Source organism: Brachybacterium sp. (assembly GCF_036379615.1).
Lineage (GTDB): Bacteria > Actinomycetota > Actinomycetes > Actinomycetales > Dermabacteraceae > Brachybacterium.
On record NZ_DASVGJ010000070.1, the window covers coordinates 1 to 102,644 of the forward strand.

Here is a 102,644-nt window from a genome sequence, read left to right on the forward strand (position 1 = left end):
GCCGGCGCGCAGGCCCGCCGCCCGCAGTCGTTCAGGCCCGCCGCCCGCAGGCCCGCCGGCACTCGGGCCCGCAGTCACTCAGACCCGCCGCCCGCCGGCACTCAGACCCGCAGCCCCGTCGGCCCTCAGGCCGTCTTGGTCGCCGGGTCCGCGCCGCCGCGGCCGTCGGGCCGGTCCAGCTCGTCGATCGCCGCGACCTCCGCGGCGGTGAGCTCGAGCTCCGCCGCGGCGAGGTTCTCCACGATCCGTGAGGGCGTCACCGACTTGGGGATGGTGACGATGCCGTGGGCGAGATGCCAGGCCAGCACCACCTGGGCGGGGCTCGCGCCGTGCGCCTCGGCGATGCCGGTGACCGCCGGGTTCTCGAGCAGGTCCGACTTCCCCTGGCCCAGCGGGCCCCAGGCCTCGGTGAGGATGCCGTGCTGCTCGTGGACCTCCCGCAGCTCCCGCTGCTGGAAGTAGGGGTGCAGCTCGATCTGGTGGATCGCGGGGGCCACGCCCGTGGCCTCGATGATCTCCTCGAGCTGGGGGCGCGGGTAGTTGGAGACGCCGATCGCCCGGACCAGTCCGCACTCCTGCAGTGCGATCAGCGCCTTCCACGCCTCGACGTACTGTCCCTGCGAGGGCACCGCCCAGTGCACCAGGTAGAGGTCCACGTACTCCAGGCCGAGTCGCTCGAGGGAGGCCTCGCAGGCGGCGATCGCGTCGTCGAACGCGTGGGCGTCGTTCCACAGCTTGGTGGTGACGAAGAGGTCCTCCCGGGCGATCCCGGAGGCGGCGATGGCGCGGCCCACGCCCTCCTCGTTGCGGTAGGCGGTCGCGGTGTCGAGGTGGCGATAGCCGGCGGCGAGCGCCTGGGCGGTGACCTCCTCGGCGACCTCGGGCTCGACCTTGAACACGCCGTAGCCGAGCTGTGGGATGGGCCTGGCGGGCGTGAGCGGGAGGTCAGGGACGGTGGCGGGCATGGGCGGCCTTCCTGGAGCGGGGATGTCCGGACACTGTAGGCGCCCCGCACCGCGCTCGGCACGGCCGCCTCCGAGGCGCTGCACGGGCCGGTCCACGGCGGGCGTCCCCCGGGGCGCTTCCAGGCCCTGCCCCCTACGATGGCCCCATGAGGTCGCGGAGCATGGAGCGGGAGCGGTGACCCCGGCGCGAAGTTCGCGTCTGGTGCCTCTCGGGCGACCTGTTCCGCAGGAGTCCCCGGTCTACGACCACGCGCGCGGGCACACTCCGCAGGGCCCCCGCGTCGAGCTCTACGCCCTGCTGGACAACCTGTTCATCGCCGCGGGCGTGGTGGTGTCGATCTGGCTCGCGCTGCTGTACCTGGTCGAGGGCTTCTCCCTCACGCCGATCGGGCTGCTGTACCTGCTGGGCTTCTGGATCCTGCTGACCTACATCACGCTTCCGCGCCTGCACCAGCTGATGACCTGGATCTACCTGCCGGACTACTTCTTCGGCCGCACCCGCACCACCGAGGGCGTGCTCTCGGACCCGATCAACATCGCCTTCGACGGCTCGGAGCGGGACCTGCACGTGGTGATGCGGAGGGCCGGATGGGTGCTCGCCGAGGAGCGCACCCTCGCCTCGGCGTGGTCCATGGTGCGCTCGACCCTGATGCGCCGCTCCTTCCCGGCCGCGCCCGTCTCGGACCTGTACCTGATGGGGCGGCGCCATGACTTCACCTACCAGCAGGAGGTGGGCGGCACCACCACCAAGCGGCACCACGTGCGGTTCTGGCGGATGCCCCCGGATTTCGTGCTGCCGGGCGGCTATCGGGCGGACTGGCTGGCCGCCGGCACCTACGACCGCGCTGTCGGCTTCTCCTTCTTCACCCTGCAGATCACCCACCGGATCGACGAGAACATCGACGTCGAACGGGACTTCGTGGTCGACACCGTCCGCTATGCCGATCCGCAGGTCGAGGTCGAGGTGATCGAGGAGTTCTCCGCCTCGTACCACCACCGCAACGGGCAGGGCGACCGCATCCGCACCGACGGCGACCTCCCGGTGCTCGATGTGTCCGGGGCCGTGACCCGCTCGGACGGTGCCACCGCGATGATGCTCGCGCGACATCGGCCGACGGGGACCTCCGTGATGAAGTCCCGCACGCGGGCGGCCACCCAGACCGCGCTCGCCGCCACCCGGCGGGGTGGTGGTTCCCCCGGTGCCGTCGCCGATGAGCTGACGGCGCAGTGGCAGGACACGGTCGACGACTTCCATGAGGTCATCTCCCGGGCGGCGGACCACCACCTGCCCCCGCCCACGGTGGTCTTCACCGGGCTGCTGGTGCTGCTGCAGGCCGCACTCGTGGCCCTGCAGTGGGGTGCCCGGCTGAGCGGGGTGGACCTCGCCGCGCTCCATCCCGCCGCCTCGCTGGTGCTGCCCAGTCCCGAGGATCTCCCCCTGAGCACGGTCTTCGCCGCTGCTCTCCTCCTGCTGCAGCTGGGGGTGCTGCGCCGCAGCCGGTGGTCACGGATCGCGCTGATGGCCCTGTTCACCGCAGACGCCTTCGCCCGGCTCGCGGTCGCCACCTCCACGACCGGCGACGTCGCCCACTCCCTGCTGGTGGGGGCCGGCGCCTCCGCCCTCGGCGTGATGGCGATCAGCTCGGACGCCTCCCGGCAGTGGGTCCAGACATTGCGCCTGGACTCCCGCAGCGCGGAGGCCGACGAGGAGACGGAGCCCTCGACGGGCGAGGACGCGTCGCCGGTGGCCGACGGGGAGGCAGGGGCCCCGGAACCGGCCGAGGGGCGCGTGCTGTGAGGGCTGTCACCGGGGAGTAGAGTGCGACCACCGTCGTGCGGATTCCTCGCGCCGGGCGGCCTGCTCGCAGGCCGTCCCCGCCCCGTCGTCGGCGCCCGTTCGCTTCCCTGGGAGGATCCTCATGAGCGAGTCCCCTGACACCCCCGCGGCCTCGGCCGGAGCTCCCGATGCCGCCGATGACGGTCAGCCCGCGCTGAAGAAGGCGATCACACCCAAGCTCCTGCTGCTGTTCATCGTCGGTGACATCCTCGGCACCGGCGTCTACTCGCTGACCGGCAAGGTCGCGGGCGAGGTCGGCGGCGCCGGCTGGATCCCGATCCTCATCGCCTTCGCCGTGGCGATGGTCTCGGCGCTGTCCTATGTCGAGATGGTCACCAAGTATCCGCAGGCCGCAGGCGCGGCGCTGTACGTCCACAAGGCGTTCGGGATCCACTTCCTGACCTTCATGGTCACCTTCGCGGTGCTCTCCTCGGGCATCACCTCGGCGTCGACCAGCGCGATCTTCCTCTCGGAGAACGTGCTCAAGGCCTTTGCGCTCGAGGAGCCGCTCGGCGATTCCGCCGGAGCGGTCGCCACCACTATCGCGCTGGTCTTCCTGGTGCTGGTGGCGCTGATCAACCTGCGGGGCGTCGCCGAGTCGGTCACGGCGAACGTGGTGCTCACGTTCATCGAGCTGACCGGCCTCGCCCTCGTGATCGTGGTCGGCTTCTACGCGCTGGGCCGCGGCGAGGCGGACCTCTCGCGGGTGGTGCTCTTCGAGACCCAGGACGACAAGAGCTTCATGATGGCCATCATCGGCGCGACCGCCCTGGCGTTCTTCTCGATGGTCGGCTTCGAGGACTCGGTGAACATGGCCGAGGAGACCGTGGACCCGGTGAAGAACTTCCCGCGGGCTCTCATCGGCGGGCTGTCGATTACCGGCGTGATCTATGTGCTGATCTCGATCCTCGCGGTCTCGGTGGTACCCATCGGGCAGCTGACCGAGTCCACCACCCCGCTGCTCGAGGTGGTGAAGGTGGGCGCCCCGGACATCCCGATCGACACGATCTTCGCGTTCATCTCGATCTTCGCCGTGGCCAACACCGTGCTGATCAACATGATGATGGCCTCCCGCCTGCTCTACGGCATGTCGAAGCAGGGCGTGCTGCCCGGCTTCCTCAAGGGTGTGCTGCGCGGCCGCCGCACCCCGTGGGCCGGCATCGTCTTCTCCACCGTGCTCGCCTTCGCCCTGGTGCTCTCGGTGCGCTACGTGCTCGCCGAGGGGACCATCTCCGCGCTCGGCGGCACCACCGCGCTGCTGCTGCTGGCGGTCTTCGGCATGGTCAACATCTCTGTGCTGGTGCTGCGGAAGGACACGGTGGACGTGCGGCACTTCCGCACCCCCACGGTGCTTCCGGTCATCGGCGCGATCACCTCCTTCGCGCTGGTGAGCCCGCTAGCGCAGCCCGCGCAGAACTACGTCATCGCCGGTGGTCTGCTCGCGATCGGGCTGCTGCTCTACATCATCACCTGGTTCTACAACAGTGCAGTCAGGGCCCGACGCACCCGGTTCCACCATCCCGATGACATCGGGAAGCCCTGACCGGCTCGGCGCCCCCGTCGCATCCGTCCGCCCCGCTGCACCTGCCGACCCCGTGTCCCCGAGGGAGTTCTCATGACCACCATCCTGCTGGCCTACGTCCCCAGCGCGACCAGCGAGGCCGCGCTCACCTTCGCCGTCGCGGAGGCGAACCGGCGGGACGCCTCGCTGCTGGTCCTCGCCTCCGAGCGAGCCCCGGATCCGCGCAAGGCCCGCGGCGTGGCGGACGAGCGCCCGCTCGACGAGCGACTGGCGGAGACCGGGCTCGAGTTCGAGCTGCGCACCGTCCCCAAGCGTGACGACCCGGCGGACGACATCCTCGACGCGGTCGAGCACGACGACGTCATCCTGGTGGTGCTCGGGATCCGCAGGCGCACCCCGATCGGGAAGATCCTGCTGGGCTCCACGTCCCAGCGGGTCGCGATCGAGTCGCCGGTGCCGGTGGTGCTGGTCAAGCCCGAGGATTTCGTGGCGCCGACGCGCTTCTGACCCCGGCCGGGCCCGGGGGATCACGATGATCCCCCGAGTGTTCACGCGCAGTTTCCTTCGTCGAGGGATGACCCTCACTTTTCTGGCGCACCGTCAGCATGACCCCTCGCCAGATGTGTGCGGGGACGTACTCGACTGCGAAGGATCATTCCCATGGCCCTGATCGACCTCCCCCTCCTCATGAAGGATGCGGCGCGCGGCAAGCGTTCCGCGGTGACCTGCGCGCTGAAGTGCGCCAGCCAGTGCGCCTACGGGCCGTGCAACCACAGCGACAACCCGACCTTCCGGGACATCGCCTCCTCCGCGCTCACGCGCCGCACCGTCCTCGGCGGCTCCACCGCCGCGCTCGCCATCGCCCTCGGCGGCACGCAGGGCGCGCTCGCCGACCCCGGCAAGGGCAAGGGCAAGGGCAACGGGAACGGCAACGGCAAGGGCAACGGCAACGGGAACGGGAAGGGCGCGCCGCACGCCCCGAACGGCTCCAAGCTCCGCTTCGAGCCCATCGCCCCGGTCGAGCACACCGCCGACGAGTTCACCGTGGCCGAGGGCTTCGCCTGGCATCCGATCATCCGCTGGGGCGACCCGCTGTTCGCCGACGCCCCCGAGTTCGACTGGAACGTCCAGAGCGCCGAGGCTCAGAAGCAGCAGTTCGGCTACAACAACGACTACACCGAGATCCAGGAGATCCCGGGCAGCAACGGCAAGCGCGCCGTGATGTTCGTGAACCACGAGTACACGAACGAGAACATCATGTTCCCGCCGGAGATCGATCAGGACGACTTCATCGAGATCGGCATGGCCGCCCACGGACTCACCGTCGTCGAGCTGGAGCGGAAGAACAAGAACTTCCCCTACTCCTACATCCAGGGAGCGGAGCTGAACCGTCGCATCCTGCTCACCGACGAGTTCTCGCTCACCGGCCCCGCCGCCGGCAGTGACCTGGTCACGACCGTCGAGGACCCCTCCGGCACGACGGTGCTGGGCACCCTCGGCAACTGCGCCGGCGGCCTGACCCCCTGGGGCACCCTGCTCTCCGGCGAGGAGAACTTCCACGGCTTCTTCCGCACCGAGGGCACCTCCGAGGCGGATCAGCGCTACGGCCTCGCCGACCGCGCCACCGCACGCGGCTGGGAGAACAAGTACGAGCGCTTCGACGCCCGCAACGAGGGCTACGAGAACGAGCCCAACCGCTTCGGCTACATCGTCGAGGTCGATCCCTTCGACCCCGAGTCCACGCCGCGCAAGCACACCTCGCTGGGCCGCTTCAAGCACGAGGGCGCGAACGTGATCATCGCCGAGGACGGCCGCGCCGTGGCGTACTCCGGGGACGACGAGCGCTTCGACTACCTCTACAAGTTCGTCTCCCGCGACACCTACGTCGAGGGGGACAGGGCGCACAACATGACCCTGCTGGAGCACGGCGATCTCTACGTCGCCCGCTTCGACGGCAACTCCCCGGCCGCGGAGATCGACGGCTCCGGCGAGGTCCCCTCGGACGGCGACTTCGACGGGCGCGGCGAGTGGCTGCCGCTGGTGGTGGACGGAGAGTCCCAGGTCTCCGGTGTCACCGTCGAGGAGGTCCTGGTGAACACGCGCCTGGCGGCGGACACCGTCGGCCCCACCAAGATGGACCGCTGCGAGGACGTCGAGCCCTCGCTGCGCTCCCGCCGCGTGTACGTGGCCTGCACCAACAACTCCGAGCGCGGCGTGGGCTCCAACGCCCCGGCCGACGAGGTCAACCCGCGCTCCGAGAACCGCGACGGCCACATCGTCGAGATCGACGAGCGGGGCGACCAGACCTCGACCGGCTTCGACTGGAACCTGCTGATGGTGTGCGGAGACCCGGCGCAGGGCGACCAGACCTACTTCTCCGGCTTCCCGGTGGAGCAGGTCTCGCCGATCTCCTGCCCCGACAACCTGGCCTTCGACTCGGTGGGCAACCTGTGGATCTCCACCGACGGCGCCCCCTCGGGCATCGGCTACAACGACGGCCTGTTCCGGGTGACCCTGGACGGCCGGAACCGGGGCCGGGTCGAGCAGTTCCTCTCCGTCCCCCGCGACGGCGAGACCTGCGGTCCGATCATCCACGACCGTGACCGCTCCGCGTTCGTCTCGGTCCAGCACCCGGGCGAGGACGGCGAGTGGGGCGCCCACAGCTCCCACTTCCCCGACTACGACGGCCAGGGCCCCAAGCCCACCGTGGTCCAGGTGCTGCCGAAGCGGGGCGGCAACGGGCGGGACTGACTGACCCGTCGGGCCTCCGGCGGCGGCCCTGTCGGGTTCCGCCAACAGGACTCCGATGCTCACGAGGGGTGAACGGCGATGGGCCGTTCGCCCCTCGTCGGCGTCTTGCGGCGTCGCAGTCCCGCTGCCGGCGGGCATACCTGCGGTTGCGGGGCAGGAGGATCGCCGCGCCCACCGTTGCGGCGAGAGGGGCGGCGTGCGGAGTGCGAGCGGAGTCATCTCGAGTCCCAGACGGTGAACGGTCGGCGAGCGCGGGACTGCTAGGATCCACTGGCGCTGACTTGAGGTCTCGATGTCGGCGCAGGAGCGCCGGGAAGTCTGGTCGGCACAGGACACGACTGTGCGCGACGACGATGGAGAGACGCTATGGACGGACCGGTACGACTGACCCCACGAGTGGTCGATCCTGCATCGGTGCAGGATCCGCTCCCCCTCCGAGAGGAGCTCGCGTGAGTCTCCTGCTGGCCGTCGTCTCCGCCTGGGTGCTGGTACCCCTGGCTCCGTTCGCCGTCCGTGTGTGCGGGCGTCACGCGGGCTGGCCCCTGGCGGCGGGAATGCTCTTCCCTCTCCTCGTGCTGGTCTCGTTGCGCGCCACTGCGGGGGATGTCAGCGAGGCAGTGCCCTGGATCCCCGCCCTGGACGTCGCGGTGCGGCTGCGCATGGACGGGCTCGCGTTCCTGTTCGTGCTGCTGATCCTGGTGATCGGTGCTGTCGTGCTGGTCTACTCCAGCTCGTACCTGCGCTCTCCCCGCTCGCCAGGGTTCTACCTGCTGATGACGGCGTTCGCTGCGGCGATGCTCACCCTCGTCCTGGCCGACGACCTGCTGCTGCTGTACGTCGCGTGGGAGCTGACCACCCTGTGCTCCTATCTGCTGATCCTGCGATCGGGGCCACACGCCGGAGCCGCCGCCACTCGCACACTGCTGGTCACTGTGGCCGGCGGCCTCTGCCTGCTCGGCGCGGTGGTGCTGATCGCCGTGCGCACAGGCACCCTCCATCTCTCCGAGGCTCTTTCGGATCCCGCCTGGTCGACCGATCCCGGTTTCGCCACCGCTGCTGCGGTGCTGGTCGCGGTGGCTGCGATGACCAAGTCGGCACAGTTCCCCTTCCACAGCTGGCTGCCCGATGCGATGGTCGCGCCTGCTCCCGTGAGTGCGTATCTCCATGCCGCGGCGATGGTCAAGGCAGGCATCTATCTGCTGATGCTGTTCTCCGCAGCGGCATCGAACGCCTCCATCTGGCCGATCGGACTCATCGCGGTCGGTCTGTTCACGGCCGCCCTCGGTGCTGTCCTCGCGACCACCCGCAGCGACCTGAAGTCCCTGCTCGCCTATTCGACGGTCAGTCAGCTGGGACTGCTGGTCGCAGTGATCGGCGTCGGCACCTCGACCGCTCTGCTGGCCGCCTCGATCCACGTCGTCGCCCATGCTCTGTTCAAGTCCTCGCTGTTCATGGCGGTCGGATTGGTCGAGAAGCGCACGGGCACGCGCAACGTGCACGAACTGAGCGGGTTGTGGCGGGTGCTGCGCTGGGACTCGCTGATGATCGTGCTCGCGGCGGCGAGCATGGCGGGGATCATCCCGCTGCTCGGCTTCGTCAGCAAGGAGCTGATCTTCGAGTCGCTGCTGCACTCGCCCTGGGGCACGGGGGTCGGATGGCTGCTGGCCGTGCTCGCCACCGCCGCGACGGTGTTCACCGTCGCGTACTGCGCCCGGTTGGTGCTGCCCACGCTTCCGGGGCCGGCCATGGACGGGGTCAAGCCCTGGGGCTATGCCGCGGCGATGTCCGGCACCGTCAGCATCACCGCGCTCGCCGGGCTGATCCTCGGTCTGGGTGTGGGGGTCCTGGACCCCGTGGTCGTGCCCGCCGCCGCGGATTCCGCGGGCGCTCCCGCAGGAGACGTCGGTCATCTCGCTCTGTGGCACGGGCTCAACATCCCGCTGGTGCTCTCGATCCTGGCCATCCTCGGCGGGCTGTCGGTCGCCGTGGCGCTCGGCCGGCGCGACGCATCGCGCGGCGCGCGCGAGGAGTGGCGTTCTCCCGTCACCGGCGTGGGCGTGGTGCAGGGCATCCATGACGGGATCATCACGTTCGGCCGGCGCGTCGGCGACCTCACGCGACACGATTCGACAGCAGGCCAGCTCGCCGTGCCGCTGGTGATCATCGGTGCCGCCTCTCTGGCGACTCCGTTGCTGTGGCGCGGGTTCGGGGACCACAGCTCATCCACCATGTACGACGCGATCCTGCTGGTCGTCATGGTCTGTGGCACGCTCGCCGTGGTGCGCGCGCGCACCCGGCTGGGCGGTCTGATCGCGAGCGGAGTCGTCGGCTTCGCGGTGGTGCTGAGCTACTTCGTGCTCGGTGCCTCGGACGTGGCGCTGACTCAGCTGCTCGTCGAGGTGCTCACCGTGGTGGTGATGGTTCTGGTGCTCCGCCGCATGTCGTGGCGCTTCCCGAAGGAGAACGCCCGGCGACGGGCGGCGGCCGCGGTCGCCGCGGTGTTCGCCGGCGCGGCGGCCACTGCGGCGGCGCTGGTGTTCACCGGGCACCGGGACCTGTCGGAGATCGGCGCATACATGCTGGCCGAGGCCGAGGAGCTGACCGGCGGCACGAACGTGGTCAACGTGATCCTGGTCGATTTCCGTGCGCTCGACACCTTCGGCGAGCTCGTGGTGCTGGCGATCGGTGCGATCTCCGTGGCAGCGCTGCTGGATGCGCGGCCGCTGGTGGACAGGCCGACACCGGCACCCGCCTCCCGTGCGCTGGCCGACCCCTTCGGGAACGCGGACTACCTGCGGATCCTCGGCAGGGTGCTGGTTCCCGTGCTGATCGCCGTCTCCGCACTCGCCCTGCTGCGCGGTCATACCCAGCCCGGAGGGGGGTTCATCGCCGCGTTGCTCGCCGCCTGTGCTGTCGTGCTCTCCTACCTGTCGGCGCCGACGGACGACGTCCCGCGCATCCAGCGGCCGTACCTCGCCATCGCCGGCCTCGGCATGATCGTCGCCGGAGTCACGGGCTTCCTCGGACTGGCCGACGGCTCGTTCCTCCGCGCCCTGCACGCCGACGTGCTCGGGTACCACTTCACGACCGCCCTGGTCTTCGACCTCGGCGTGTACTTCGCTGTCCTCGGCGTCGTGCTCGCCGCGATCAACCGCCTCGGCTCCTCCACTCCCGACGACGGCACCGGGCGCCCTCCTGGCGGCGCCCGGACGCAGTCGACGAGAGCGAAGAGAGGCGAGCGGTCCGAGAGGGCGATCCGAACGCTGGAAGGAGGTGACGGACGATGATCCTGGCAGTGATGATCGGGGTGCTGTTCGGCGGCTCGGTGTACCTCATGCTCCAGCGCGACAGGCTGCGCGTGATCTTCGGTTTCGTGCTGCTGGGACACGCCTGCAACCTGCTCATCTTCAGTGCAGGGGGAACGATCCGTCGCGGGGAGCCGCTGGGCTCCGACCCGGATCCGACGGTGACCGCGGACCCGCTGCCGCAGGCCTTCGTGCTGACGGCCATCGTGATCGCCTTCGCCATCACCGTCTATCTCCTGGTGCTCGCCGTGACGGGGCCCGAGGACGAGGACGGACCCGACCCGGTGAGAGAGGACGGGACGCGCCCTGCCGCCGTCGGCACCCTCGAGGACGTCTACGACGAGTTCGGCGAGCCGGCCGGTTCGACCGACCCCCATGCGGAGGACGGCGGTCCCCCGCCCGATGCCGGACGGACAGGGTCCGCCCCGGAGGCGGAGCGTGAGAGGACGGTCCGCACGGCACAGGAAGGGGGCGAGACCCGATGACTCTGGCGACCATGCTGCCTCTCCTGGTGGCGATACCGATCATCGCTGCAGGCATCACCGCCTTCGACCGTCGGCACCGGGTCTGGGCGACCGTCGTGCTCCTGATCGTGCAGAGCGGACATCTCGCCGCCGCGATCGCGCTGGTCGCCGCGACCGCGGACGGCAGCGCCCACGCCCATCACGTGGGCGGCTGGATCCCGGGCGTGGCCATCCCCTTCGTGGCGGATGCCTTCTCCGCACTGATGCTCGCCGTCTCCGGCGGATTGATCCTCGTGTGCACCTTGTTCGCGCTGCAGGTGGAGACCGGTCGCAACCGCTTCTACGCACCACTGGCGATGGTCCTCCAGGCAGGGGTGAGCGGTGCTCTGCTGACCGGCGACGTGTTCAACATGTTCGTGTTCATCGAGGTGATGCTCCTCCCCACCTACGGCCTGCTGGTCCTGGCGGCGCGGGGACGAGGGACCCGTGCCTCGGTCGTCGGATCGCGCCTGTACGTGACCTTCAACCTGTTCGTCTCGACGCTCTTCCTGGGCGGGGTCGCGATGATCTACGGCACGGCGGGCACCGTCAACCTCGGTGAGCTCGCCGGCGCCGCCGTGGAGGATCCGGTGGTGGCCGCCGCCGCAGCGGTGAGCCTCTTCGCCCTGTCGATGAAGGCTGCCGTCGTCCCCGTGCACGGATGGCTCGCCCGTGCCTATCCCTCGACCTCGCCGGCGATCACCGCGCTCATCTCCGGCCTGCACACCAAGGTCGCGATCTACGCGATCTACCGGCTCTACGCGGTCATCTTCGACGGCGACGAGCGTTTCCTGTGGGTGGGCATCGTGCTGTTCAGCGCCACCATGCTGATCGGCGTCCTGGGGGCTGTCGGTGAGGACCGGATGCGTTCCATCCTCGCGTTCCACATGGTCAGCCAGATCGGCTACATCCTGCTGGGCGTCGCGCTGTTCACCCCGTTCGGTCTCACCGCGGGCATCGCCTACCTGCTGCACCACATGATCGTGAAGGCGTCGCTGTTCTTGTCCGTCGGCGCCATCGAGGAGCGGTTCGGCACCGACAGGCTCTCCGAGCTCAAGGGCCGCATCGGCAGGGAGCCGGTGCTCGCCGTCGCCTTCGGCCTCGCGGCGATGTCGCTGGCCGGGATCCCGCCGCTGTCCGGCTTCGTCGCCAAGTTCTCGCTGATCAAGGCGACCGTCGAGGCGGGCTGGATCGTGGCGGCCGTGATCGCCCTCGTCGTCTCCCTCATCACTCTGCAATCCATGCTGAAGATCTTCAACGGAGTGTTCTCCCCGACGATCAAGGGCCACCCGGCCCCGGCCCCGGCTGCGGCACCGGGAGCGGTGTCCGCCTCCTCGGGCACGATCTCCACCGAGGGCGCCCGCACCCTGCCGCGCTCGACGTCCCTCGCCCTGGCGGCGCCTGCCCTGGTGCTCGCCGCGGTGTCCGTCACGCTGGGCTTCGGCGGGCACTGGCTGCTCTCCTTCTCGGAGACGGCGGCGGCCGGGCTGTACGACACCTCCCACTACGTCGAGGCGATTCTGCGATGACCGGTTCCGTGCTCACCCTTCCGCTTCGTGTGCTGGCCTTCGCCGGCTGGTTCGCCAAGGAGATCGTGACCTCGTCGCTCGCGGTGGTCCGTGATGCGCTGACGCCGGGGCACAGCTCGACGCCCCGAGTGGTGGTGATGAAGCTGGGGGAGGTCAGTGATCTGCATGTGACGATGATCAGCATGCTCATCACGCTCACGCCGGGCACGCTCACCCTCGGGCAGGTCGGTCACGGCACCGGTTACCGCCGGATCCTCGTCCACACGATGTATCACCGGGACAGCGAGAGCGCCCTGGTGGACCTGCACGACATGAATCGGCGCATGGCGCAGTCCGTCGAGATCGGAGGCAGATCATGAGTCCGCTGGATATCGCCGTCGTCGGTGTCTCCGTCGTCCTGGTCGTCGCCGTCTATCGGATAGTGGTGGGGCCGACCTCCGCGGATCGCACCGTCGCGGCGGATCTGCTCACGTTCAGCGTCGTGGGTGTGCTCGTCCTCGTCGGGGCGCGATGGGAGCGTGTGGGGACGTTCGACCTGGTCCTGGTCGCCACGCTCGTCGCCTTCCTGTCCGCCGTCTCGCTGGCTCGCGCGTTGATGGGAGGTCGGCGATGACTGTGCTGACCGTGATCGCCTACACCCTCATCCTCGCCGGTGTGGTCGTCTTCGCAGGTGCTGGGCTGGGCCTGATCAGGTTCCACGATCCCTACATGCGCGCATCGGCCGTGGGCACCGCAGCGGGACTGGGCATCGCACTGATCACCATCGGTGCGGCACTGACCATGCCGTCCACCGCGAATCTGGTGAAGGCCGGGTTGGCGGTCGTGCTGCAGCTGGCCACCTCGGCGGTAGGGACGACCATCATCGCCCGAGCAGCGGTGAATTCGGGCCATGACTTCAGCCCTGGCACGGACCTCTCGCATGCCCAGCAGATCGACCCGACGCTGCTCGCCGCATTGCTGGAGGATGACGCGGAGACGTCTTCTCCGTCGAACGGGGCCTCGATGGAGTCACCTCCGAGCGACCCTGGGTGATTTCCGCTGAGGTGGCGCACGACGCGGCGGTTCCGGACGCCGCGCACTGACGGCGACCCACGCGCCATGGGGTCGCCGTTCGCAGCGGGGCGGTCCGCGACGGGCTCTCCACCCGCTATGTGACCGATTGGTAGGAGAACTCTCTCCGAGTCCCGATTCTCCGCTGCTGACCTGCACTCCTGCTGTCTCTCCTCGGCTCCTCGACTGGTCGGGACGGCGATCGCTGTCTACCGTTGCGGCGTTTGTCGACGGGGCGCGTGCCGGACCGGGAGGTCATGGCGGCGCCCCTCGGCCGTCCGATGACCACCTGTCATCGGCCGCCTCCCGGGCCCCGTGCCCGGAGCGGCGCGCCCCGAGCGACGCTCCGCCCCTCCGGGAGGTGCCGCCACAGCGTGCTCCGGCACGTGCGCGAAGAACGGACGATCCGTCGGTGATGACAACCCCCACCCACGCCCCAGACCCCGCCTCTCCGGGCCCCGCGCCCGGTGGGGCCTCGGGCACCGCCTTCGAGGACCTCCCTCCCCGTCGGACCATCCGGGAGGCCGTCGCGGCCTCGGCGATGGGCAATGCGACCGAGTGGTACGACTACGGCGCCTACGCGGTCGTCGCGACCTACATCGCGACGCACTTCTTCCCCTCGGGCTCCGAGGGCCTCCTGTGGACCTACGCCTTCCTGGCGATCTCCTTCATCGCCCGCCCCTTCGGCGGCTTCGTGTGGGGGCCGCTCGGCGACCGCCTGGGCCGCAAGCACGTGCTCGCGCTGACGATCATCCTGATGAGCGCCGCGACCTTCCTGATCGGCGTGCTGCCCACCTACGAGCAGGTGGGCATCCTCGCCCCGATCCTGCTCGCGGTGCTGCGACTGGTGCAGGGCTTCTCCACCGGTGGTGAGTACGGCGGAGCGGCGACCTTCATGGCCGAGTACGCCCCGGACAAGCGCCGCGGCCTCTACGGCAGCTTCCTCGAGTTCGGCACCCTGGGCGGCTTCGCGCTCGGCACCGTGGTGGTGCTGGTCCTGCAGCTGATGATCGGCGAGGACGCGATGGCCGCCTGGGGCTGGCGCGTGCCCTTCTTCATCGCCGCCCCGCTGGGCCTGATCGGCCTGTACCTGCGGTCCCGCCTCGACGAGACCCCGGTGTTCCAGGACCTCGAGGAGGCCGGCGAGTCCGAGCAGAGCGCGACCAAGGGGCTGCGCGACCTGATCGTCGAGTACTGGAAGCCGATCCTGGTGATGGCCGGCCTGGTGATCCCGCTGAACATCGCGAACTACACCCTGCTGACCTACATGCCCGGCTACCTCGAGACCAAGATCCACCTCACGCCGAACGAGTCCCTCATGGTGATCCTCGTGGGCGAGGTCGCGATGATGGCGGTGATCCCGTTCTGCGGATCCCTGTCCGATCGGGTGGGCCGCAAGAAGATGTGGTGGTTCTCGATGATCGGCCTGTTCGTCATGGCCCTGCCGATGTACACCCTGATGGGGCAGAGCTTCGGCCTGGCGATGCTGGGATTCGCGGTGCTGGGGCTGCTGTACATCCCGCAGCTGTCCACGATCTCGGCCACCTTCCCGGCGATGTTCCCCGCGCATGTGCGATTCGCCGGCTTCGCGGTGACCTACAACGTGTTCACCTCGATCTTCGGTGGCACCGCGGCGGGCATCAACGAGGCGGTCGTGGAATCCACCGGCTTCCTCGAGTTCCCGGCCGTGTACGTGATGCTGGGCTGTGTGGTGGGCATGGTCGCGCTGCTCTTCCTCAAGGAGACGGCGGGCGCGTCCCTGCACGGCACCGACATCCCGGAGTCCGAGCCCGAGGACTACGGCATCGAGGCCATCCAGGCCGAGGACCAGGCGCTGGACGAGGCGGGCCGCTGAGGTTCGTCGCTGCGCCTCGTCGCGGAGGGCAGGATGTCCCCATGACTCTGCCCTCCGCGCCCCGTCGGCGTCCCTTCCGCCAGCTCGACGTCTTCGCCGATCGTTCCCTGCGCGGCAATCCGCTGGCCGTCGTGCTGGACGCCGAGGACCTGTCCGACGAGGAGATGCAGCGCCTGGCCCGGTGGACGAACCTCTCGGAGACCACCTTCCTGCTGGCTCCCACCGACCCCGGCGCCGACTATCGGGTGCGGATCTTCACCGGCTCGGGGGAGCTGCCCTTCGCCGGCCATCCCACGCTGGGCACGGCGCGGGCGTGGCTCGATGCCGGGGGAGCGCCGGCCGGGGAGCGGATCGTGCAGGAGTGCGCGGCCGGGCTGATCCAGGTGCGGAGGGACGGAGACCGCCTCGCGTTCGCCGCCCCGCCGCTGCGTCGCAGCGGCCCGCTCGAGGAGGTGGACGTCGCCCGGATCGCCCGCGCCCTCGGCATCCCGCGGGCTGACGTGCGTGGCCACAGCTGGGCGGACAACGGCCCCGGCTGGCGCGTGGTCGAGCTGGGTGACGCCGAGGAGGTGCTCGCCCTGCGTCCCGACCTCTCCGCGGTCCAGGACCTCAAGATCGGCGTGCTGGGATGGCACCGCAGCGGTGGCGACAGGCCCCCGGAGACCAGCGGAGCTCCGCTCTACGAGGTCAGGGCCTTCGCCCCCGGGTTCGTCGAGGACCCGGTCACCGGCAGCCTCAACGCCGGTATCGCCCAGTGGCTGGTGGGACGCGGCGGGGTGCCGCCGCGCTGGACCGCGGCGCAGGGCACGGCGCTGGATCGCGCGGGGCGGGTGGACGTGCAGGTCGAGGCAGACGGCACGATCTGGATCGGCGGCGGCACCGTCACGACGATCGAGGGCACGATCCTGGCCTGAGTCCGGCGGAGGGCGGGGCGGTGGGGGCGCATTCCCGCTGCGCAGGGCGCACCCCCGCTCTCGACAGCGACGACGCGGGCGTTCGGGCTCATCCCCGCTGCGTGGGGCGCGCTGATCCTGCAAGGGATTCCGGCGCCCCACGGCACCTCATACCCTGTCCCCATGGTGACGACACTCCCTTACGGCTCCTGGCCCTCGCCCCTGACCGCCGGACTCCTCGCGACCGGCGGCATCCGCCTCGGCGCACCACTTGCCGTGGGCGACGGCGTGTGGTGGACCGAGGGGATCGCCACCGAGGGCGGTCGCCAGGCGATCCTGCGCACCGCCGGCCCGGTCGCCCTTCCGTCGGCCGACGGCGCGACCGACACCCCCGATGCCGCCCTCGCTGAGCCCGTCACCGTGCTCCCCGCCCCCTTCAACGCCCGGTCCCGCGTGCACGAGTACGGCGGCGCGAGCTGGACCGTCGTGCCCGGCAGCACCGACGAGGGGACCCGTCGGCCGCCGCTCGTCGTCTTCGTGAACTTCGAGGACCAGCGTGTCCACGCGTTCCGCGAGGGGGAGCAGCCGATGCCGCTGACCCCTGCCGGTCCCGAGGTCGAGACCGCGCAGGGCCCCTCGCTGCGCTGGGCCGACCCCACCCCGGTGACCCTCCCCGACGGCACCGCCGAGATGTGGTGGATCTGCGAGGACCACACCGGGGGCGAGGCCGGGCCCCGCCTCGGCGCGGACGGCGCCCCGCACATCGAGCGCTCCGTGGTCGCGGTGCCGTTGGACGGCTCGGCCGCGGAGAACCCGTCGGCCCTGCGCCGCGTCACCCCGCCCTCCCGCTTCGTCGCCCACCCGCGCGTCAGCCCCGACGGCACCCGCGTGGCCTGGCTCAGCTGGGATCATCCGCAGATGCCGTGGGACGGCACGCTGCTGCACATCGCACCGCTCATGAACGGCAGCGCCGGCGAGGGCGAGGTCATCGCCGGAGGCACGGAGGAGTCCGTGCTCCAGCCCGAGTGGCTCGATGACGAGCGACTGCTGTTCATCTCCGACGCCTCCGGCTGGTGGAACCCGTGGGAGTGGTCCGCGGCCGGCGGGCCCCGGCAGGTCCTCGAGCTCGACCAGGAGTTCGCCGGCCCGATGTGGGTGCTCGGCGCCACCTGGCACCACGTGCTCGATGCGGACCGCGCCCTCGTGCGGCACGGTCGCGCTGCGGACTCCCTGTCCGTGCTGCGGATCAGCACCGGCGAGCTCACCGCGCTGGACTGCCCGCTCACCGCGATCGACGGCGCCCACCTGCGCGAGGACGGTCTGCTCGTGCTCGCGGGGGCCTCGCCCACGCAGTTCGCCGCGATCCATGCGGCGCGGCTCGATCTCGACGCCGCAGCCCTCTCCCCGCTGACCCTGCTGCGCTCCTCGCGACGCGATGCCCCGGACCCGTCGCTGCTTCCCGAGAGCGAGAGCATCGAGGTGCCGCTGCCGGACGGCGGCGTCGTGCACGCGATCGTGCACCGGCCCCGTCAGGAGGGCCTCGCGGGCCGTGAGGGCGAGCTGCCGCCGTTCATCGCGCGCGTCCACGGCGGACCCACCGCCCATGTCTCGCCGGTGCTCTCCCTGCCCACCGCCTACTACACCTCCCGCGGGCTCGGCGTCGTGGATGTCAACTACGGCGGCTCCTCCGGCTACGGCCGCGCGTACCGCAACCGCCTGCGCGGCCAGTGGGGCGTGGTCGATGTGCAGGACACCGTCGCAGTGATGGAGCACCTGGTCGCCGAAGGGATCGCCGACGGGGACCGGCTCGCGATCGAGGGCGGCAGCGCCGGCGGCTGGACGACGCTCGCGTGCCTGACCCGCACCGATGCCTTCGCCGCCGGGGTGTCGAGCTTCGGTGTCGCCGAGCTCGAGCAGTTCCGCCAGGACACCCACGACTTCGAATCGCGCTACATCGACGGTCTCGTCGGCCCCTATCCCGAGCGGCGCGACCTCTACCTCGAGCGCGCACCGCTCAGCCACGTCGACGAGCTCGAGGTGCCGGTGCTGCTGCTCCAGGGCGACGAGGACAGGATCGTCCCGCCCAACCAGTCGGAGCTGTTCCGTGATGCGCTCGCCGCCAAGGGCATCCCGCATGCCTATCTCCTGTTCGAGGGGGAGCAGCACGGGTTCCGGAAGGCGGAGACGATCATCCGCGCCGTCGAGGCGTCGTTGTCCTTCTACGGCCAGGTGCTCGGATTCAGCCCCGCGTGCGTGCCGGTGCTCGCACTGCAGCGGGACTGAGCGGCGGGGAGGGGGAGCCGATGGCGACGACGGAGCCGACGGGCCCGACGGGTCCGACGGGCCCGACGGGGCCGACAGGGCCGGTGCGAACGACGAGGCCGTCGAGAACGATCCCTCCGCACGAGCAGCCGCTGCGGCCGGCGATCGCGCTGCTGGTGGTGGCCGTGCTGCTGCTGGTGATCCAGGGGGTGGTGAGGGTGCTCCCGCTGCTCCTCGTGGACAGGCTGGAGGCGAGTCTCCCCGGTGGCCCCCTGCCTCCCATCGGCCCGATGCTGGTGGCGGGCTTCGCCATCGTGGCCCTGGTGCTCGGCCTCGGGCTGGCCACCTTCCTCCTCGCCGTCATCGTGGCGGTCAAGGGTGACGGGAAGCTGAGGATCGGTGCCGCCCTGATGCTCACCGTCTTCGTGGTCGAGGTGGTCTTCTCGTTCTCCGTCTCCGGGGACACCTCGCAGGTGCCCGACGTGGCGGTCGCGATCTCCAGACTGTTCTCGCTGCTCGAGACGCTCATCATGGTGGCGAAAGCCCTGGCACTGGTGGTCGGGGCCGTGTTCCTGGCGCTCGGGATCCGCACAGTGCGCCGGCGGCGCGCGGAGCTCGCGCTCGACTGAACCGTCCGTTCACCGGGACGGGCCCGTCTCCCGACCTTCGGGCCCCGTCCTTCGCACCCCCGATCCCCGTCGGCCGGTATGACGCTTGCCACTGATCCGCCGTCTCGTTAGGTTGGTCGGCGGTGCGCGCCGTCCCACCGTCGCACGGCCGGGCGCCTCCCGATGCGAAGGAGCTTCATGGACCCCCGACTGTCCCGCCGGACCGGACTGGCTGTCGGCGCCCTCGCCGCCGCAGGCGCCGTCGGCCTCCCCGCCATCGCGCATGCGAAGGGCGACCCGGCACCGCACAAGGAGCGCCCCCGCGCCGAGGTGGCGCGATCCGCACCGGACTGGAGCCGAGGTGGCCCGCACCGTCACCCCTGGGATCGCCGAGGCTCCGGCAAGACCTTGCGGGATGCACGGCCGGAAGCCGTCGGCCTCGACCCCGCGGTGCTCGAGCAGCTGCCCGGCATCCTCCGCGCCGGGATCGAGCACGATCCGCCGCGCTTCTCGGGCGCCTCCCTGCTGGTCGCCTCGCAGGCGGGCATCGCCGTCGAGCTGGCCGACGGGTACGCGCTGCGCTGGCAGGACGCCGCCACCGAGGTGCCGCAGGAACGGCGGATCCCTGCCCGCACCGACACGATCTACGACCTCGCCTCGATCTCGAAGATCTTCACCGCCACCGCGGTGATGCAGCAGGTCGAACAGGGGAGGCTGGGACTGGACGACAGGGTCGCCGACCACCTGCCCCGCTTCGCCGAGAACGGGAAGGGCGAGGTCACCGTGCAGCATCTGCTCACCCACGTGGGCGGGCTCCCGGCCTTCATCAACCTCTACTCCGCCCATCCCGACATCCCCTCGCGACTGGACGCCGTGCTCACGGTCCCGCCGGCCGCCGCGCCGGGCACCGCGTATGTGTACAGCGACCTGGGCCTGATCACGCTGGGCCTGATCGTCGAGCAGCTCTCCGGGCGCACGCTCGACGACTACGTGCGCGAGCACATCACGGAGCCGCTCGGGATGCACGAGACCATGTACAACCCGCCCGCGGAGCTCAAGGGCCGGATCGCGGCGACCGAGCACGTCGGGTACTACGGCTACCTCGTCCACGGCCACGTCCACGACGAGAACGCCTACTCCCTCGGCGGCGTCGCCGGACACGCCGGGGTGTTCTCCACCGCGCGCGACCTCGCGATCTTCGGGCAGATGTTCCTGGGCGGGGGCCGGTACGGCGAGGCGCGGATCCTCCAGGCCGGCACGGTGCAGGCGATGTTCACCGACCGCATCGCCGAGGTCACGGGAGTGGGCGGTGCCCGCCGCGGCCTGGGCCCGGAGCTCGCCGCCTGGTACTACCACGCAGGCCTGACCAGCCCGTACAGCGGCACCCACACCGGATTCACGGGCACCTCGCTGGTGATCGACCCGCTCACGGACACCGTCGTCGTGCTGCTGACCAATGCGGTCCACCCCACCAGGGAATGGTCGACCACCTCGGTCACGCGCCGCGAGATCTCCAGCTGCATCGCCCACGCCCTGGACCTGGTCCCGAAGGAGGTCCGCTCGGGCTGGCACGCGGGGGAGGAGGACGCGAGCACCGCGACCCTCGGCTTCGCCGTCGCGCTCGAGGGCGCCCCCGCCGTGCTGCGGCTGGACGTCTTCGCGCACCTCGAGACCGCCTACGACCTGCTCGAGGTCCAGGCGTCCTCGGATCAAGGGGGGACCTGGTCGCCGCTCGCCGGCCGGCTCCAGGCCCGGCACGAGGAGCCGGTCGAGGTGCCCGACGGGCGGGTCACCGGCTGGGGGCGCCGGGTGGTGTGGGACGGCGAGTTCGCGCTCGCCGACGGGGCGGAGCCGCTCAGCGGCGAGGTGCAGATCCGCCTGCGACTGACCACGGACGGCTCCACCCGCGGACTCGGCGCCTGGGTGGGACGGCTGCGCGTGCTGCAGGGGCGCGAGGCGCTGTTCGACACCGACCGCGCGGACGACCGGGCAGAGGTCATCGCCGAGGGGTGGACGCTCGGGGAGTGACTCGCGAGCGACGTCAGCCCTTGGTCGCCAGCGCCGCCTCGATGTCGTCGGCGAGGTCAGCGGGCTCCGTCTGCGGCGCGTAGCGTCGCAGCACGGTGCCGTCGCGGCCCAGCAGGAACTTCGCGAAGTTCCACTCGATGTCGCCGCCCGGGATCTCCTCGCCGTGAGGTGCGGTGAGCCACTGGAACAGCGGATGGGCGCCCGGACCGTTCACCTCGACCTTCGCGAACATCGGGAAGGTGACGCCGTAGTTGACCTGGCAGAACTCGGCGATCTCGGCCTCGGTGCCGGGTTCCTGGTGCATGAACTGGTCGCAGGGGAAGCCGAGCACGGTCAGGCCCTGCTCGCCGAAGCGCTCGTGGAGCTGCTGCAGTCCGGCGTACTGCGGGGTCAGGCCGCACTTGCTGGCGGTGTTGACCACGAGCACCACGGAGCCGAGATGATCGGCCAGCGGCTGGTCCTTGCCCGCGAGGGTGGTGGCGGTGAAGTCGTCGAGAGTCGTCATGGTGTCCATTGTGGTCCGTGGGGCGGGGTGGTGCCTGGGTGGACGCCGGGCGTCGACCGTTCCTCCCCAGCATCGTCCGATCCACATTCCCGGGGCTCCTCTTCACGGACGTTCCCACCGCGGGGACGATGGAGCCATGACCAGCTCAGCGCCCATCCAGGACCCCGAGGGAGAGTTCTCCGCTCGGGCGCTCCTGGACGGGCTGCGGGCACAGGGTCCGGCGGCGCTCGCCGAGGCGCTCGGGGACCTGGCCCATCTCCTGCAGGACATCGCGGGGGATCCCGGAGAGGCGTTCGAGATCGCGGGGAGGGCCCGCAGTGAGGTCACGGACCTGCTGGGCAACCTGCAGGCGTGCGCCGCTGCGATGGATGTGCTCGAGGCGCGCGCGGTGATCGCACTGCGGGACATCACCCGCCGCGACCGGCACGCCGAGGCGCGGGACCAGGCGGCGCACGAGGCCGCTGCGGAGCCGTCACGGACCATCGTGGAGGAGAAGGCCGACGGCGCCACGAAGGACGACCTCTCGCTCATCACCAGGCGCTCACCGCACATGGCCGGTCGCACGCTGGCCTCTGCGCAGCGGCTCCTCGAGGTGCTGCCACGGATGCTGGACGCGCTGCGGAGGGGGAAGGTCAGCAGCGATGTCGCCTACACCGTGGCCGGCGCGACCTCGGGGCTCACCCCGGACCTCGCCCATGAGGTGGACCGACGGCTCTGCGATCGCCTTCCCGAGCTCGACGGCGCGGGCACCCGGCGCTGGGCGGATGCGGTGGCGACCATCGCGGGCGAGCTCGACCCCGAAGGAGCCGCCCTCCGCCACCGCCGCGCCTACACGGAGCGTCATCTGACGATGCGACCGGGCCAGCACGGCATGGCCACGCTGTCTGCCCGGCTCTCCGCCATCGATGCCGCCAGGATCCACAAGCGCTTCTCGCTCGAGGCCGAACGGCGCCGCGCGGACGGGGCCCGGGAAGGGCACGGCGCCGCCATGGCTGACTCCTTCACCGACACGCTGCTGGGGCGTGACGAGGGGGCCGAACCCGGGACCCTCGACATCGGACTGATCATCACCGACCGAGCCCTGTTCCGTCCCGACGTCGGAGACACCGCCCATCTCGAGGGCTTCGGGGCCGTGCCCGCAGAGGCGGTCCGGGAGCAGCTGCGCGCCGCGACCGCCGACCCCGCGGATCCGGTCGATGATCCCTACGGTGCCGACGGCTCCGCGGTCCGTGCAGTGCTCCGCCGTCTCTACACCCACCCCACCACCGACGAGCTGGTCGCGATGGACTCGACCGCACGCGCCTTCCCACCCGCGATGCGACGGTTCCTCACCTGGCGCGACACCTCGTGTCGCGGCCCGTACTGCAACGCCGCGATCCGACAGCGCGACCACATCGATCCCGCCGCCCGCGGCGGGCCCACCAGCCTGGACAACGGGCAGGGCCTGTGCGCGCACTGCAACAAGAAGGAGAGCGGCGCCGCCTCCGTCGAGCGGGTAGACGGTGAGGATGGCTCCGGCCACCGGGTCCGGTGGACCGGCCATTCCGGTGTCACCCGGATCACCACCCCGACCCGGCTGCGATGGCCCCGTCGGCCTGATCCTGAGCGCGGCTCTGATCGTGAGCCCGGTCCCGAGTCAGCGGGCGGACCCGCCGGCGAGCCCGGTCCGGAACCGGCGGGGGGATCCGCCGGCGAGCCCGGTCCGGAACCAGCGGGCGAACCTGCCGGCGAGCCCGATCCCGGGAGGACGCGGGCGGCTACTCCACGCCCTCCTCGGCGAGTCTCAGCGCCGCCTCCGCGGCAGCGTCCAGCTCACCGGCTTCCTGCACGCACCGGGCGAACAGCCACCGGCGCAGCCGATGCGGGTCCAGCCCGGCGAGTGCCGCCATCCGCTCCGCGAAGGCGCCGGGCCGAGTCCGCAGACGATCCGGATCATTGAACATGTGCTGGAGGACGTCGTAGTGCGGATCGCCCACGTACGGCTTCGGATCGATGAGCACCCACCGCCCGCCCGACGCGGCGAGCACGTTGCCCGGATGCAGATCGGTGGCCAGCAGCACGGCCTCGCCGTCCCAGTGCGCAGGCAGCTCACGGAACAGTCGCAGACCATGCTCCACCAGATCCCGGGGGAGCGGGGACGGCCCCGTCTCTGCACGCTGCTCTGCGTCGTCGGCCCGCTGTCGTGCCTCGTCGGCCCGCTGCTGGGCTTCGTCAGCCCACCACGCGCACATCTGGCTCAGCGGCCGGAAGCCCGCAGCGGCCTCCGGCCCCACCAGCTCGCTCGGCGGCTTCCACAGACGCCGGGCGACCTGCGCGACCACCTCGTCACGTTCAGGCCAGGTCAGCAGCTCGGCGAGCGGGGTCCCCGGACGCACCCGATCCAGCAGCAGGGCAACGGTCTCACCGCGCCGCTCGTGCCGGTGCGTGCGTGCCGCGCCGAAGCCCTGCCAGGCGGCCATCCCTGCGGCCTCGTCACGGGACTCCTCATGCGCCCAGGCCACCTTCAGCACGTGCTCGGCGCCGGCCGCGTCCCGCACCGGCGCCACCCACGCGCTGGAGCCGCCGGGCAGGAACGGTGCCTCGGCGCGCAGGGTCCAGCGCTCCAGCAGCTCCTGGACCAGCAACGGCACTCGTGCGCGCCAGGCGATGAGGCCGGGATCCGTGCCCTCGGCCAGGCGCGGCGGCACCGGGTGGCCGGCGATGCTCTCCGTCATGGTGCGATCACGCGTTCAGGCATCTCGAAGTCGGCGCTGGGAGTCTTCAGCTGGCCGGTCACCACCAGGCCCGTGCAGCGCAGCATCTCACCGGCCCCGCGACGCTCGAGCCGCGCCAGGATCGGTTCCGCCCAGGATCCGTAGCCGCTGTCGCCCCAGGTCGCGAGCTCCACCACCTCGATCTCCGGGTCGATCGGATCCGCCCGCACCCCGCTCACGGCCAGCTCGAGCGCCGTGGCCGTAGGGTCCGTCGAGGACTCGTCCACGAAGAACAGCCGACCACCGAGCGTGACCAGCCGAGTCCTGCCCCACAGCGAGTCGTAGGTGCCGACGACCAGCTCGGCGACCTGTGCCGCGGTGACCGGGACGTCCCCCGCCTCCGACTCCGCCCCAGCCCCAGCCACTGCCACACCCGGCTGCTCGGCGAGCACGTCCGGGCGGGCACGGCCGTCCGAGGCCCCGCCCTGCGCTCCGGCACGCTCCCACTGATCGGCCTGGGGCGCGGGACGACCCGCCGCCAGGGAGAGCAGCCCCAGGATGCCGTGTGCGATCTCCGAGCTGGGGGAATCCACAGAGGTTCCGATCACGCTGACCACCAGGTGCTCCGCCGGCGCGGCCCAGGTGCGGGAGAGTCCGGTCGGGAACCCGCCGGAGTGGCCGACCACGGTGAAGCCGTGCAGGCGACCCTCCTGCAACCCCAGCCCGTACTGGCCGCCGTCATCCAGCGTCCAGACCCGGCGCCGCATCTCCCGCAGCGACGCCGGCTCGAGCAGTGCGCCGCCCGTCAGGACGCGCCCCGCGACGCTCGCGATCGCACCGGCGTCCGCCCAGAACCCGGTCGCCGCTGCGAGCGCTCCGGTGCTGACCTGTGCGACCGTTCGGCGAGGGCCGTGCAGCAGCGAGGTGTGGCCCAGCGCGAAACCGTCGGCCTGCTGGGGGCCGGCGGCGTCGGCCGGCAGATCCGGACCCACGCCCCCGACGCCCACCGGATCGAGCACCAGCTCGGTGATCGCCTCCGCGAAGCTCGAGTCGGTGATCTCCTCGATGACCAGGCCCAGCAGTCCGTAGCCGATGTTGGAGTACTGAAGGTGGAGCCCGGCCTCCGCCTTCACCGCCCCGGTGCGGGCGATCTCGAGCAGCCGCGCCCGGTCCGCGAAGGGGATCCCCAGGCGCCACCAGCGGGAGTCGTCCGCATCGCGGGTCAGGCCCGCCGAGTGCGAGAGCAGATCACGCAGCGTCCGGTCGGCGACGGGGGAGTCCGCGAGCTCGCCCACGTGATCGCCGACGGTGTCGTCCAGCCGCAGCCGTCCCTGCTCCTTCAGCCTCATGATCGCCAGCGCCGTGAACATCTTCGAGTGAGAGGCGATCCGCAGCCGGTGCGTGGTCAGCAGCGGTATCCCGGAGGGTGCGTCGGCAGAACCGACGGCGACCTCTGTGACCAGTTCTCCGTCGTGCCAGATCGCGGCCTGGAAACCCGACTGCCGGCGCAGGTGGCGCACGGTCTCCAGCCACTCCGGGAGCATCGCGGCGACGTCCTCGACGGCGGTGCGGGGGAGGGGGGAGCCAGCTGGCGCCGAGCGCGCCGCGGGCGGCGCGGAGGTGGACGCGGCGAACTGCGCGGCGGTGGGCTCGGCGGGCGGCGCTGAGGAGTGCGCAGCGGACGGCACGGGCATGACATCTCCTTCGAGGTCGACTCTCGCCCGTGCAGACTACGGGCAGGGGACCGCCGCCGATGCCGTTAGCATCACCCTCGTGAAACCGTTCGTGCAGATCGCCACCCGCCCCGAGGACGACGTCGCCCTCACTGAGCGCACCGCCGTGCTGGATTTCACCGGACTCAGCGAGGACGAGCTGCTCTGGGCCCGCCTGGACCGGGACCCGTTCCCCGCGCTGGCCGCCGAGGACATCTCCGGGATCATCCTGTGCGGCAGCCCGTTCACGGTCTCCGACCCCGTCGAGACGAAGTCACCGGAGCAGATCCGGGCCGAGGCCGAGATCTTCCGCGTCCTGGATCAGGTGATCGCCCACGACATCCCCTTCCTCGGCGCCTGCTACGGGATCGGCACGCTCGGCACCCATCAGGGTGCCCTGATCGACAAGGCCTTCGGGGAACCGCTCAGCGCCGTGGAGGTCACGCTCACCGCGGCGGGGCGGCAGGATCCGCTGATCCTCGAGGCGTCGCTGCCGGAGACCTTCACCGGGCTGGTCGGGCACAAGGAAGCAGTGAACACCCTGCCCGAGCACGCGACGGTGCTCGCGACCGGCCGGACCTCGCCCGTACAGATGTTCAGGGTCGGCACCCGGCAGTACGCGACGCAGTTCCATCCCGAGCTCGACGTCCCCTCGATCATCGAGCGGGCCCGCGCCTATCGCGACCACGGCTACTTCTCCCCGGACGAGATGGAGGAGGTCTTCGACGCCCTGCGCGGGGCGAGCGCCGATCACGCCCCGCAGCTGCTGCGGGCCTTCGCCACCCTGTTCGCCCGCTGATCAGGCCGGTTCTCACCGGCACGGCGTCCCGCGCAGGACGCGAGGGCTCCGGTAGCGTCCGACCGTGCCCCGTTTCACACCAGAGCAGGTCCGTCGGCGTCAGCTCGTCGTCGGCGCGCTCGCCCTCGTGCTGCTGCTCGTGATCGGCGGCTGCACGGTCTCCGTGATCGGTGCCCTGCGCGGCGGTGACGACACCCCTCCGCTCAGCGCCCCGGAACCCTTCGAGGCCGACGACGCCGCGATGGCCGTCCCGGCCACCCCGGAGGATGCGCCAGCCCTCGCGAACCTGCCCGACGGGGCGAGACTGATGCCCGGCGAGGTGCTGGGCATCGATGTCTCGGCCCACCAGGAGGACATCGACTGGGCGCTCGTGGCCGAGGACGGCATCAGCTTCGCGTATCTCAAGGCCACCGAGGGGGCGGGCTTCACCGACAGCACCTTCCGCGCGAACTGGGACGGAGCCCGAGCCGTCGGGATCACGCCCGGCGCCTATCACTACTTCACGCTGTGCTCCTCCGGCGCAGCGCAGGCCGAGGACTTCCTCGCCGCCGCCCCGCCGGATGATGCGGCGCTGCCTCCGGCGCTGGATCTCGAGTTCGACGGGGCCTGCGACGAACAGCCGGAGGCGGCGGCGGTGCAGGCGGAGATCGATGCCTTCACCGCAGTGGTCGAGGAGGCATGGGGACGGCGCCTGGTCATCTACTCCTCCTCCGAGTGGCGGGAACACTACGGGCTGCCGGTCACGGACTCCCGCGCCGACTGGCTCTTCTCCGCCGGGCAGCGACCGCAGCAGGAGGACTGGGCGGTGTGGCAGCTGCGCTTCGACGGCACTGTCGACGGGATCAGCGGCGGGGTCGACATCGATGTGGCCCGGATCGAGGTGCTGCGCGAGCACTCCGCCATCCCGGAGGGGGAGGGCGCCCTCGGTCACGAGGTCGCGGACGGCTGACAGCACCGCCCCGTGACCAGCCGGACAGGCCGTGACCAGCCGAGCAAGCCGTGACCAGCCGAGCAGGCCGTGGTCAGCCGGGCAGGTCCTGGCTGCCGGAGCTCTCGTGGGCGTAGACCTGCACCAGCTCGTCGAGCACTCCGGTCCACTGCTCCAGCAGCCCCTGCCGCTCGGCGGCCCCGAGCAGTCGCTCCTGGTGGATCTCCAGGACGGTGCCGAGCAGGGAGCTCTCGAGCGGAGCCTGCAGGGTGACCTGGAAGACGGTCTCGTGGTCGAGGGTCGACGGGGTCCAGCGCACGCGCACGCGCCGCCCCACATGGCAGCCGATCACGCGACCTCGCACCGTCCCCTGGTGGCGCAGCGGGGCACCCACCATCTGCGGTACCGAGTCCACGCCGAGCCACTGCGGGAGCCACTCGGCCAGCAGGCGTCGCCACACATCCCCCGTGGGGGCGGGCAGGGTGCGACGCACGGCGAGCTGCCACCCGGCGTCGCGGGTGAGGCCGACGGGGGAGTGCCTGGTCTCGGTGCGCATACGGCCACCGTAGGCGGGCAGGTGCCCGAGGCCCAGGGAGTGCCCCGAGCTGTCTTCAGGTGTTCTCCGCCGCGTCGCCGGGCCGTCACCGGAACGGGCAGCCCCTGGGATGCTGTATCCATGACGCCTCCCACTGCCGTGCCGCAGACCCCGTGGACCACTCGCGCCGAACGGCCCGGGGACGCCGTCGCACTCCGCTCCCTGGCACCCGGCCGGCCGGTGCCGTGCGGGCGGATCGCCTATCCGGCCGCCTTCGGGGGGTGAGGCCCGTGGAACCCCTCGGTGTCGGCGCGGATCGTCACGGAGACGATCCGCTCGACCGTCCGTTCGACGGTCCGCTGCTGCCCGTGCGTGCCGTCCGCGAGCACCCGCGCGCTCCGGCCGACGGGGAGGCCTGGCCCGCGACCCTGCCTCCTGTGCGCCAGGTGCTGCGTGAGGGTCTCGAGCTCGGGCCGCTCACCGTGCTCACCGGTGACAACGGGACCGGGAAGTCCACCCTGGTGGAGGCGATCGCCGGGGCCTACGGCCTGAACCCCGAGGGAGGCGGCACCGGTGCGATGCACACGACTCGCGTCACGGAGTCACCGCTGGCCGAGCACCTGCAGCTGGTGCGCGGTGCCGGCGCCTCGAAGTCCGGGTTCTTCGTGCGCGCCGAGACCATGCACTCCCTGTTCACGTACTACGAGGAGATCGGGGTGGGCGGGATGATGCACGAGCTCAGCCACGGTGAGTCCTTCCTCGAGCTCGTCGCCGAGCGCTCCCGGATCCGCGGCCTGTGGCTGTTGGACGAGCCCGAGTCCGCGCTCTCCCTGCCGGGATGCCTGGCCCTGCTGGGGCAGCTGCAGGAGCTGGTGCGGGACGGCTCCCAGATCGTGCTGTCCACCCACTCGCCGGTGCTCGCCGCCCTCCCGGGAGCTGCGCTGTACGAGGTGGGGCCGTGGGGGCTGCGTCGCGTGGAGTACGACGACCTCGAACTGGTGCGCACCTGGCGCAGCTTCCTCGACGCGCCGCAGCGCTTCGTGCGGCACCTGGCCTGACGGGAGCAGTTCTGCGCTTCTGTCCCCGCTCTGCCGTCACGGCTGCAGGCGGTGGCGCTCCCACGTGCCGTCGGCCGAGGCGGTGTAGAGGATCCGGTCATGGAAGCGGTGCGGGCGACCCTGCCAGAACTCCAGGCTCGTCGGCCGCACCCGCAGCCCGCCCCAGAACTCCGGGCGCGGCACCGGGCCGCCCCCGAAGCGCTCCTCGGCCGCGGCGTACTGCGCCTCGAGCGTCTCGCGGGAGGCGATGGAGCGGGACTGGTGCGAGGCCCAGGCGCCGAGCTGGGAGCCGCGCGGGCGCTGTGACCAGTAGGCGTCGGACTCCGCGGCGGTGACCTGCTCGGCAGTGCCCTCGATCCGCACCTGGCGCTGCAGCGGATACCAGGGCATCAGCAGCGCCGCGCGCGGCGTGGAGGCGAGCTCGTGGCCCTTGTCCGAGTCGAGGTTCGTGAAGACCACGAACCCTTCTGCATCGTGCCCCTTCAGCAGCACGGTACGGGAGCGTGGCCGGGGTGCGCCGTCGGCCTCGAGCGCCACGGTGGCCAGCACCACGGCCGACGGCTCCGGCAGGTCCCCGTGCTCCTCGCGCCGCGAGAAGGCCTCTGCCAGCCAGATGTCGAACAGCTCCAGCGGATCGGCCGGGGCGTCGTCGGGCAGGGAGCCGGCGAGGTAGTCGGTGCGCTCGCCGGGCAGGCGCGGGAGGGCGGAGCGGTCGGTCATGACGGTGATCCTAGGTGGGGTTCGCCCTCGGCGATGGCCCGCAGCGCGGCCAGATGCCCGGCGAGGGCGGAGCGCCCGTCCGCGGTGAGCGAGACCCAGGTCAGCCGACGTGCATCGTTCCGCACCGGAGAGAGCTCCTTGCGAAGCGTGACCAGGCCCGCCTCGGCCAGGAGCTTCAGGTTCTTCGAGAGGTTCGCGTCCTTCAGGTGCAGGGTGTCGCGCAGCACCGAGAACTCCACCTCGCTCACCGGGCGCAGCATCCCGCAGATCCGCAGCCGCACCGGGGCATGGATCAGCTCGTGGAACTCGGGGGCGGGGCCGGGGCTCTTGCCCGAACGAGCCGCAGGCGCCCTGCTCATCGCTGTGGGGAGGCGGGCGCCGGGGTGGAGAGGTCCGCGCGCAGTGCGGCGTCGTAGCGGCGCCCCAGCCACACGGTCGCGGGCAGGCCGAGCGCCGCCGGCACCAGGACCCACCACGGGGAGAGGCCGCTGATCTTCATGAGCACCCCGGAGGTCATCAGCACGACCAGCGTCACCACGAGCAGCACCATCATGCGCCGGCTGCGGGGGCCGGCGGGCTCGGACATCCAGACCTTGTACCGGCTGGTGTAGGCCTTGATCAGGAAGGGGATCCAGATGATGACCAGCACGATCACGGTCATCGAGGAGACTCGCGGCAGGGCCTGGGCGCCGATCGCCGCGCACACCATCACGCCGAGGACGAGGTGGTACCACCAGGGGGTCACCAGGCGTGTGGCGAGCCGGCTGGAATCGGCATCGAGGGCGTCCAGCGCGACGCGAGCTTCTGCGACAGAGGGCGCGCTCTCGCAGCCGCCTGCTGCGCCGTTCTCGGGGCCGCCGCTGGGAGCACCATCGGTGCCGTGTCGCGGCACGTGGTCTTCCATGGTGGAGACCCTAGAGTTCACTTCACTGATCGTCAAGTGACCTACGGGTGCCGTGGGAGTGGTCAGGCGGTCGCGAGATGCCTGCGGCTGTGTCGCGGCCGGCGATGACCCCCGAGCTCGCGCAGCAGGGCCGCGAACAGGTCCCCGCGGCGGCGGCGCGTCGTCGCAGAATGGGAATGCTGCTCGGACGGCGCGGCGATCTCCAGCGTGCTGCGATCCAATCCGCGCTCAGCGACGCGGGCCTTGGCGGCGCGGACCTCCTGCAGCGCGGCGCGGTCTCCCCAGGCTGTGGGCAGTGGGCGGTAGTCGATGAGGTGCTCGGTGGTGGCTCGGGTGCGGCTGGTGGCGATGGTCGCGTTTCTCATGCCTCCACTCTCACCGCGGGCAGGGCCCGACGGCGTCCCTCTGGGAGCGCGAGCCCCTCCTCCCGTAGACGGATCCTGCGGGGGAGGACCGCGACCCGGGTGGGACCCCGGTGGCGCCCCGGTGACCGCCGCCGCGCCCCGAGCCGCTGCGGCGGCACCGTTATGCGACCGAGTCGCCGGGTACATGTTCCCGTCACCGGGTGGTCGCCTGTGCCGGTTACTACTTGATCCGCCCCGCGCACTCCCCGATCGGCGCCGCGACCTCGCGCCGCGCTCCCTCCTCCTCCGGAACGGATCTGACATGCCTCCTGCCATGCCGGCGCGCCCGCGCGCCCTCCCCACCGGCCCCGGAGGCGCGCACGCCCGTCGCGCCGCCGTCGCTCTGCTGGCGGGCGCCGCCTTCGCCGTCGGCCCGGCGGTTCTGCCCCTGGCCGGGACGGGCTCCCTCCAGGGCCTCTCCGCCCCGGCGGCGCACGCGGCACCTCTGCCCGGTGCCCCGGACACTGCGGAGACGGATGCTGCGGAGGTGGCCGACGCATCGCCGCTGCTGGTCACGGAGATCGCTCCCGACACCGTCGGCTACGACGATTTCGAGTTCTTCGAGGTCACGAACATCTCGGCGACGCCGGTGCGTCTCGGTGGTGAGGACGGGCATCGCTTCTCCTATGTCTACGTCGACGCCACGGACACGGCACGCGACGTGCCGCTCGTCCTCGATGAGGGCGTCGACCTCGCGCCCGGAGCCTCTCTCGTGGTGTGGCTGAGCTACGAGACCAGCACGGTCGACTCCTTCGCGCACGCGGAGTCGGACCTGCTCGCCCACTGGGGTGCGGGGGAGGACGCACAGGTGGTGCGCGCGACCGGGCAGTCCGGGATGGCCAACGGCGGCGACCGCGGGATCCGAGTGCTGGACCCCGCCGGTGCTGAGGTCACCCGCAGCTACTACCCCGCCGGATCGGTCGCCGTCGGCCAGAGCGCGCACTTCCGCCTCCCGGCCGGTGCGGACGATCTCTCCGCCGCGCTGTTCTCCGGCCCGGCCGACGCGACGCCGGGCGCCACCGACCCGGAGCAGCTCATCGCGGCGACGCCGGAGGAGCCCGAGGAGCCGACGACGCCGGAGGAGCCGACGGAGCCCGAGGAGCCGACGACGCCGGAGGAGCCGACGGAGCCCGAGGAGCCGGAGACCCCGGAGGAGCCGACGGAGCCCGAGGAGCCGGAGACCCCGGAGGAGCCGACGGAGCCCGAGGAGCCGACGACCCCGGAGGAGCCTGCGGAGCCCGAGCAGCCCGCCGGGTCGCCGGCCGCGCCCCCCGCGGACTCCCCGGTCGGCCACCTCCAGATCACCGAGGTCACCCCGGACTCCAGCAACGTCGGCGGAGCCGACGGCTACGAGTTCATCGAGCTGTACAACGCCACCGACGCCCCCATCTCCCTCGTGGACCACGCGCTGCGCTACCTGTACACGAGCGACGGCGTGACCATCACGAACGCGGCGGACTGGCCGCTGGTCCCGGACGATGCCGTGGTCGAGCCCGGCGGCGCCGTCGTGATCTGGGTGAAGAACGGCGCCAACGACGCCCTGACGACGGCGGACTTCGCCGCCCACTACGGCGTGGACCCCGCAGCCCTGACCGTCGTGGAGACCGCCACCGCCGGCATGGCCAATGGCAGCGGCCGCGGGCTGGAGCTGACCACCCGCACCGGTGACAGCATCCATCGGGTCTTCTACAACGTCTCCGGCACCGACGACACCACCGCTGACCAGGGCATCCAGTACCGCACCGGAGGCACCACCGACGGTCAGGAACCGGACTTCTCCCTCGGCGCCCTCACCGGGCAGGCACCGGCCAGCCCCGGCACCGTCGACCCCACGCAGGTCCCGGCCGAGCTGGTCGCCGTGCCCGCCGACGAGCAGGCCCCCGACGTCACGGACCTCACCGCGGACGAGCTCGACCCGTCGGCCGACGCCGTCATCAGCCACGAGGTCACCGATGACGTCCAGGCCCGCACCGTGACGCTGCACCTGCGCTCGAGCGCGGACGAGGACTTCGTCGCCCATACGCTGCGCCGCACCGACGGCGACCGCTTCGACCATGCGATCCCGGCCCCGGACCTCACCGGCAAGCGCTGGTTCGAGTACTACCTGGTCGCCTCCGACGGCACCCACGAGACCCGCACCGAGACGACGCGCGTGGGCCTGACCGGCGTGGACACGGCACCGTTGCGGATGAACCTCGACGAGGGCGAGTTCGTCTCCGGCACCACCGCCGTCTCCGTCGCCGGGGACGAGCACCCGGCGTCCGTGCGCCTTGCCATCGACGGCGACGCTCGCACGGACGCCGTCCCGGCGCTCGAGTCCGCCCCCGTGTTCGCGATGGGCGCCAGCCAGACCGACGTCTACTTCCGCAACGGGATCCTGGTGGGCGACGAGGTCGTCGAGATCTTCGACGAGGGCTTCTACGGCGACTGGGTGACCGTCGACGCAGAGGTGCCGCTGCAGCATGTGGTCCAGGGCGATCAGCTCGTGGTCACCGTCGCCGCGGGCACCAAGGCCTACCCCGGCATCGACGAGGACGAGAACAACGACGACTTCTCGATCCGAGACCTGCGCCTGGTCCTGCCCGACGGTCGCACCCTGCGCCCCGCCGGCCACGAGGACCCCGCTGAGATCATCGCCATGGGCGACTCGGCCGGGAAGCACGACCTGCTCGATGCGGTCTTCACACTGCCCGAGGATGCCTTCACCGCCCAGTCCATCACCTGGGACACCACCGCCGTCGAGGACGGCGAGCATCTGCTGACCGGCACCGATGAATCCGGGCACAGCATCGAGCGCATCGTGGTCGTGGACAACACCGCACCGGTGATCACCTCCGGGATCGAGGACGGCATCACGTACCAGGGCGAGTTCGCCCTCGGCGCCGACATCCAGGACGCCGGGAGCGGCGTCGAGGAGGTGACCGCCACCCTCGACGGGGAGGCGATCGAGCTCCCTCACACCACCTCCTCGCTGGACCTCGAGCCCGGTGAGCACACCTTCGTCATCACCGCGGTCGACGCCCTGGGCAACGAGAGCACCGAGACCCGCACCCTCGTCACCCCGGAGGAGACCCCGTCGGTCACGGCGCTCACGGAGGACGGCACCACCGTCCCGGTCTGCTCAGACCAGTCCGTCGCCGTCGAGGTCGCAGACCCCTCCGGCGACCTGCTGGACGTGTCCTTCCGGGCCGGGACCAGTGCGTCCCTCGCCGAGGGCACCGTCGGCGCCGTCGCCGGCGAGGTGCGCGACGCCGATGCGGCCGAGCGCACCGGCGAGACGCTGACCGCCGGGGACACGACCGCTTCCGTGGACGCCCTGCCCTTCCACGAGTTCGCCGTGGACGTCCCCGACTCCGCGTCCGAGGGCGCCGAGGTGCGCCTGACCTGGTCGGGCGCCGCCGACCCGGGAGCCCGGGTGCGGCTGCTGCTCGAGAGTGCCGCCACCGGTGAGCTGGTGGAGATCGCCCACACCTTCGCCGCCGAGGACGGCACGGTCGCCTTCGACGAGGTGGCGCCCACCAGCGGCCATGTGGTGGACGGGCAGGTGCGGGCCGTGGTCCAGCACTCCGTCGGCTGGTCCGGGGCGGACCTCTCCACTCGGGAATCCGCGGTCACCCCGCACCACCCCGAGGCGACCGACCGCAGCGAGTACGACTTCACGCTCGCGTGGGAGTCGGACACGCAGTACTACAACGAGGAGTTCTACGAGCACCAGCTGAACATCCACGAGTTCCTGCTCGAGGAGCGCGAGGAGCTGAACCTCCAGTACCTCTTCCACACCGGGGACATCGTCGACGAGTACGACGATCCCGCGCAGTGGGCCAACGCCGATCCCGCCTACCGGATGCTCGATGACGCCGAGCTGCCGTACAACGTGATCGCCGGCAACCACGACGTGGGCAGCATGTCCAACGACTACACGCAGTACAAGACCTTCTTCGGCGAGGACCGCTACCAGGACAACCCCTGGTACGGCGACTTCTACGAGGACAACCGCGGCAGCGTCACCCTGTTCAGCACCGGCGGCGTCGACTTCGTCGTCGTCTCCCAGGGATGGGGCCCCGGTGACGAGGAGATCGCGTGGATGAACGAGATGCTCGCCAGGTACCCCGAGCGCACCGCGATCCTCAACCTGCACGAGTACATGCTCACCACCGGCGGTCTCGGTCCCATCCCGCAGCAGATCCAGGACGAGGTCGTGGCCACCAACCCGAACGTCTCCATGGTGATGAGCGGGCACTACCACGACGCCCACACACGGGTGGACTCCTTCGACGACGACGGCGACGGCACGACGGACCGCGAGGTCACCCAGATGCTGTTCGACTACCAGGGCCTGCCGGAGGGCGGCCAGGGCTTCCTGCGCCTGCTCCATTTCGACAACGAGGGTGAGCGCATGCTGGTGCGCACCTACTCGCCCTCGCTCGAGCAGTACTCGAGCGACGACCCGACCCTCACCCCCGAGGATCAGGACTTCGCGGTCTCCTACGAGCAGCTCGGCATCACGCCGCAGGAGAAGGAGCTGAGCACTCTCGAGTTCAGCGCCGACGTGCTCGGCGAGCAGGAGTTCGCGCTGGTCGAAGGCGTGGCGACCGAGGGCGGCGAGGCCGCGTCGACGGTCACCGTCGACGTCTCCTCGCTCGGGTTCGGCACGCACTCCTGGTACGCGCTGGTCACCGACCCGCACGGCGGGGTGGCCCGCTCCGAGGTGCGCGAGCTGACGCTCACCCCGGGCGGTCCGGAGTGTGCGCAGAACGGCGGCGGGAAGCCGGGGAAGCCGAGGAAGCCAGGGAAGCCGGACCATGCCGGGGGCCCGGGGACGCCGGCCGCGCCCGGCAAGCCCGGCAGGTCCGGAACGGTGACGTCGGGCGCGTCGCCCGTCTGAGCGGCCGGCGGGCCGGGGCGGAGCAGGTCGTGGGCTGACCTGCTCCTCCCTGCCCGGGCTTGCGCTCCGGCGGAAGCCTGCTAACGTTCCTCCCCGAACCTCAGAGTTCATCGACCACCGGATTGTCATCCCCTGCCTCGGCGGGGGAGCAAGACCTGGGACCCGTTCCGTGCGCCCTCGCGCACTCGGCGGGACCCGGGTCTTTTTTGTTGCCCGGAACCTGCCAGCGGCGGGTCCGGCCCGCTTCAGGAAGGATGCGAGGACGCATCATGAGCAGCTCAGCCCCAGGGAGCACGTCGACCGCCGAGGAGATCGTCCGCGGCGTCGGGGGTCCCGAGAACATCGAGAGCCTCACCCACTGCGCCACCCGGCTGCGGTTCCAGCTCCACGACGGAGGGGAGGTGGACCAGGAGGGCCTGGACGCCCTGCCCGAGGTCATGGGCACGGTGCCGCAGTCCGGTGACCGGTTCCAGGTGGTCATCGGCGGCGCCGTCGCCGGGGTCCACACCCAGATCATGAACCTGCCCTCGATGGCGGCCGGCGGCACTCCCCGTGCGCAGTCGGACGCCGAGGTCAAGGCCGCGATCCGGTCTCGTGCCCGCGGGAAGTGGTCCTGGCTGGACAGCTTCTTCGAGTACCTCTCGGACTCCTTCCGCCCGCTGATGGGCGTGCTGCTGGGCGCCTCGCTGATCATCGCGATCGCCTCGGTGCTCGACGCCCTCGGCGTGATCGACTTCCGCGCCGAGGACAAGTCCGCGACCTGGGTCTTCGTCGACGCGATGTGGCGCTCGGTGCTGTACTTCCTGCCGATCATGGTGGCCTTCAACGCCGCGAAGAAGCTCCAGATCGACGGCTGGGTCGGCGCGGCCGTGATGGCGGCGGTGATGACCCCGGACTACATGGGCATGATCGGTGGGGGCACCCCCGGCGTCACCTGCTCCACCAACGAGCTGCTCGGCACCGAGCAGTGCATCGCGACGGTGTTCGGCCTGCCGATGCAGCTGAACGACTACGGCGGCCAGGTCTTCGTGCCGCTGCTGATGGTCGCCCTGCTGGCGCTGGTCTACAAGGGCCTGCAGCGCGTCTTCCCCGCGAACGTGCAACTGGTGTTCGTCCCCTTCCTCTCCATGCTGGTGATGATCCCGGTGACCGCCTTCCTCATCGGCCCGCTCGGCATCTGGGCCGGCAACGGCCTGGGCTCGGGCCTTGCCTGGCTGAACGGGAACGCTCCGATCGTCTTCGCGATCCTCATCCCGCTGCTGTACCCGTTCCTGGTGCCGCTGGGCCTGCACTGGCCGCTGAACGCGCTCATGCTGCAGAACATCAACGCGCTCGGCTACGACTTCATCCAGGGCCCCATGGGCGCCTGGAACTTCGCCTGCTTCGGCGCGACCGCCGGCGTGCTGCTGCTCTCGATCCGCCACCGTGAGGCCGAGATGCGCCAGACCGCCACGGGTGCGCTCGCCGCCGGCCTCTTCGGCGGCATCTCCGAGCCGTCCCTCTACGGCATCCACCTGCGCTTCAAGCGCATCTACCCGCGGATGCTCGTGGGCTGCCTCGTGGGCGGCCTGATCGTGGGCCTGCTGGGCGGCGTGAACACCTCCGTGTTCGCCTTCACCTCGCTGCTGACCATCCCGGTCTTCGACCCGATGCTCACCTACGTCATCGCTATCACGGCGGCCTTCGTGGTCTCCATGGCGCTGGTCTACGTCTCCGACTACCGCACCGCCGAGCAGCGCGCCGAGGCCAACTCCTCCCGTGACGCCGCCGAGGCTGCGGCCGCCCCGGTCGCCGCAGCGCAGCCTGCCGCAGCGCAGACCGCCGATCAGCCCGCCGCCGAGCGCGAGCTCGCGACCGTCGGCGCCTCCGCCCCTGGTGCGTCGGCCGGTGCCGCGGCCGGATCGGTTGCTTCCTCCGGTGCGAGCGGCGTGCCCGCCGCCGGGGGCGCCGCCTCCGATGCGGTGGTCATCGCCGCGCCGGTCGAGGGCCGCGTGGTCCCGCTGGACGAGGTCCCGGACCCCGTGTTCGCCTCGCGCGCGCTCGGCGAGGGCGTGGGCATCATCCCGGCCGACGGGCGGATCCTCGCCCCGGCCGACGGACTGCTCGCCACCGTCGCTGGCACCGGGCACGCCTTCGGCCTGCTGGCCGACGGCGGCGCCGAGGTGCTGGTCCACGTCGGTATCGACACCGTGAAGATGGACGGCAGGGGCTTCGACGTCCGCGTCGAGCAGGGCCAGAAGGTCGCGGCCGGGGATCTCCTCGCCGTCGTGGATCTCGAGGCTATCCGCGAGGCCGGGTACGACCCGATCACCCTGCTGACGATCCCCAATACCACCACCTTCGCCGCGGTCGAGGCGGTGGGCGCGACCGAGGTCGCCGCCGGGGAGACGGTGGTCACCGCTCGACGCTGAGCGGGAGCCCGGTGCGCGTACCCTCCGATCCAGAGGGTGCGCGCACCCGGCCGATGCCGGGGACTGCGCCGGGGCCGAGGAGACTGGAGAGGTGATGCGCCGATGAAGGTGCTGAGGGTCCTGAACAACAACGTCGTGCTCTCCCGCGACGAGTCCGGCCAGGGCGTCATCCTCACCGGCCGCGGCATCGGCTTCCGCGCCTCGCCCGGCCAGGAGGTCGACCCGGAGAAGATCGTGCAGGTCTTCGTCCCGGCCGACGGTCGCGACCCCGACCACCTCGCCGAGGCCTTCGCGATGATCGACCAGGAGATCCTGCGGGCCGTGGTCATCGCCCTGCGCGGGACCGGGATCGAGGACCGCGAGTCGCGCCGGCCCACCCTCGCGATCGCCGTGGCGGACCACGTCTCCGGCGCCCTGGACCGTCTGCGGCAGGGGATCGAGATCGAGTACCCGCTGGAGACCGAGGTGCGGACCCTCTACGCCGAGGAGCACGAACGGGCCCGTCGGCTGCTGGCCGCGATCAACGAGCAGGTCGATCCCGCGCTGCCCGAGCACGAGGCGACCGCGCTCGCCCTGCACCTGGTCAACGCGGGATTCGCGACGGGGGATTTGTCCTTCACGTACACGATGACCGGGGTCATCCAGCAGATGCTCGCGATCGTGGGAGAGCGGTTCGGCATCGAGGTGGACCGCCACTCGATGGCCGCCGCTCGCTTCATCACCCACGTGCGCTACATGTTCGTGCGCATCCAGCAGCACCGGCAGCTCGATGGCGAGCAGTCGCTGATCAGCCGCACCATCCGCGAGAGCTACCCCGAGGCCTCCCGCGTCGCCGAGCAGCTCGCGGTGATCGTGCGGCTGCGCATGGGGGAGGACCTCTCCTACGACGAGATCGCCTACCTCGCCCTGCACGTTGCCCGTATGACCACGGAGGTCGAGGCCGCCACCGCGATGCGACCGGGCGGCGTCGCGGAGGGGTGAGCCCTTCCCGGAGCGGAGCGTCTTGTGCAGGCGCTGTGCATCGCCTTGACTGAGCAGATGGACGCCGCCGCCGACGCTGGACCGGTCCTCGTGACCGAGCGCCTCAACCTCCGGCCGTGGAGGGTCGAGGAGGCCGCGATCCATCGTCGGCTCTGGACCGAACGGGATCCCCGAGTGCCCGCCCACCGCCGGATCGATGCCGAGGGTCGCCCGAGCATCGGTGATCTCGAGGACTGGATCCGCCGCAGCACCCGGGAGATGCGACTGGGGCTCGGTCTGCTGGCGCTCGAGCGCATCACGGACGGCGCGGTCCTCGGATACTGCGGACTGGTCGACGGCGGGCCGGGCTCCGCGGCGCTCGAGGGCGAGCTTCCCGGCCCGGAGATCGCGTTCGAGCTGCTGCGCTCGGCCCAGGGGCAGGGGTATGCCACCGAGGCCGGGCGGGCCGTGGTCCGGTGGGCGCGGGAAGCGGGCCTCGAGCGGGTGCACGCCACCGTCTGGGCCTGGAACACGGCATCCCTCCGAGTCCTGGACAGGCTCGGGTTCGAGACGAGGAGCCGCCGAGCGGCCCGCCCGACGGACGCAGAGCTGCTGGCGCTCACGACGGTCCTCTGACCGGGCGGCTCCGATGGGTGCTCGACTTCCCCCGAGGTACCTGCAACCCGTAGTATCAGGAACGCCGGGTATCGTGCATCTCGCCGACCCCGGCCGGCAACCGCCCCAGACACCGCCGTCGAAGGAGAACCCTCGTGCCCGAGGCCGTCATCGTCGCCACCGCCCGATCGCCCATCGGCCGCGCCCGCAAAGGATCGCTCAAGGACATCCGCCCCGACGACCTCGTCGGCCAGATGATCCAGGCGGCCCTGGACCAGGTCCCGCAGCTGGACCCCACCACGATCGACGACCTGCAGCTGGGCTGCGCGATCCCCGAGGGGCAGCAGGGCGGGAACCTCGCCCGCACCGTCGCCGTCCGCCTCGGCCTGGATGCCGTGCCCGGCGCGACCGTCACCCGCTTCTGCGCCTCGTCGATCCAGGCCACCCGCGCCGCCTTCCACGCGATCGCCTCCGGCGAAGCGCGCGCCGTGATCTCCGCCGGCGTCGAGTCGATCTCCTCCAGCACCGGCAAGCTCATGGAGGAGGACGCCCGCGACCCGCTGTTCCAGACCGCCTGGGAACGCACCGAGAAGCGCGCGAGCCGCGAGATCCCCGCTCCCTGGCACGACCCGCGCGAGGACGGCGAGCTGCCCGACGCCTACATCGCCATGGGCCAGACCGCCGAGAACGTCGCCGAGCTGCGCGGCGTCACCCGCGCCGCCCAGGACGAGTACGCCGTCCGCTCCCAGAACCGGGCCGAGGCCGCGAAGGCCGCCGGCTTCTTCGACCGCGACATCACTCCCGTCACCCTGCCCGACGGCACCGTGGTCAGCAGCGATGACTCCCCGCGCGCCGGCGTCACCCTCGAGGCCGTGGGCGGGCTCGACCCCGTCTTCCGCCCCGACGGCACCGTCACCGCCGGCAACTGCTGCCCGCTCAACGACGGCGCCGCCGCGCTCGTGATCATGGAGGCGGAGTACGCGAAGGAGCTCGGCATCACCCCGCTCGCCCGCGTGGTCGCCACCGGCGTCTCCGGGCTCAGCCCCGAGATCATGGGCCTCGGCCCCGTCGAGGCGACCCGGAAGGCACTCGCGCTCGCAGGCCTCACGATCGAGGACATCGACCTGGTCGAGTTCAACGAGGCCTTCGCCGCCCAGGTGCTGCCCGCCGCCGAGGACCTCGGCATCGACCACTCGAGGCTCAACGTCCACGGCGGAGCGATCGCGCTCGGCCACCCCTGGGGCTCCACCGGCGCCCGCATGACCACCACCCTGCTCAACGGCCTGCGCGAGCGCGAGGGCCGCTACGGCCTGGCGACCCTGTGCGTCGGCGGCGGCCAGGGCATGGCCCTCATCATCGAGAGGATCAAATGATGACCAGCAACGACACCACCTCCCAGACCGCCCCGCAGCAGTCCGGGTGGGACGCTCCCGCTCCCGGCCACATCTCGCTGGGCGGCAACCCCGGCGGCACCGACGAGACCCGACGGGACTCCGTCGTGACTGAGCGCGCCGTGGTTTCCGCCCCAGAGGCCACCGCGGCGACCCCCGCCGAGCTGCTGCCCGCCGCCGCGGACCACTACTCCCTCTTCCAGGACGTGGCCGGCGAGGACCTGAAGGCCTGGTCCGACGCCCGCTCCCTGGCCGCCGAGGTGCTCCCGCAGATCAACGACTGGTGGGACCGTGGCGACTACCCGATCGAGCTGATCGCCCGCCTCGGCGAGCTGGACCTGCTCACCGACGGTCTCGACGTCCCCGGCCACCGCACCCTCTCCCCACTCGCCACGGGACTGGTGAACATGGAGCTCTCCCGCATCGACGGCAGCGTGGGCACCATGGTGGGCGTCCAGGGCGGGCTCGCCCTGCGCTCGATCATGCTGCTGGGCTCCGAGGAGCAGAAGCAGCGCTGGGCCGAGCCGCTCGCCACCGGCGCCGAGCACGCGGCCTTCGCCCTCACCGAGCCCGATCACGGCTCCGACTCCGTGTCGCTGGAGACCGTCGCCCGCCGCGACGGGGAGGAGTGGGTCCTGACCGGCCAGAAGCGCTGGATCGGCAATGGCGCCGGCTGTCACCTCTCCGTGGTCTGGGCGCGGGTCGACGATGAGACCCAGCCCGAGCTCCACGGCCAGGTCAGCGGGTTCCTCGTGGACCAGTCCCTGCCCGGCTACGAGGCCGAGGTGATCCGCGGGAAGGTCGCCCTGCGCGCCATCCACCAGGCCCACATCACCCTGACCGACCTGCGGATCCCCGTGGACCAGCGCCTGCCCGGGGCCCGCTCCTTCAAGGACACCTCCAAAGTCCTGTTCGCCACCCGCGCCGGAGTCGCCTGGGGCGCGCTCGGCCACGCGATCGCCTGTTACGAGGCAGCGCTCGAGCACGCCCAGCACCGCATCCAGTTCGGTCGCCCGCTCGCGAAGGCCCAGCACGTCCAGGTGCGGCTGGCCTCGATGCTGCAGACCCTCACCTCGATGCAGCTGCACTGCGTGCGGCTGGCCGAGCTCGAGGCCGCCGGCACCATCCGTCCCGAGCAGGCCTCCCTCGCCAAGGTGCACAACACCCGCGCGGCCCGCGAGATCGCCTCCGACGCCCGTGACATGCTCGGCGGTTCCGGGATCCTGCTGGAGAACCGAGTGGTGCGCCACCGCAGCGACATCGAGGCCCTGCACACCTACGAGGGCACCGACACCATGCAGTCGCTCATCGTGGGCCGGTCGATCACGGGGGTCAGCGCCTTCGCGTGAGGGGCGGGTCCTGCTGCTGATCCCGCCGTTCCTCCCGTTCCTGGCCGATCGCGTCACGGCCGAACGAGACGATCAGCAGCCCCAGCGCGAGCGCGATCACCGCGGTGGCGACCGGCGCGGGCACCACCGGCACCACCGCGGTAAGCAGGGCGACGCCCTGGAAGCCGCCGATCACGCGACGCAGCTGGCTGAAGGCCAGCGGCCGCCGAAAGGCCAGCCGGACCCACGATGCGGCCACATAGGCGTAGCGCATCAGTCCGATCGCGAGCGACCACGGCCCCACCACGACCGCCGCGAGCAGCGAGAGCACCAGCACCAGCGCGGCATCGGCCTCCATATCGATGCGGGCCCCGACCGGACCGGCGGTGCGCGTGCGCCGGGCCACCGGGCCGTCCAGGGCGTCGGTGGCGAGGGCGGCGCCGACGAGGAGCGCGAGAGGCCAGGAGCGTGGGGGCAGCTCCCCGCCGAGAGCGAGCACGGCCGAGGCGGCGAGCGCGCCGGCCGCCAGGTGGCGCAGCAGCGTCAGCAGATCGGCGACGGTCACCCCGCCGGGGGAGCGCGGTCGGAGGGTCGCGGCGGCGACCAGGGCCGGAGCCGGTGCGCACAGGAGCGCGACGACGGCGAGCAGCACTTGGACCGGCGCGGCGAGGAGCAGGACCGCGCTCGCCGCGGCGAGCTGCCCGAGGACGAGGAGCGCAAGGACGGTCCCCACCCGGTGCAGGACTCGGGGAGGGGAGAAGTCGCGGCGCGGCAACGTCATGCAGCGAGGGTAGTACGGGCCGTCCGCGCAGGGGCTGCTCCCCATCCACCGCGCCCCCTCCCCCTCGCGCAGCCGCCCAGCCCGGACCGGTGACGTCGCGGCGACAGAGCCCGGCCCAGGCCGAGAGTGCGGCACGGCGAGCATCCCGGATGGAGGGATGCGAAGGAGTTGTAAAGAGGGGAGCGCGCAAAGGTCATGAGATCGTAAAGTCCACCGTGTGGTCGTCGTTCCGGCGGCCGCGCACGACGGGTCGACGGCGTCGTCGTCGGCGGTTCCCCAGGGGGAAAGGACGCACCATGAGCATCACCACCAGCATTCGCCGCCGGCGGACGGGCCTCTTCGCGATCGGGGCGGTCGCCGCGCTCGCGGCCGGTTGCGGCGCCGTCGGACCGACCGCCGTCGACACGGCCGCCGGAGGCGGCGATGGTCGGTCCGACGTGCACGTCGCCGTCGGGGCGCACGGGAATCAGGACAGGGACCGTGATGAGCAGGACCAGAACGGCGATGACTCCACGCCAAGGGTGACGACGCCAAAGATCTGGGCCGGTACCGTCTCGACGGAGCGCTTCGCCCCGGGGGATGCCACCGCCTATCTCGCGATGGTCCACCTGCATGGCGATGCGGCGGTGGACTCCATGAGTGCGGACCGGATCGAGGGCACCGAGTTCCTCGCGGGGCTGGACGCCCGGTGTGAGGGTGAGGCCGTCCTGGGCGGATCGGCCTCCAGCTGCACCTTCGTCGATGCCGACAGTACGGACGGGACGATGTCCGCCCAGGTCCGGTTGGTCAGCACCGGGTTCGGCAACACGGCGCTGCTGTTCGGCGCGGGTGGCGAGGGCGGGGCCGATCTCGCGGCCGCCCCGGACGCCGCACTCGGGCTGCAGAGCATCGGGGGCCTGGACATCGCCGCGGTCACGCCCGAGGACCTTGAGGACGCCGCCCTGAGCGGCGTCATGATGGGCCGCAGCATGGACGGCGAGCTGCCTACGGATCTGGACATCGGCTGCGAGGTGGCCGACGGCGGCGAGCACGGGCTGTGCCAGGTGACCGGTACGCCGGACGGCGGCGGCGACGGCACCTGGATCGCCACCGCCCAGCATGCGTACCACGGTGACCGGGACGCCTACCTGTTCACCCGACTGCCCCAGAGCTGAGAGGCGGTCGGTTCCGGGGGTGCGGGACGTGCGGTGGGAGCCGCACGGCCCGTCGGGGTGCGCGAGAGCGCCGACCGCCGACGCCCGCAGCGGGGGAAGCGGTCCCGGTCCGACTCAGCGGCTCCCGAGCGGCAGCATCCTCGCGAGCGCGTCCTGCCAAGGGCCCAGGTCCCAGCCCTGCGCGGCGACCCAGTCGTCGTCGAAGTAGGTGTCGGTGTAGCGGTCCCCGGGGTCGCACAGCAGCGTCAGCACCGACCCGGTCTCGCCGCGCCCGCGCATCTGCGTGATCAGCTGAGCGGAAGCCATCAGGTTCGTCCCGGTCGAGGCGCCGACCCGTCGGCCCAGGTGCCCCGAGAGGTACCGGGCCGCGGCGACCGAGGCGGCGTCGGGGACCCGGATCATCCGATCGACCACCCCGGGCACGAAGCTCGGTTCGACCTTCGGACGGCCGATCCCCTCGATCCGGGAGCCGTGCGCGGTGGTGACCGTCGGGTCCTGCTGCGCCCACCCCTCGAAGAAGGCGGAGTTCTCGACATCCGCCACGCACAGAGAGGTGGGCAGGCGCCGATACCGCAGCAGCCGCCCGAAGGTCGCGCTGGTGCCCCCGGTGCCGGCGCCCACCACGATCCAGCGCGGCACCGGATGGGGCTCGAGCTCCAGCTGGGACAGGGCGCTGACGGCGATCGAGTTGTTCCCGCGCCAGTCGGTGGCCCGCTCGGCGTGGGTGAACTGGTCCAGGAACAGCCCGCCCTGCGCGTCTGCCAGGCGCTGCGCCTCCCGGCTCATCAGCTCCGCGCTCTCGACCACGTGGCAGCTCCCGCCGGCCGCTTCGATGAGGGCGACCTTGCGGGCGCTGGTGCCGCGGGGGATCACCGCGACGAAGGGGATGTCCAGCATCCGCGCCACGTGCGCCTCGCTGACCGCGGTGGATCCGGAGGAGGCCTCGATCACCGGCATCCCCGGCCGCAGCTGACCGTTGACCAGGGCGAACAGGAACAGAGAGCGGGCGAGGCGGTGCTTGAGGCTGCCCGAGGCGTGGGTCGACTCGTCCTTGAGATACAGCTGGATGTCCCAGTTCGTGGGCAGGTCGAGGGCCACCAGGTGCGTGTCGGCGCTGCGCCTGCCGTCGGCGTCGAGTCGGTGGATCCTCTCCGCGACCCAGGCGCGCAGGCTCTCGTCACTGCGGTCGATGTCCTCGAGAGGCTGCGGCCACGCCGTCGTGATGTTCATGCGACGACCGTAGCGGGTGGCGGGGCGGCGGCGGGGAACGGCCCTCAGGGTCCTGCCCGGGGTCGATGGCCCGGACGCGCGCTCACAGCGGTGCTCCGAGGCGGCGGGGTCGGTGCATGTGGAGCCCGGGGCGGCGATCGAGCAGTCGCTCGCAGCAGTGCTCGACCAGGGCGTTGTCCGGCATCCCGACGAAGATCGTGTGGCCCTCGGCCGTCGCGTGCTCGTCGAGCACCCACTCCTCGACCCAGGCGGCGAGCGCCGTGCAGGCGGCGAGGCCGGGCTGCTCGTCCGTGCTGCGACGGAGGTGCCGGACGGTGATGCCGGAAGGCACCGGCAGGAACGGTGTCTCCTGCGGGTGCCCTCCTGCGGTGTCCGGGAGCTCGAGGATCACCTCCCCCACGGCGTCCGACGGGAAGGAGGCCAGGAGGAGACGCAGCAGGGGGACGTCCTGTTCGTCGGCGATCAGGGCGTGGCGGGAGTGGGACGGCTCCATGGTGCTCCTCGATGCAAGGATGGCGCGGCGGATGGTCCGGCACACGCTAGCCACCTGCCGGAAGTGAGGCAAGCCTTTCCTAAGTCGCGGGATGTGCGGCGTGCGCGGGGCGCCGACGGACCACGGCCGCCGCACGCCGTCTGCGCAGGAAGGACTGCACCTCCGTGGTCGCCCCGGTCCCCCGTCCGATGCGTCTCGGTCGGCCGGGAGCGCGAGCGGCCACCAGCGCAGCTCCACCCCTGCCTGTCGGGGCGGATGCCAGGGGTGGATGGCGGCGACGTCGAGCTGCCCGTCAGGCAGCAGGATATGCTCACCGGCGGCGACCTCCACGACGAGCGGGTCCGTGCCCGCGCGGGAGTTGTCCAGTGCTGCATGGGCGGTCCCGGTGCTCTGATCGATCGTCGCTCCCGTGCATCCCACCAGGGCGCGCTCCATCAGGTGAGCGCCCAGGACGATCACGGGGCCGAGCTGGTCCTCACGGCGCAGGGTGAGCTCCGCATCACCGGCGCGCAGATCGAGACCGAGACCTGCTCTGCGGAGGCGCTGGGCCTGTGAGCGCACGTGCCCGCGCCTGCCGTCGCTGTCACGGCGTGCGGACCGCGCCGAAGGTGAGCCGCCTGCGCAGGGCGAAGCCGAGCTTCTCGTAGCCGGCGATCGCGGTGGTGTTCGCGGCCGAGGCGTGCAGCAGTGCGCTGTCGCCGCGCTCCTGGATGTGGAAGGCGACGTCGAGCACCAGGCGCGAGGCGAGTCCCTGCCGGCGATGCTCCGGGTCCACCGCGACGGCGCTGATCTCGGTCCAGCCGTCCGGATGCAGGCGCTCGCCGGCCATCGCGATCAGTTCCCCGCCGCGACGCAGGCCCACATAGCGGCCCATCTCGTGGGTGCGGGGGAGGAACGGACCGGGCCGTGTGCGCTCGACCAGCGCGAGCATCTCGGCGCTGTCCTCGGCGCCGAGCTCCACCGCCTCCTCGTCGGGCCGGGGCACGAGGCGCTCGGTCTGGACCAGCTGCACCCCGGGGATGGAGAACACCGGGGTCCAGCCCGCAGGCAGCAGCGGATCGGCGTGCGAGACCCCTACCTCCGCGCCGTGACCGAACACGTCCAGGATCGCGTCCCACACGTCCGGATGCTCCCAGTCCCGGATCCCGACGAAGGGGGAGACGTCCTCGGGGTAGCGCAGCACGTGCTCGTTGCCCTCGGCGAGGCCGCGGTGATGCCGGGTGAGCGAGGACCAGGTGGGATTGTCGAGCACGTCGTCGCCGACCGCTCCCGGTGCGGCCGACGGCGACGGGCCCGGACCGTCCGGGGCAGGGGCCTCCGGGACGCGGGCGCTCACGTGCAGGGGCTCGGCGGGAGAGGGGTCCGAGAGGGGCATGCAGATCCTCGTCCAGGTCAGGGTCGGTAGGGCGCCGAGGCCGCCTGGGCCGGAGCCCGCGGCGTCGACGCCGACACGCTACTCCCGTCGGCGCGCTCCGCCCGGCCGGGTGCCATTCCTGAGATCCATGATCAGCGCGGGATCCCCCGCCCAGGAGTGGTACACGTTGTGCTCGAAGGCGCCGTCGCGCATCAGCGGGGTCCCCGCACCGTAGTCGCCGTGGTTCAGCGCCGTGCGCGCCGCGGGGGTCAGATCCTCCCAGTCGATCAGCGGGAACAGCTCCCCGGGGGAGTCGTGCAGCCACATGGAATGGGTGACCTGCTCCCCGTAGCGGCTGTACGCGAGCATCGGCCGGCCCTCGTGCGTGGTGCCCTCCGAGGGTGCGAGGGTGAACAGGCGCCCGTGCTGGGAGTAGCTGAAGGAGAGCATCTCCGCGTCCTCGCCCTCGCCGCGCAGCCAGACCACCGCGCCCTCCCAGTCATGGGGGTGGCCGCGTCCCGGGGAGGGGCAGTCGCGGGGGAAGTACCAGGCATAGACGATGGCGCGGTACTCGTCCAGGCTCACCGAGCGGGAGTAGGTCTGCCCCGGCGAGTCCGTGCAGCCGTCGGAGACGGAGTCCAGACCGAGACCTGCGCTGATGCGGCCCCGGGCGTCCACCCCGGGGTGGGGGACGCAGCCGGTCAACGGAGTGAGGTACGGCTGGAACCGCTTCGCGTGCAGCTGGCGGGGCTCGTGCGCGGGGACCTCGTCGAACCCGATCAGCTCCCCGGCGGGAACGGTCGCGATGGCGGGGGTCGACGGCGACGACGGCGCGGAGCGAGCGGTCATCGCGCTGCAGCCGTGAGCGGCGCGTCGGGAGCGGCCGGGGCATCGGAGGCCGACAGCTGAGCCTCGAGCCGGTCGAGGAGCGGGAGCAGCTGATCCGGCATCGTGATCGTGTGATCCGGGACGTGCTCCGCATCCGCCGGCACCCGCGGATAGCGATCCGTCCAGGCCATGTGGATGCTGGTGATCCCCAGACGGTTCGCGCCGACGATGTCCCGCGACAGATTGTTGCCCACCATCACGCAGCGTGAGGCGTCCTCGGGGGAGAGGTCCAGAGCGCCCAGCGCGGCCCTGAACATCCTCGGGCTCGGCTTCGAGGCACGGATCTGCTCGGAGCAGATCGCCGTCTCGAACAGCTCGAACAACCCGTGCTGCGACAGCAGGTTCTCGAAGGAGGCGAAACGCCCGTCGGCGACCAGCGCCACGCGGTACCCGGCACTGACCAGGCCCTTCACCATGGCGTCGGCGCCCGGCAGGACGTCGCCGGAGAGGACCACGTCGCGCTCGTCACGGATCTCGGTGCCCTCGTCGATGATCGTGTCACCGCAGTCGAGGAGGACGATGAGGTTTTTCTCGGTCACGGGAATCCTGTTCGCGATGCCATCGGGGGATCTCGCGCCGACCGAGAGCATCCCGATCGTCGCCGCGTCCCGGAAATATAGTCCCAGGAGCACCGACGACGATAGGGGCGGCACGTGGCGCCATGCTGAACTGAATGGTCGACGAGGGTGAACGAGCGACGCGTCGGGCACTGAATATTCGTGGCCCCACCTGCCACGATGAATGGTCGATGAACTTCGTGCCAGGTGGTCCGCCAGCTCTCGGAGCGCCGCATGGGAGGCCCTTACCGTGCACGGGACCCCTCCGCCGATCCAGGAGACTCCCGATGACCTCCCCGCTCCGCCTCGCCGTCCTCGGCGCCTGGCACGTCCATGCGAAGGACTACGCCCGCGCCGCGGACGAGCACCCCGGCACCGCGCTGATCGCCGGCTGGGACGACGACGGCGCGCGCGGCGCCGATCTCGCCGCAGCGCACGGCGTCGAGGCCACCACGGACCTCGACGCCCTGCTGAGCCGCCCCGACCTCGACGCCGTCACCGTCACCACGGCCACTCGTGACCACGATGCCGTGATCGGTGCCGCGCTCGCCGCCGGCAAGCACGTCTTCACCGAGAAGCTCCTCTCCCCGACTCTCGCAGGGTGCGACGCCCTGATCCGTGCCGCCGAGGAGGCCGCCGACGGGTCAGGTGTCGTCCTGACCGTCTCGCTCCCGCGGCTCGCGCACGGCTATGCCCGTGCCGTGCGCGAGCTGCTCGACCAGCAGGCGCTGGGCCGGCTGACCTACTCCCGCGTGCGCCTGTCCCACAACGGTGCGATCGGCGACTGGCTCCCCGCCCGCTTCTACGACGCCGAGGAGGCGCTGGGCGGTGTGTTCATCGACCTGGGAGCCCATCCGATGTACCTCACCCAGCTGATCCTCGGCACCGAGTTCACCTCAGTGACCTCGACCTTCACCGATGTGACCGGACGCGGGGTCGAGGACGGCGCCTCGGTGGCGGTCACCACCGAGGACGGTGCGATCGGTGTGATCGAAGCCAGCTTCGTCACGGGCAGGAGCCACTTCACCCTCGAGATCCACGGCACCGAGGGCTCGCTCCTGTACGGCGTCGGCGCGCCGCGCCTGCAGCGGGGCACCGCCGACGGCTGGCGGGACGTCCACCTGCCGCCGAACGACCCGCACCCCTTCGCCCAGTGGATCGAGGCGATCCGCGGCGGAACCCGCACCCCCGAGAACCTCGAGCGCGCACGCGCCCTGACCCGACTGGCCACCGCCGCCTACGCGTCGGAGCGCTGACCACCTCCTGCACCCTCCGCGGCCCACCTCACGACCCCCAGCGCCGTCCCGACCATCGAGCGAGGAACACCATGACCGACACCGCCCCTCACCGCACCACCCTCGACCGCTCCGCTCCCGCACCGCTCGGGGACGGCCCCGTCCGCATCGGCCTGCTCGGCGGCGGCAACATCGCCCGCGCCCACCTGCGCGGGTACGCCGCGCTCGGCGACGCGGCCCGCCTCACCGCGATCGCCGACACCGACGCCGAGACCCTCGCCCTGCGCACGGCGGAGACCGGCGCCACCGGCTACACCGACTTCCTCGAGCTCATCGAGGATCCCGAGATCGACGCGGTCGACATCTGCCTCCCGCATCATCTGCACCATCGCGCGATCGTCGCGGCCGCCGCGGCGGGCAAGCACATCCTGTGCGAGAAGCCGCTCTGCCTCACCGCGGAGGAGGCCCGCTCCGTGCGGGTGGCGGTGGAGCGGGCAGGGGTCACGCTGATGTGCGCGCACAACAAGCTCTTCCTCCCCGCCGTCGCCCAGGCCAAGGAGCTCGTGGACTCCGGCGCCCTGGGCACCATCTACGGCGTGCGCACCACGGACGAGTTCTTCAACGACTTCGACCCCTCGACCATGGGATGGCGAGCCCACGCCGCGACCTCCGGCGGCGGCGAGTTCATCGACACCGGCTACCACCCCACCTACCTGATGTTGCACCTGAGCGGCGCGCGGCCGGCCGGCGTGTTCGCGATGCTCTCCACGCACCGGCTCCGCTTCATGGAGGGCGAGGACTCGGCGCAGGTGCTGGTGCGCTTCGACAACGGCAGCGTCGGCCAGCTCGCCACCTCCTGGGCGTACCACAAGGCGCCAGGGACCGAACGCTTCTCGGTGGTCGGCGAGAAGGGCTCACTGAGCTCGGACGGCACCACCCTGCGGGTGATCCTGCGGGACTCCGAGGCGGAGCTCGTCTACGCGCACCGCCCCACGGACCCCTTCGCCGCCGAGATCGCGGACTTCGTGGAGTGCCTGCGGACCGGCCGTCGGCCGCTGCACACGCACGTCGAGGGCATCGACGTGCTCAGCATCATCCTGGCCGCCTACCGCAGCGGCGAGAGCGGCGTGCTCGAAGCGGTCGAGACGATCTGAGCCCGACGGGCACGGCGCCCTGCAGGGTCACCCTCGGTGCCCTGCGGGGTCACGCACGGCTCCCTGCGGGGTCACCCCGTGGGCACCGACCGGTCCTCCTCGGCCTCCGCGGTGTCCGCCGTGTCCGGGGCGACGGCGGAGAGCCCGCGCAGGGCCAGCTCCTTCGCGAAGTGGCAGGCGGAGAAGTGACCGTCCTCGACCTCGACGAGAGGGGGGACCGTGGTGCGGCACAGCTCGCTCGCATAATGGCAGCGGGTGGAGAACAGACAGCCGGGCGGCCGGTCGGTGGGGCTCGGCACCTCGCCCTTGGGGACGATCCGCTCGCGACGCACCTCCGGATCAGGCTGCGGGACCGCCGAGAGCAGCACCTCGGTGTACGGGTGGTGGGGCGTGGAGAACAGCTGGTCGGTCGCGGCGATCTCGACGATCCGGCCCAGGTACATCACGGCCACCCGGTCGGAGATGTACTCGACGATCGAGAGGTCGTGCGCGATGAACAGGTAGGCGATGCCGAGCTCGCGCTGCAGATCCTTGAGCAGGTTGATGATCTGGGCGCGGATCGACACGTCCAGCGCCGAGACCGCCTCATCGGCCACGATGACCTTCGGCCCGGTCACCAGCGCACGGGCGATCCCGATGCGCTGACGCTGCCCGCCGGAGAAGCTGTGCGGGTAACGGCGCAGGTGCGAGGGATCCAGGCCCACCTTCTTCGCGATGTCCCACACCCGCTCGCGCACCACCGGGGCGGGCGGCCTGGCCGTCGCGCGCAGCGGTTCGGCGATGATGTCGAACACCGTCATCCGGGGATCCAGGGAGGACAGCGGGTCCTGGAAGATCATCTGGATGTCCTGGCGGAACCGCTTCAGGCGGCGCCCGCGCAGGGAGAGGAAGTCGACCTCCCGGGAGGCGGCGGAGGCGTCATCCGTGTCCGCTCCCGCCCCGTCGGCCGGCGGCGTGTAGACGACCGTGCCGGAGCTGGCCTCGATCCCGCGCACGATCACCCGACCCAGGGTGGACTTCCCGCACCCGGATTCGCCGACCACGGACAGGGTCTCCCCGGACCGGAGGGCGAAGGAGACGTCGTCCACCGCGGGGAACGCCGTGGCCCCCACCCGGAACTCCTTGGTGAGATTCTCGATGCGCAGCAGCTCCGTCATGCCGTCCTCTCCTCGTGGGTGCCGTGGTCGTCGTCGGTGCCGTGCTCGCCGTGGCCCTCGCGTCGGTCCCGGTCGCCGCGGGACTCGTGCACGCTCTGCGGATCATGGAGGAAGCAGCGCACCGCGTGCCGCGGTGCGATCTCGACCCGGACCGGTCGGGCGGTGTCGCACACCCCCTCGATCCGCTGCGTGCAGCGGTCGGCGAAGCCGCACATCGGCGGCATGTCGATCGCCTGCGGGACGGTGCCCTCGATGGCGAAGAGCCGCTCCGACCGGCCCGCCCCCAGTCGGGGGATCGAACGCAGCAGCCCCTGGGTGTAGGGATGGCGGGGGTGCCTGAACAGCTCCCGCACCTCGGCCTGCTCCACGATGGCGCCGAGGTACATCACCGCGACGTCGTCGCACATCTCCGCGACCACGGCCAGGTCGTGGGTGATGAACAGGATCGCCATCCCGAACTCCTGCTGCAGCTCCCGCATCAGCTCGAGCACCTGGGCCTGGATGGTGACGTCCAGCGCGGTGGTGGGCTCGTCGGCGATGAGGATCTCCGGCTCGCAGGACAGCGCCATCGCGATCAGCGCGCGCTGCAGCATGCCGCCGGAGAACTCGTGGGGGTACTGGTCGATCCGCCGCCCGGCATCGCCGATGCCGACCTTCCGCATCATCTCCAGGCAGATCGTGCGGGCCTCGTCCCGGTCGGCGGTGCGATGCAGCAGCACCGCCTCCATGATCTGGTCGCCGATCGTGTAGAGCGGGCTGAAGGCGGACATCGGCTCCTGGAAGATCATCGCCACGCGCCGGCCGCGGACCGAGCGGATCGCGGGACCGTCCCGCCTCAGCTCGAGCAGGTCCACCTCCTCGTCCTGCGCGGTGCCCTGCAGCGTGATGCGCCCGGACTCCCGGAACTGCGGCGGGTTCAGCCGCAGCAGGGTCTTCGCCGTGAGCGACTTGCCCGATCCGGATTCGCCGACGAGCCCCAGCGTGCGGCCCACCTGGAGGGCGAAGGTCACTCCGTCGACCGCCTTCAGCAGCCCGTTCTCGGTGGGCAGATGGATGCGCAGCTCCTCCACCTCCAGCACGGTGCGCCCGAGGGCGGGCGGCGCCGGCGCGGGGAGGACGCCGCCCCCGGGAAGGGCTCCGCGCCGGGAGTCGGCTCGGCCCCCGGACGTCGTGCTGCGGCGCAGCGGCTGCGGGTCGGTCAGGGACAGGGCGCCGTCCTCGGGCGATCCAGCGGGCATCGTCGGCTCCTACTTGTACGGGTCGGCGGCGTCGCGGAGGCCGTCGCCGAGGAAGTTGAAGGCCAGCACCGTGAGGATCACGAAGCCCAGGGGGATGAGCTTCCACGGGTACACGGCCACATTCGTGATGTCCTGCGCCTCCTGGAGCAGCACTCCCCAGCTCGTCGCCGGTGCCTGGATCCCCAGCCCCAGGAAGCTCAGAGAGGTCTCGCCGAGGATCATCGCCGGAACCGCGAGCGTCATCGCGACCACCAGGTAGGACATGAAGCCCGGCACCAGGTGCACGCCGATGATCTTCAGCGGGCTCACCCCGGAGATCCGCGCCGCCATCACGTAGTCCTCCTGCTTGAGGGAGAGGAACTTCGAACGCACCACCCGCGCCAGGCTGGTCCACTCGATGAACGCCATGATGATCGTGATGTACAGGAACATCTGGACCACCGGGATCTTCGAAGGGATGGTCGCGGCCAGCGCCATCCACAGCGGCAGCGTGGGGAACGAGCGGATGATCTCGATCAGGCGCTGGACGACGACGTCGAAGGTGCCGCCGAGGTACCCGGCCAGCGAGCCGATCACGATGCCGAGCACGAAGCTGATCGCCACCCCGATCAGCGGGATCGAGAGGGAGACCTGCGAGCCGAGCACGATCCGGGAGAACAGATCACGTCCCAGACCGTCGGTGCCGAACAGGAAGACGCGACCGTCCCCCTCGGCGCCGAACAGATGCACCGTGGAGTCGAACAGTCCCAGGAAGGACCACTCCTGCCCCTCGGTGAAGAACTGCAGACGATGGACCTGCGAGACGTCCTCGACGAAGATCGGTCGCAGCGTGGTGGGGTCGCGGTCGAAGCCGAGCCCGTACACGAACGGGCCCACCAGCTGGCCGTCGTGGACGAGACGGATCCTGGTGGGAGGGGCGTTGACGTAGGCGGCGTCGTAGCTGCCCAGGGTGTACGGCGCGATGATATTGCCGAAGAGCGCGACCAGGTAGAGCGCCCCGAGGATCACCATCGAGATCTGCGCCAGACGGTGCTGGGAGAGCTTCGTGACCATCAGGCGCCACTGGCTCGCCGCGTAGTACGACTCGCTCTTCCTCGTGGCGCGCGCCTCGCGCCGATCCTCGGCCGCCCGGGGCCGCAGGAGGCCCAGGTTCGGGAAGGAGATGCTCATGAGCGGGCCATCCTCTCGTCACGGATGCGGGGATCCAGCCAGGCCAGGAGGATGTCCGAGATCAGGGTGCCGATCACGGTGAGGATCGCCATGAAGCCCAGCCACGCGCCGGCGAGGTACATGTCCTGCGCCAGCAGCGCATCGAGCATGACGGGTCCCTGGGTGGGCAGGTTCAGCACGATCGCGGTGATCGTCGATCCGGTGAAGATGCCGGTCAGCGACCATCCCAGAGTGGAGACGATCGGGTTCAGGGCGGCGCGGAAGGGGTACTTGCGCAGGATCCTGGACTCCTTGACGCCCTTGGCGCGGGCCGTGATCACGTTCGGCTTGGTGAGCTCCTCGAGCATCTGCCCGCGCATCACCCGGATCAGCTCGCAGGTCGAGGCGGTCCCGATCACCACGATCGGGATGATCAGGTGCTTGAGCATGTCCAGCACCTTCCACGGTGACCACCCCGCACCGCGGAACTCCGGGGACTGCAGCCCCAGCATCGGGTCGCCGAACCAGGTGAACGAGAGGTACATGAGGATGATCGCGAACAGGAAGTTCGGAGTGGCCATGCCCAGGAAGCCCAGGGTGGTGAACACGTAGTCGCCCAGCGAGTACTGCTTGACCGCCGAGTAGACCCCGATCGGGATCGCGACCAGGTAGGTGAAGACCATCGAGGCACCGGCCACGATGAGCGTGGTCGCCATGTACTGCTCGACGACGTCGGTCACCGGGCGGTTGTAGGCGAAGCTGTACCCGAGATCGCCGCGAGTGAGGATCCCCCACATCCAGGTGAAGTACTGCTGGTACCAGGGCAGGTCGAGTCCGTAGCGCTCCCGCAGCCGCTCCTGGTCCTCGAGCGAGAGGGACTCGCCCTCGGCCTGCAGCTGTCGCAGGTGGGTGTCGGCATAGTCCCCGGGCGGCAGCTGGATGATCCAGAAGACGATCACGGTGATGACGAGGACGACGGGCACCATCATCAGCGTCCGTCGGGCGATGTACTTCAGCACCGGGGTGCCTCCTTGGGGGGTCGGGGGGACCGGGCGAGGAGGCCCCCGGTCAGATCACGCGGCATCCGGGTCGAGGAACGTGAACTGCGCAGGATGCCCGTGTCCGAGGTCGCGGAACTCGTCGGCGAAGGTGATCTCCGCGGGGACGTTGGCGATGTTGTTGCTCACGGCGAAGAGCCGAGGGGTGGGGCCCGTGTAGCCGATGGACCACTGGTTCTCGCGATGCAGCCGGATGATCTGCTCGGCGTGCTCGTCGATGGCGGCACGGTCGGTCTGCGCGGACATCTGGCGGTACACGTCGATCAGCGCCGCGATGGCGCCCTCCGGCTCGACCCCCTCCTTCCCCTCGGAGGCGTACCAGGTGCCGTACTGGGTATGCCACGGCGTCCCTGCTCGCAGCGGGACGATCGTGTCCGGGCGCAGCATCGGGTGGATGCCGCCCATTCCCTGGGTGGTGGTGCCCTGCAGCCCGCCGTTGTCGTTCAGCTCCCCGTACAGCCCGCGGTCGACGAGTCGCACGTCGGTGGGGATGCCGATGGCCTCGTAGTAGTGCTTGAGCAGCTCCTCGAACGCCCCGGCCTGTGACTCCTCGGACTCCTGGGTGATCTCCAGGCGCAGCTCCGAGCCGTCGGCGTAGGTGCGCACGCCGTTCTCGAGCGGCAGCCCGATCTCGTCGAGCAGCGCCGTCGCCCGCTCGACGTCATAGTCGGCCCACTGCTCGGCCCAGCCGTCCTGGAAGAACTGCTGGTTCTCGCCGACGGAGGCCTGCTGGGGCAGCCCCAGGCCCAGGGTCAGCTGCTCGGACAGCGCGGACCGGTCCACGGCCAGCGAGAGGGCCTCGCGGAAGCGGGCATCGTGGAAGAGCTCGCGCTGGAGCGGGTTCTGCGGCTCCATGTTGAACTGGATCCCGTTGGAGTACCAGTCCGCCGTCTCCCACTGCAGGACCCGGTAGTCGCCCTTCTGCGCGTTCTCCTGGAGCAGGGTGAAGGAGGAGAAGTCGAACGGTGAGATGTCGAAGTGGCCGCTGAGGGTCTGCAGCTCGACGTGGCTGGGATCCTGGTACGTCTCCAGCGAGAGCTGGTCGATGTACGGCAGCTGGTTCCCCTCCGGATCGGTCTTGAAGTAGAACGGGTTGCGCTCCCAGGTGACCTGCTCGGCGCCGGCGTCCTCGAGCGGCCACCAGGCGCGGAGCGTGGGGCGGTCGGACCAGAACCAGTAGTAGTAGCAGGCCGATTCGTACCACGCGGCGAGATCCTGGAAGCCGCGCTCCTTCGCGATCTCGAGCGCCGCCTCCTCGCCGATGAACTCGTCGAGCACGTTCTCCATCCAGTGCGCGGGCGCGAACAGCCACTTCGCATCGATCGCGACGCGTTCGAGGAACATCGGCCGCGGGTGCTCGAAGCTGACCTTCACAGTGGTCTCGTCGACCGCCTCGAAGGCGGCCATGGCGCGCTCACCGGTGTCCGGGTCGGTGGACCAGAACGCGTCGTACACGCTGCGGCCGAAGAGCTCGGGCACCATGATGTGCTCCCACCAGAACACGACGTCCGCCGAGGTGAAGGGGTGGCCGTCGGACCATCTCATGCCCTCGCGCAGCAGGATCGTGTACTCGGTGAGGTCCTCGTCCACCTCGAAGCCCTTGGCCACGTTCGGCTCGACGGCGTCGCCCTCACGGGTGAAGCGGAACAGCGCCTCCTCGGTGGTCTTGCCGATGTCCCAGGGCCCTTCCTGCGCGGACTTGGTGGGGAAGTTCCAGGTGCCGCCGTAGACGCCGATCTGCTCGGCGACGGGCTCGACCATGATGTCCTCGAGCACGGGCAGCCGCTCCTCGACAGGCGGCAGGTCTCCTGCCTCGACCCGTGCCGAGAGCATCGGGGACTCGCGCAGAGCCTCCTCCGAATCGATCGAGGTGATCTCGTTGATCTCCGCCACGCCCGAGCCCGTCCCGCCTTCCCCCGAGGTGCATCCGGTGAACACGACGAGACCGAGCGAGGCCAGCGCCGTGCGCCGGGTGAGGGTGAGGGCGGATCCTGCGTCGCCGTGCATGAGCATGTGCATCCCTTTCGACCAGAAGAACGTCGACCCCGCAGGTCCACGGGAATCTCTGGTCCCGGACGCTACGAAGCGAAAAGGGCGGGGCGGTGAACGAGGTTCCCGCGGCAGATGAATGTTGGCGACGGTGAGGCCGCGGGCGGACTTTATTTAGTGATCGCGCCGCTGCGGCGGGGCGCTGGACCACGCGGAGATGGACCGGGGATGAACGCTCCGCGAAGTCGAGCCGAGACCGGTGCCGCGCGCGCGCCGCAGCGCGCGCCGGTGGCTACGCTCGTCGGACTCCCGTCGGATCCCTCCCCGCCTCCCTCACCAGGACATCCACGTCATGCCGCGCCACGCGCCCAAGGTCACCCTCCAGGACGTCGCCGCCCGTGCAGGGGTCTCCGCGACCGCCGTCTCGCTCGCCCTGCGGGGCCGGCCCGGGATCTCGGAGACGACCCGCGAGCGGATCGTGGCCGTCGCCGAGGAGATGGACTACCGGGCACCCGGTCGCGGCCGGGTGATGGAGCGGCCGGGCACGGTCGCGGTGGTGCTGCGGGACATCGTCAGCGTCTTCTCGCACGACGTCGTCGCCGGGATGGAGGCGGAGGTCGAGCGGTCCCGGGGCGGTCTGCGCCTGCTGTTCATCGACGGGCGGGGCGATGAGGACCACCTCCGTGCGGAGTTCAGGAAGCTCACGTCGCAGAAGCTCGAGGGGATCGTCCTGTTCAGCACCGCGATCCCGCCGGAGGAGCTCCGGGAGGCCACCCAGCGCACGCCGGTGGTGATCGTGGCGCGGATGCCGCACGCGGTGCCCGGGACGGACATCGTCCGCAACGACGACCTCCACGGCGCGGGCCTCGCGGTGGAGCACCTGGCCGGGCTCGGCCATTCCCGGATCGCCCACCTCGCGCGGGGCACGCTGCGGGTCGATGGATACTCGTGGCAGATGGAGGCGGCCGGTCTGGGCCGGCACACCCAGATCGAGGGAGGCTCCCTCGACTCGCTCCGTCCCGCGATCCGGTACCTGCTCTTCTCCATCCTGCAGGAGACCCATTCGCCCACGGCGGTGTTCGTCGAGACCGACGGGGTGGCCATCGACTTCATCGGCGCGGCCGTCGACGCCGGGCTGCGCGTGCCCGAGGACGTCTCGGTGGTCGGCTACGACAGCACCCGGCAGACGGAGATGATCCGGCCCCGGCTCACCTCGGTGGCCCAGCCCCGGCACGAGATGGGCCGCGCCGCGATCCGGCTCCTCCAGGAGCGTCGCGCCGGACGCACCGAGGACCGCGAGGTGGTGCTGAGACCGAGCCTCGACCTGAGGGACTCCACCGCTCCACCGCGCGAGGCGAGCCCGGTGCGGGTCCCGTCCTCGCTCACGGCGCGGGGAGGCCCCTCGCTCGGATAGCGTAGGCACGGCCCGGCACCCCCGCAGCCCCGACCCTCGAGCGAAAGGCCCCGGTCACCGCGCACCGGACCCCCATGAACCAGCCTCCCCAGATCCCCGGCCCCTCCGATCCGCAGCAGCAGCCCCCGCAGCAGCCGGGCACCCAGCACCCTCCCCTCGCAGCGGGCCAGGAGTGGCAGTCCGCCCCGACGACTCCCCAGCAGGCCGGACAGGGTGGCCAGGGCGGCCGCGGCAAGGGACCGATCCTGGTGGCCGTCGGCTGCGGCCTGCTGATCCTGGTGCTCGTGCTCGCTCTCGTCGGCTTCTTCGGGGTGCGGGCCCTGATGGGGGACGACGACTCCGCCGACCGGCCCTCGGCCTCGCAGGAGGAGTCTCCCGCCGAGGGGGCGACCGATCCTGAGGAGGCCCCGCCCGAGGAGGACCCCGCGGAGGAGGCGACGGAGCAGGAGCCCGCCGAGGAGGAGACCACCGAGGAGGAGACGACCGAGGAGGAGACGACAGAGCCCGAGCCCACCGAGGGGGAGGTCGCGGCCGGTGAGGAGAACGCCGTGCCCGCCGGCACCGTCGTCACGCTCCCGGAGCTGGAGGGCTTCGAGGGGTCTCTCGACATCTCCATCGGCGATGTGAACTGGGACGCCGCCGACTGGGTCGACGAGCAGAACAGTCACAACCCGAAGCCCACCGATCAGGGCAAATACATCATGGTCAAGGCCGAGGTGACCTACCACGGGCCGGACACATTCACCTCCTTCGCGTTCCGACCGCTGGACTACGTCGCGGAGGACGGCACCCCGTACGAGGACGCAGGGGTCGTCACCCCGGACACCACGAACACGCTGGACCTGAAGGACGGGCAGTCCGGCACCATGCACTTCGTCTTCATGATGCCGAAGGACACCCCCGAGAGCGGGCACTTCGTCATCTCCGACCGGATCACTGTGGACGAGGCGCTCGTCGAAGGCCAGTGGATCGAAGCCGCCTGACCACGGCATCCTGACCGCGGCATCCTGACCGCGGCTTCGCGACGACGAGCCTCGTCCAGCTGCCCAGGCCCGTTCGACGGAGCCCCCGACCACGTGCAGTGGTCGGGGGCTCCGTGCGTCGCGGGCCAGCGTCGGCGTCCGTGCGGTGGTGTGCGCGCGATGCGGGCGACGGCCGGGGTCAGGCGACGAGCTCGTCGATCTGGTCGATCGCCGAGCGCGAGCCTTCCTCCACGCCCATGTCCAGCACGGTCTGCAGGCTCTCGCTGTTCGCGAAGGTCGTCACGTACACGGCGCGGGTGCCGCCGTCCTGCGCGGTGAAGGTGCTGACGCAGGTCGAGATCGGCAGGTCGGTGTTCGGGCTGAAGTCCTCGTGCGCGAAGCCGTCCTCGTAGGTGAAGGAGCGCGGCGGGTCCACCTCGAGCACCGCCCAGTACCCGTAGTGGCGATCACCCTCGGGGCCGGTCATGTAATAGGTGACCCGTCCGCCCGGGGCGAGGCTGTGGTCCACCACGGTGGCGGGGTACTCCTTCGGCCCCCACACCTTCTCGAGCTGGCGCGGATCGGCGTAGATCTCCCAGATCCGCTCCACGGGTGCGGCGAACTGCGCGGTGATCGTGAGGGTCGGGCCCTCGAGGTCGTGGCTGATGTCGGTGACGGGCATGGTCACTCCTCAATGTCAGGGGTCGGCGATATCTGGGTCGGCATCATCAGGGGTCGGAATCGTCAGGGCTGGGCGTGTGCTCGGCCTCGAGCAGCTCGTCGATCCGGGCGATGTGCTCCCGGCGGCCGTGCTCCAGCTCGGCGAGCAGCTGGGAGGCGGTGCGGAGGGTCCCGGCGGCTCCGCGGGCGAGGGTCTCCCGGCCGCTGCGACGCCGGGTGATCAGTCCGGCCCGTTCGAGCACCGTGACGTGCTTCTGCACGGCGGTGAGGCTCATCGGGTAGTTCCGGGCCAGGGACGAGACCGACTGCTCGTGGGTGAGGACCCGCCGCAGGATGTCCCGCCGGGTCCGATCCGAGAGTGCTCCGAACCAGGCGTCCGCCCGGTCGTCGTCGATCCGCTGCATGCCCCGAACCTACAACTGTACGGTTGTGAGTGCAAGGGGGTGGAGCAGGGGGTGCGGAGGGGACCGGCCGACGGTTCCGGGGGAGCGGAGCGCCGTATGCTCGAGGCATGGCACAGGGTCGGGACGCTCCCGCCGGCTACGACTGGGCGGAGGACTCCGTCCCGTCCGAGCCGGGTCCCCTCGCGCTGCCCGATCATCGGCAGGGGGAGACGGGTGAACGCCCTGCGGGGCGGTCCGCCGCTGAGTCGGCGGAGGGTCCCGGGACCGGTGTCGCCGAGCCTGACGACGCGGGGGAGGGCGATCCGCACCCGCTGAGCGCCTTCGATGACGCCGGCCCGTACGGAGCCCCGGCGTTCACCTACGCTCCGCAGCCTGCCTCCGACGAGTCCGCGCGGCGCCGCGGCATCCTGCCCGCCTGGGCGATCGTCGCGATCGTCGCCCTGCAGGCCTCGGCGCTGGTGGCCTCCGTCGCGCTCGTCGTCGGCGGCCTCCAGCGGATGATCGGCGAGGAGCCGGACCCGGCCGCAGCGCCCGCCTCCGAGGAGCCGTCGGATCCCGCGCCGTCCACCCCTGCCCCGTCCATCCCTGCGCCGACGGCGCCCTCGGAACGCACTCCCGGCACGGTCACCGACTCCTCCGGGCGGGAGCTGACCGACGGGACCGGCGGCGACGAGAAGCCGGCCGTCATCGGTGAGCACACCGTCAGCTGGACCGCCTGGACCGACGGCACGATCAGCGTCACCGCCCACGCGGTGGACCTCGCGGCGACGGTCCCGGGCGCCGGCGGCGAGGACGTGGTCCAGGACGGCTACCGGCTGGTCCTGGTGGACTACGAGGTGCGCTACGACGGGCCGGGGCAGCTGGCCCCCGCCGAGGAGCTGTGGCTCACCGGCGAATCGGCCCGCACCTACTTCCCGGACATCGGCGAGGGGATGGTGCCTGACCCGATGAAGCGGATCGGCCCCCTGCAGGGTGGCGAGAGCGAACGCTTCCACAGTGCCTTCCTGGTGCCCGAAGCGGAGATCGACACGTTCCTGCTCGGGGTCGAGACGTTCAGCGGGGAGATCCTGTACTTCTCCACCACGTGACGTGCCCGTCCACCGCGTGACGCCCCCGGGTGAGAGCGTGCCCCGGCCCCGGGCGGGAGCTCCCTATCGGTCCGTGCGGCGGCGAGCCGCGCCCCACGGCGGGCGCCCCGAGTGGGCTAGCGTGATCGAGGGCGCGCAGAGGAGCGCCGCACCATCTGCCGAGGAGAGGGGACCGGCGCGTGGCGGACCACGAGCCGGCCGCGCCGTGCACGGACATGCACCAGACGCCACCTGCCGATCCCCGATCGGGCACCGCCGCCACTGCCGCCACCGCCCATCCGCCGCCGCGTCGGCCGCGCACCACCTTCTACCTCACCGTCGGCTGTCTCTCCGTGATCGCGGGGCTCGTGCTGGGCGTCGGAGGGTTCTTCGGGGTGCGCGCGATCCAGGGCGACGGGGGAGAACCGGTCGTCGAGGAGGAGCCGGCCGTCCTCGAGGAGACCCCCGTCGGTCCGGATGCCGCTGTCCCCTTCGGGACCACCTTCCCGATCCACTCCCAGGCGCTCGACGGGGACGTCGAGGCGACGTTCGTCGACCTGGACTGGGATGCGGACGCCGAGATCGCCGAGGCCAACTCCCTCAACGAGCCGCCGCAACCGGGGAACCGGTACATCCTGCTCACCTTCGAGGGCGTCTACCACGGCGACGGCACCCCGGATCCCGTGCTGGGCGCCTGGATGGACGCGACCTACGTCGCGGAGGACGGCACCGAGATCGCCCGCGTGCACGTCGTCACCCCGCACTACGGCGAGATGGTCGAACGGGTGGGCGCCGCCGACGGGGAGACCATCCGTGCCGAGATCCCGTTCGAGATCCCGGAGGACATCGAAGGCGGAGGCCACGTCGTGCTCAACCGGGGGCTGCAGGATGTCGACGAAGGGGCCTGGGTCGAGGCGAGCTGACCTCGCGCGTCAGGGCCCGGGCGACACGGCGGCCGCGGTGGACACCCGGGGTGGACCTGAGGCATGATCTATCTGAAACCCGCGGTATCAGACAACCGTGCGGGAGCCGCCTGCCCTCGACGAAGAGATCGCGAAAGGTCACTGATGAGCAGCTACACCGAGCACGTCACCCGAGTTCTCACCGAGGAGCGCGAGCACCCCGGTCTGGGCACCGTGGCAGTGCTGACCTTCGCCCCGCCCGAGGGGGAGGAGCGTCGCCCCGCGACCCTCGGCCCGCAGTCGATCGAGGCCGTCACCGGGGCGATCGGCGCCGCACTGGACCGCGCCGAGGCCGGGGAGGTCCAGGCCATCGCCCTGACCGGCACCGGGCGCGTCTTCCTCGCCGGTGCCGACCTGTCGATGTTCTCCGACCCCACCGCCGCCGGGAACGTCCAGGCCATGACCCGCGCCGCCCATGACCTGCAGGTCCGAGTGCGCACCAGCCCGGTGCCGGTGCTCGCCCACCTCAACGGAGTCGCCCTCGGCGGAGGGCTCGAGGTCGCGCTGATGGCCGATGTGCGCACAGCCCTGCCCGGCGTCAAGGGGCTCGGACTGCCCGAGACCAGCCTCGGCATCCTGCCCGGCTGGGGCGGCACCACCTTGCTGCAGTCCGTCGTCGGCGCCGAGGCCGCCGTGCGGATGATCCTCGAGGACCCGGCCCGTGATCGCCAGCTCACCGCGGAGCAGGGCCTCGAGATCGGCCTGGTCGACGAGCTCGCCGACGGGTTGGACGAAGCGCTGGACCAGTTCGCGGCCCTGGTCGCCGCCCACATCGACCTCGACGAGACCGATGCGGATCTCGTCGACCCTGCGCTCGCCGCGGCCGTCGCCGACTCCCCGGCCGACGCCCCGGGCGCCTGGGTGGGTCGAGAGGCGCCGCTGCCCGGGGTCGACACCCCCGAGGCCGATGCACTGCTGGACGCGCTGGACGCCTCCCACGGCAGCGCCGAGACCCGCCGCGCCTGGGCCGCCCGGCTCGAGGCGCAGGGGGCGCCCGCCGTCGGCCGCGCACTGTCGCTGCTGCAGGCGCTGCCCGGCTCCTCGCTCGAGGAGGCCCTCGCCCGTGAGGTCGACGCCCTCGAGGCGCTGGTGCGCAGCGACGCCGCGGCCGGCTCGATGCACTCCGCCGAGCTGCTGCGCCGCGGCAAGCCCGGCCGCACCCCGGTCGACGGGGCCCGCGAGATCCGCCGCGTGGGCGTGGCCGGCGCCGGATTGATGGCCTCCCAGATCGCCGCCCAGCTGGCCCTGGGCCTGCAGGTCCCTGTGGTGATGCGGGACCTCGACGAGCAGATCGCCGCCAAGGGCCTCGCCGCCGCGCGCGACGTGATCGCCCAGACCGCGGCACGCGGGACGCTCGGCGAGGCCACCGCCACGCAGATCGCCGCGAACCTCTCCTCCACCACCGACCTGCAGGAGTTCGCCGGCTGCGACCTCGTGATCGAGGCGGTGCCAGAGGTGCTGAGGATCAAGCAGTCCGTGTTCGCGGAGCTCGAGAGCGTCTTGGATGCGGGCGCCCTGCTGGTCACCAACACCTCCTCGCTGTCGGTCGCGACGATGGCGGAGGGCCTCGCCCACCCCGAGCGCGTCGTGGGCCTGCACTTCTTCAACCCCGTCGCCAAGATGCCGCTGGTCGAGGTGATCCACACCGAGTCCACGGACGAGCCCACGCTCGCCACCGGACTCGAGGTGGTGCGGCGCCTGCGGAAGTTCGCGGTGCGCAGCGCGGACGCCCCCGGGTTCATCGTCAACCGGCTGCTGTTCCGGGTGCTCGGCGCGGTCCTCGCCTCGGTCGATGCGGGAGCCGATCCGGCGGAGGTCGACGCCTCCCTCGACCCGCTCGGCATGCCGATGCGTCCCTTCGAGCTGCTGGATCTGGTGGGACTCGCGGTCGCGGACCATGTGGGCACCGTGCTCGCCGACGAGCTCGGTGGCCGCTTCCACGCCTCCCCGGGCCTGCACGCGATGGTCGAGAAGCAGGCCCGTTTCACCGAGCGCAGCAGGACCGCCGTGCACTCGCCGGTCTCGCCGACGGTCGCCGAGGTGTTCGGGACGAGCGGAACCGATGCCGCCGCCGCTCCGGTGGGCGATGCGCTGCTGGAGAAGGTCCAGGACGGCCTGGCCGAGGAGATCGCGCTGATGCTCGAGGGCGGTGTCGTCGAGCGTCCCGAGCAGGTGGATCTCGCGCTGATCCTGGGCGCAGGCTTCCCGCGGCACCGGGGAGGCATCACGCCGTACCTCGATGCCTCCGGCGCCTCGCAGCGCGCGGTGGGCCGCACCTTCCACGGGGAGCTGTTCACCGGGCGCGGCTGACTGCGCGCGTCGCCTCTTCGTGACCGGATAGGGATCAGGCCTGCGCTGAACGCAGCCTGGGAGCGCCGTACGATGTGCGCACGAGCCCCGGGGGCTCGGTCAGCAGATCGTGTCAGCAGAGAGGGGCGGCGCCGCCGTCGGCGCCGGAGCAGATCATGTCGCAGCCACCTCAGAACGGATGGGGCCAGCCGCCCTCCTCAGATCCCTATGGGCAGTCCTCCCCGAACGGTGGCTATGGCGCTCAGGGCTACGGCCAGGACAGCATGGGCCAGGGCCAGCAGGGCTATGACCAGCAGGGGTTCGCTCAGCAGGGGCAGGGCCAGCAGGGCTATGACCAGCAGGGCTACGGCCAGGCGTCGGCGAACGGCGGGTACGGCCAGGGGTCGGCCAATGGCGGCTACGGCCAGGACGGCTCCTTCGCGCCGAGCTTCGGCGACACCGGTGGGCAGGGCTTCGCGCCGCAGGGCGCGGTGCCGAAGAAGTCCAACAAGCTGCCGATCATCCTCTGCGCGGGGTGCGCAGTGCTGGTTCTGCTGCTGCTGGTCGTCGGCGGCGGGATCTTCTTCTTCACGCGCGACGGCGGCGAGCCGAGCGGCGGCGTGACCACCGCCGCCGAGCAGGAGGGCGACGAGGGCACCACGGAGGAGGGCGGCGAGGGCACCACGGAGGAGGGCGGCGAAGAAGCCTCCACCGACGAGGGTGACGAGGAGGGCACGACCACCGAGGAGGGCGGCGAGGAGCAGTCCGCCAGCGGGGGCGATGGGAGCCAGGACAACCCGTACGCGATCGGCGAGCCGATCTCTCTCGACGATGGCGAGGGCGGCACCGTGGAAGTGGTCGTGGGCGAGGTGAACTGGGATGCCACTGATGCGGTCATGGAGGCGAGCAGCTCCAACGACGAGCCGGGCGACGGCGAGACCTACATCCTCGTCCCGGTGTCCGTGACCTACCACGGACCGGATTCCGCCGAGCCCCTGCTCCTGCTGACGCTCGATTACCACACTGAGTCCGGCACCTACATGGACGAGGGCGCGCTGACCCCGGAGAGCGTCATCTACGCCGGGACCATCTACGACGGGGAGTCCGAGTCTTGGGACTACGGGATCATCGTGCCGACGGACGAGGTCGAGACCGGCCAGTTCACGGTCGGCGTGCTGTTCGACTTCGCGGCGGAGGAGACCTGGGTCGCCGCGTCCTGACGGTGCCGCCTCGGCGGTGACCTGCCGACTGCGCGCTGAGCGGCCCGTCAGCTCTCCGGGGAGACCGGGGTGAGGGCGGGCCGCTCAGCAGCGGCTCAGCGCTGCCGCGCCGCCCAGCTCTCGAGCTGCTCGAGCGACTGCTCGATGGTCGCGCGGCTCTTGCAGAAGGCCACGCGCAGGAACGCGCGCGCCTCGCCGGCGTCCCCGTCCCGGTAGAAGGCGGACAGCGGGATCGCGACCACTCCGGCCTCCACGGGCAGGCGCTCCGAGAGCGCGTCGGCGTCGGGCTCCCCGAGCGGGCCGGCATCGGCGACCGTGAAGTAGCCGGCCTCCGGCACGCTCACCCGGAAGCCGATCTCGCGCAGCCCGGAGGTGAGCAGGTCCCGGCGCTCGCGCAGGTCGGCCGCGAGATCGTGGAAGGCGCTGGCCGGCATCGCGAGCCCCGCCGCGACCGCGGGCTGGAAGGGCGCGCCGGAGGAGTAGGTCAGCCACTGCTTGACCCCGGTGATCGCGGTGATGAGCTCCGGGCGGGCGGTGATCCAGCCGATCTTCCAGCCGGTGACCGAGAAGGTCTTCCCCGCCGAGGAGATCGAGATGGTGCGGTCCTGCGCCCCGGGCAGGGTCGCGATCGGCAGGTGGGCGGGGCCGAAGGTGAGGTGCTCGTAGACCTCGTCGGTGACGATCAGCGCATCGTGCCGCGCGGCCTCGTCGACGATCGTCTGCAGCGCTCCCACCCACAGCATGAGCCCGGTGGGATTGTGCGGCGTGTTCACCAGCACTAGGCGGGTGCGTTCGGAGAATGCCCCGCGCAGCGCGTCCTCCTCGACGTCCAGGATCAGGTCGCCGGAGTTCTCGTCGGTGCGGGAGGTGACCGGCACCGTGCGGTGCACCCCGCCGGCCAGGGCGATGATCGCCGCGTACTGGTCGTAGAAGGGCTCGAGGGTGATCACCTCGTCGCCCGGCTCGACCAGGGCCAGGATCGTCGCCGCGAGCGCCTCGGTGGCGCCGGTGCTCACCAGCACCTCGCTCGCCGGGTCCCAGTGCAGCCCGTACCACTGCGCCTGATGGTCCGCGATCGCCTCGCGCAGCACGGCCTCCCCGGCGCCCGGCGGGTACTGGTTGCGGCCCTGCCGGATCGCTGCGACCGCTGCCTCGGCGACCTCGGCGGGCGGGGCGTCATCGGGGAACCCCTGGCCGAGGTTCAGCGCATCATGCTCGAGCGCGCGCGCGGACATCCGCGCGAACACGGTCGGGCGGGGCACGCCGTCCCTCATCAGGCCGGCAGCGGCGGTGGCACGGGTCCAGGGGCCGGTCGTCGTCATGCCTCGAGTCTGTCAGAGTCGGGGCAGGTGGTGCGGCGGCCACCAGGGCCCGGGAGCGCACGTCGGCCGCGGCGAGGCGGGGACGCTGCCGCTCAGCGATTCGAGCGACGGCGGACGTTCGCGATGAGAATCGGCATCAGGTTCTGCACCGTGCGATCGGCCTTGCGCAGCGCCTGTCCATAGGCGCGGGCGTGCTTGCGCACCAGGCGGCTGCCGACGATCTGCGCGCCGGACGCGGCGATCTGCTCGTAGTCGTCCTCGGCCCGCACCATCGCCCGCAGGTAGTCCTCGCTCGCGCCCAGCAGGCGCGCCTCGACCCACTCGCGCACCACAGGGGAGGTGCGGTGCACGGTGAACCAGCGTTCGACGGCCTGCTCGAGATCGTCGGCGTCGGCCTGCAGGTTCCACAGCCGACCGCGGTAGTCGCGCAGCGTCTCGGTGAGCTCGGTCGCGAGCTCCTCGTGCCAGTCGTCGAGGTCGGACTGCTCGATGAGGCTCAGCGCGGTGCGGTGCTTGCGGGGGAGCACGGCGATCTCGCTGAACCCCTGGGTGTAGGTGGGTCGCTGGAGGGCCAGCAGCAGCGGCTGCACGATCCGCAGCGACACCCGACGCGCCACCTTGCGGGAGTGGCGCTGATCCGCCCAGATCTGCAGCAGCCACAGCGCCAGACCGATGAGCAGGCCCGTCATGCAGCCGATGACCATGTCCGGCCAGAAGGTGGACCAGTCGCCCGGCCAGCGGGGACCGCCCGCGAGCAGCGGGTCTCGGTCTGTCATCGGGGCGGTGAGGAGCACGGGGTCGGGAGCAGGCCTGGATCAGCGCTTGGGGAAGACGAGTCGGCCGTAGGTGACGTACCGGAAGGAGGTCGAGACGATCTGCCCGATGAGGGTGCCGGAGATGTTGTCCGCCAGCACCGAGTCCAGACCCAGCACGTAGCGGGAGAAGCCCAGGCAGGACAGCTGCAGGCCAGCGGCCAGGAGATTGATCAGGATGAACAGCGCGATCGAGCGCGTGGTGTCCGGCCGGGGGCGATCGCCGAAGGTCCACAGCCGGTTGCCCAGGTAGGTGAGGCAGGAGGCGACGGCGATCGTGGCCAGCTTGGCCAGCAGGGGGGTGCTGTGCATGATCCCCGCTCCCCAGCCCTGGCTGGGGCTCCAGAACACCAGCAGGTTGTACATCGCAGTGTCCAGCAGGAAGACGGCGCCGCCCACCAGCAGGAACAGGGTGGTGGGGCGCAGATGCTCCCGCGCCAGCGCGGCGGTGCGGCCTCGCAGCGAGCGATCCTCGGGGGACCGGCCCGCGGAGGATCGGCCCTCGGAGGGGGAGTCCTCCGGGCAGGGCTCGGCGAGGGCGGGCTCGAACGAGCGCCCCTGCGTGGTCCCCTCCGGCGTCAGCACGCCCGGCACTGTACCCGAGGCGCTACGATCGATCCCTGCCGTTGCGACGGGCTGGTGCCACCTCACACCGACCCTGGGAGCGCTCGGCACGACTGCGGCGACGGGTCCGCTGGTCCTGCACGGACCGCGACCCTGGGAGCGCCCGGTCATCGCCGCTGGGTCGGCCCGTCGGCTCTGCCGGACCCCTCGGTCGGGTCGGTTCTGACAGTCCGGTCGGTCCCCTCGGTCCGGTCGGTTCCTGTCGACGCCCTCCGACGGCCGGGAGCGCGCGGCACCTGCCACCACAACGCCATGGCAGACCTCTTCATGGCACGACATCTGCACGGCACGACATCTCCAAGGAAGGCCCCCATGACTCACGTCGCCCTCACCATCGCCGGCTCCGAGACCACCGGAGGCGCCGGGGCCCAGACGGACCTCAAGACGTTCCACCAGCTGGGCACCTTCGGCACTGCGGCACTGACCTGCATCGTCTCCTTCGATCCGAAGAACGACTGGGGCCACCGTTTCGTGCCCGTGGACCCGCAGGTGATCGCCGACCAGATCGAGGCGACCACGGCCGTGCACGAGATCGACACCGTGAAGATCGGCATGCTCGGCACCCCGGTCACCATCGACACCGTCGCCGCTTCCCTCGCCGAGCGCTCCTTCACGAACGTGGTCCTGGACCCGGTGCTGATCTGCAAGGGCCAGGAGCCCGGCGCGGCGCTGGACACGGACAACGCGCTCAAGGAGAAGATCCTGCCGCTGGCCACCTTCGTCACCCCGAACCACTTCGAGGCGCTCACGCTCTCGGGCATGGAATCGATCGAGAGCGTCGAGGACCTCACCGAGGCCGCTCGCCGCATCCACGACACCTACGGCGTGATCGTGCTGGCCAAGGGCGGTGTGGTGCTCGACGGCGAGGACGCCGTGGACGTCTTCTTCGACGGCGAGCAGACCGTCGAGCTGCGCAGCCCCAAGATCGGCGAGCACCGCGTCTCCGGCGCGGGCTGCACCCTCGCCGCCGCGGTCACCGCCGAGCTCGCCAAGGGCGCGACACCGCTCGAGGCCGCACGCACCGCCAAGGCCGTGGTCACCAGCTCGATCGAGCACCGCCAGGCCGGCGCGACCCCCTTCGATGCCGTGTACCAGGGCGCCTACCAGGGCTGACATCGCCGTGGACCAGGACTGACCAGGACTGACCAGCGCTGAGCCCATCGCTGACGACAGCGCTGAGGCCAGGGCCCGGGCGAGTTCCGGCAGGCGCGGCGCGGAGCCGTCCGGGCGACCGGGCGGCCCCGCCCCGCGGAGTATGACGCCCGGTCACGAAAACGTTCCGACATGCGGTCAGCTGTGCCGTGATGTGGACAGATGTCGCGGGGCACAGCATTCTCAGGAGATGGACGAGAGCAGCATCACCCGGGAAGCGGGTCGGACGAAGAGCATCGGCGAGCCCCTCCTCTCTGCGCGCGGAGTCGACAAGTTCTTCGGCGACTTCCAGGCGCTGAAGAACATCGACCTGGACATCCATCGGGGCGAGGTGGTCGCGCTGATCGGTGCCTCCGGCTCCGGGAAGTCGACCCTGTGCCGCTGTCTGAACCGGCTGGAGACCATCACCTCCGGGGAGATCACGATCGACGGCGAGCGCCTGCCCGAGGAGGGCAAGGACCTCACCCGCCTCCGCGCCGATGTGGGAATGGTGTTCCAGAGCTTCAACCTCTTCCCGCACCTCAAGGCCATCGACAACGTGACCCTCGGCCCGCGGCGGGTGCGCGGGACCTCGAAGGCGGACGCGGATAAGCAGGCGATGGAGCTGCTCGAGCGCGTGGGCCTGGCCGACAAGGCAAACTCCCTGCCCACCGCGCTGTCCGGCGGCCAGCAGCAGCGCGTCGCGATCGCCCGGGCTCTGGCGATGAAGCCCAAGGCGATGCTCTTCGACGAACCCACCTCGGCGCTCGATCCCGAAGTGATCAACGAGGTCCTCGACGTCATGACCGAGCTCGCCGGGCAGGGGATGACGATGCTCGTGGTCACCCATGAGATGGGCTTCGCCCGGCACGTCTGCGACCGCGTGGTCTACATGGACCAGGGCGAGATCGTGGAGCAGGGTGATCCCGAGGAGTTCTTCACCGCCCCGCGCAGTGACCGGGCGAAGGCCTTCCTGTCCAAGATCCTCGCTCACTGAGTCCCGTGCCGGACCGTCCCGGCACAGCATTCCCCGCACCATCCGCCCGTCACCGCCGCTCCCGTCACCACCAGCCCCGTCACCACTGCTCCTCCCGGCGCAGCTCGAGAAATCGGAGAGACCCATGACCCGCACCAGCTTCCGACCCGGCCGCCGCGCCGTCGTCGCCGCCGCAGCCGCCCTGCCGCTCATCGGCCTCACCGCCTGCTCCACCGACACCGGCGAGGGTCCTGACCTCGGCGCCGAGGGCGAGGACGGCGAGGAGGGCGGGTCCCCCCTCGCCGACGTCATCGCCTCCGGTCCCGTGGCCGCCGAGGACGCCATCGCCGCGAGCCCCTGGGCCACCGCCATCAAGGAGAAGGATCAGCTGATCCGCGGCGGCACCGTCGCCAACCAGGTGTTCTCCCTCGCCTCCACCAGCGGCGGGCAACCCACCGGCTTCGATGCCGGCATCACCCAGCTGCTGGCCCGCTACCTCCTCGGTGAGGGCGGCGAGGAGAAGGTCGAGTACATCGACACCACCGTCGAGACCCGCGAGACCATGGTCCAGAACGACACCGTGGACTGCGTGATCGCCACCTACTCGATCACCCCCGAACGCCTCGAGGTCATCGACTTCGCCGGCCCCTACTACCTCTCCGGCACCGCCATCCAGGTGCGCGCCGAGGACAAGGACTCGATCTCCGGGCCCGAGGACCTCTCCGGGCTGAACCTGGTCACCCAGGCGAACTCGACCGGCATCCAGGCCATCGAGGAGCACGTCACCGATCCCGGCGAGGTCACGACGCTCCCGGACAACGAGTCCTGCGTCGCGGCGCTCAAGCAGGGGCGCGTCGACGCCTACGTGCTGGACCAGGGCGTGCTGCTGGGCAACTCGGCCGCCGACCCCGAGGTGGTCGTGGTGGGCGAGCCCTTCGTCGACGACCCCTACGGCATCGGGCTGTCGAAGGAGAGCGAGGGCGCGCTCGATCTCGTCAACACCTTCCTGCAGGAGATCATCGACTCCGGCACGTGGGACGCGCTGTGGGCGGCGACAGTCGGCGAGGTCGTCGACGGCGAGGCCCCCGAGCCCCCGGTCCCCGGCGACCTGCCGGCCTGATCCGCCGGGTCCTGCACCGACCCTGACCTGCGCCGCCGGGGAGCGCCCGCGTCGAGCACCTCTGCCAGACGTACCTGCTGAGCACTCCCCGTCGGCCACCACCGACCGCACCGAGAGGCATCAGATGGACGCCATCCGTGAGAACCTCCCCCTGCTGCTGCAGGGCATCGGCACCACGATCGCGCTGACCGTGTGCGGCTACGTGCTCGCGCTGGTCCTGGGCACCGTCCTGGCGGTGGCGCGGGTCAGCCCGATCCCGCCCCTGCGCTGGGCGGCCACGGTGTACGTCGAGATCTTCCGCAACATCCCGCTGCTGAGCCTGCTGATCCTGATCTCCTTCGGCCTGCCGGACGTCGGCCTGCTGCTGCCGTACTTCTGGTGCGGGGTGCTGGGGCTGACGCTCTCCTCGGGGGCGTTCGTGTGCGAGAACGTGCGCTCGGGCATCAACACGGTGCCGATCGGCCATGCCGAGGCGGCGCGCTCGATCGGACTGGGCTTCTTCGGGACGCTGCGCTTCGTGGTGCTTCCCCAGGCTTTCCGCTCGATGGTCCAGCCGCTGGTGAACGTGTTCATCGGCACCGTGATCGGCTCCGCGCTGTGCTCCGCGATCGCGGTCCAGGAGGTCACCTGGGTCACCCAGACCCTCAACATCCGCTACGCCCAGGCGGTGCTGATGTTCATGATCGCCGGCGCCGTCTACCTGATCCTCTCCCTCGGGGGCGCCGCGCTCGGCGGCGTCATCGAACGGGCCGTCGCCCCCGGCGGCAGGGGCCGCTCAGGCACCCGGGCCACGCTCGACGTCACGGCAGGAGCGCAGGCATGAGCACCAGGGCCGGACGACGAACTTCGAGGAACGAGCGGGAGGAGAGGGCCGCATGAGCACCAGCTCCACCGCCACCCAGGTCCTCTTCGACGCGCCCGGGCCCAAGGGCCGTCGGCGGATCCTGCTGCTGTCGATCCTCAGCGTGGCCCTGCTGCTCGCGCTGCTTGCGGGCGCCCTGTGGCAGTTCCACGCCAACGGACAGCTCGATCCGAACAAGTGGATCGTCTACCTGCGGGTCGACTACCTCGCGTTCCTCGGTCAGGGACTCTGGGGGACGCTCAAGGTCACGGCGCTGGCGGCCGTGGTCGCCTTCCCCTTCGGGCTGCTGCTGGCCCTGGCCAGGCTCTCGCGGTTCACGCCGCTGCGCGGCCTGGCCGTGACCTGGATCGAGTTCTTCCGCGGCATCCCGATGCTGCTGGTCGTCTACGCCTTCCTGCTGGCCCTGCCCGCCTTCGGAGTCACCTTCCCGCGGTTCTGGATGCTGGTGATCCCGATGATCCTGGTCTCCAGCGCCTCCACCGCCGAGGTGTTCCGGGCGGGCATCAAGGCGGTCGAGAAGGGCCAGCACGAGGCGGCCGACGCGATCGGCCTCAGCCGCCGCGACGCGATGAGATTCGTGGTGCTCCCGCAGGCGGTGCGTCTGGTGCTGCCCAGCCTCATCCTCGCCCTGGTCACCCTGCTGAAGGACTCCACCCTCGGCTATGTGGTCAGCTACAACGAGCTGCAGTTCCAGGGCAAGACGCTCGTGTCCATCACGCGCTACCTGGTGCAGACCTATCTCGTCGTCTCCGTGATCTACATCGTCATCAACCTCCTGCTCACCCGCATCGCCCTCGCCCTGGACGCGCGGATGAAGGCCCGCGCCGCGGCGAGCTGAGCTGCAGCGCGCGCACCCTCCTCCCGACCCACCGGAAAGCTGGACCCCGTATGTGCCGTCTGCTCGCTGTCGTCTCCCGTGACCCCATCTCCCTGGACCGGGCCGTGGCCGAGGAGATCGAGCCGTTCACCGCCCAGTCCGAGGTGCACGGCGACGGCTGGGGCGTGGCCTGGTTCGCACCCACGGCCCCCGCCGCCTCCGAGGCTCCTGCCGCCTCCACGGCACTGGCCAACCCCCGTCGGCCGCAGATCCGTCGGCATCTGGACGTGGCGCGCGAATCCGCCGCCTACCGGGAGGCGGTCCGCGCCGCGACCGGGCCGCTGATGCTGGTCCACCTGCGCAAGGCGAGCCCGGGCTCCCCGCTCGAGAACGACAACACCCATCCGTTCCGCGAGGGGGAGACCGTCTTCGCCCACAACGGCCAGTTCGATCTCCCGCCGGGTCTGCGTGCGGCGGTCCTCGCCCGCGGCGGGCGCACCCCGGAAGGCACCACCGACTCCGAGCTCTTCTTCTCGCTGATCGAGCTGCACGCCCGGGACACCGATCCCGCCACCGCCGTCCAGCGCGCGGCCGCCGAGCTCACCGCGCTCGGCCTCCAGTACGGAACACGGGTGCCGGAGGCGCTGAACTGCGTGTACATGACTCCCGACCTTCTGGTCGCCTACCAGCAGTCCGATCCCGCGCAGGCACGTCCGCACCACACGGCGGACAACTACTCGCTGCGCTACCGGATCGACGCCGACCGCATCATCGTCGCCTCCACCGGCATCCCTCAGACCGGGTACCTGGAGGTGGGGGAGGGGCAGGCGCTGATGGTCCGCCGCAGCGACCTCAGCGCCTCGGTGCGTCCTCGGCTCCCCGAGCTCCTCGGCTGAGCGCCTCGCACGGACCCCGGACCGGGCGGTCCATCGGCCCGCCGTGGCGTTCATCGGTCCCCTCCACTCGATAAGGTGGGATCTCCGGCAGTGTCAGCTCGTCCGCCCGACCCCTCTGGGAGGCCCCGTGATCGGCTTCGAGAATGTCCGCAAGGAGTATCCGGGCGGCACGCTCGCGGTCCAGGACTTCAGCCTGGAGATCGCCTCGCACGAATCCGTGGTGCTGGTGGGCTCCTCCGGGTGCGGCAAGACCACCCTGATGCGGATGATCAACCGCATGGTCGAGCCCACGTCCGGCCGGATCCACATCGACGGTGACGACGTGTCGGGTCTGGATCCGGTCCAGCTGCGCCGCAGCCTGGGCTACGTCATGCAGGCCGCGGGCCTGCTCCCGCACCGCACCGTGCTGGACAACATCACCACCGTGCCCGTCCTGCGCGGCGCCACGAAGCGGGAGGCGCGGGAACGGGCCCACCAGCTGATGGAGACCGTCGGCCTGGATCCCGCCCTCGCCCGGCGCTATCCCGCGCAGCTCTCGGGCGGCCAGCAGCAGCGCGTCGGGGTGGCTCGCGGACTCGCCGCCGATCCGAACATCCTGCTGATGGACGAGCCCTTCGGCGCGGTCGACCCGATCGTGCGCAGCGAGCTCCAGCGCGAGCTGCAGCGACTCCAGAAGGAGCTGCGCAAGACCATCGTCTTCGTCACCCACGACATCGACGAGGCGTTCCTGCTCGGGGACCGCGTCGTGATCCTGAAACCCGGCGGGAACATCGCGCAGGTCGGCACCCCGCAGGAGATCCTCGCCGACCCGGCCGACGAGTTCGTCGCGTCCTTCGTGGGCGCCGACCGCGGGGCGCGGACCCTGCACGTCGAACGGGTCGACGGCCGCGACGTGGTGGTGGACGCCGACGGCCGCGCCGCCGGCGTGCTGAGGGAGCACTCGTGAGCTGGGTGCTCGACAACCTCGACGTGATCACCGCGCACACCGGCTCGCACCTGCTCCAGGCGCTCCCGCCGATCCTGATCGCCTTCCTGCTCTCGCTGCCGCTGGCGAAGCTGGCCAACGCCCGCGGCTGGCTGCGCACCTCGGTGACCACCACCTCGGGGCTGATGTACGCGATCCCCTCGCTGCCGCTGTTCGTGCTGCTGCCGGGCCTGATCGGCACCGGGGTGCGCAGCCCGCTGAACATCGCGGTCGCGCTGACGCTGTACGGACTCGCGCTGATGGTCCCCGCCGCCTCGGACGCCTTCCGCTCCGTGGACCGCAGCGTGCTCGGTGCCGCCACCGCCCAGGGCTACGCCCCCCGGGCCCGCTTCCTCCAGGTGGAGCTGCCGCTGGCCGGGCCGGTGCTGCTGGCGGGGGTGCGGGTGGTCGCCGTCTCCACCATCTCGCTGGTCACCGTCGGCGGCGTGCTCGGCGTCTCGAGCCTCGGCATGCTGTTCGTGGACGGCTTCCGCCGCGGCATCGTCGCCGAGATCCTCACCGGTGTGGTCCTCACCGCCGTGCTCGCCCTGCTCATCGACGGCCTGCTCGTGCTGCTGGGCCGTGCCCTGATGCCCTGGACCCGGGCACAGGGGGTGAGGCGGCCATGACCGGCAACCCCTTCCTCGACGCCTTCGGCTGGCTCGCCGACGGGACGCGCTGGTCCGGGCCCTCCGGGATCCCGCTGCGCACCCTCGAGCACCTCGGATACACGGTGCTCGGCGTGGCCGTCGCCGCCCTGCTCGCCGTGCCGCTGGGCCTGCTGGTGGGGCACACCGGGCGCGGCAGGTCCCTCGCGATCGCCGCCGCCGGGGCCGCCCGCGCGGTGCCCACCCTGGGCCTGGTGACCCTGTTCGCGCTCCTGCTCGGCATCGGCCTCACCGCTCCGCTGCTTGCCTTCGTGATCCTCGCGATCCCGTCCCTGCTGGCCGGCGCCTACTCCGCCGTCGAATCGGTGAATCCGGCGACCGTGGACGCCGCCCGTGCCCAGGGCATGACCGAATGGCAGATCCTCACCCGGGTCGAGCTCCCGCTGGGCATGCCCCTGCTGATCGGCGGGGTGCGGGGCGCGACCGTGCAGGTCGTCGCCACCGCGATGCTCGCCGCCTATGTGGGCAACGGCGGGCTGGGTCGCTACATCTTCCAGGGACTCGGCACCCAGAACTACCCGCAGATGATCGCCGGCTCCCTGCTGGTGATCGCGCTCGCACTGCTGCTCGACCTCGCCCTGCTGCTCACCCAGCGCCTCACCGCCCCGCGGGAGACGGCTCCCGCCTGAGATTCCGGGGCGCGCGAGTCCTCGGACCCCGCCCCCGTCGGCCGCACGACCCACGACCTGACCGTCCCACCACACAGCCTCAGGAGAACCTCATGAGCATCCACAGCACCCGCCGCCACCTGCTCGCCGCGTTCGGCGCAGGAGGGATCGCCCTCGGCGCCGCCGCCTGCGGCAGCTCCGACCCCTTCGAGGAAGAGGGTGCGGAGGGCGGCGCAGGCGGCTCCGACGGCGGCGGTGCGGGCGACGGCACCATCGTGATCGGCTCCCAGGCCTACTACTCCAACGAGATCCTCTCGGAGCTGTTCGCCCAGGTGCTCGAGGCGGAGGGCCTGACCGTCGAGAGGCAGTACCAGATCGGTCAGCGCGAGGTGTACATGCCGGAGCTCGAGAGCGGAGCGCTGGACGTGATGCCCGAGTACCTCGGGAACCTGCTCCAGTTCTACGATGCCGAGGCCGCCTCCGCGACCCCGGACGAGATCGCCTCCGCGCTCGGGGAGTCCCTTCCCGAGGGTCTGCGGGTGCTGCCCTTCGCCGAGGCCACCGACCAGGACTCCTACACCACCACCTCCGAGTTCGCCGAGCAGCACTCCCTCACCACGATCGGGGACCTCGCCGGTGTCGAGGAGGACCTGACGATCGCCGCCAACAGCGAGTTCGAGGTGCGTCCCTACGGGCCCGAGGGCGCGAAGTCCGTCTACGACGTCGACGTCACCGTGGTCCCGGTCGAGGACTCCGGCGGTCCGCTCACCGTGCAGGCCCTCACCGACGGAGACGTACTGCTGGCCGACATCTACACCTCCGATCCCGCGATCGCCGCCAACGACCTGGTGGTGCTCGAGGACCCGGAGTCGATGATCCTCCCGCAGAACGTGGTGCCCGTGGTCTCGGCGAAGATCGACGAGGCCGGCGAGGCCGCGATCTCCTCCGTGACCGAGGCGCTCAGCGCCGAGGAGCTCATCGAGCTGAACCGTCGCAGCGTCGAGGACCAGGCCTCCTCTGCGGACATCGCCACCGCCTGGCTGAGTGAGAAGGGCCTGGTCTGATGCGGATCGCGGTCACCGGCGCGACCGGGCGGATCGGCGGGCAGGTGGCCCGGCTGCTGGCCCCGGTCCGCGAGATCGAGCTGCGGATGGTGGGGCGCAGCCTGCACCGCGCCCCGCAGCTCGAGGGCGTGGAGGCGGTGCGGGCGGAGTTCTCCGACGCCGTCGCCTGCCGTGAGGCCTTCGCCGGCGCGGACTCGCTGCTGCTCGTCTCCGCCGGGGAGTCCGCGGACCGCCTGGACCAGCACCGCATCGCGATCGACGCCGCGGCCCGGGCCGGGGTGGGGCACGTCGTCTACACGTCCTTCCTCGGCGCCGCAGAGGACGCCGAGTTCACCCTCGCCCGTGACCACTGCAGGACCGAGCAGATGCTGCGGGACTCGGGGCTCTCCTGGACGATGCTGCGCGACAGCTTCTACGCCGACGTGCTGCTGGACTTCGCCGGCGAGGACCGGGTGATCCGGGGCCCGGGCGGCACCGGACGCTGCGCCTTCGTGGCGCGCCGAGACGTGGCGGAGGTGGCGGCACGGATCCTGCGCGACCCCGTCCCGTGGGCGGGCCGGACCCTGGACCTCACCGGACCGGTCGCCGTCTCGCTCGCCGAGGCCGCGCTGCTCATGACCCGGTCCCTCGGTGAGGAGTACGAGTTCGTCGACGAGACCCTCGCCGAGGCCCGTGCCTCGCGCGCCTCCTACGGGGCCCCGGACTGGCAGCTCGACGCGTGGATCAGCACCTACACGGCGATCGCCTCGGGCAGGCTCGACGTGGTCAGCGATGACGTCGAGAACGTGCTCGGGCGGGCGCCCCAGCCGCTCGGGGAGGCCGTCGCTGATCCGCTGTGACCTGCACCGGTGACCGGGCGGTCGCTCCTCGGGTGACATCTCGGCGCCGGCACGGCAGGGTGGGGGCATGCACAGCAACCAGACGCACCTGACCGCCACCCGCACCGTCGACGTCCCCGCCAAGGATGTGTTCGACCTGCTGACGCTTCCCGCACGGCACCACGAGTTCGACGGCTCCGGCACCGTCCGCAACTCCGACGACACCGAGCGCATCGATAAGTCCGGCGAGAAGTTCGTGATGAACATGCACCGCGAGGCCATGGGCGGCGACTACCGCACCCACAACTTCGTCAGCGCCTACGACGAGAACAAGATGATCGGCTGGCAGCCCGCCCCGGAGGCCGAGGACGGCACCGCGCCGACGGAGCCGCTGGGCTGGGAGTGGCTCTACGAGCTGAAGTCCCTGGGCTCGGACTCCACCGAGGTGTCCCTGACCTACGACTGGTCGAAGGTCACCGACAAGAAGCTGCTCGAGAAGGTCGGCTTCCCCGTCATTCCGCAAGAGGATCTCGAGCAGTCGCTGAACCTGCTCGCCGCGGCGGTCACGAAGCCCTGAGCTCACCTCCCGGCGGACGGCCGACGGTGAGGGACCGTCACCGGGGCCTCCGGCCGCGAGCAGCCGCTTCCCCCCGCCCAGCAGGACAGGGAAGGTCAGCAGGCGGCAGCGGTCCACGAGATCTGCGGCGACCAGTGACTGCACGAGCCGGGCCGAGCCGTGCACGAGCAGCGGCCCGCCCTCGCCGCCCGTGAGCGCCCGCCTCCAGCGGGCGCTCGCCCGGATACCCGAAGTCTGACAGGATCCCCCGCAGGCGGCGATGAGGCCGCCGCCCGATCGTGAGGAGCACAGTCATGGCCGATGAGTCCGTCCTCCCAGCCGACAGTCCGGTCCCCGACGAGATCGTGCGCAGCGTGCTGATCCACGCCAACGCCGAGAGGGTGTTCGCGATCGTCCGCGAACCGGGGTGGTTCATCAACGACGGCGAGTACCGCGAGCACACCATCACCCGCAACGGGCCGCTCACCGAGGTCGTCGACCCCGTCCACGGCAGGTTCCAGCTCTCGATCGAGGCCCACGAGCCGCCCAACCGGATCTTCTTCCGCTGGCTCGGAGGCGGGCTCGGCGAGATCTCCGACGCCCCGAACAACACGGTCGAGTTCGTCATCGATCCGGCGGGAACGGCGAAGCGGAACCTGGTGCGGCTGACCGTGCGCGAGCGTGGATTCGCGAAGCTGGGACTCGACGAATCCGTTCGCCGACGCAACTACGAGGAGAACCTTTACGGCTGGGAGCAGCAGCTCGGAGTGGCCCGGGAGCTCGCCGAGGGCGGGCCGCGCACGGAGGCCGCTCCCGAGGAGTGACCGGGTCCGGCGGTGGCGTCGCGGGGTGACCACGCCCGGTGTCGGCTCCGGTGGCTGACCGACCCCCCAAGTGCAACCAGGGGGTTGCATTGTGTGGCGCGCGGTGCCAGGATGACGGGACCGATCGACCCTCCCGGGTCGACGGACCGGCCCCAGAGCTGGAGCGACCGAGAGGCAGTCATGACCCTGGACCCGACGTCGACGACCACGGACGATGTCCCCGACGAGATCCTCCGCAGCATCCACATCGCCGCCCGTGACGAGACCGTCTTCGCGATCATCAGCGAACCCGGCTGGTTCGTCAACGACGGGGAGTATCGAGAGCACGAGATCACGACCGACGGGGACATCTCGCACGTCGTCGATCCCGTGCACGGCACGTTCGAGATCCGCACCCTCGAGCTGGACCCGCCCCATCGTGCCGTCTTCCAGTGGCTCGTGGGCCAGTCGGGCTCTCTCGAGGACGCCCCCGTCAACACCATCGAGTTCACGCTCGTCCCCGAGCAGGACGGGGTGCTCCTGACCGTGCGGGAGACGGGATTCGCCGGGCTCTCCGCGACCGCTGCCGAGCGTCGGCGGAGCTACGAGGACAATGCGCAGGGATGGCGGGAGGAGCTCGCCGTCGCGCGAACCCTCGCCGAAGCCGTTCGGTGAACCACGCTCTGCTCACCGACGGAGCCGACGCCGTCCTCTCCGTCCTCGCCGACCGCACCCGTCGGCGGATCCTGGTGCGCCTGGCCGAACAGCCCGACGACGCCGGCGCCGTGGCGCGGGACCTCGCGGTGAGCCGGCAGGCCGTGGCGAAGCATCTGCGCCTCCTCGAGGAGGCGGGCATCGTGCGGGTCTCGCTGGTCAGCCGCCGACGGGTGCATCGGGTCGACCCGTCCCGGATCCGGGAGGTGTCCGATCTCCTGGGTCTGGTCGCCGTCGGCTGGGATCGTCGTCTGGCGGGAGTCAAGGAACGGGCGCAGGCGCGTGAGGAGGGCCGACGAGAGCACGAGGGGCACGCCTGAATGCGGGGCTTGCGGAGTCGGCGGCCCGCGACGGCTCGGCCTGCCGCGGCTGCTCACCCGGTGCCGGCCGCTCGCTCAGCTGGCTGCGCCGCAGCTGGCGCCCTGTGACGCCCGTTCGCTCCGGTGACCGCACCGCAGGTGGGCCGTCTATCCTCGGAGGATGGGCAGGGTCACCGATACGACGCGGATCCGCACCGTCCGGGTGCGTGAGGGCAGGCTGTACGCGGGGCGCAAGGGCGACCACGTCGCCGTCGAGGAGCCGCTGGACATCCGCCTGAACGGGCAGCAGCTCTCGCTCACGATGCGCACCCCCGGCCACGACGTCGAGCTCATCCACGGCTTTCTCCACGGGGAGGGCCTGATCGCCGACCGCGAGGACATCCGCGAGGCCCGCTACTGCGACGGCGCCGTGGTCGATGACGGCACCGGCTTCGCGCAGAACACCTACAACGTCATGGACTTCACCACCGCCCGGCCGCAGCTGCTGCCGCTGGTGAGCCGCAACTTCTCCGCCGGCTCCGCATGCGGGGTGTGCGGAGCCGAGTCCATCGAGGCGGTGCGGCAGAAGAGCCGCCACCGGCTCTCGATGACCTGGCAGGTGGACCCCCGGGTCATCTTCGCCGCCGCCCGCGCCCTCGGCGAGCAGCAGGCCGTCTTCGCCCGCACCGGCGGGGTGCACGCCGCCGCGCTCGTGGATCTCGAGGGGAACCTGCTGGTGGTGCGGGAGGACGTCGGTCGCCACAACGCGGTCGACAAGGTGATCGGCTGGGCCCTGCTCGAGGACCGGCTCCCGCTGCGCGACTGCTTCCTGCTGGTCTCCTCCCGGGCCAGCTTCGAGATCACCCAGAAAGCGTGCCTGGCCGGTATCCCGCTGCTGGCCTGCGTCTCCGCCGCCAGTTCCCTCGCGGTCGAGACTGCCGAGTCGTTCGGGCAGACCCTGGTGGGCTTCACCCGCGCGGCCGAGGACGGCGACGGCCGCATGAACCTCTACACCCACCCCGAGCGTCTGGACCTGGCCGGCGCAGAAGGCTGAGCAGCGACCCGGCGTCTCGGGTGCTGGGTGCGTCGGTCGCGCCGGGTGCGGCGGGTGTGTCAGCCGCGTCGCCCGGCCGCGACTGCCCGCCCGCTTGCCGCGCCGCCCTCCCGCTTGCCGCGACTGCCCGCCCGCCTGCCGCGGCGCCCGGCCGCCTGCCGCGCCGCCCTCCCGCGATTGCTTCGATCTGAACCGTTACGGGGGCGGGAGCGGCTGAGATCGACGCAATCGTCGACTGTTCGGCCGGACGGAAGGACTGGGCGGGGTCGGGCTGTGCTGGGACGGTGTGGTGCCGGTGCGTCCGCTACGGTCGTGCCGTGACCGATGATGTGACGCGACAGAGGGAATTCTGGGACGAGGCCCGTGCCGCCCATCCCGAGCTTCCCGCCGAGCCGCCCGAGGCCTGGCCCTTCGGCGCCACGGCGGCCCAAGCGGACGGCCTGCTCCAGCTCGTGCTCGAGGGTGTGAAGACTGCGACAGCCTCGGCACTGGGGGATTACGAGGCCGACGGCGAGGAGGTGCCGCGCGTCGGCGACCTCGCGATCATCCTCGACGGCGCGGGAGCGCCGCGCGCCGTCCTGGAGGTCACCGCGGTCACGGTCGTCCCGTTTGACGAGGTCACCGCAGAGCACGCCCGCGACGAAGGGGAGGACGACCGGAGCCTCGAGTCCTGGCGCCGCCTCCATGAGGAGTTCTGGACCGAGCACTCGGCAACGGGATTCGCCCCGGACATGAGCGTCGTCTGCGAGAGGTTCCGTCTGGTCCATCGGTGCTGACCGGGTGCGATCGGCATGGTCCTGGCACGATCGGCGCTGACCGGGCGCTGTTCCTCCACATCGGGTAGCCGTCCACAACGCCGCCCGCGAGGGGGTGCGACAGGTTCGGCTCGCTTAGCGTCAGCCTCATGAGGAGGTCGACCGAGCGGTACCGAGGAGCCCTGCTCCACCACAGCAGATGGAGTGACCTGGGCTTCCACTCGCGCCAGCTCGCCTCGGAGCACTTCACGACCGTCTTCCCCGGCTATCGGACGCTCACCGACCACCCCGCCACGCTCAACGCGATGGCGTGGGTGCTGCAGAACCGGGTCGAGGCCGGTGCGGTGCTCAGCCATACGACGGCCGCGCTGTTCTGGGCGATCCCCTTCCCGCTCGCACTCGACGACGGGATCGCCGCGCTCCGTGACCGGGACCTGGTCGAGCGCAACGGGGTCGAGCAGATCCCGTCCCTGCCTGCCGACGCGTCCTTGCGCCTCGGGGCTCACCTGCCGATGCTGCACGCCCGGGTCGCGCGGGGAGGCAGCTCAGGGGTCGCGCAGGGCGCCGTGCTGCACCGCCAGCATCCGGGGCCGACGGCGGATCTCGGCCCGCTCGTCGTCTCCGCCCCGTCCGAGGTGCTGCGCGAGCTCGCGACGATGATGCCGTTGTGGGACGTCGTCGCCGCGGCTGACGCCGTGCTCGGCCCCGGCTCCCGCAGTCCGGGCGAGAGCCTCGAGAGCCTGACCGGCGCAGTGGCCTCCGCTCGCGGTCGGGCGGGCACGCCGCACGCCCTCGACGCGCTGCGCCTGGCGCGACGACGCGTGCGCTCGCCGGGGGAGACGATCTTCCGCCTGCTGCTCGCCAGAGCAGGCTTCCCGGCACCCTCGCTGAACCTGCCCGTCCGCGTGCCGCTGACGGGGAGCATCAAGGAGATCGATCTGGCCTGGGAGGAGATCGGGTTCGGCCTGGAGTACGACGGCGACGGCCACCGACTCACGAAAGGGCAATGGCGCGAGGACGAGGTGCGCCGCGACGAGCTCGCCTCCAGTGGATGGACGCTCAGCCGCGCCAATGGGAAGGACCTGTTCCGGCCGTTGCGCATCCTGCTCAGACTGCGTCGCACGATGGCCGAGCGCGGTCTGCGGGTCCCTGAGGAGCAGCGGGTCCGCCGCGTGGTCGACGAGGTCGGGGCCCGCGGTCTCTCGATGCGGATCGCTCGACGGCAGCGGTGAGCCCGGACCGGCCCGGTGGGATCGTCAGTGCGAGCGCTGCCATCGGGGGGGGGGAATGCTTCGATCTCAGCCGCTTCCGGGCCGGAAACGGTTGAGAAGCAAGCAATCGTGGGCGAAGGGCCCGGTGCGGAGGGGCGCGGTGCTGAGGGCCGCGGAGTGAGGGGCGCCGTGGGGAAGCGGGCGAGGCACGGCCCCCGCCGCTCACATACCGGGCTCACCGCAGGGCGAGCAGGCTCGCGGCGGTGACCTCGTCGACCACCACGTCGGTCGCCACGCCGGCACGCAGGGCCGCGCGCAGCGGGAGGGCCTTGCGGGAGCCGGAGGCCACCAGGAGTCGGTGCGGGATCCGCAGCAGTCGGTCCGGGGCGGTGCCGGAGCCGCGCTGGTTCATGGCGATGTCACGGAAGGTGCCGTCCTCCCGCAGGAACACGGTGCACACGTCCCCCACCGCCCCGTCCGCCCGGAGCGAGCGCAGATCGTCCCTGGTGAGGTAGTTGTGGGTGTAGACGTGACTGGGGACCTCGGCGTCGAAGGCGCCCACGCTGAACACCGCGACCGTGGCCTCGCGCTGGATGGACAGCACCCGCTGCACCGAGCGCTCCCGCCACATCGCCTCGCGGGTGGCGGGGTAGTCGAAGAAGGCCGGCACCGGGAACTGGTGAACGGTCGCGTCCCAGCGGGTCGCCGCCCGGGCGAGCACATTGGCGATGTAGGTCAGCCCCGACCCCTCGACGTTGATCGCGCCGTTCAGCTGCACGATCCGCAGTCCCGGCACCGGCCGGGAGCGCACAGTGCCCAGCAGCGCCGCCATCGTGGTGCCCCAGGCGATGCCGAGCGTGGTGCCCGGCTCGAGCATCTCGTCGAGCAGCTCGCCGCCGGCCGCGGCGACCGTGTGCAGCCGCTCCCGTTCGTCGTCGCCGGGAGCGGCGGGCACCACCCGCACCTGCACGCCGTACTGGCGGGCGATGCGCCGGGCCAGGTCCTCGACCCGCTGGGCCTCGGGCGGGCGGAGGGAGATCTCCACCAGCCCCGAATCGCGGGCATCGCGCAGCATCCGGGACACGGTCGAGCGGGAGACCCGGAAGCGTCCCGCGATGGTCTCCATCGTCTGGCCCTCGACGTAGTACATCCGTGCAGCGGCGAAGAGGTCCTCGAGGCGCGAATCGCGGGTCATGGGGCCAGTGTTGCACGTTCGTGCATCCGGCTTGCGGGCCCCTGCACGATGGTCACAGGATGGGGGAGGCCCCGTCCCGAACGCCGGGACAGCGGCCGACGCTGCGAGAGCGCCGGGCCGACGGGGTAGGAGCCAGATGGCGTCGATGCGAAGGAGCAGCCCGTGTCCGATCAGCAGCGGTCCGCACTCACCCCTGCGGGCAGGGCGGAGCACCTCGCCCGTCTCCGTGCCGCCACCGCGCAGGCGCCGCTGGACGTGCTCGTCGTCGGCGGCGGGGTGAACGGAGCCGGCGCCGCCTTCGACGCGGCCACCCGCGGTCTCTCCGTCGGCCTCGTCGAGTCCCACGACTGGGCATCGGGCACCTCCTCGCGCTCCTCGAAGCTCATGCACGGCGGCCTGCGCTACCTCCAGATGCTCGACTTCAAGCTGGTCGCCGAGGCGCTGCGCGAGCGAGACCTGCTGCTCGAGCACACCGCCCCGCACCTGGTGAAGCCGATCAAGTTCGTCTTCCCCTTCTTCCGGAAGGTCGTCGACCGCGGCTTCATCGGCTCCGGAGTGATGCTCTACGACGCGATGCAGTCGATCGGTCGCAAGCGCGCCGTCCCCTTCCACCGCCACCTGCTGCACGAGAAGATGCTCGAGGTCTTCCCGGCGCTGGACGGCGAGAAGGCCGTCGGCGCTCTGGAGTACTACGACGCGCAGATGGACGACGCCCGCTTCGTGATGATGCTGGTGCGCTCCGCCGCGCAGCACGACGCCGCGGTCGCGAACTACACCACCGTGGTCGGCTACCTGCACGAGGGTGAGCAGGTGATCGGTGCTCGGGTCCGCGACGAGGAGACCGGCGAGGAGTTCGAGGTCCACGCCCGCGAGACGATCCTCGCCGGCGGCGTCTGGACCCAGGAGCAGCAGGAGCTCGCCGGGGCCGAGGCCGGTCTCGAGGTGCTCGCCTCCAAGGGCATCCACATCACGGTCGCCCGGGACCGCATCCCCGCCGCTCCGGACACCGGCATCATCACCCAGACCGAGAAGTCGGTCCTGTTCATCATCCCCTGGGACGAGTACTGGGTCATCGGCACCACCGACACCCCCTGGACCCAGGACCCGCGCGATGTGGGCGCGACCCGCGATGACATCGACTACGTGCTCGACCACGCCAACGAGGTGCTCGCCGATGACCTCACCCGCGAGGACGTCATCGGCGTCTACTCGGGGCTGCGCCCCCTGCTGCAGCCGATCGCCAAGAGCGCGGGCAAGGGCGAGGGCAAGGGCTCCGCGAAGGTCTCCCGCGAGCACACCGTGATGGAGGTGGAGCCGGGCCTCAGCGCGATCGCGGGCGGCAAGTACACCACCTATCGGGTGATGGCCGAGGACGTCGTCGACTTCGCGATCAAGGACTCCCAGCCCGGCCGCCCCAGCCTCACCCGCTCGATCCCCGTGGTCGGCGCCCAGGGCTATCAGGCCCTGGTGCGGGACAAGCAGGAGATCGGCCGACGGTACGGCTTCGACGAGATCCGCACCGACCGCCTGCTCTTCCGCTACGGCGCACTGCTGAGCGACGTGCTCGCCCTGATCGACGCGAACCCCGACCTCGCCGCGCCCCTCGAGCACGCGCCGCGCTACCTGCGCGCCGAGGTCTCGTACGCGGTCCGCGCCGAGGGGGCCCGCCACCTGGCCGACGTGCTGCAGCGCCGCACCCGACTGGACTACGAGACCCGGGATCGCGGCGTCGCCGCCGCCGAGGAGATCGCCGAGATCCTCGCCCCGGAGCTCGGCTGGGACCAGACCGCCGTGCGCCGCGAGGTCGAGGCCTACCGGGACGTCATCGACGCGCGACGCGCCGGTGAGTCCGTGACGTCCGACGAGATCGTCGCCGCCCGTCTCGCGGGCGTCTCGGAGGTGCCCGTCAAGAACTGATCGGTCGCCTCCCCGGCCGTGAACCGGCCGGGGAGGCGGCGCACCACCCCGCGGGCACCCGCCTGCGGAGGGCCTGCGGACGCCGTCCGCCGGACCCACGGATGCCACCGGTCCCGCACTGCAGCGGGGCCGCTCGACGAGGAGGCCCCATGGCAACCATCTTCCTGTACGAGATCGCCGGCACGGCGATGCTCACCCTGCTCGGCGGCGGTGTCGTCGCCAACGTGATCCTGGGCAAGACCAAGGGCAACGGCGGCGGCTGGCTGCTGATCAACTTCGGCTGGGGCCTCGCGGTCTTCGCCGGCGTGTGGGTCGCCTACAAGACCGGCGCCCACCTGAACCCCGCGGTCACCATCGGCCTGCTGACCAGCGGTGCCGAGGAGTACGGCCCCGGCATCGCCGTGACCTTCGCCCACACGATCGCCTACTTCCTGGCCGAGATGATCGGTGCCTTCCTCGGCGCCGTCGTGGCCTGGCTCGCCTACAAGACCCACTACGACCAGGAGAAGGACGCCGGCACCATCCTCGGCACCTTCTCGACCGGCCCGGAGATCCGCTCCCACGGCTGGAACCTGGTCACCGAGATCATCGCGACCTTCGTGCTGGTCTTCGTCATCGTCATGTTCGGCAACACCCCGCACGGCCTGGGCCCGCTCGCGGTCGCGCTGCTGGTCGTCTCGATCGGTGCCTCCCTCGGCGGCCCCACGGGCTACGCCATCAACCCCGCCCGAGACCTCGGCCCGCGCCTCGCCCACGCCGTCCTGCCCATCCCCCACAAGGGCAGCAGCGACTGGGGCTACGCCTGGGTCCCGATCGTCGGTCCGATGCTCGGCGGCGCCCTCGGCGGTCTCGCCAGCATCGCCTTCTGACCCCTCAGCCGGGCGGCTCCCGTGCGCTGCACGGAGCCGTCCGGCACCATGACACCAGTACCCCGCTCATCACCACGAAGGAGTTCCGATGACCGACCAGCAGCAGTACATCCTCTCGATCGACCAGGGCACCACCTCGACCCGTGCAATCGTCTTCGACCACGGGGGGCAGATCGTCTCCACCGGGCAGAAGGAGCACGAGCAGATCTTCCCGAAGTCCGGCTGGGTCGAGCACGACCCGATCGAGATCTGGAAGAACACCCGCTCCGTCGTGGGTGAGGCCCTCACCGGCGCCGACATCAACCGCCACCAGCTCGCCGCCGTCGGCATCACCAACCAGAGCGAGACCGCCGTGGTGTGGGACAAGAACACCGGTGAGCCGGTGTACAACGCGATCGTCTGGCAGGACACCCGCACCCAGAAGATCTGCGACCGCCTCGCCGGTGACGAGGGTGCGGACAAGTACAAGGAGCGTGTGGGCCTGCCGCTGGCGACCTACTTCTCCGGCCCCAAGATCGCCTGGATCCTCGAGAACGTCGACGGCGCGCGCGAGAAGGCCGAGGCCGGTGACCTGCTGTTCGGCAACACCGACTCCTGGCTGGTGTGGAACCTGACCGGCGGCATCAACGGCGGCATCCACGTCACCGACGTCACCAACGCCTCGCGCACGATGCTGATGAACATCGATTCCCTCGACTGGAACGAGGACATCGCGAAGGACATGGGTGTCCCGCTGTCCATGCTCCCGGAGATCCGCTCCTCCTCCGAGGTGTACGGCACGGGCCGCAAGAACGACCTGCTCATCGACACCCCGATCGCCGGCATCCTCGGCGATCAGCAGGCTGCCACCTTCGGCCAGGCCTGCTTCGAGATCGGGATGGGCAAGAACACCTACGGCACCGGCAACTTCATGCTGGTCAACACCGGTGAGGACCTGGTGCGCAGCGAGAACGGCCTGCTCACCACCGTCGCCTACAAGATCGGTGACGCCAAGCCGATCTACGCGCTCGAGGGCTCCGTCGCCGTGACCGGCTCGCTGGTGCAGTGGGTGCGCGATAACCTGGGCCTGATCAAGGACGCCCCCGAGATCGAGGACCTCGCCAAGAAGGTCGACGACAACGGCGGCCTGTTCGTGGTCCCGGCCTTCTCGGGCCTGTTCGCCCCGCACTGGCGCTCCGACGCGCGCGGCGCGATGGTCGGCATGACCCGCTTCCACAACAAGTCCCACATCGCCCGGGCGGTGCTGGAGGCCACGGCCTTCCAGTCCCGCGAGGTGCTGGACGCGGCGATCGCCGATGCGGCGTCGGAGGGCGTCGAGCTCACCGAGCTCAAGGTCGACGGCGGCATGGTCATGAACGAGACCCTCATGCAGTTCCAGGCCGACATCCTCGGCGTGCCGGTGGTGCGTCCGAAGGTCATCGAGACCACCGCGCTCGGCGCGGCCTACGCGGCCGGCATCGCGGTCGGCTTCTGGGAGGGCGAGCAGGACGTCATCGACAACTGGGCCGAGGACAAGCGGTGGGAGCCCGCGATGGATGACGAGACCCGCGACCGCTACATGCGCCTGTGGCGCAAGGCCGTCGAGCGCACCCTGGACTGGGTCGACGACGACACCGAGGCTCTGTTCGGCTGATCGACGAACTGCGAGCGCGCAGAGGTCGGCGAGGGACGAGCCGGCTGCGCAGCGTGAGCGGGAGGAGAGCAGCGAGACAGTCCGGCTGATCGGCCCCGATCCGCTCACCGCACCCCTGTGCGCGGGAGTTCCCTGTGGGAGCTCCCGCGCACAGTGCTGCGAGGACCAGTGCTGTGGGTGCGGCGGGGTGCGGAGGCGCTCGGCCTTCATCACCGTCTCGCAACGAACTCCGTGATCGGCGCCCCTGAGGCGTACAGTCGACCCCACCCTGTTCCCGGACGCCCCTGGCGTCCTGTCGGCGACCCTCGGGCCACCGGCGCCCCGACCCAGCCCCTGATCCCCGCCCCCCTTCTTCCCCTGAGACCGGAGCCCCCTCATGGATCTCGCCTTCAAGATCATCGCCCTGACCGTCTACTTCGGTGCGATGATCGGCATCGGCCTGTACGCCTTCCGCAAGACCTCGGACGGCGAGGACTACATGCTGGGCGGGAGGCAGCTGCACCCGTTCACCGCCGCGCTCTCCGCCGGCGCCTCGGACATGTCGGGCTGGCTGCTGATGGGCCTGCCCGGCGCGCTGTACATGAACGGACTGGTCGAGGCGTGGATGGCGATCGGCCTCACCGTCGGCGCCGGCTTGAACTGGTTCTTCGTCGCGCCGCGGCTGCGTCAGTACACGCAGATCGCCGGGAACGCGATCACGGTGCCGAGCTTCTTCGGCAACCGTCTGCACGACCGCACGAACATCCTGCGCGTCGCCGCCGGCGTGATCATCCTGCTGTTCTTCACCTTCTACGTCTCCTCCGGCATGGTCGCCGGCGGCGTGTTCTTCGAATCGACCTTCGGCGGCTCCTACCTGACGGGCATGCTGCTGGTCGCCGGTGTCACCATTCTGTACACCCTCTTCGGCGGGTTCCTCGGCGCCAGCTACACCGATGTGGTCCAGGGCATGATCATGATGGTCTCCCTGATCGCTGTGCCGGTGGTCGCGATGTTCGTGGTCGGCGGTCCGGTGGCGATGTTCGAGTCGGTGGGCGAGGTCAACACCACCTTCGGGTCCCTCACCGCGGGCGGCACCTTCATCGGCATCGTCTCCTCGGCGGCCTGGGGGCTGGGGTACTTCGGCCAGCCGCACATCATCGTGCGCTTCATGGCGCTGCGCTCCTCACGTGATGCCAAGTACGGCTTCGTGGTCGGCATGAGCTGGATGATCATCTGCGTCGTCGGCGCCGTGTTCACCGCGCTCGCGGGCCTGGCGTATTTCCAGCAGAACCAGGATGCGGTCCTCACCGATGCCACCAACGGCGAGTCCGTGTTCCTGGATCTCGCGCAGCTCCTGTTCCATCCGGCGATCGCCGGGCTCCTGCTGGCGGCGGTGCTGGCCGCGATCATGTCCACGATCTCCTCGCAGCTGATCGTCTCCAGCTCCGCGCTGATCGAGGACCTCCTGGGCGGCATCGGCATCACGCTCAGCGCCAAGGGCGCCCTGTGGGGCGGCCGCATCGGCGTGCTCGCCGTCTCGGTGATCGCACTGATCCTGGCCATGAACCCGGACAGCTCGGTGCTGGGCCTGGTCGGCTTCGCCTGGGCAGGCTTCGGGGCGGCCTTCGGCCCGATCGTCATCCTGTCGCTGTTCTGGCGCCGGCTCACGATGGCCGGTGCCGCCGTGGGCATGGTCGCCGGTGCCGTGGTCGTTTTCGTCTGGGGTCAGACCTGGGGCGCGGACGGCGAGGAGCTTGACGTCATGCTGGGCCTGTTCGGCGAGCAGCACCTCTACGAGATCGTCCCGGGCTTCCTGGTCTGCCTCGTGCTCGCGATCGTGGTCAGTCTGATCACCCCGCGACCGCCCGTGAAGGCGATGGAGGAGTTCGACGACATGCTGGACTCGCTGTCCACGGGCGTGGCCCGCGACCGCACTGCCGAGAGCGCCGCGGCAGCGGGCTCCGGCCCGGCAACGGGGTCCGGTCCGGCAGCAGGCTCTGGCACCACGGCCTGACCCGCCTCTTCACGCCCCCGGGGGCCCGCCGCGGCGGTGCGCGAGGGGGCGTCGGCCGCCGGGAGGAATCGGGCTCGGGCCGGGGCCCGGTCCCTGCGAGGTCAGTCGCCGAAGAGCAGCTCCTCGGCCGCGCCGCGCACTCCGGGCCGCACCGCGAACAGGGAGCCGGCGGCCGGGTCATCGCCCGGGGCGAGGTTCTCGCGGCTGGTGGTGATGAACAGGGTGTCGCGGTCCGCTCCGCCGAAGGCGCAGGCGGTGACCTGCCGGGCGTCCACCGCGATCCGCTCGGCCACCGCGCCGTGCTCGTCCAGTCCCAGCACCTGGCTGCCGGAGTGCATCGCCACCCACACGTTCCCGGCGGCATCGAGGCAGAGCCCGTCGGGATGGCCGTCCTCGCCGGTGAGGTCCGCGAAGGGACGGCGGCCGACGAGACCGTCCGCGTCGGACCAGTCGAAGACGTCCACCCGCCCGGTCGGGGTGTCCACGTAGAAGGCCCGCGTCCCGTCGGCCGAGAAGGCGAGGCCGTTGGAAATCGTGAGGTCACCGAAGAGGCGGGTGGTGGTGCCGTCGGGCAGCAGGCGCCACATCGCGGCGGCGCCGTCGCGCTGGTCGTAGGCCATCGAGCCGCACAGGAACGAGCCGTCCGGGGCGATCGCGCCCTCGTTCATGCGCACGTCCTCGTCCCACAGCGGCGGCAGGGCGGTGATCGAGCCGTCGGGGTCCTCGAGGGCGAAGCCCTTCTCGAGCGCGAGCACCGCCCCGCCGCCGGCGGCGGGCCGTACGCAGGCCACCACGCGGCTCGGCGTGGGCAGCCGGGTCACGGCGCCGTTCGGCCCCTCGGTGAGGAGGCCGGCGTCGGCACCTGCACCGTGGGCGGAGGGGTCCAGGTGCAGGATGTCCCCGGCGAGCATGTCCACCCAGCGCAGCCCTCCCCAGGTGTCGGACCAGTACGGGCCCTCGGCGTGCAGGCTGAGCGAGTCGGTGAGGCGATCGGCGTGCATGGGAACCTCCAGGTCCGGGCGCGGGATGCGGTCGGCCGACGGGAGACCCGTCGTGGGGGCCACCGTACGCTCAGCCGGTCGTTCCCGGACAGCGAGCCGTTGCCGATCAGCCCTGCTGCATCCGCGCCAGGGCGTGGGTGATGTCGCGGGTGGCCGGGTAGAGCTCGCGGTAGAGGCGGTAGAGCTCGTCGTAGCGCTCGCGGTGCGCGGGATCGGGGACGCAGCGGTGATCGCCGGGGTTCCAGCCGGAGGTGTCGGTGCCATGGGCGAGCTCGGCGGCGAGGCGTGCGCCGCCGTACGAGGCGCCGACGGTGCTGTGGGGGATCTCCTGGGTGAGCCCGGTGACGTCGGAGATGATCTGCGGCCACAGGTCGTGGCCCGCCCCGCCGCCGACGGCCACCACCCGACGGATCGGCAGGCCGGCGGCCTCGAGGGTCTCGAGGTGATGGCGCACCCCGTAGGCGGCGGCCTCGAGCGCGGCGCGGTACAGGTCGCCGCGGGTGTGCGAGAGGGTCAGCCCTGCGACCACCCCGCGGGCCGACGGGTCGGAGATGGGGGAGCGCTCGCCCGCGAAGTAGGGGAGCATCAGCAGGCCGTTCGCCCCCGGAGGGCTCTGCTCCGCCTCCGCGACGAGGTCGTCGAAGCCATGCTCGCCCGTGAGGTCCCGCAGCCAGCCGGTGATCGCCCCGGAGGCGGCCATGCCACCGGAGAGGCTGAAGGTGCCCTCCTCGATGCCCGAGGTGGGCCACAGGGTGCGGCTGGCGACCGGCTCGTGGGTCGTGGCCACGAGGAAGGTCGTGGTGCCGTACATCAGCATCAGATCGCCGGGGCGGGTGGCGCCGACGCTCGCCGCCTCCGCCCAGGCGTCGATCGTCCCGGTGATCACCGGGATGCCCGTGGGCAGGCCCGGCACCTGGGCGGTGATCTCGGCGCTCACCGTGCCCGCGGCCTCGCCGGGGCGGCGCAGCTGCGGCAGCTCGAGGCCGGGGGCGACGTGCTCGGACCATTCGGTGTGCCAGCGCTGCCGGCGCAGGCAGTACAGCGGCGGGGACTGGCTGGCGCTGATGTGGTCCATCACGTAGGCGCCGGTGAGACGGAAGGCCAGGTAGGAGGCGGGCATGAACACCCGACGGGCCCGGGCGTAGGCCTCGGGCTCGTGCTCGGCGACCCAGCCGATCTTCGGGCCGGCGGACTGCGAGCTCAGCAGGGCACCGCAGTGGGCGAGGATCTCCTCCTTGCCGAGCACGTTGGTCAGCTGCTGGATCTGCTCCTCGGCGCGGGTGTCGACGCCGTAGAGGATCGCCGCGCGCACGGGAGCGCCGTGCTCGTCGGTCAGCAGCACGCAGGGGCCCATCCCGGAGACCCCGACGGCCGTGACCGTCGCATCACCGGGGCCGGTGAGCTCCTGGGCGATCGAGAGGAACTCGGACCACCAGATGCGTGCGTCCATCTCGACCTGCCCCGGGGCGGGGCGCTGCACGGAGTGCTCGCGGACGGCGCTGCGCAGGATCGTCCCCTCGAGGTCGACCAGCACGCCCTTCGTGCTCGAGGTGCCGATATCGACGCCGAGCACCACGCTCTCTGCTCCCGCCATCGCGTGCCTCATCTCCTGGTCCGTCCTCCGGTGCCGCTCTCCTGCCACGGGGGCCTCCTCGCCGCCTGGCGCGCACAGCATGTGGGGATGTGCAGGAGGATGCGCGCCGACCTATCCTGCCATCGACGATGCAGAACCCCCAGGAGCATCGGCGCGGGGGCGGCGAGTCGGTGCATGCCAGGGTTGACGCTTGCCAGTCGGACAGAAGTGCGGAACGATTGTGCTCCTGTGGCGGTGTCCAGGGCTCCCGCGGAGCTGTGGGGGCGCTCTGTCGTCTCTCACGCCCCCGCACCCCGTGCTGCGCGTCGCCCGCGCCGCCGACCCCGATGATGAGGAGAGCGCCGTGCTCGAGACTTCGATGGATCTGCATCTGCTCCACCGCGCCGCCTCCGCGTACTACCTCGACGGGCTCCGCCAGGCCGAGGTCGCCGACAGGATCGGCGTCTCCCGCCCGTCGGTCAGCAAGCTGCTGGCCGAAGCGCGACGGATCGGAATGGTCCGCTTCGACGTGCTCGACGTCCCCACCGCGGATCTCTCCGAGCTCGCCGCGAGCCTGCGCGACCTGCTGGGCATCGCCTCGGTGCGCATCGCTCCCGGCGACCAGGCTCAGCGCGGGTACCGGGGGATCGGCGACCTGCTCGCCGAGGAGCTGGGGGAGCTGGAGATCCGCGCGGGCGAGGTCGTCCTCATCTCCTCGGGCAAGACGATCCATGCCGTCACCGGCATGGGCGGGATGCCCCAGATGCCGGGCGTGCTGATCGTCCCGACCGTCGGCGGCCAGCAGGAGCCCGATCCGTCGTTCCAGACCAACGAGACCGTGCGCCGCTTCGCCGAGCGCACCGGTGCGCAGCCTCGCTTCCTCTTCGCCCCCGCGCTGACCAGCCCCACCCTCTGGGCCTCGCTCCAGGCGGACCCCGGCTTCCGCTCGGTGGTGGACCTGTGGGACGGGGCGCGGGCCGCGGTGGTCGGCATCGGCGCCCCGTACCGCGGGCGCTCCAGCCTCACCTCGGTGGTGCCGCGCGAGGAGCCCGCACTGCAGGACGCCGCCGGAGACATCTGCCTGCACTTCTTCGACGCCGACGGGGCACCCCTGACCTTCCCGGGATCCGACTTCCTGGTGCGGCCCCCGCTCGAGATGCTGCGGGCCATCCCCACCACGATCGCCCTGGCTGCCGGGGCGGAGAAGGCGCCGTCGATCCTGGCCGGGGCCAAGACGGGGATGTTCAGCTCCCTGGTGACCGACCTGCCGACGGCGCAGGCGGTCCTGGCCGCCGCCGGCGTCGAGCCGCCCGCCTGAGCGCACTCCTCCTGGAGGGGCACCGACCGACCTCTCGATCGCCGAGACGGAACATTTGTGCTTGACGAATGTGCACGCGTCCTCTACTGTCGCTCGAACGGGCGCTGGCGACGTCGACTGCGTCTGCGCACCCGGGAGTGCCCCGGAACGTATCGAAGGAGATGTGCCGAGATGACCGAAATCCCGACCACCATGCAGGCCGTCGTGATGCATGCCCCCGAGGACTACCGCCTCGAGGAGCGCCCCGTGCCCACCCCCGCCGCCGATGAGCTGCTGCTGCGCGTCGAGGCCACCGGCGTCTGCGCGAGCGACCTCAAGGCCTATGCCGGTGCCGCGAAGTTCTGGGGCGACGAGAACCGTGAGCGCTGGGTCGAGCCGGGCATCATCCCCGGTCACGAGATCACCGGCGAGATCGTCCAGGGCTCCGAGGAGGCGCTCGCCGCGCACGGCGTCGCCGTCGGCGATCGCATCGTCGTCGAACAGATCGTCCCCTGCGAGGAGTGCATGTACTGCCGCCGCGGCTGGTACTGGATGTGCGACCCGCACGACATGTTCGGCTTCAAGCACTACGACGGCGGCATGGCCGAGTACATGATCGTGCCGCCCCTGGCCCGCGCCCACCGGATCTCGAAGGACATCGCCCCGCAGCACGCCGCCTATGCGGAGCCGCTCTCCTGCTCCCTGCACGCCGTCGAGCGCGCCGGGATCCAGTTCGAGGACGTCGTGGTCATCGCGGGCGCAGGCCCCATCGGCCTCGGCGCGACCATCGGCGCCGCCCACAAGACCCCGCAGAAGCTCATCGTCCTCGACTTCGACGACGCCAAGCTCGAGCTCGCGAAGAAGTGCGGCGCGGACCTCACCCTGAACCCCTCGAAGGTCGACATCTACGAGGAGATCCGCGCGCTGACCGGCGGCTACGGCGCCGACGTCTACATCGAGTGCACCGGCCACCCCAGCGCCGTCCCGCAGGGCCTGAACCTGCTGCGCAAGCTCGGCCGCTTCGTGGAGTACTCCGTGTTCAAGGAGAACGTCTCGGTGGACTGGTCGATCATCTCCGACGACAAGGAGCTCGACGTGCTCGGCGCGCACCTGGGCCCGCACACCTGGCCCGGCGCGATCAAGATCATCGAGAAGGGCGAGCTCCCGCTCGAGGACATCTGCACCCACCAGTTCGGTCTCGCGGACTTCCAGAAGGCGCTCGACGCGGTCGCCGACTCCGCCGGTTCGTCCGTGAAGGTCTCGATCGTCCCCGGGCTCTGACCCACCGCTCGGCGCGGCCGGCGCCCACTCGCGTCGTCGGCCGCGCCGTGCCGCCCCTCCTCCCCAGCACATAGGAGTGCCCGCATGAGCACCGCATCGCCCACCACCGACGGCACCGCCGTCCCCGGCTCGATCCGGGAGACCCGCCTGGACAAGCTGGGCATCCCGCACGTCCTGCGCTGGGGCTTCCTCGGCGTGCTGGTCTTCATGACCGGCAACGGCGTCGAGACGAACTTCGTCTCCCCGCACATGGCAGAGGTCTTCGGCGGCGGCGACGAGATGATCAACCTCGCCGCCACGGTCATCACCTTCTACTCCCTGGCGACCCTGATCGGCTCGTACCTCGCCGGCGCCCTCTCGGACCTCTGGGGCCCGCGGAAGGTGATGCTGCTGGGCGTCGCCGTCTGGGTCGTCTTCCAGGCCGCCTTCGTCGGCGCCCTGGCGACCGAATCCGTGCCCCTGATCTTCGCCAGCTACCTGTTCCGCGGCTTCGGCTTCCCGCTGTTCGCCTTCGCCTTCCTGGTGTGGGTCAACGCGGTCTCCCCGAAGGAGCGTGCAGGCGCCGCCGTGGGCTGGTTCTACGTCATGTTCACCGGTGGCATGCCGACCATCGGCTCGCTGGTCGCGATCGGCCTGATCCCCGCCTTCGGCGGAGGCCTCTTCGGCGAGCGCTGGGCCATGGTCGCCTCCACCGCGATCGTGGTCGCCGGCTTCCTGATCGCCTACCTCGGAGTGCGCGAGGAGCACGGCGACCGTCGCCTCGCCCCCGAGGGCGAGAGCAGCCGCCAGGTCATCTTCTCGGGAGTCGTGCTCTCGCTGAAGAACAAGCGCGTGATGATGGGCTTCCTGACCCGCCTGATCAACACCGCCCCGCAGTTCGGCATGTTCATCATCCTGCCCACCGTGATCGCCGAGACGCTCGGCTGGGGCCAGTCCCGCTGGCTGCTGATGACCTCGGTCGTCTTCGCCGGGAACATCCTGTTCAACGCGGCCTTCGGCGCGCTCGGCGACCGCATCGGCTGGACCACCACGGTGCGCTGGTTCGGCATCGTCGGCTCCGCGATCGGCCTGCTGCTGTGGTGGTACGTGCCGCACTGGGTGCCGGCCGGCTCCGACTGGGGATTCATCGTCTCCGTCGTCGCAGGCACCGTCTTCGGCATCCTGCTGGCCGGCTTCGTGCCGCTCGGCGCGATCATGCCCGCGCTCGCCCCCGAGCACAAGGGCGCGGCGATGGCCATGTACACCACCGCCGCGGGCGGTGCGACCTTCCTCGGCTCCGCCGTGGTCGCCGTGGTCCGGCCCTGGGGTGGGAACGTGGGGGTGGTCTGGGCGTTCGTGGCCCTCTACGCCCTCGCCTTCCTCATGACCTTCGCGCTGAAGGTCGAGCAGCCCCGGCTCGGCAAGAGGGACATCGTCCCCGAGTCCTGACCCCTGCCCCGGGATCGGACCGCGGGCCGGTCCCGGGGATCTCGTCTTCCTCTCGACCTCGAAGGAGCCAGTCATGGCACAGAGCATCTCCCCCCTCTTCGACCTCACCGGCCGCACCGCCCTGGTCACCGGCGGCGCCAAGGGCCTGGGCCTGGCGATGGCGCGCGGCCTCGCCGAGCACGGCGCCCCGATCGTGCTGGCCGACATCGACGACGAGACCGGCCGCCGGGCGGCGGAGGAGCTCGCCGCGCAGACCGGCGTGGCCGTCTCCTACCGCCATCTGGACGTCACCGACCAGGAGATGGTCGAGAAGGTCGTGGCCGAGGTGGAGGACGAGACCGGCGGGATCGAGATCCTGCTGAACAACGCCGGTCGCACCATCCATCACCCCGTCGAGGACGGCGACGCCGAGAAGTGGCGCGCCGTGATGAGCCTTAACCTCGACGGCGTCTACCACGTGCTCTCGGCCGTGGGCCGACGCATGCTCGAGCGGGGCCGCGGCAGCATCATCAACACCGGCTCCATGAGCGGCATCATCGCCAACATCCCCCAGACCCAGGCCTCCTACAACGCGTCCAAGGCCGCGGTCCACAACCTCACCCGCAGCGCGGCGCTGGAGTGGGCCGAGCGCGGGGTGCGCGTGAACGCGATCGCCCCCGGCTACATGCGCACCGAGCTGACCCGCGGGTTCTACGAGGAGGGCGGTGCTCAGATCGACCAGTGGAACCTCATGACCCCGATGGGCCGACCGGGCGAGCCGGAGGAGCTCGCGGGCGCCGCGGTCTACCTCGCGGCCGACGCCAGCAGCTTCGTCACCGGGTCGATCCTGTCCATCGACGGCGGCTACACCGCCGCCTGACTCGTCTTCCCGTCGGCGGATCCGCCCCGTCGCCCCACCCCACCCAGCACAGAGAAGTGAGCGCCGTGACCTACCTGTTCGACGACCCGAAGACCTTCCCCTCCGACGCCGTCGAGGGACTGGTCGCGGCCCATCCCGAGGAGCTGCTGCGCGTGCACGGCGGTGTGGTGCGCAAGCGCGCCACGCCCGCCGGGCAGCCGGCCCTGGTGGTCGGCGGCGGCTCCGGCCACTACCCGGCGTTCGCCGGCTGGGTGGGCCCCGGGTTCGCCCACGGTGCGCCCTGCGGCAACATCTTCTCCTCGCCGTCGGCCGACCAGGTGTACTCGGTCGCCAAGAACGCCGAGAACGGCGGCGGCGTGATCCTGGGCTTCGGTCACTACGCCGGGGACGTGCTCCACTTCGGCGTGGCCGCCGAGAAGCTCCGCGCCGAGGGCATCGACGTGCGCATCATCGCGGTCAGCGATGACGTGGCCTCCGGGCAGACGGGCGAGCACCGCGACCGCCGAGGCATCGCCGGGGACCTGCCGGTGTTCAAGCTCGCCGGGGCTGCGATCCAGGCCGGTGCCTCCCTCGACGAGGCCGAGCGCATCGCCTGGAAGGCCAACGACGCCACCCGCACCCTGGGTGTCGCCTTCGACGGCTGCACCCTGCCCGGTGCGGACGACGCCCTGTTCCATGTCCCCGAGGGGAGGATGGCGATCGGGCTGGGCATCCACGGCGAGCCCGGCATCGACGAGCAGCCGCTGCCCACGGCGGAGGAGCTGGCGAGGGTCCTGGTCGAGGGCGTGCTCGCCGAGACCCCCGAGCTGGACTCGCGCCGCGTCGCGGTGGTGCTCAACGGGCTCGGCACCGTGAAGCACGAGGAGATGTTCGTGGTGTGGAAGCACGCCTCGCAGCTCTTGTCCGACGCCGGGCTGGCGATCGTGCGCCCCGAGGTCGGCGAGCACGTGACCAGCCTGGACATGGCCGGGCTGTCCCTGACCGTGATGAGGCTGGACGAGGAGCTCGAACGGCTCTGGCTGGCCCCGGCCGAGACTCCCGCCTTCCGCCGCGGCGGCTCCGTCGAGGGTGCGCCGGGCGAGGAGCGCGGTGAGCTCTACACCCCCGGCGAGGATCCGATCCCCGCAGCGGGCGAGGAGTCCCGGGCCTCCGCGAGGCGGATCGCCGGGATCCTCGGCGAGGTCGAGGAGCTGCTGGTCGAGCTCGAGCCCGAGCTCGGGAGGCTGGACGCGATCGCCGGCGATGGGGACCACGGCCAGGGCATGGTGCTCGGCATCCGCGCCGCTCACGCCGCCGCCCGCCGCACCGTCGAGGGCGGCTGCGGCGCCCGCACCGTGCTGGTGCAGGCCGGAGCGGCGTGGTCCGCCGAGGCCGGCGGCACCTCCGGAGCCCTCTGGGGCGCGGCGCTGACCAGCCTGGGCAGCGCCTTCACCGATGACGAGGCCGTGAGCGGAGACCAGCTGCTGACGGGCCTGGTGCAGGCGGTCGAGGCCATCGAGCGCCTCGGCGGCGCGAAGCCCGGGGACAAGACCATGGTCGATGCCGCGGTGCCCTTCCGCGAGGCGATCGCCCTCGCGCAGGCCACCCGCAGCGGGCAGCCCGGCGGCCCCGTCGACTCCGTGGGGCGGGCGCTCGCCACCGCGGCCACCCGCGCGGTCGAAGCGGCCGACGCCACCGCCGACATCTCCGCGAGCCGGGGACGAGCCCGCAACCACGGCGACAAGTCCGTGGGCACCCCCGACCCCGGCGCCATCTCGTTCTCGAAGATCGTCACCCTGCTGGGCCAGAAGCTCGAGGCCTGACGCGGGGCCGTCGTGATGTGGCGCGAGTGTCGGGGGTCGGCCCGCTCCGATCGCGCCTTGACGCACCGACCCCGTACTTGGGTCAGATTCTCAGCCGTTTCCGGCCGGAAAGTGGCTGAGATCCTGACCCGATCGCCTGTCGAGACCCGCACGACCGGCGCGACCGGCACGACCGCTGACGAAGGAGAACATCATGGCTCTGACCATCATCACCGGATCCGACAACGCCGGGTACGGCCACAAGTCCGCGCTGAAGGAGCTGCTGGAGAGCGATCCGCGCGTCGAGAAGGTCATCGACGTGGGCGTCACCGGCCGCGAGGACGGCACCTA

At 71.2% G+C, this 102,644-nt stretch carries 90 protein-coding genes and 2 pseudogenes; 63 read left to right on the plus strand and 29 right to left on the minus strand.

Annotated features, from left to right (window positions below; translation table 11 throughout):
- Positions 1-125 precede the first annotated feature (125 nt).
- Positions 126-965 carry an aldo/keto reductase gene (locus VF289_RS16380; RefSeq protein WP_330884977.1) on the minus strand — a complete coding sequence of 280 codons (840 nt, stop codon included), beginning with the start codon at positions 963-965 and terminating at the stop codon, positions 126-128.
- 175 nt (positions 966-1,140) lie between these two features.
- On the opposite strand from VF289_RS16380, the gene VF289_RS16385 reads away from it, so the two are divergent.
- The 15 genes from VF289_RS16385 to VF289_RS16455 all read left to right on the plus strand — a co-directional run bounded on the left by VF289_RS16385 (position 1,141) and on the right by VF289_RS16455 (position 21,108).
- Positions 1,141-2,763: an LssY C-terminal domain-containing protein gene (locus VF289_RS16385; protein WP_330884979.1), complete on the plus strand. Its 1,623-nt coding sequence runs from the start codon at positions 1,141-1,143 to the stop codon at positions 2,761-2,763.
- 121 nt (positions 2,764-2,884) lie between these two features.
- On the plus strand, positions 2,885-4,345 hold the full coding sequence (locus tag VF289_RS16390) for an APC family permease (RefSeq protein ID WP_330884981.1): 1,461 nt from the start codon (positions 2,885-2,887) through the stop codon (positions 4,343-4,345).
- A 72-nt stretch (positions 4,346-4,417) separates the two neighbouring features.
- Positions 4,418-4,831: a universal stress protein gene (locus VF289_RS16395; protein WP_330884983.1), complete on the plus strand. Its 414-nt coding sequence runs from the start codon at positions 4,418-4,420 to the stop codon at positions 4,829-4,831.
- 153 nt (positions 4,832-4,984) lie between these two features.
- Complete coding sequence (locus tag VF289_RS16400; protein WP_330884985.1) at positions 4,985-7,075, plus strand: PhoX family phosphatase; 2,091 nt, start codon at positions 4,985-4,987, stop codon at positions 7,073-7,075.
- A 449-nt stretch (positions 7,076-7,524) separates the two neighbouring features.
- A complete protein-coding gene (mbhE, locus tag VF289_RS16405) occupies positions 7,525-10,362 on the plus strand; it encodes a hydrogen gas-evolving membrane-bound hydrogenase subunit E (RefSeq protein ID WP_330884987.1) in 2,838 nt (945 codons plus the stop codon).
- The gene (locus VF289_RS16410; protein WP_330884989.1) at positions 10,359-10,865 is read left to right on the plus strand and encodes a sodium:proton antiporter; all 507 of its coding nucleotides are present in this window, start codon (positions 10,359-10,361) and stop codon (positions 10,863-10,865) included. The genes mbhE and VF289_RS16410 overlap by 4 nt, the downstream gene beginning before the upstream one ends.
- On the plus strand, positions 10,862-12,412 hold the full coding sequence (locus VF289_RS16415; RefSeq protein ID WP_330884991.1) for a monovalent cation/H+ antiporter subunit D family protein: 1,551 nt from the start codon (positions 10,862-10,864) through the stop codon (positions 12,410-12,412). The genes VF289_RS16410 and VF289_RS16415 overlap by 4 nt, the downstream gene beginning before the upstream one ends.
- Complete coding sequence (locus tag VF289_RS16420) at positions 12,409-12,771, plus strand: Na+/H+ antiporter subunit E (protein ID WP_330884993.1); 363 nt, start codon at positions 12,409-12,411, stop codon at positions 12,769-12,771. The genes VF289_RS16415 and VF289_RS16420 overlap by 4 nt, the downstream gene beginning before the upstream one ends.
- Positions 12,768-13,025 (plus strand): monovalent cation/H+ antiporter complex subunit F, encoded by a 258-nt coding sequence (locus VF289_RS16425; protein ID WP_330884995.1) that lies wholly within the window; start codon positions 12,768-12,770, stop codon positions 13,023-13,025. Before VF289_RS16420 ends, VF289_RS16425 begins: the two co-directional genes overlap by 4 nt.
- Positions 13,022-13,444: a monovalent cation/H(+) antiporter subunit G gene (locus tag VF289_RS16430; protein WP_330884997.1), complete on the plus strand. Its 423-nt coding sequence runs from the start codon at positions 13,022-13,024 to the stop codon at positions 13,442-13,444. The genes VF289_RS16425 and VF289_RS16430 overlap by 4 nt, the downstream gene beginning before the upstream one ends.
- A gap of 433 nt (positions 13,445-13,877) precedes the next feature.
- Positions 13,878-15,317: an MFS transporter gene (locus VF289_RS16435; RefSeq protein WP_330885139.1), complete on the plus strand. Its 1,440-nt coding sequence runs from the start codon at positions 13,878-13,880 to the stop codon at positions 15,315-15,317.
- Positions 15,318-15,358: 41 nt separating this feature from the next.
- Positions 15,359-16,231, plus strand: a complete 873-nt coding sequence (locus VF289_RS16440; protein ID WP_330884998.1) for a PhzF family phenazine biosynthesis protein — start codon at positions 15,359-15,361, stop codon at positions 16,229-16,231.
- Between the two features lie 162 nt (positions 16,232-16,393).
- Positions 16,394-18,493, plus strand: coding sequence for a prolyl oligopeptidase family serine peptidase (locus tag VF289_RS16445; RefSeq protein WP_330884999.1), 2,100 nt, complete (start codon positions 16,394-16,396; stop codon positions 18,491-18,493).
- Positions 18,494-18,576: 83 nt separating this feature from the next.
- Entirely contained in the window at positions 18,577-19,101 is a 525-nt protein-coding gene (locus VF289_RS16450; RefSeq protein WP_330885000.1) for a hypothetical protein, read from the plus strand.
- A gap of 177 nt (positions 19,102-19,278) precedes the next feature.
- Positions 19,279-21,108 (plus strand): serine hydrolase domain-containing protein, encoded by a 1,830-nt coding sequence (locus VF289_RS16455; RefSeq protein ID WP_330885001.1) that lies wholly within the window; start codon positions 19,279-19,281, stop codon positions 21,106-21,108.
- A gap of 13 nt (positions 21,109-21,121) precedes the next feature.
- Here VF289_RS16455 and VF289_RS16460 read toward each other — a convergent pair whose 3' ends face one another.
- On the minus strand, positions 21,122-21,613 hold the full coding sequence (locus VF289_RS16460) for a glutathione peroxidase (protein WP_330885002.1): 492 nt from the start codon (positions 21,611-21,613) through the stop codon (positions 21,122-21,124).
- Between the two features lie 364 nt (positions 21,614-21,977).
- Between VF289_RS16460 and VF289_RS16465 the strand changes: the two are divergent.
- A pseudogene (locus tag VF289_RS16465) lies at positions 21,978-23,075 on the plus strand (DUF222 domain-containing protein); the annotation flags it as partial.
- Positions 23,076-23,370: 295 nt separating this feature from the next.
- On the opposite strand, the gene VF289_RS16470 reads toward VF289_RS16465, so the two are convergent.
- Together VF289_RS16470 and VF289_RS16475 are read right to left on the minus strand one after the other, a co-directional pair.
- Positions 23,371-24,327 carry an aminoglycoside phosphotransferase family protein gene (locus VF289_RS16470; protein WP_330885003.1) on the minus strand — a complete coding sequence of 319 codons (957 nt, stop codon included), beginning with the start codon at positions 24,325-24,327 and terminating at the stop codon, positions 23,371-23,373.
- Entirely contained in the window at positions 24,324-26,000 is a 1,677-nt protein-coding gene (locus tag VF289_RS16475; RefSeq protein ID WP_330885005.1) for a serine hydrolase domain-containing protein, read from the minus strand. Before VF289_RS16475 ends, VF289_RS16470 begins: the two co-directional genes overlap by 4 nt.
- Positions 26,001-26,079: 79 nt before the next feature.
- Here VF289_RS16475 and VF289_RS16480 point away from each other — a divergent pair, with 79 nt between their 5' ends.
- Positions 26,080-26,817: a glutamine amidotransferase gene (locus VF289_RS16480; protein WP_330885007.1), complete on the plus strand. Its 738-nt coding sequence runs from the start codon at positions 26,080-26,082 to the stop codon at positions 26,815-26,817.
- Positions 26,818-26,881: 64 nt separating this feature from the next.
- Complete coding sequence (locus VF289_RS16485) at positions 26,882-27,766, plus strand: GH25 family lysozyme (protein ID WP_330885009.1); 885 nt, start codon at positions 26,882-26,884, stop codon at positions 27,764-27,766.
- A 73-nt stretch (positions 27,767-27,839) separates the two neighbouring features.
- On the opposite strand, the gene VF289_RS16490 is transcribed toward VF289_RS16485, so the two are convergent.
- A complete protein-coding gene (locus VF289_RS16490) occupies positions 27,840-28,301 on the minus strand; it encodes a hypothetical protein (protein WP_330885011.1) in 462 nt (153 codons plus the stop codon).
- Positions 28,302-28,421: 120 nt separating this feature from the next.
- Between VF289_RS16490 and VF289_RS16495 the strand changes: the two genes are divergently transcribed.
- Positions 28,422-28,565: a hypothetical protein gene (locus VF289_RS16495; protein ID WP_330885012.1), complete on the plus strand. Its 144-nt coding sequence runs from the start codon at positions 28,422-28,424 to the stop codon at positions 28,563-28,565.
- 83 nt (positions 28,566-28,648) lie between these two features.
- Positions 28,649-29,338, plus strand: coding sequence for an AAA family ATPase (locus VF289_RS16500; protein WP_330885141.1), 690 nt, complete (start codon positions 28,649-28,651; stop codon positions 29,336-29,338).
- A 36-nt stretch (positions 29,339-29,374) separates the two neighbouring features.
- On the opposite strand, the gene pdxH is transcribed toward VF289_RS16500, so the two are convergent.
- The 4 genes from pdxH to VF289_RS16520 form a co-directional block, all read right to left on the minus strand.
- Entirely contained in the window at positions 29,375-30,058 is a 684-nt protein-coding gene (pdxH, locus tag VF289_RS16505) for a pyridoxamine 5'-phosphate oxidase (RefSeq protein ID WP_330885014.1), read from the minus strand.
- Complete coding sequence (locus tag VF289_RS16510; protein ID WP_330885016.1) at positions 30,055-30,417, minus strand: transcriptional regulator; 363 nt, start codon at positions 30,415-30,417, stop codon at positions 30,055-30,057. Before VF289_RS16510 ends, pdxH begins: the two co-directional genes overlap by 4 nt.
- Complete coding sequence (locus tag VF289_RS16515; protein ID WP_330885018.1) at positions 30,414-30,962, minus strand: hypothetical protein; 549 nt, start codon at positions 30,960-30,962, stop codon at positions 30,414-30,416. The genes VF289_RS16510 and VF289_RS16515 overlap by 4 nt, the downstream gene beginning before the upstream one ends.
- 62 nt (positions 30,963-31,024) lie before the next feature.
- Positions 31,025-31,327, minus strand: coding sequence for a hypothetical protein (locus tag VF289_RS16520; protein WP_330885020.1), 303 nt, complete (start codon positions 31,325-31,327; stop codon positions 31,025-31,027).
- A 301-nt stretch (positions 31,328-31,628) separates the two neighbouring features.
- Here VF289_RS16520 and VF289_RS16525 point away from each other — a divergent pair, with 301 nt between their 5' ends.
- The 6 genes from VF289_RS16525 (at position 31,629) to VF289_RS16550 (ending at position 42,977) form a co-directional block, all read left to right on the plus strand.
- On the plus strand, positions 31,629-36,251 hold the full coding sequence (locus VF289_RS16525) for a lamin tail domain-containing protein (protein ID WP_330885022.1): 4,623 nt from the start codon (positions 31,629-31,631) through the stop codon (positions 36,249-36,251).
- Positions 36,252-36,520: 269 nt separating this feature from the next.
- On the plus strand, positions 36,521-38,662 hold the full coding sequence (locus tag VF289_RS16530; protein ID WP_330885024.1) for a glucose PTS transporter subunit IIA: 2,142 nt from the start codon (positions 36,521-36,523) through the stop codon (positions 38,660-38,662).
- Positions 38,663-38,764: 102 nt separating this feature from the next.
- Entirely contained in the window at positions 38,765-39,643 is an 879-nt protein-coding gene (locus VF289_RS16535) for a PRD domain-containing protein (protein WP_330885026.1), read from the plus strand.
- Positions 39,644-39,700: 57 nt separating this feature from the next.
- Positions 39,701-40,258: a GNAT family N-acetyltransferase gene (locus VF289_RS16540; protein WP_330885027.1), complete on the plus strand. Its 558-nt coding sequence runs from the start codon at positions 39,701-39,703 to the stop codon at positions 40,256-40,258.
- Positions 40,259-40,392: 134 nt separating this feature from the next.
- A complete protein-coding gene (locus VF289_RS16545; RefSeq protein ID WP_330885029.1) occupies positions 40,393-41,610 on the plus strand; it encodes an acetyl-CoA C-acetyltransferase in 1,218 nt (405 codons plus the stop codon).
- The gene (locus tag VF289_RS16550; RefSeq protein WP_330885031.1) at positions 41,610-42,977 is read left to right on the plus strand and encodes an acyl-CoA dehydrogenase family protein; all 1,368 of its coding nucleotides are present in this window, start codon (positions 41,610-41,612) and stop codon (positions 42,975-42,977) included. The genes VF289_RS16545 and VF289_RS16550 overlap by 1 nt, the downstream gene beginning before the upstream one ends.
- Here the strand turns inward: VF289_RS16550 and VF289_RS16555 are convergent.
- Positions 42,961-43,737, minus strand: coding sequence for a CDP-alcohol phosphatidyltransferase family protein (locus VF289_RS16555; protein ID WP_330885034.1), 777 nt, complete (start codon positions 43,735-43,737; stop codon positions 42,961-42,963). The genes VF289_RS16550 and VF289_RS16555 overlap by 17 nt on opposite strands.
- 296 nt (positions 43,738-44,033) lie before the next feature.
- Here VF289_RS16555 and VF289_RS16560 point away from each other — a divergent pair, with 296 nt between their 5' ends.
- Complete coding sequence (locus tag VF289_RS16560) at positions 44,034-44,891, plus strand: hypothetical protein (protein ID WP_330885035.1); 858 nt, start codon at positions 44,034-44,036, stop codon at positions 44,889-44,891.
- Between the two features lie 114 nt (positions 44,892-45,005).
- Here the strand turns inward: VF289_RS16560 and VF289_RS16565 are convergent, their stop codons facing one another.
- Positions 45,006-46,121 carry a PLP-dependent cysteine synthase family protein gene (locus VF289_RS16565; RefSeq protein ID WP_330885037.1) on the minus strand — a complete coding sequence of 372 codons (1,116 nt, stop codon included), beginning with the start codon at positions 46,119-46,121 and terminating at the stop codon, positions 45,006-45,008.
- 82 nt (positions 46,122-46,203) lie between these two features.
- On the minus strand, positions 46,204-46,614 hold the full coding sequence (locus VF289_RS16570; RefSeq protein ID WP_330885039.1) for a hypothetical protein: 411 nt from the start codon (positions 46,612-46,614) through the stop codon (positions 46,204-46,206).
- Positions 46,615-46,920: 306 nt separating this feature from the next.
- Here VF289_RS16570 and VF289_RS16575 point away from each other — a divergent pair, with 306 nt between their 5' ends.
- Positions 46,921-47,169 carry a hypothetical protein gene (locus tag VF289_RS16575; RefSeq protein ID WP_330885041.1) on the plus strand — a complete coding sequence of 83 codons (249 nt, stop codon included), beginning with the start codon at positions 46,921-46,923 and terminating at the stop codon, positions 47,167-47,169.
- Between the two features lie 28 nt (positions 47,170-47,197).
- Here the strand turns inward: VF289_RS16575 and VF289_RS16580 are convergent, their stop codons facing one another.
- From VF289_RS16580 to VF289_RS16590, 3 genes are all read right to left on the minus strand, one after another.
- Positions 47,198-47,989 (minus strand): GNAT family N-acetyltransferase, encoded by a 792-nt coding sequence (locus VF289_RS16580; RefSeq protein WP_330885043.1) that lies wholly within the window; start codon positions 47,987-47,989, stop codon positions 47,198-47,200.
- A gap of 78 nt (positions 47,990-48,067) precedes the next feature.
- The gene (locus tag VF289_RS16585) at positions 48,068-48,817 is read right to left on the minus strand and encodes an NPP1 family protein (protein ID WP_330885044.1); all 750 of its coding nucleotides are present in this window, start codon (positions 48,815-48,817) and stop codon (positions 48,068-48,070) included.
- Entirely contained in the window at positions 48,814-49,395 is a 582-nt protein-coding gene (locus VF289_RS16590) for an HAD family hydrolase (RefSeq protein ID WP_330885046.1), read from the minus strand. Before VF289_RS16590 ends, VF289_RS16585 begins: the two co-directional genes overlap by 4 nt.
- 305 nt (positions 49,396-49,700) lie before the next feature.
- Between VF289_RS16590 and VF289_RS16595 the strand changes: the two genes are divergently transcribed.
- Both VF289_RS16595 and VF289_RS16600 read left to right on the plus strand, forming a co-directional pair.
- A complete protein-coding gene (locus VF289_RS16595; RefSeq protein WP_330885048.1) occupies positions 49,701-50,669 on the plus strand; it encodes a Gfo/Idh/MocA family oxidoreductase in 969 nt (322 codons plus the stop codon).
- Positions 50,670-50,740: 71 nt separating this feature from the next.
- On the plus strand, positions 50,741-51,802 hold the full coding sequence (locus VF289_RS16600) for a Gfo/Idh/MocA family oxidoreductase (RefSeq protein ID WP_330885050.1): 1,062 nt from the start codon (positions 50,741-50,743) through the stop codon (positions 51,800-51,802).
- 71 nt (positions 51,803-51,873) lie between these two features.
- Here VF289_RS16600 and VF289_RS16605 read toward each other — a convergent pair whose 3' ends face one another.
- Genes VF289_RS16605 through VF289_RS16625 form a run of 5 tightly spaced genes read right to left on the minus strand, consistent with a single transcriptional unit; the run spans position 51,874 to position 58,417 of the window.
- Entirely contained in the window at positions 51,874-52,959 is a 1,086-nt protein-coding gene (locus VF289_RS16605) for an oligopeptide/dipeptide ABC transporter ATP-binding protein (protein WP_330885052.1), read from the minus strand.
- Positions 52,956-54,197, minus strand: coding sequence for an ABC transporter ATP-binding protein (locus VF289_RS16610; RefSeq protein WP_330885053.1), 1,242 nt, complete (start codon positions 54,195-54,197; stop codon positions 52,956-52,958). The genes VF289_RS16605 and VF289_RS16610 overlap by 4 nt, the downstream gene beginning before the upstream one ends.
- 9 nt (positions 54,198-54,206) lie before the next feature.
- Positions 54,207-55,367, minus strand: coding sequence for an ABC transporter permease (locus VF289_RS16615; protein ID WP_330885055.1), 1,161 nt, complete (start codon positions 55,365-55,367; stop codon positions 54,207-54,209).
- Positions 55,364-56,365 carry an ABC transporter permease gene (locus tag VF289_RS16620; protein WP_330885057.1) on the minus strand — a complete coding sequence of 334 codons (1,002 nt, stop codon included), beginning with the start codon at positions 56,363-56,365 and terminating at the stop codon, positions 55,364-55,366. The genes VF289_RS16615 and VF289_RS16620 overlap by 4 nt, the downstream gene beginning before the upstream one ends.
- 54 nt (positions 56,366-56,419) lie before the next feature.
- Positions 56,420-58,417 carry an ABC transporter substrate-binding protein gene (locus VF289_RS16625; protein ID WP_330885059.1) on the minus strand — a complete coding sequence of 666 codons (1,998 nt, stop codon included), beginning with the start codon at positions 58,415-58,417 and terminating at the stop codon, positions 56,420-56,422.
- A 328-nt stretch (positions 58,418-58,745) separates the two neighbouring features.
- On the opposite strand from VF289_RS16625, the gene VF289_RS16630 reads away from it, so the two are divergent.
- Together VF289_RS16630 and VF289_RS16635 are read left to right on the plus strand one after the other, a co-directional pair.
- Positions 58,746-59,807: a LacI family DNA-binding transcriptional regulator gene (locus tag VF289_RS16630; RefSeq protein ID WP_330885061.1), complete on the plus strand. Its 1,062-nt coding sequence runs from the start codon at positions 58,746-58,748 to the stop codon at positions 59,805-59,807.
- Positions 59,808-59,881: 74 nt separating this feature from the next.
- On the plus strand, positions 59,882-60,790 hold the full coding sequence (locus VF289_RS16635) for a hypothetical protein (protein ID WP_330885063.1): 909 nt from the start codon (positions 59,882-59,884) through the stop codon (positions 60,788-60,790).
- Positions 60,791-60,968: 178 nt separating this feature from the next.
- Here the strand turns inward: VF289_RS16635 and VF289_RS16640 are convergent, their stop codons facing one another.
- Together VF289_RS16640 and VF289_RS16645 are read right to left on the minus strand one after the other, a co-directional pair.
- Positions 60,969-61,451: an SRPBCC domain-containing protein gene (locus VF289_RS16640; RefSeq protein WP_330885065.1), complete on the minus strand. Its 483-nt coding sequence runs from the start codon at positions 61,449-61,451 to the stop codon at positions 60,969-60,971.
- Positions 61,452-61,497: 46 nt separating this feature from the next.
- The gene (locus tag VF289_RS16645) at positions 61,498-61,854 is read right to left on the minus strand and encodes an ArsR/SmtB family transcription factor (RefSeq protein ID WP_330885067.1); all 357 of its coding nucleotides are present in this window, start codon (positions 61,852-61,854) and stop codon (positions 61,498-61,500) included.
- A gap of 107 nt (positions 61,855-61,961) precedes the next feature.
- Between VF289_RS16645 and VF289_RS16650 the strand changes: the two genes are divergently transcribed.
- The 4 genes from VF289_RS16650 to VF289_RS16665 all read left to right on the plus strand — a co-directional run bounded on the left by VF289_RS16650 (position 61,962) and on the right by VF289_RS16665 (position 67,392).
- Positions 61,962-62,942, plus strand: coding sequence for a hypothetical protein (locus VF289_RS16650; RefSeq protein ID WP_330885069.1), 981 nt, complete (start codon positions 61,962-61,964; stop codon positions 62,940-62,942).
- Positions 62,943-63,121: 179 nt separating this feature from the next.
- Positions 63,122-63,844 (plus strand): hypothetical protein, encoded by a 723-nt coding sequence (locus tag VF289_RS16655; protein WP_330885071.1) that lies wholly within the window; start codon positions 63,122-63,124, stop codon positions 63,842-63,844.
- Positions 63,845-63,988: 144 nt separating this feature from the next.
- On the plus strand, positions 63,989-66,193 hold the full coding sequence (locus VF289_RS16660) for a 3-hydroxyacyl-CoA dehydrogenase NAD-binding domain-containing protein (protein ID WP_330885073.1): 2,205 nt from the start codon (positions 63,989-63,991) through the stop codon (positions 66,191-66,193).
- A gap of 155 nt (positions 66,194-66,348) precedes the next feature.
- On the plus strand, positions 66,349-67,392 hold the full coding sequence (locus VF289_RS16665) for a hypothetical protein (protein WP_330885075.1): 1,044 nt from the start codon (positions 66,349-66,351) through the stop codon (positions 67,390-67,392).
- A gap of 95 nt (positions 67,393-67,487) precedes the next feature.
- On the opposite strand, the gene VF289_RS16670 is transcribed toward VF289_RS16665, so the two are convergent.
- The 3 genes from VF289_RS16670 to VF289_RS16680 form a co-directional block, all read right to left on the minus strand.
- Positions 67,488-68,714 carry an aminotransferase class I/II-fold pyridoxal phosphate-dependent enzyme gene (locus tag VF289_RS16670; protein WP_330885077.1) on the minus strand — a complete coding sequence of 409 codons (1,227 nt, stop codon included), beginning with the start codon at positions 68,712-68,714 and terminating at the stop codon, positions 67,488-67,490.
- A gap of 92 nt (positions 68,715-68,806) precedes the next feature.
- Positions 68,807-69,490, minus strand: coding sequence for a hypothetical protein (locus VF289_RS16675; RefSeq protein ID WP_330885079.1), 684 nt, complete (start codon positions 69,488-69,490; stop codon positions 68,807-68,809).
- Positions 69,491-69,529: 39 nt separating this feature from the next.
- Positions 69,530-70,111 carry a GtrA family protein gene (locus tag VF289_RS16680; protein ID WP_330885081.1) on the minus strand — a complete coding sequence of 194 codons (582 nt, stop codon included), beginning with the start codon at positions 70,109-70,111 and terminating at the stop codon, positions 69,530-69,532.
- A gap of 351 nt (positions 70,112-70,462) precedes the next feature.
- Between VF289_RS16680 and VF289_RS16685 the strand changes: the two genes are divergently transcribed.
- The 12 genes from VF289_RS16685 to VF289_RS16740 all read left to right on the plus strand — a co-directional run bounded on the left by VF289_RS16685 (position 70,463) and on the right by VF289_RS16740 (position 80,651).
- On the plus strand, positions 70,463-71,263 hold the full coding sequence (locus VF289_RS16685; protein ID WP_330885083.1) for a hydroxymethylpyrimidine/phosphomethylpyrimidine kinase: 801 nt from the start codon (positions 70,463-70,465) through the stop codon (positions 71,261-71,263).
- Between the two features lie 229 nt (positions 71,264-71,492).
- A complete protein-coding gene (locus VF289_RS16690; RefSeq protein ID WP_330885084.1) occupies positions 71,493-72,278 on the plus strand; it encodes an amino acid ABC transporter ATP-binding protein in 786 nt (261 codons plus the stop codon).
- A 124-nt stretch (positions 72,279-72,402) separates the two neighbouring features.
- A complete protein-coding gene (locus VF289_RS16695; protein WP_330885085.1) occupies positions 72,403-73,377 on the plus strand; it encodes a glutamate ABC transporter substrate-binding protein in 975 nt (324 codons plus the stop codon).
- A gap of 124 nt (positions 73,378-73,501) precedes the next feature.
- Positions 73,502-74,200: an amino acid ABC transporter permease gene (locus VF289_RS16700; protein WP_330885087.1), complete on the plus strand. Its 699-nt coding sequence runs from the start codon at positions 73,502-73,504 to the stop codon at positions 74,198-74,200.
- Positions 74,201-74,252: 52 nt separating this feature from the next.
- Positions 74,253-75,077: an amino acid ABC transporter permease gene (locus tag VF289_RS16705; protein WP_330885089.1), complete on the plus strand. Its 825-nt coding sequence runs from the start codon at positions 74,253-74,255 to the stop codon at positions 75,075-75,077.
- A gap of 50 nt (positions 75,078-75,127) precedes the next feature.
- Positions 75,128-75,952, plus strand: coding sequence for a class II glutamine amidotransferase (locus tag VF289_RS16710; RefSeq protein ID WP_330885091.1), 825 nt, complete (start codon positions 75,128-75,130; stop codon positions 75,950-75,952).
- 127 nt (positions 75,953-76,079) lie between these two features.
- Positions 76,080-76,898 (plus strand): ABC transporter ATP-binding protein, encoded by an 819-nt coding sequence (locus tag VF289_RS16715; RefSeq protein WP_330885092.1) that lies wholly within the window; start codon positions 76,080-76,082, stop codon positions 76,896-76,898.
- Positions 76,895-77,545, plus strand: coding sequence for an ABC transporter permease (locus VF289_RS16720; RefSeq protein WP_330885095.1), 651 nt, complete (start codon positions 76,895-76,897; stop codon positions 77,543-77,545). The genes VF289_RS16715 and VF289_RS16720 overlap by 4 nt, the downstream gene beginning before the upstream one ends.
- Positions 77,542-78,213: an ABC transporter permease gene (locus VF289_RS16725; RefSeq protein WP_330885097.1), complete on the plus strand. Its 672-nt coding sequence runs from the start codon at positions 77,542-77,544 to the stop codon at positions 78,211-78,213. Before VF289_RS16720 ends, VF289_RS16725 begins: the two co-directional genes overlap by 4 nt.
- A gap of 92 nt (positions 78,214-78,305) precedes the next feature.
- On the plus strand, positions 78,306-79,256 hold the full coding sequence (locus tag VF289_RS16730) for an ABC transporter substrate-binding protein (RefSeq protein ID WP_330885099.1): 951 nt from the start codon (positions 78,306-78,308) through the stop codon (positions 79,254-79,256).
- On the plus strand, positions 79,256-80,095 hold the full coding sequence (locus VF289_RS16735) for an SDR family oxidoreductase (protein ID WP_330885101.1): 840 nt from the start codon (positions 79,256-79,258) through the stop codon (positions 80,093-80,095). The genes VF289_RS16730 and VF289_RS16735 overlap by 1 nt, the downstream gene beginning before the upstream one ends.
- A 67-nt stretch (positions 80,096-80,162) precedes the next feature.
- On the plus strand, positions 80,163-80,651 hold the full coding sequence (locus tag VF289_RS16740; RefSeq protein WP_330885103.1) for an SRPBCC domain-containing protein: 489 nt from the start codon (positions 80,163-80,165) through the stop codon (positions 80,649-80,651).
- A 60-nt stretch (positions 80,652-80,711) separates the two neighbouring features.
- Here the strand turns inward: VF289_RS16740 and VF289_RS16745 are convergent.
- Positions 80,712-80,942 (minus strand): annotated as a pseudogene (locus VF289_RS16745) (dihydrofolate reductase family protein); the annotation flags it as partial.
- 2 nt (positions 80,943-80,944) lie between these two features.
- On the opposite strand from VF289_RS16745, the gene VF289_RS16750 reads away from it, so the two are divergent.
- The 6 genes from VF289_RS16750 to VF289_RS16775 all read left to right on the plus strand — a co-directional run bounded on the left by VF289_RS16750 (position 80,945) and on the right by VF289_RS16775 (position 85,487).
- Positions 80,945-81,454, plus strand: coding sequence for a polyketide cyclase (locus tag VF289_RS16750; protein WP_330885105.1), 510 nt, complete (start codon positions 80,945-80,947; stop codon positions 81,452-81,454).
- Between the two features lie 180 nt (positions 81,455-81,634).
- Positions 81,635-82,108 (plus strand): SRPBCC domain-containing protein, encoded by a 474-nt coding sequence (locus VF289_RS16755; RefSeq protein WP_330885107.1) that lies wholly within the window; start codon positions 81,635-81,637, stop codon positions 82,106-82,108.
- Positions 82,105-82,467 (plus strand): ArsR/SmtB family transcription factor, encoded by a 363-nt coding sequence (locus tag VF289_RS16760; protein ID WP_330885109.1) that lies wholly within the window; start codon positions 82,105-82,107, stop codon positions 82,465-82,467. Before VF289_RS16755 ends, VF289_RS16760 begins: the two co-directional genes overlap by 4 nt.
- A 160-nt stretch (positions 82,468-82,627) precedes the next feature.
- Positions 82,628-83,500 (plus strand): formate dehydrogenase accessory sulfurtransferase FdhD, encoded by an 873-nt coding sequence (fdhD, locus tag VF289_RS16765; RefSeq protein ID WP_330885111.1) that lies wholly within the window; start codon positions 82,628-82,630, stop codon positions 83,498-83,500.
- Positions 83,501-83,817: 317 nt separating this feature from the next.
- Positions 83,818-84,276 (plus strand): ASCH domain-containing protein, encoded by a 459-nt coding sequence (locus VF289_RS16770; RefSeq protein ID WP_330885112.1) that lies wholly within the window; start codon positions 83,818-83,820, stop codon positions 84,274-84,276.
- A gap of 128 nt (positions 84,277-84,404) precedes the next feature.
- Positions 84,405-85,487, plus strand: coding sequence for a hypothetical protein (locus VF289_RS16775; protein ID WP_330885114.1), 1,083 nt, complete (start codon positions 84,405-84,407; stop codon positions 85,485-85,487).
- A 214-nt stretch (positions 85,488-85,701) separates the two neighbouring features.
- Here VF289_RS16775 and VF289_RS16780 read toward each other — a convergent pair whose 3' ends face one another.
- Entirely contained in the window at positions 85,702-86,661 is a 960-nt protein-coding gene (locus VF289_RS16780; RefSeq protein WP_330885116.1) for a sugar-binding transcriptional regulator, read from the minus strand.
- A gap of 162 nt (positions 86,662-86,823) precedes the next feature.
- Here VF289_RS16780 and VF289_RS16785 point away from each other — a divergent pair, with 162 nt between their 5' ends.
- The 4 genes from VF289_RS16785 to putP all read left to right on the plus strand — a co-directional run bounded on the left by VF289_RS16785 (position 86,824) and on the right by putP (position 93,073).
- Positions 86,824-88,578 (plus strand): glycerol-3-phosphate dehydrogenase/oxidase, encoded by a 1,755-nt coding sequence (locus VF289_RS16785; protein ID WP_330885118.1) that lies wholly within the window; start codon positions 86,824-86,826, stop codon positions 88,576-88,578.
- Positions 88,579-88,727: 149 nt separating this feature from the next.
- Complete coding sequence (locus VF289_RS16790) at positions 88,728-89,447, plus strand: MIP/aquaporin family protein (protein ID WP_330885120.1); 720 nt, start codon at positions 88,728-88,730, stop codon at positions 89,445-89,447.
- An 88-nt stretch (positions 89,448-89,535) separates the two neighbouring features.
- Positions 89,536-91,080, plus strand: a complete 1,545-nt coding sequence (gene glpK / locus VF289_RS16795; RefSeq protein WP_330885122.1) for a glycerol kinase GlpK — start codon at positions 89,536-89,538, stop codon at positions 91,078-91,080.
- A 376-nt stretch (positions 91,081-91,456) separates the two neighbouring features.
- On the plus strand, positions 91,457-93,073 hold the full coding sequence (putP, locus tag VF289_RS16800; RefSeq protein ID WP_330885124.1) for a sodium/proline symporter PutP: 1,617 nt from the start codon (positions 91,457-91,459) through the stop codon (positions 93,071-93,073).
- A gap of 101 nt (positions 93,074-93,174) precedes the next feature.
- Here putP and VF289_RS16805 read toward each other — a convergent pair whose 3' ends face one another.
- Entirely contained in the window at positions 93,175-94,074 is a 900-nt protein-coding gene (locus VF289_RS16805; protein ID WP_330885126.1) for an SMP-30/gluconolactonase/LRE family protein, read from the minus strand.
- Positions 94,075-94,180: 106 nt separating this feature from the next.
- On the minus strand, positions 94,181-95,668 hold the full coding sequence (locus VF289_RS16810) for an FGGY-family carbohydrate kinase (protein ID WP_330885128.1): 1,488 nt from the start codon (positions 95,666-95,668) through the stop codon (positions 94,181-94,183).
- A gap of 343 nt (positions 95,669-96,011) precedes the next feature.
- On the opposite strand from VF289_RS16810, the gene VF289_RS16815 reads away from it, so the two are divergent.
- The 5 genes from VF289_RS16815 (at position 96,012) to VF289_RS16835 (ending at position 102,314) form a co-directional block, all read left to right on the plus strand.
- On the plus strand, positions 96,012-96,965 hold the full coding sequence (locus VF289_RS16815) for a sugar-binding transcriptional regulator (RefSeq protein WP_330885130.1): 954 nt from the start codon (positions 96,012-96,014) through the stop codon (positions 96,963-96,965).
- 171 nt (positions 96,966-97,136) lie between these two features.
- Complete coding sequence (locus VF289_RS16820) at positions 97,137-98,225, plus strand: zinc-binding dehydrogenase (RefSeq protein ID WP_330885132.1); 1,089 nt, start codon at positions 97,137-97,139, stop codon at positions 98,223-98,225.
- 84 nt (positions 98,226-98,309) lie between these two features.
- Positions 98,310-99,653, plus strand: a complete 1,344-nt coding sequence (locus VF289_RS16825) for an RbtT/DalT/CsbX family MFS transporter (RefSeq protein WP_330885134.1) — start codon at positions 98,310-98,312, stop codon at positions 99,651-99,653.
- A 73-nt stretch (positions 99,654-99,726) separates the two neighbouring features.
- Positions 99,727-100,512, plus strand: coding sequence for an SDR family oxidoreductase (locus VF289_RS16830; protein WP_330885136.1), 786 nt, complete (start codon positions 99,727-99,729; stop codon positions 100,510-100,512).
- A gap of 65 nt (positions 100,513-100,577) precedes the next feature.
- Positions 100,578-102,314 carry a dihydroxyacetone kinase family protein gene (locus tag VF289_RS16835; RefSeq protein WP_330885138.1) on the plus strand — a complete coding sequence of 579 codons (1,737 nt, stop codon included), beginning with the start codon at positions 100,578-100,580 and terminating at the stop codon, positions 102,312-102,314.
- Positions 102,315-102,644: the final 330 nt, after the last annotated feature.

What these genes read in the sequence shown, in the direction of transcription:
- VF289_RS16380 (WP_330884977.1), bottom strand. Translation starts at nt 965, where the DNA reads ATGCCCGCCACCGTCCCTGACCTCCCGCTCACGCCCGCCAGGCCCATC.
- VF289_RS16390 (WP_330884981.1), top strand. Translation starts at nt 2,885, where the DNA reads ATGAGCGAGTCCCCTGACACCCCCGCGGCCTCGGCCGGAGCTCCCGAT.
- VF289_RS16395 (WP_330884983.1), top strand. Translation starts at nt 4,418, where the DNA reads ATGACCACCATCCTGCTGGCCTACGTCCCCAGCGCGACCAGCGAGGCC.
- VF289_RS16400 (WP_330884985.1), top strand. Translation starts at nt 4,985, where the DNA reads ATGGCCCTGATCGACCTCCCCCTCCTCATGAAGGATGCGGCGCGCGGC.
- VF289_RS16410 (WP_330884989.1), top strand. Translation starts at nt 10,359, where the DNA reads ATGATCCTGGCAGTGATGATCGGGGTGCTGTTCGGCGGCTCGGTGTAC.
- VF289_RS16415 (WP_330884991.1), top strand. Translation starts at nt 10,862, where the DNA reads ATGACTCTGGCGACCATGCTGCCTCTCCTGGTGGCGATACCGATCATC.
- VF289_RS16420 (WP_330884993.1), top strand. Translation starts at nt 12,409, where the DNA reads ATGACCGGTTCCGTGCTCACCCTTCCGCTTCGTGTGCTGGCCTTCGCC.
- VF289_RS16425 (WP_330884995.1), top strand. Translation starts at nt 12,768, where the DNA reads ATGAGTCCGCTGGATATCGCCGTCGTCGGTGTCTCCGTCGTCCTGGTC.
- VF289_RS16430 (WP_330884997.1), top strand. Translation starts at nt 13,022, where the DNA reads ATGACTGTGCTGACCGTGATCGCCTACACCCTCATCCTCGCCGGTGTG.
- VF289_RS16435 (WP_330885139.1), top strand. Translation starts at nt 13,878, where the DNA reads ATGACAACCCCCACCCACGCCCCAGACCCCGCCTCTCCGGGCCCCGCG.
- VF289_RS16440 (WP_330884998.1), top strand. Translation starts at nt 15,359, where the DNA reads ATGACTCTGCCCTCCGCGCCCCGTCGGCGTCCCTTCCGCCAGCTCGAC.
- VF289_RS16445 (WP_330884999.1), top strand. Translation starts at nt 16,394, where the DNA reads ATGGTGACGACACTCCCTTACGGCTCCTGGCCCTCGCCCCTGACCGCC.
- VF289_RS16455 (WP_330885001.1), top strand. Translation starts at nt 19,279, where the DNA reads ATGGACCCCCGACTGTCCCGCCGGACCGGACTGGCTGTCGGCGCCCTC.
- VF289_RS16460 (WP_330885002.1), bottom strand. Translation starts at nt 21,613, where the DNA reads ATGACGACTCTCGACGACTTCACCGCCACCACCCTCGCGGGCAAGGAC.
- VF289_RS16470 (WP_330885003.1), bottom strand. Translation starts at nt 24,327, where the DNA reads ATGACGGAGAGCATCGCCGGCCACCCGGTGCCGCCGCGCCTGGCCGAG.
- VF289_RS16475 (WP_330885005.1), bottom strand. Translation starts at nt 26,000, where the DNA reads ATGCCCGTGCCGTCCGCTGCGCACTCCTCAGCGCCGCCCGCCGAGCCC.
- VF289_RS16490 (WP_330885011.1), bottom strand. Translation starts at nt 28,301, where the DNA reads ATGCGCACCGAGACCAGGCACTCCCCCGTCGGCCTCACCCGCGACGCC.
- VF289_RS16495 (WP_330885012.1), top strand. Translation starts at nt 28,422, where the DNA reads ATGACGCCTCCCACTGCCGTGCCGCAGACCCCGTGGACCACTCGCGCC.
- pdxH (WP_330885014.1), bottom strand. Translation starts at nt 30,058, where the DNA reads ATGACCGACCGCTCCGCCCTCCCGCGCCTGCCCGGCGAGCGCACCGAC.
- VF289_RS16510 (WP_330885016.1), bottom strand. Translation starts at nt 30,417, where the DNA reads ATGAGCAGGGCGCCTGCGGCTCGTTCGGGCAAGAGCCCCGGCCCCGCC.
- VF289_RS16515 (WP_330885018.1), bottom strand. Translation starts at nt 30,962, where the DNA reads ATGGAAGACCACGTGCCGCGACACGGCACCGATGGTGCTCCCAGCGGC.
- VF289_RS16520 (WP_330885020.1), bottom strand. Translation starts at nt 31,327, where the DNA reads ATGAGAAACGCGACCATCGCCACCAGCCGCACCCGAGCCACCACCGAG.
- VF289_RS16525 (WP_330885022.1), top strand. Translation starts at nt 31,629, where the DNA reads ATGCCTCCTGCCATGCCGGCGCGCCCGCGCGCCCTCCCCACCGGCCCC.
- VF289_RS16530 (WP_330885024.1), top strand. Translation starts at nt 36,521, where the DNA reads ATGAGCAGCTCAGCCCCAGGGAGCACGTCGACCGCCGAGGAGATCGTC.
- VF289_RS16535 (WP_330885026.1), top strand. Translation starts at nt 38,765, where the DNA reads ATGAAGGTGCTGAGGGTCCTGAACAACAACGTCGTGCTCTCCCGCGAC.
- VF289_RS16540 (WP_330885027.1), top strand. Translation starts at nt 39,701, where the DNA reads ATGGACGCCGCCGCCGACGCTGGACCGGTCCTCGTGACCGAGCGCCTC.
- VF289_RS16550 (WP_330885031.1), top strand. Translation starts at nt 41,610, where the DNA reads ATGACCAGCAACGACACCACCTCCCAGACCGCCCCGCAGCAGTCCGGG.
- VF289_RS16555 (WP_330885034.1), bottom strand. Translation starts at nt 43,737, where the DNA reads ATGACGTTGCCGCGCCGCGACTTCTCCCCTCCCCGAGTCCTGCACCGG.
- VF289_RS16560 (WP_330885035.1), top strand. Translation starts at nt 44,034, where the DNA reads ATGAGCATCACCACCAGCATTCGCCGCCGGCGGACGGGCCTCTTCGCG.
- VF289_RS16565 (WP_330885037.1), bottom strand. Translation starts at nt 46,121, where the DNA reads ATGAACATCACGACGGCGTGGCCGCAGCCTCTCGAGGACATCGACCGC.
- VF289_RS16570 (WP_330885039.1), bottom strand. Translation starts at nt 46,614, where the DNA reads ATGGAGCCGTCCCACTCCCGCCACGCCCTGATCGCCGACGAACAGGAC.
- VF289_RS16575 (WP_330885041.1), top strand. Translation starts at nt 46,921, where the DNA reads ATGCTCACCGGCGGCGACCTCCACGACGAGCGGGTCCGTGCCCGCGCG.
- VF289_RS16580 (WP_330885043.1), bottom strand. Translation starts at nt 47,989, where the DNA reads ATGCCCCTCTCGGACCCCTCTCCCGCCGAGCCCCTGCACGTGAGCGCC.
- VF289_RS16585 (WP_330885044.1), bottom strand. Translation starts at nt 48,817, where the DNA reads ATGACCGCTCGCTCCGCGCCGTCGTCGCCGTCGACCCCCGCCATCGCG.
- VF289_RS16595 (WP_330885048.1), top strand. Translation starts at nt 49,701, where the DNA reads ATGACCTCCCCGCTCCGCCTCGCCGTCCTCGGCGCCTGGCACGTCCAT.
- VF289_RS16600 (WP_330885050.1), top strand. Translation starts at nt 50,741, where the DNA reads ATGACCGACACCGCCCCTCACCGCACCACCCTCGACCGCTCCGCTCCC.
- VF289_RS16605 (WP_330885052.1), bottom strand. Translation starts at nt 52,959, where the DNA reads ATGACGGAGCTGCTGCGCATCGAGAATCTCACCAAGGAGTTCCGGGTG.
- VF289_RS16610 (WP_330885053.1), bottom strand. Translation starts at nt 54,197, where the DNA reads ATGCCCGCTGGATCGCCCGAGGACGGCGCCCTGTCCCTGACCGACCCG.
- VF289_RS16615 (WP_330885055.1), bottom strand. Translation starts at nt 55,367, where the DNA reads ATGAGCATCTCCTTCCCGAACCTGGGCCTCCTGCGGCCCCGGGCGGCC.
- VF289_RS16625 (WP_330885059.1), bottom strand. Translation starts at nt 58,417, where the DNA reads ATGCTCATGCACGGCGACGCAGGATCCGCCCTCACCCTCACCCGGCGC.
- VF289_RS16630 (WP_330885061.1), top strand. Translation starts at nt 58,746, where the DNA reads ATGCCGCGCCACGCGCCCAAGGTCACCCTCCAGGACGTCGCCGCCCGT.
- VF289_RS16635 (WP_330885063.1), top strand. Translation starts at nt 59,882, where the DNA reads ATGAACCAGCCTCCCCAGATCCCCGGCCCCTCCGATCCGCAGCAGCAG.
- VF289_RS16640 (WP_330885065.1), bottom strand. Translation starts at nt 61,451, where the DNA reads ATGCCCGTCACCGACATCAGCCACGACCTCGAGGGCCCGACCCTCACG.
- VF289_RS16645 (WP_330885067.1), bottom strand. Translation starts at nt 61,854, where the DNA reads ATGCAGCGGATCGACGACGACCGGGCGGACGCCTGGTTCGGAGCACTC.
- VF289_RS16650 (WP_330885069.1), top strand. Translation starts at nt 61,962, where the DNA reads ATGGCACAGGGTCGGGACGCTCCCGCCGGCTACGACTGGGCGGAGGAC.
- VF289_RS16660 (WP_330885073.1), top strand. Translation starts at nt 63,989, where the DNA reads ATGAGCAGCTACACCGAGCACGTCACCCGAGTTCTCACCGAGGAGCGC.
- VF289_RS16665 (WP_330885075.1), top strand. Translation starts at nt 66,349, where the DNA reads ATGTCGCAGCCACCTCAGAACGGATGGGGCCAGCCGCCCTCCTCAGAT.
- VF289_RS16670 (WP_330885077.1), bottom strand. Translation starts at nt 68,714, where the DNA reads ATGACGACGACCGGCCCCTGGACCCGTGCCACCGCCGCTGCCGGCCTG.
- VF289_RS16675 (WP_330885079.1), bottom strand. Translation starts at nt 69,490, where the DNA reads ATGACAGACCGAGACCCGCTGCTCGCGGGCGGTCCCCGCTGGCCGGGC.
- VF289_RS16685 (WP_330885083.1), top strand. Translation starts at nt 70,463, where the DNA reads ATGACTCACGTCGCCCTCACCATCGCCGGCTCCGAGACCACCGGAGGC.
- VF289_RS16690 (WP_330885084.1), top strand. Translation starts at nt 71,493, where the DNA reads ATGGACGAGAGCAGCATCACCCGGGAAGCGGGTCGGACGAAGAGCATC.
- VF289_RS16695 (WP_330885085.1), top strand. Translation starts at nt 72,403, where the DNA reads ATGACCCGCACCAGCTTCCGACCCGGCCGCCGCGCCGTCGTCGCCGCC.
- VF289_RS16700 (WP_330885087.1), top strand. Translation starts at nt 73,502, where the DNA reads ATGGACGCCATCCGTGAGAACCTCCCCCTGCTGCTGCAGGGCATCGGC.
- VF289_RS16705 (WP_330885089.1), top strand. Translation starts at nt 74,253, where the DNA reads ATGAGCACCAGCTCCACCGCCACCCAGGTCCTCTTCGACGCGCCCGGG.
- VF289_RS16710 (WP_330885091.1), top strand. Translation starts at nt 75,128, where the DNA reads ATGTGCCGTCTGCTCGCTGTCGTCTCCCGTGACCCCATCTCCCTGGAC.
- VF289_RS16725 (WP_330885097.1), top strand. Translation starts at nt 77,542, where the DNA reads ATGACCGGCAACCCCTTCCTCGACGCCTTCGGCTGGCTCGCCGACGGG.
- VF289_RS16730 (WP_330885099.1), top strand. Translation starts at nt 78,306, where the DNA reads ATGAGCATCCACAGCACCCGCCGCCACCTGCTCGCCGCGTTCGGCGCA.
- VF289_RS16735 (WP_330885101.1), top strand. Translation starts at nt 79,256, where the DNA reads ATGCGGATCGCGGTCACCGGCGCGACCGGGCGGATCGGCGGGCAGGTG.
- VF289_RS16740 (WP_330885103.1), top strand. Translation starts at nt 80,163, where the DNA reads ATGCACAGCAACCAGACGCACCTGACCGCCACCCGCACCGTCGACGTC.
- VF289_RS16750 (WP_330885105.1), top strand. Translation starts at nt 80,945, where the DNA reads ATGGCCGATGAGTCCGTCCTCCCAGCCGACAGTCCGGTCCCCGACGAG.
- VF289_RS16755 (WP_330885107.1), top strand. Translation starts at nt 81,635, where the DNA reads ATGACCCTGGACCCGACGTCGACGACCACGGACGATGTCCCCGACGAG.
- fdhD (WP_330885111.1), top strand. Translation starts at nt 82,628, where the DNA reads ATGGGCAGGGTCACCGATACGACGCGGATCCGCACCGTCCGGGTGCGT.
- VF289_RS16775 (WP_330885114.1), top strand. Translation starts at nt 84,405, where the DNA reads ATGAGGAGGTCGACCGAGCGGTACCGAGGAGCCCTGCTCCACCACAGC.
- VF289_RS16780 (WP_330885116.1), bottom strand. Translation starts at nt 86,661, where the DNA reads ATGACCCGCGATTCGCGCCTCGAGGACCTCTTCGCCGCTGCACGGATG.
- VF289_RS16790 (WP_330885120.1), top strand. Translation starts at nt 88,728, where the DNA reads ATGGCAACCATCTTCCTGTACGAGATCGCCGGCACGGCGATGCTCACC.
- glpK (WP_330885122.1), top strand. Translation starts at nt 89,536, where the DNA reads ATGACCGACCAGCAGCAGTACATCCTCTCGATCGACCAGGGCACCACC.
- putP (WP_330885124.1), top strand. Translation starts at nt 91,457, where the DNA reads ATGGATCTCGCCTTCAAGATCATCGCCCTGACCGTCTACTTCGGTGCG.
- VF289_RS16805 (WP_330885126.1), bottom strand. Translation starts at nt 94,074, where the DNA reads ATGCACGCCGATCGCCTCACCGACTCGCTCAGCCTGCACGCCGAGGGC.
- VF289_RS16810 (WP_330885128.1), bottom strand. Translation starts at nt 95,668, where the DNA reads ATGGCGGGAGCAGAGAGCGTGGTGCTCGGCGTCGATATCGGCACCTCG.
- VF289_RS16820 (WP_330885132.1), top strand. Translation starts at nt 97,137, where the DNA reads ATGACCGAAATCCCGACCACCATGCAGGCCGTCGTGATGCATGCCCCC.
- VF289_RS16825 (WP_330885134.1), top strand. Translation starts at nt 98,310, where the DNA reads ATGAGCACCGCATCGCCCACCACCGACGGCACCGCCGTCCCCGGCTCG.
- VF289_RS16830 (WP_330885136.1), top strand. Translation starts at nt 99,727, where the DNA reads ATGGCACAGAGCATCTCCCCCCTCTTCGACCTCACCGGCCGCACCGCC.